Annotated in this window: 116 protein-coding genes (1 of these 116 running past the window's edge); 50 read left to right on the forward strand and 66 right to left on the reverse strand. The window is 73.1% G+C overall.

The genetic code is table 11. The annotated features are described in order from the left end of the window. The 3 genes from Val02_RS10885 to Val02_RS10895 form a co-directional block, all read right to left on the reverse strand. Window positions 1-1581 carry the 5' portion of a methyl-accepting chemotaxis protein gene (locus Val02_RS10885; RefSeq protein ID WP_203898859.1) on the reverse strand. It extends 42 nt beyond the left edge of the window, so 1581 of the gene's 1623 nt are visible here — the first part of the coding sequence; the start codon lies at window positions 1579-1581; the stop codon falls past the left edge of the window. A 67-nt stretch (window positions 1582-1648) separates the two neighbouring features. Further along, window positions 1649-2977: an ABC transporter substrate-binding protein gene (locus Val02_RS10890; RefSeq protein ID WP_239152697.1), complete on the reverse strand. Its 1329-nt coding sequence runs from the start codon at window positions 2975-2977 to the stop codon at window positions 1649-1651. Between the two features lie 165 nt (window positions 2978-3142). Beyond that, window positions 3143-3382 (reverse strand): hexameric tyrosine-coordinated heme protein, encoded by a 240-nt coding sequence (locus tag Val02_RS10895; protein ID WP_203898860.1) that lies wholly within the window; start codon window positions 3380-3382, stop codon window positions 3143-3145. 68 nt (window positions 3383-3450) lie between these two features. On the opposite strand from Val02_RS10895, the gene Val02_RS10900 reads away from it, so the two are divergent. Beyond that, on the forward strand, window positions 3451-3906 hold the full coding sequence (locus Val02_RS10900) for a MarR family winged helix-turn-helix transcriptional regulator (RefSeq protein ID WP_203898861.1): 456 nt from the start codon (window positions 3451-3453) through the stop codon (window positions 3904-3906). 39 nt (window positions 3907-3945) lie between these two features. Beyond that, complete coding sequence (locus tag Val02_RS10905; RefSeq protein ID WP_203898862.1) at window positions 3946-4404, forward strand: hypothetical protein; 459 nt, start codon at window positions 3946-3948, stop codon at window positions 4402-4404. A gap of 12 nt (window positions 4405-4416) precedes the next feature. On the opposite strand, the gene Val02_RS10910 is transcribed toward Val02_RS10905, so the two are convergent. The 3 genes from Val02_RS10910 to Val02_RS10920 all read right to left on the reverse strand — a co-directional run bounded on the left by Val02_RS10910 (window position 4417) and on the right by Val02_RS10920 (window position 7133). Then, window positions 4417-5649 (reverse strand): VOC family protein, encoded by a 1233-nt coding sequence (locus Val02_RS10910; protein ID WP_203898863.1) that lies wholly within the window; start codon window positions 5647-5649, stop codon window positions 4417-4419. A 66-nt stretch (window positions 5650-5715) separates the two neighbouring features. Beyond that, on the reverse strand, window positions 5716-6798 hold the full coding sequence (locus Val02_RS10915; protein ID WP_203898864.1) for a hypothetical protein: 1083 nt from the start codon (window positions 6796-6798) through the stop codon (window positions 5716-5718). Further along, window positions 6795-7133, reverse strand: a complete 339-nt coding sequence (locus tag Val02_RS10920) for a PadR family transcriptional regulator (RefSeq protein WP_203898865.1) — start codon at window positions 7131-7133, stop codon at window positions 6795-6797. The genes Val02_RS10915 and Val02_RS10920 overlap by 4 nt, the downstream gene beginning before the upstream one ends. 95 nt (window positions 7134-7228) lie before the next feature. Between Val02_RS10920 and Val02_RS10925 the strand changes: the two genes are divergently transcribed. Then, on the forward strand, window positions 7229-7762 hold the full coding sequence (locus tag Val02_RS10925) for a hypothetical protein (protein ID WP_203898866.1): 534 nt from the start codon (window positions 7229-7231) through the stop codon (window positions 7760-7762). A 7-nt stretch (window positions 7763-7769) separates the two neighbouring features. Here Val02_RS10925 and Val02_RS10930 read toward each other — a convergent pair whose 3' ends face one another. After that, the gene (locus Val02_RS10930; RefSeq protein ID WP_203898867.1) at window positions 7770-8399 is read right to left on the reverse strand and encodes a DUF4082 domain-containing protein; all 630 of its coding nucleotides are present in this window, start codon (window positions 8397-8399) and stop codon (window positions 7770-7772) included. Window positions 8400-8477: 78 nt separating this feature from the next. Further along, window positions 8478-8930, reverse strand: coding sequence for a hypothetical protein (locus Val02_RS10935; RefSeq protein WP_203898868.1), 453 nt, complete (start codon window positions 8928-8930; stop codon window positions 8478-8480). A gap of 217 nt (window positions 8931-9147) precedes the next feature. On the opposite strand from Val02_RS10935, the gene Val02_RS10940 reads away from it, so the two are divergent. The 3 genes from Val02_RS10940 to Val02_RS10950 all read left to right on the forward strand — a co-directional run bounded on the left by Val02_RS10940 (window position 9148) and on the right by Val02_RS10950 (window position 13620). After that, the gene (locus Val02_RS10940) at window positions 9148-10680 is read left to right on the forward strand and encodes a hypothetical protein (protein ID WP_203898869.1); all 1533 of its coding nucleotides are present in this window, start codon (window positions 9148-9150) and stop codon (window positions 10678-10680) included. Between the two features lie 10 nt (window positions 10681-10690). Continuing rightward, a complete protein-coding gene (locus tag Val02_RS10945) occupies window positions 10691-11479 on the forward strand; it encodes an MOSC domain-containing protein (RefSeq protein WP_203898870.1) in 789 nt (262 codons plus the stop codon). A gap of 62 nt (window positions 11480-11541) precedes the next feature. Then, complete coding sequence (locus tag Val02_RS10950) at window positions 11542-13620, forward strand: M14 family zinc carboxypeptidase (RefSeq protein WP_203898871.1); 2079 nt, start codon at window positions 11542-11544, stop codon at window positions 13618-13620. On the opposite strand, the gene Val02_RS10955 is transcribed toward Val02_RS10950, so the two are convergent. Then, window positions 13605-15998 (reverse strand): hypothetical protein, encoded by a 2394-nt coding sequence (locus Val02_RS10955; protein WP_203898872.1) that lies wholly within the window; start codon window positions 15996-15998, stop codon window positions 13605-13607. The two genes, Val02_RS10950 and Val02_RS10955, sit on opposite strands and share 16 nt — an antisense overlap. 94 nt (window positions 15999-16092) lie before the next feature. Between Val02_RS10955 and Val02_RS10960 the strand changes: the two genes are divergently transcribed. The 3 genes from Val02_RS10960 to Val02_RS10970 all read left to right on the forward strand — a co-directional run bounded on the left by Val02_RS10960 (window position 16093) and on the right by Val02_RS10970 (window position 18401). After that, the gene (locus Val02_RS10960; RefSeq protein ID WP_203898873.1) at window positions 16093-16596 is read left to right on the forward strand and encodes an LURP-one-related/scramblase family protein; all 504 of its coding nucleotides are present in this window, start codon (window positions 16093-16095) and stop codon (window positions 16594-16596) included. 66 nt (window positions 16597-16662) lie between these two features. Further along, entirely contained in the window at window positions 16663-17910 is a 1248-nt protein-coding gene (locus Val02_RS10965; protein WP_203898874.1) for an FAD-dependent oxidoreductase, read from the forward strand. A gap of 8 nt (window positions 17911-17918) precedes the next feature. Next, complete coding sequence (locus Val02_RS10970) at window positions 17919-18401, forward strand: MarR family winged helix-turn-helix transcriptional regulator (RefSeq protein WP_239152699.1); 483 nt, start codon at window positions 17919-17921, stop codon at window positions 18399-18401. An 18-nt stretch (window positions 18402-18419) separates the two neighbouring features. Here Val02_RS10970 and Val02_RS10975 read toward each other — a convergent pair whose 3' ends face one another. Then, a complete protein-coding gene (locus Val02_RS10975; protein ID WP_203898876.1) occupies window positions 18420-19220 on the reverse strand; it encodes a phytanoyl-CoA dioxygenase family protein in 801 nt (266 codons plus the stop codon). 125 nt (window positions 19221-19345) lie between these two features. Between Val02_RS10975 and Val02_RS10980 the strand changes: the two genes are divergently transcribed. Beyond that, the gene (locus tag Val02_RS10980) at window positions 19346-20215 is read left to right on the forward strand and encodes an AraC family transcriptional regulator (protein WP_203898877.1); all 870 of its coding nucleotides are present in this window, start codon (window positions 19346-19348) and stop codon (window positions 20213-20215) included. A gap of 18 nt (window positions 20216-20233) precedes the next feature. Here Val02_RS10980 and Val02_RS10985 read toward each other — a convergent pair whose 3' ends face one another. The 3 genes from Val02_RS10985 to Val02_RS10995 form a co-directional block, all read right to left on the reverse strand. Beyond that, complete coding sequence (locus Val02_RS10985) at window positions 20234-20779, reverse strand: hypothetical protein (RefSeq protein WP_203898878.1); 546 nt, start codon at window positions 20777-20779, stop codon at window positions 20234-20236. Beyond that, the gene (locus Val02_RS10990) at window positions 20773-21669 is read right to left on the reverse strand and encodes a hypothetical protein (RefSeq protein ID WP_203898879.1); all 897 of its coding nucleotides are present in this window, start codon (window positions 21667-21669) and stop codon (window positions 20773-20775) included. Before Val02_RS10990 ends, Val02_RS10985 begins: the two co-directional genes overlap by 7 nt. Before the next feature lie 84 nt (window positions 21670-21753). Further along, window positions 21754-23301: a tetratricopeptide repeat protein gene (locus Val02_RS10995; RefSeq protein ID WP_203898880.1), complete on the reverse strand. Its 1548-nt coding sequence runs from the start codon at window positions 23299-23301 to the stop codon at window positions 21754-21756. A 42-nt stretch (window positions 23302-23343) separates the two neighbouring features. On the opposite strand from Val02_RS10995, the gene Val02_RS11000 reads away from it, so the two are divergent. Continuing rightward, window positions 23344-23946 carry a hypothetical protein gene (locus Val02_RS11000; protein WP_203898881.1) on the forward strand — a complete coding sequence of 201 codons (603 nt, stop codon included), beginning with the start codon at window positions 23344-23346 and terminating at the stop codon, window positions 23944-23946. On the opposite strand, the gene Val02_RS11005 is transcribed toward Val02_RS11000, so the two are convergent. Continuing rightward, the gene (locus Val02_RS11005) at window positions 23921-24544 is read right to left on the reverse strand and encodes a hypothetical protein (protein WP_203898882.1); all 624 of its coding nucleotides are present in this window, start codon (window positions 24542-24544) and stop codon (window positions 23921-23923) included. The genes Val02_RS11000 and Val02_RS11005 overlap by 26 nt on opposite strands. Before the next feature lie 123 nt (window positions 24545-24667). Between Val02_RS11005 and Val02_RS11010 the strand changes: the two genes are divergently transcribed. Then, complete coding sequence (locus Val02_RS11010) at window positions 24668-25444, forward strand: SAM-dependent methyltransferase (protein ID WP_203898883.1); 777 nt, start codon at window positions 24668-24670, stop codon at window positions 25442-25444. A gap of 68 nt (window positions 25445-25512) precedes the next feature. Here Val02_RS11010 and Val02_RS11015 read toward each other — a convergent pair whose 3' ends face one another. Next, window positions 25513-25872 (reverse strand): EthD domain-containing protein, encoded by a 360-nt coding sequence (locus Val02_RS11015; protein WP_203898884.1) that lies wholly within the window; start codon window positions 25870-25872, stop codon window positions 25513-25515. 87 nt (window positions 25873-25959) lie between these two features. Here Val02_RS11015 and Val02_RS11020 point away from each other — a divergent pair, with 87 nt between their 5' ends. Then, entirely contained in the window at window positions 25960-26898 is a 939-nt protein-coding gene (locus tag Val02_RS11020) for a helix-turn-helix transcriptional regulator (protein WP_203898885.1), read from the forward strand. 4 nt (window positions 26899-26902) lie between these two features. Here Val02_RS11020 and Val02_RS11025 read toward each other — a convergent pair whose 3' ends face one another. Further along, window positions 26903-27205, reverse strand: a complete 303-nt coding sequence (locus Val02_RS11025) for a hypothetical protein (RefSeq protein ID WP_203898886.1) — start codon at window positions 27203-27205, stop codon at window positions 26903-26905. Window positions 27206-27244: 39 nt separating this feature from the next. Between Val02_RS11025 and Val02_RS11030 the strand changes: the two genes are divergently transcribed. Then, the gene (locus Val02_RS11030; RefSeq protein WP_203898887.1) at window positions 27245-27730 is read left to right on the forward strand and encodes a DinB family protein; all 486 of its coding nucleotides are present in this window, start codon (window positions 27245-27247) and stop codon (window positions 27728-27730) included. 3 nt (window positions 27731-27733) lie between these two features. Here Val02_RS11030 and Val02_RS11035 read toward each other — a convergent pair whose 3' ends face one another. Continuing rightward, window positions 27734-28375 (reverse strand): SMI1/KNR4 family protein, encoded by a 642-nt coding sequence (locus Val02_RS11035; RefSeq protein WP_203898888.1) that lies wholly within the window; start codon window positions 28373-28375, stop codon window positions 27734-27736. A 48-nt stretch (window positions 28376-28423) separates the two neighbouring features. Here Val02_RS11035 and Val02_RS11040 point away from each other — a divergent pair, with 48 nt between their 5' ends. Continuing rightward, a complete protein-coding gene (locus Val02_RS11040) occupies window positions 28424-29185 on the forward strand; it encodes an SIMPL domain-containing protein (protein ID WP_203898889.1) in 762 nt (253 codons plus the stop codon). Window positions 29186-29278: 93 nt separating this feature from the next. On the opposite strand, the gene Val02_RS11045 is transcribed toward Val02_RS11040, so the two are convergent. Continuing rightward, window positions 29279-29485 carry a hypothetical protein gene (locus tag Val02_RS11045; protein ID WP_203898890.1) on the reverse strand — a complete coding sequence of 69 codons (207 nt, stop codon included), beginning with the start codon at window positions 29483-29485 and terminating at the stop codon, window positions 29279-29281. Window positions 29486-29651: 166 nt separating this feature from the next. Here Val02_RS11045 and Val02_RS11050 point away from each other — a divergent pair, with 166 nt between their 5' ends. Then, window positions 29652-30587 (forward strand): 2OG-Fe(II) oxygenase family protein, encoded by a 936-nt coding sequence (locus tag Val02_RS11050; RefSeq protein WP_203898891.1) that lies wholly within the window; start codon window positions 29652-29654, stop codon window positions 30585-30587. A 39-nt stretch (window positions 30588-30626) separates the two neighbouring features. Further along, window positions 30627-31088: a hypothetical protein gene (locus Val02_RS11055; RefSeq protein ID WP_203898892.1), complete on the forward strand. Its 462-nt coding sequence runs from the start codon at window positions 30627-30629 to the stop codon at window positions 31086-31088. 28 nt (window positions 31089-31116) lie between these two features. On the opposite strand, the gene Val02_RS11060 is transcribed toward Val02_RS11055, so the two are convergent. Next, a complete protein-coding gene (locus Val02_RS11060) occupies window positions 31117-31578 on the reverse strand; it encodes a DUF427 domain-containing protein (protein ID WP_203898893.1) in 462 nt (153 codons plus the stop codon). Window positions 31579-31701: 123 nt separating this feature from the next. Between Val02_RS11060 and Val02_RS11065 the strand changes: the two genes are divergently transcribed. After that, on the forward strand, window positions 31702-32187 hold the full coding sequence (locus Val02_RS11065; RefSeq protein WP_203898894.1) for a hypothetical protein: 486 nt from the start codon (window positions 31702-31704) through the stop codon (window positions 32185-32187). Here Val02_RS11065 and Val02_RS11070 read toward each other — a convergent pair. Beyond that, entirely contained in the window at window positions 32184-32366 is a 183-nt protein-coding gene (locus tag Val02_RS11070; protein ID WP_203898895.1) for a helix-turn-helix domain-containing protein, read from the reverse strand. The genes Val02_RS11065 and Val02_RS11070 overlap by 4 nt on opposite strands. Before the next feature lie 54 nt (window positions 32367-32420). Here Val02_RS11070 and Val02_RS11075 point away from each other — a divergent pair, with 54 nt between their 5' ends. Beyond that, a complete protein-coding gene (locus tag Val02_RS11075; protein ID WP_203898896.1) occupies window positions 32421-33659 on the forward strand; it encodes an SEL1-like repeat protein in 1239 nt (412 codons plus the stop codon). Window positions 33660-33697: 38 nt separating this feature from the next. Here the strand turns inward: Val02_RS11075 and Val02_RS11080 are convergent, their stop codons facing one another. The 3 genes from Val02_RS11080 to Val02_RS11090 all read right to left on the reverse strand — a co-directional run bounded on the left by Val02_RS11080 (window position 33698) and on the right by Val02_RS11090 (window position 35705). Next, window positions 33698-34318 (reverse strand): DUF6928 family protein, encoded by a 621-nt coding sequence (locus Val02_RS11080; RefSeq protein WP_203898897.1) that lies wholly within the window; start codon window positions 34316-34318, stop codon window positions 33698-33700. Between the two features lie 45 nt (window positions 34319-34363). Continuing rightward, complete coding sequence (locus Val02_RS11085) at window positions 34364-35023, reverse strand: hypothetical protein (RefSeq protein WP_203898898.1); 660 nt, start codon at window positions 35021-35023, stop codon at window positions 34364-34366. Between the two features lie 67 nt (window positions 35024-35090). Next, window positions 35091-35705: an MmpS family transport accessory protein gene (locus Val02_RS11090; protein WP_203898899.1), complete on the reverse strand. Its 615-nt coding sequence runs from the start codon at window positions 35703-35705 to the stop codon at window positions 35091-35093. A 116-nt stretch (window positions 35706-35821) separates the two neighbouring features. Between Val02_RS11090 and Val02_RS11095 the strand changes: the two genes are divergently transcribed. Together Val02_RS11095 and Val02_RS11100 are read left to right on the forward strand one after the other, a co-directional pair. Then, entirely contained in the window at window positions 35822-36445 is a 624-nt protein-coding gene (locus tag Val02_RS11095; RefSeq protein ID WP_203898900.1) for an SGNH/GDSL hydrolase family protein, read from the forward strand. A gap of 22 nt (window positions 36446-36467) precedes the next feature. Continuing rightward, window positions 36468-40421: a serine protease gene (locus Val02_RS11100; RefSeq protein ID WP_203898901.1), complete on the forward strand. Its 3954-nt coding sequence runs from the start codon at window positions 36468-36470 to the stop codon at window positions 40419-40421. A gap of 80 nt (window positions 40422-40501) precedes the next feature. On the opposite strand, the gene Val02_RS11105 is transcribed toward Val02_RS11100, so the two are convergent. Next, the gene (locus tag Val02_RS11105) at window positions 40502-41143 is read right to left on the reverse strand and encodes a hypothetical protein (RefSeq protein WP_203898902.1); all 642 of its coding nucleotides are present in this window, start codon (window positions 41141-41143) and stop codon (window positions 40502-40504) included. 135 nt (window positions 41144-41278) lie between these two features. Between Val02_RS11105 and Val02_RS11110 the strand changes: the two genes are divergently transcribed. Genes Val02_RS11110 through Val02_RS11125 form a run of 4 tightly spaced genes read left to right on the forward strand, consistent with a single transcriptional unit; the run spans window position 41279 to window position 45668 of the window. Next, window positions 41279-41695, forward strand: a complete 417-nt coding sequence (locus tag Val02_RS11110) for a PRC-barrel domain-containing protein (RefSeq protein ID WP_203898903.1) — start codon at window positions 41279-41281, stop codon at window positions 41693-41695. Further along, window positions 41688-42533: a pentapeptide repeat-containing protein gene (locus Val02_RS11115; RefSeq protein ID WP_239152701.1), complete on the forward strand. Its 846-nt coding sequence runs from the start codon at window positions 41688-41690 to the stop codon at window positions 42531-42533. Before Val02_RS11110 ends, Val02_RS11115 begins: the two co-directional genes overlap by 8 nt. A 40-nt stretch (window positions 42534-42573) precedes the next feature. After that, window positions 42574-44313, forward strand: a complete 1740-nt coding sequence (locus tag Val02_RS11120; protein WP_203898904.1) for a hypothetical protein — start codon at window positions 42574-42576, stop codon at window positions 44311-44313. Continuing rightward, window positions 44310-45668, forward strand: a complete 1359-nt coding sequence (locus tag Val02_RS11125) for a tetratricopeptide repeat protein (protein WP_203898905.1) — start codon at window positions 44310-44312, stop codon at window positions 45666-45668. The genes Val02_RS11120 and Val02_RS11125 overlap by 4 nt, the downstream gene beginning before the upstream one ends. A gap of 6 nt (window positions 45669-45674) precedes the next feature. Here Val02_RS11125 and Val02_RS11130 read toward each other — a convergent pair whose 3' ends face one another. The 8 genes from Val02_RS11130 to Val02_RS11165 all read right to left on the reverse strand — a co-directional run bounded on the left by Val02_RS11130 (window position 45675) and on the right by Val02_RS11165 (window position 54726). Further along, the gene (locus Val02_RS11130; RefSeq protein WP_203898906.1) at window positions 45675-47282 is read right to left on the reverse strand and encodes a beta-N-acetylhexosaminidase; all 1608 of its coding nucleotides are present in this window, start codon (window positions 47280-47282) and stop codon (window positions 45675-45677) included. Continuing rightward, on the reverse strand, window positions 47279-48115 hold the full coding sequence (locus tag Val02_RS11135; protein ID WP_239152703.1) for a carbohydrate ABC transporter permease: 837 nt from the start codon (window positions 48113-48115) through the stop codon (window positions 47279-47281). The genes Val02_RS11130 and Val02_RS11135 overlap by 4 nt, the downstream gene beginning before the upstream one ends. After that, a complete protein-coding gene (locus Val02_RS11140; protein ID WP_239152705.1) occupies window positions 48112-49017 on the reverse strand; it encodes a carbohydrate ABC transporter permease in 906 nt (301 codons plus the stop codon). The genes Val02_RS11135 and Val02_RS11140 overlap by 4 nt, the downstream gene beginning before the upstream one ends. A gap of 3 nt (window positions 49018-49020) precedes the next feature. Next, on the reverse strand, window positions 49021-50313 hold the full coding sequence (locus Val02_RS11145) for an extracellular solute-binding protein (protein WP_239152707.1): 1293 nt from the start codon (window positions 50311-50313) through the stop codon (window positions 49021-49023). Between the two features lie 152 nt (window positions 50314-50465). Beyond that, a complete protein-coding gene (locus Val02_RS11150) occupies window positions 50466-51680 on the reverse strand; it encodes an alanine racemase (protein WP_203898908.1) in 1215 nt (404 codons plus the stop codon). Then, entirely contained in the window at window positions 51677-52054 is a 378-nt protein-coding gene (locus Val02_RS11155) for a RidA family protein (protein WP_203898909.1), read from the reverse strand. The genes Val02_RS11150 and Val02_RS11155 overlap by 4 nt, the downstream gene beginning before the upstream one ends. A 5-nt stretch (window positions 52055-52059) precedes the next feature. Next, a complete protein-coding gene (locus Val02_RS11160) occupies window positions 52060-53349 on the reverse strand; it encodes an amidohydrolase/deacetylase family metallohydrolase (protein WP_203898910.1) in 1290 nt (429 codons plus the stop codon). Between the two features lie 57 nt (window positions 53350-53406). Continuing rightward, window positions 53407-54726: a MarR family transcriptional regulator gene (locus tag Val02_RS11165; RefSeq protein ID WP_239152708.1), complete on the reverse strand. Its 1320-nt coding sequence runs from the start codon at window positions 54724-54726 to the stop codon at window positions 53407-53409. Window positions 54727-54875: 149 nt separating this feature from the next. On the opposite strand from Val02_RS11165, the gene Val02_RS11170 reads away from it, so the two are divergent. Genes Val02_RS11170 through Val02_RS11185 form a run of 4 tightly spaced genes read left to right on the forward strand, consistent with a single transcriptional unit; the run spans window position 54876 to window position 59079 of the window. Further along, window positions 54876-55604, forward strand: coding sequence for an ABC transporter ATP-binding protein (locus Val02_RS11170; RefSeq protein ID WP_203898911.1), 729 nt, complete (start codon window positions 54876-54878; stop codon window positions 55602-55604). After that, window positions 55601-57469 (forward strand): FtsX-like permease family protein, encoded by a 1869-nt coding sequence (locus Val02_RS11175; protein ID WP_203898912.1) that lies wholly within the window; start codon window positions 55601-55603, stop codon window positions 57467-57469. Before Val02_RS11170 ends, Val02_RS11175 begins: the two co-directional genes overlap by 4 nt. A 9-nt stretch (window positions 57470-57478) precedes the next feature. Further along, a complete protein-coding gene (locus Val02_RS11180) occupies window positions 57479-58456 on the forward strand; it encodes a sensor histidine kinase (protein WP_203898913.1) in 978 nt (325 codons plus the stop codon). Next, window positions 58453-59079 carry a response regulator gene (locus Val02_RS11185; RefSeq protein WP_203898914.1) on the forward strand — a complete coding sequence of 209 codons (627 nt, stop codon included), beginning with the start codon at window positions 58453-58455 and terminating at the stop codon, window positions 59077-59079. Before Val02_RS11180 ends, Val02_RS11185 begins: the two co-directional genes overlap by 4 nt. Window positions 59080-59085: 6 nt before the next feature. Here the strand turns inward: Val02_RS11185 and Val02_RS11190 are convergent, their stop codons facing one another. Next, a complete protein-coding gene (locus Val02_RS11190; protein WP_203898915.1) occupies window positions 59086-59475 on the reverse strand; it encodes a VOC family protein in 390 nt (129 codons plus the stop codon). 277 nt (window positions 59476-59752) lie between these two features. Between Val02_RS11190 and Val02_RS11195 the strand changes: the two genes are divergently transcribed. Further along, a complete protein-coding gene (locus Val02_RS11195; protein ID WP_203898916.1) occupies window positions 59753-60844 on the forward strand; it encodes a GH12 family glycosyl hydrolase domain-containing protein in 1092 nt (363 codons plus the stop codon). Window positions 60845-60950: 106 nt separating this feature from the next. Here the strand turns inward: Val02_RS11195 and Val02_RS11200 are convergent, their stop codons facing one another. The 3 genes from Val02_RS11200 to Val02_RS11210 are packed head-to-tail and all read right to left on the reverse strand — an operon-like array spanning window position 60951 to window position 62876. Further along, the gene (locus tag Val02_RS11200; RefSeq protein WP_239152710.1) at window positions 60951-61412 is read right to left on the reverse strand and encodes a GNAT family N-acetyltransferase; all 462 of its coding nucleotides are present in this window, start codon (window positions 61410-61412) and stop codon (window positions 60951-60953) included. 23 nt (window positions 61413-61435) lie between these two features. Beyond that, entirely contained in the window at window positions 61436-62359 is a 924-nt protein-coding gene (locus Val02_RS11205; RefSeq protein WP_203898917.1) for a DUF1963 domain-containing protein, read from the reverse strand. 34 nt (window positions 62360-62393) lie between these two features. Beyond that, entirely contained in the window at window positions 62394-62876 is a 483-nt protein-coding gene (locus Val02_RS11210; RefSeq protein WP_203898918.1) for an HAD domain-containing protein, read from the reverse strand. Between the two features lie 24 nt (window positions 62877-62900). Here Val02_RS11210 and Val02_RS11215 point away from each other — a divergent pair, with 24 nt between their 5' ends. Next, window positions 62901-63842 carry an acyltransferase domain-containing protein gene (locus Val02_RS11215; protein WP_203898919.1) on the forward strand — a complete coding sequence of 314 codons (942 nt, stop codon included), beginning with the start codon at window positions 62901-62903 and terminating at the stop codon, window positions 63840-63842. A 12-nt stretch (window positions 63843-63854) separates the two neighbouring features. On the opposite strand, the gene Val02_RS11220 is transcribed toward Val02_RS11215, so the two are convergent. Together Val02_RS11220 and Val02_RS11225 are read right to left on the reverse strand one after the other, a co-directional pair. Further along, entirely contained in the window at window positions 63855-64787 is a 933-nt protein-coding gene (locus Val02_RS11220) for a sugar kinase (protein ID WP_203898920.1), read from the reverse strand. Between the two features lie 78 nt (window positions 64788-64865). Next, window positions 64866-65798, reverse strand: a complete 933-nt coding sequence (locus tag Val02_RS11225) for a C-terminal binding protein (RefSeq protein ID WP_203898921.1) — start codon at window positions 65796-65798, stop codon at window positions 64866-64868. Window positions 65799-65940: 142 nt separating this feature from the next. Between Val02_RS11225 and Val02_RS11230 the strand changes: the two genes are divergently transcribed. From Val02_RS11230 to Val02_RS11250, 5 genes are all read left to right on the forward strand, one after another. Continuing rightward, window positions 65941-66729 (forward strand): copper homeostasis protein CutC, encoded by a 789-nt coding sequence (locus Val02_RS11230; protein ID WP_203898922.1) that lies wholly within the window; start codon window positions 65941-65943, stop codon window positions 66727-66729. Further along, window positions 66726-67715 carry an NAD-dependent epimerase/dehydratase family protein gene (locus Val02_RS11235; protein ID WP_203898923.1) on the forward strand — a complete coding sequence of 330 codons (990 nt, stop codon included), beginning with the start codon at window positions 66726-66728 and terminating at the stop codon, window positions 67713-67715. Before Val02_RS11230 ends, Val02_RS11235 begins: the two co-directional genes overlap by 4 nt. Before the next feature lie 69 nt (window positions 67716-67784). Next, the gene (locus Val02_RS11240) at window positions 67785-68678 is read left to right on the forward strand and encodes a MerR family transcriptional regulator (protein ID WP_203898924.1); all 894 of its coding nucleotides are present in this window, start codon (window positions 67785-67787) and stop codon (window positions 68676-68678) included. Between the two features lie 103 nt (window positions 68679-68781). Continuing rightward, a complete protein-coding gene (locus Val02_RS11245; protein WP_203898925.1) occupies window positions 68782-68964 on the forward strand; it encodes a hypothetical protein in 183 nt (60 codons plus the stop codon). Window positions 68965-69044: 80 nt separating this feature from the next. After that, window positions 69045-69380 (forward strand): hypothetical protein, encoded by a 336-nt coding sequence (locus Val02_RS11250; protein ID WP_203898926.1) that lies wholly within the window; start codon window positions 69045-69047, stop codon window positions 69378-69380. A 21-nt stretch (window positions 69381-69401) separates the two neighbouring features. On the opposite strand, the gene Val02_RS11255 is transcribed toward Val02_RS11250, so the two are convergent. Continuing rightward, complete coding sequence (locus Val02_RS11255) at window positions 69402-70502, reverse strand: glycosyltransferase (RefSeq protein WP_203898927.1); 1101 nt, start codon at window positions 70500-70502, stop codon at window positions 69402-69404. Window positions 70503-70582: 80 nt separating this feature from the next. Here Val02_RS11255 and Val02_RS11260 point away from each other — a divergent pair, with 80 nt between their 5' ends. Then, window positions 70583-71200: a TetR/AcrR family transcriptional regulator gene (locus tag Val02_RS11260; RefSeq protein ID WP_239152712.1), complete on the forward strand. Its 618-nt coding sequence runs from the start codon at window positions 70583-70585 to the stop codon at window positions 71198-71200. Here Val02_RS11260 and Val02_RS11265 read toward each other — a convergent pair whose 3' ends face one another. From Val02_RS11265 to Val02_RS11305, 9 genes are read right to left on the reverse strand one after another with little or no spacing between them, the layout of a single operon-like run. Then, on the reverse strand, window positions 71201-72829 hold the full coding sequence (locus Val02_RS11265; RefSeq protein ID WP_239152713.1) for a PucR family transcriptional regulator: 1629 nt from the start codon (window positions 72827-72829) through the stop codon (window positions 71201-71203). It abuts the gene before it with no gap. A 17-nt stretch (window positions 72830-72846) separates the two neighbouring features. Next, window positions 72847-73965 (reverse strand): o-succinylbenzoate synthase, encoded by a 1119-nt coding sequence (menC, locus tag Val02_RS11270; protein ID WP_239152715.1) that lies wholly within the window; start codon window positions 73963-73965, stop codon window positions 72847-72849. Further along, window positions 73949-74806 carry a GNAT family N-acetyltransferase gene (locus Val02_RS11275; protein WP_203898929.1) on the reverse strand — a complete coding sequence of 286 codons (858 nt, stop codon included), beginning with the start codon at window positions 74804-74806 and terminating at the stop codon, window positions 73949-73951. Before Val02_RS11275 ends, menC begins: the two co-directional genes overlap by 17 nt. After that, window positions 74803-75918, reverse strand: coding sequence for a M20 family metallopeptidase (locus tag Val02_RS11280; protein ID WP_239152717.1), 1116 nt, complete (start codon window positions 75916-75918; stop codon window positions 74803-74805). Before Val02_RS11280 ends, Val02_RS11275 begins: the two co-directional genes overlap by 4 nt. Next, window positions 75918-79217 carry a serine hydrolase gene (locus Val02_RS11285; RefSeq protein ID WP_203898930.1) on the reverse strand — a complete coding sequence of 1100 codons (3300 nt, stop codon included), beginning with the start codon at window positions 79215-79217 and terminating at the stop codon, window positions 75918-75920. The genes Val02_RS11280 and Val02_RS11285 overlap by 1 nt, the downstream gene beginning before the upstream one ends. 16 nt (window positions 79218-79233) lie before the next feature. Continuing rightward, window positions 79234-79935 carry an ABC transporter ATP-binding protein gene (locus tag Val02_RS11290; protein ID WP_203898931.1) on the reverse strand — a complete coding sequence of 234 codons (702 nt, stop codon included), beginning with the start codon at window positions 79933-79935 and terminating at the stop codon, window positions 79234-79236. Then, window positions 79932-81791 (reverse strand): dipeptide/oligopeptide/nickel ABC transporter permease/ATP-binding protein, encoded by a 1860-nt coding sequence (locus Val02_RS11295; protein WP_239152719.1) that lies wholly within the window; start codon window positions 81789-81791, stop codon window positions 79932-79934. Before Val02_RS11295 ends, Val02_RS11290 begins: the two co-directional genes overlap by 4 nt. A gap of 1 nt (window position 81792) precedes the next feature. Then, the gene (locus Val02_RS11300) at window positions 81793-82746 is read right to left on the reverse strand and encodes an ABC transporter permease (protein ID WP_203898932.1); all 954 of its coding nucleotides are present in this window, start codon (window positions 82744-82746) and stop codon (window positions 81793-81795) included. After that, entirely contained in the window at window positions 82746-84251 is a 1506-nt protein-coding gene (locus tag Val02_RS11305) for an ABC transporter substrate-binding protein (protein WP_239152721.1), read from the reverse strand. The genes Val02_RS11300 and Val02_RS11305 overlap by 1 nt, the downstream gene beginning before the upstream one ends. A 360-nt stretch (window positions 84252-84611) precedes the next feature. On the opposite strand from Val02_RS11305, the gene Val02_RS11310 reads away from it, so the two are divergent. Further along, the gene (locus Val02_RS11310; protein WP_203898934.1) at window positions 84612-85607 is read left to right on the forward strand and encodes a glycosyltransferase; all 996 of its coding nucleotides are present in this window, start codon (window positions 84612-84614) and stop codon (window positions 85605-85607) included. 93 nt (window positions 85608-85700) lie between these two features. Here Val02_RS11310 and Val02_RS11315 read toward each other — a convergent pair whose 3' ends face one another. After that, entirely contained in the window at window positions 85701-86582 is an 882-nt protein-coding gene (locus tag Val02_RS11315; RefSeq protein WP_203898935.1) for a cyclase family protein, read from the reverse strand. Window positions 86583-86703: 121 nt separating this feature from the next. Between Val02_RS11315 and Val02_RS11320 the strand changes: the two genes are divergently transcribed. Next, window positions 86704-88692 (forward strand): hypothetical protein, encoded by a 1989-nt coding sequence (locus tag Val02_RS11320; RefSeq protein ID WP_203898936.1) that lies wholly within the window; start codon window positions 86704-86706, stop codon window positions 88690-88692. Between the two features lie 28 nt (window positions 88693-88720). Here Val02_RS11320 and Val02_RS11325 read toward each other — a convergent pair whose 3' ends face one another. Both Val02_RS11325 and Val02_RS11330 read right to left on the reverse strand, forming a co-directional pair. Next, window positions 88721-89317 carry a hypothetical protein gene (locus tag Val02_RS11325; RefSeq protein WP_203898937.1) on the reverse strand — a complete coding sequence of 199 codons (597 nt, stop codon included), beginning with the start codon at window positions 89315-89317 and terminating at the stop codon, window positions 88721-88723. Between the two features lie 86 nt (window positions 89318-89403). Further along, a complete protein-coding gene (locus Val02_RS11330; protein WP_203898938.1) occupies window positions 89404-90381 on the reverse strand; it encodes a helix-turn-helix transcriptional regulator in 978 nt (325 codons plus the stop codon). 78 nt (window positions 90382-90459) lie between these two features. Between Val02_RS11330 and Val02_RS11335 the strand changes: the two genes are divergently transcribed. Together Val02_RS11335 and Val02_RS11340 are read left to right on the forward strand one after the other, a co-directional pair. Continuing rightward, entirely contained in the window at window positions 90460-90861 is a 402-nt protein-coding gene (locus Val02_RS11335; RefSeq protein ID WP_203898939.1) for a RidA family protein, read from the forward strand. Next, window positions 90858-91361 carry a DUF488 domain-containing protein gene (locus Val02_RS11340; protein WP_239152723.1) on the forward strand — a complete coding sequence of 168 codons (504 nt, stop codon included), beginning with the start codon at window positions 90858-90860 and terminating at the stop codon, window positions 91359-91361. The genes Val02_RS11335 and Val02_RS11340 overlap by 4 nt, the downstream gene beginning before the upstream one ends. Before the next feature lie 83 nt (window positions 91362-91444). Here the strand turns inward: Val02_RS11340 and Val02_RS11345 are convergent, their stop codons facing one another. From Val02_RS11345 to Val02_RS11370, 6 genes are all read right to left on the reverse strand, one after another. After that, complete coding sequence (locus tag Val02_RS11345) at window positions 91445-92116, reverse strand: DUF2238 domain-containing protein (RefSeq protein WP_203898940.1); 672 nt, start codon at window positions 92114-92116, stop codon at window positions 91445-91447. A gap of 74 nt (window positions 92117-92190) precedes the next feature. Next, window positions 92191-92790 carry a HEAT repeat domain-containing protein gene (locus Val02_RS11350; RefSeq protein ID WP_203898941.1) on the reverse strand — a complete coding sequence of 200 codons (600 nt, stop codon included), beginning with the start codon at window positions 92788-92790 and terminating at the stop codon, window positions 92191-92193. Then, a complete protein-coding gene (locus tag Val02_RS11355; protein WP_203898942.1) occupies window positions 92787-94613 on the reverse strand; it encodes a hypothetical protein in 1827 nt (608 codons plus the stop codon). Before Val02_RS11355 ends, Val02_RS11350 begins: the two co-directional genes overlap by 4 nt. Window positions 94614-94697: 84 nt before the next feature. Beyond that, complete coding sequence (locus Val02_RS11360) at window positions 94698-96224, reverse strand: flavin-containing monooxygenase (RefSeq protein WP_203898943.1); 1527 nt, start codon at window positions 96222-96224, stop codon at window positions 94698-94700. 2 nt (window positions 96225-96226) lie between these two features. Then, complete coding sequence (locus Val02_RS11365; protein ID WP_203898944.1) at window positions 96227-96691, reverse strand: cupin domain-containing protein; 465 nt, start codon at window positions 96689-96691, stop codon at window positions 96227-96229. A gap of 98 nt (window positions 96692-96789) precedes the next feature. Further along, on the reverse strand, window positions 96790-97554 hold the full coding sequence (locus tag Val02_RS11370) for an IclR family transcriptional regulator (protein ID WP_203898945.1): 765 nt from the start codon (window positions 97552-97554) through the stop codon (window positions 96790-96792). Window positions 97555-97593: 39 nt separating this feature from the next. On the opposite strand from Val02_RS11370, the gene Val02_RS11375 reads away from it, so the two are divergent. The 4 genes from Val02_RS11375 to Val02_RS11390 are packed head-to-tail and all read left to right on the forward strand — an operon-like array spanning window position 97594 to window position 100656. Continuing rightward, a complete protein-coding gene (locus tag Val02_RS11375; RefSeq protein WP_239152725.1) occupies window positions 97594-98340 on the forward strand; it encodes an SDR family oxidoreductase in 747 nt (248 codons plus the stop codon). Next, complete coding sequence (locus tag Val02_RS11380; RefSeq protein ID WP_203898947.1) at window positions 98340-98843, forward strand: cupin domain-containing protein; 504 nt, start codon at window positions 98340-98342, stop codon at window positions 98841-98843. Before Val02_RS11375 ends, Val02_RS11380 begins: the two co-directional genes overlap by 1 nt. Beyond that, window positions 98840-99730 carry an alpha/beta fold hydrolase gene (locus Val02_RS11385; protein ID WP_203898948.1) on the forward strand — a complete coding sequence of 297 codons (891 nt, stop codon included), beginning with the start codon at window positions 98840-98842 and terminating at the stop codon, window positions 99728-99730. Before Val02_RS11380 ends, Val02_RS11385 begins: the two co-directional genes overlap by 4 nt. Beyond that, window positions 99727-100656, forward strand: a complete 930-nt coding sequence (locus tag Val02_RS11390) for a DODA-type extradiol aromatic ring-opening family dioxygenase (RefSeq protein WP_203898949.1) — start codon at window positions 99727-99729, stop codon at window positions 100654-100656. The genes Val02_RS11385 and Val02_RS11390 overlap by 4 nt, the downstream gene beginning before the upstream one ends. Before the next feature lie 7 nt (window positions 100657-100663). Here Val02_RS11390 and Val02_RS11395 read toward each other — a convergent pair whose 3' ends face one another. Then, a complete protein-coding gene (locus Val02_RS11395; protein ID WP_203898950.1) occupies window positions 100664-101239 on the reverse strand; it encodes a hypothetical protein in 576 nt (191 codons plus the stop codon). Between the two features lie 126 nt (window positions 101240-101365). On the opposite strand from Val02_RS11395, the gene Val02_RS11400 reads away from it, so the two are divergent. Next, window positions 101366-101545, forward strand: a complete 180-nt coding sequence (locus Val02_RS11400) for a lasso RiPP family leader peptide-containing protein (RefSeq protein ID WP_203898951.1) — start codon at window positions 101366-101368, stop codon at window positions 101543-101545. Window positions 101546-101623: 78 nt separating this feature from the next. Here Val02_RS11400 and Val02_RS11405 read toward each other — a convergent pair whose 3' ends face one another. The 6 genes from Val02_RS11405 to Val02_RS11430 all read right to left on the reverse strand — a co-directional run bounded on the left by Val02_RS11405 (window position 101624) and on the right by Val02_RS11430 (window position 108558). Continuing rightward, entirely contained in the window at window positions 101624-103189 is a 1566-nt protein-coding gene (locus Val02_RS11405; RefSeq protein ID WP_203898952.1) for a multinuclear nonheme iron-dependent oxidase, read from the reverse strand. A 95-nt stretch (window positions 103190-103284) separates the two neighbouring features. Beyond that, window positions 103285-104874, reverse strand: a complete 1590-nt coding sequence (locus Val02_RS11410) for a pectate lyase family protein (RefSeq protein WP_203898953.1) — start codon at window positions 104872-104874, stop codon at window positions 103285-103287. Between the two features lie 130 nt (window positions 104875-105004). After that, entirely contained in the window at window positions 105005-106006 is a 1002-nt protein-coding gene (gene dmpG / locus Val02_RS11415) for a 4-hydroxy-2-oxovalerate aldolase (RefSeq protein ID WP_203898954.1), read from the reverse strand. Next, window positions 106003-106929 carry an acetaldehyde dehydrogenase (acetylating) gene (locus Val02_RS11420; protein ID WP_203898955.1) on the reverse strand — a complete coding sequence of 309 codons (927 nt, stop codon included), beginning with the start codon at window positions 106927-106929 and terminating at the stop codon, window positions 106003-106005. Before Val02_RS11420 ends, dmpG begins: the two co-directional genes overlap by 4 nt. Continuing rightward, window positions 106926-107753 carry a 2-keto-4-pentenoate hydratase gene (locus tag Val02_RS11425; RefSeq protein WP_203898956.1) on the reverse strand — a complete coding sequence of 276 codons (828 nt, stop codon included), beginning with the start codon at window positions 107751-107753 and terminating at the stop codon, window positions 106926-106928. Before Val02_RS11425 ends, Val02_RS11420 begins: the two co-directional genes overlap by 4 nt. Window positions 107754-107814: 61 nt before the next feature. After that, a complete protein-coding gene (locus tag Val02_RS11430; RefSeq protein ID WP_203898957.1) occupies window positions 107815-108558 on the reverse strand; it encodes an IclR family transcriptional regulator in 744 nt (247 codons plus the stop codon). A 96-nt stretch (window positions 108559-108654) separates the two neighbouring features. Between Val02_RS11430 and Val02_RS11435 the strand changes: the two genes are divergently transcribed. Continuing rightward, window positions 108655-109479 (forward strand): DinB family protein, encoded by an 825-nt coding sequence (locus Val02_RS11435; RefSeq protein WP_203898958.1) that lies wholly within the window; start codon window positions 108655-108657, stop codon window positions 109477-109479. Here the strand turns inward: Val02_RS11435 and Val02_RS11440 are convergent. After that, a complete protein-coding gene (locus tag Val02_RS11440; RefSeq protein ID WP_203898959.1) occupies window positions 109450-109968 on the reverse strand; it encodes a pyridoxamine 5'-phosphate oxidase family protein in 519 nt (172 codons plus the stop codon). The genes Val02_RS11435 and Val02_RS11440 overlap by 30 nt on opposite strands. Window positions 109969-110127: 159 nt before the next feature. On the opposite strand from Val02_RS11440, the gene Val02_RS11445 reads away from it, so the two are divergent. Continuing rightward, a complete protein-coding gene (locus Val02_RS11445) occupies window positions 110128-110337 on the forward strand; it encodes a sigma-70 family RNA polymerase sigma factor (protein ID WP_203898960.1) in 210 nt (69 codons plus the stop codon). Continuing rightward, entirely contained in the window at window positions 110334-110642 is a 309-nt protein-coding gene (locus Val02_RS11450; protein WP_203898961.1) for a hypothetical protein, read from the forward strand. The genes Val02_RS11445 and Val02_RS11450 overlap by 4 nt, the downstream gene beginning before the upstream one ends. Here the strand turns inward: Val02_RS11450 and Val02_RS11455 are convergent. Continuing rightward, a complete protein-coding gene (locus Val02_RS11455; protein ID WP_203898962.1) occupies window positions 110600-111142 on the reverse strand; it encodes a hypothetical protein in 543 nt (180 codons plus the stop codon). The two genes, Val02_RS11450 and Val02_RS11455, sit on opposite strands and share 43 nt — an antisense overlap. A gap of 131 nt (window positions 111143-111273) precedes the next feature. Between Val02_RS11455 and Val02_RS11460 the strand changes: the two genes are divergently transcribed. Then, on the forward strand, window positions 111274-111471 hold the full coding sequence (locus Val02_RS11460) for a hypothetical protein (RefSeq protein ID WP_203898963.1): 198 nt from the start codon (window positions 111274-111276) through the stop codon (window positions 111469-111471). Window positions 111472-111483 lie beyond the last annotated feature (12 nt).

A 111483-nucleotide genomic window follows, 5' to 3' on the forward strand; every position in this document is an offset into this window, starting at 1 on the left:
GAACCGCGCGACGACCTGCATCAGGTCGGCGGACATCCGGGCCAGGTCGTTCGCGGCGAGTTGGTTGGCCTCGGCGCCGATCATCGTCTGCTGCGCGCCGTCGGCGACGGCCGAGATGCTGGAGGCGATCTCGCCGCTGCCGTCGGAGGCGAACTCGATGCTGCGGCTCATCTCCTTGGTCGTGGCGGTCTGCTCCTCCAGGGCCACGGCGATCGTGGTCTGCGACTCGTCGATCCGGCCGATGATCTCGGTGATGGTGGCGATGGCGGCCAACGCGGCGCGGCTGTCGGTCTGAATCGTCTCGACCTGCCGGGTGATGTCCTCGGTGGCCCGGGCGGTCTCCTGGGACAGGTCCTTCACCTCGCCGGCGACGACCGCGAAGCCCCGACCGGCGTCGCCGGCGCGGGCGGCCTCGATGGTGGCGTTGAGCGCCAGCAGGTTGGTCTGCTCGGCGATCGCCGAGATGACCTTGACGATCGTGCCGATCTCGTTCGACGAGGTGTTCAGCTTGGACATGATGTCGTTGGTGGTCTGCGCCGCCGTGACCGCCTGTTCGGCCACGTCGCTGCCGTCGCGGGTGCTGCGCGCGATCTCCTGGATCGAGGAGCCCATCTCGGTGGCGCCGGCGGCCACCGTCTGCACGTTCTGCGAGACCTGGCCGGCGGCGCTGGTCACCGTCTGGGCGCGCTGGGAGACCGACGTGGCGACCGCCGCGATCTGGTCCGAGGTGCGGGTCAGCTCGTCCGCGCTGGAGGAGAGCGTGACCGCGTTGTCGGCGAGGGTGTGCATGGCCGAACGCATCTCGTCGGCGGCCCGGTTCACCGCGGCGGCCATCTTGCCGAGTTCGTCGCGGCTGCGCACGCGGGCGCGCCGGGTCAGGTCACCACCGGCGACGGCCTCCATCACCCGCTGCACCTCGCCGAGCGGCCGCACGATCGCCCGCGCGGCGGCCTGGGTCAGCACGAGCGCCAGCACCATGCCGACCAGCAGCACGGTGCCGATGGTCCAACGCGCGCGGTCGACCGTCGCCTGCGCCGCCGTCGCCATGAGGCCGGCCGCGTTGTTCTCGTACTCGGTCAGGTCGGCGGTGGCCCAGTCGACCCGGGCCAGCGACGGGGTGTAGTCGCCGGCCGCGGAGGTGTATCCGACGCTGGCCGGGTCCGCGCTCTCCAGCGTCTTGGCTGCTTCCTTGAACATCGTCCAGAAGGCGTCGAAGTTCTGGACCAGGCCCTGCCACTCGGCGTCCTCGACCTCGCGGCCGGCGTAGGTCTTGAACAGTTCGTCGGTGTTGCCGATGGCCGTGTTCAGCTTGGCGATCAGCGGCGGGCGGGACTGTTCGTCGGCGACCCGGCTCTGCATCCCGTAGAGCACCACCTCGCCGAACGCCTGACGGATGCCGGTGATCTGGCTCAGCCCGGCCACGTTGCGCTCGTTGATGGTGGTGATGGCGGTGTTCAGGTTGCCGGTCTGGGTGAAACCGGCCCCGGCCACCGCCAACGTGCTGAGCACCGTCACGCCGACCGCGATGGAGATCTTGCTGCGCACGGTCAGGTCGGCCAGCCAGTTCCGCCGTTTGCTCATAGGTGCGCATCCCCTGGGTCGTCGTGACGGTGCGTCGTTTCAAAGGTGAGATCGGAAAAGGCGGGGGTCATTTCCCGGGTTGGGCGCTGTCCACCTTCGTCGCGTCGGCGATGGCCTTCTGCCACGCCGCGTCGCTCGTCGACTTGCCGAGTTCGACGTCGCGCAGGGCGGCCTCGACCGCGTCGCGCACGGCCTGGTTCTTCGGCCCGAAGTACACCGGCTTCAGGCTTAGCGCGCCGGCACCGAAGATGGCACCGGTGGCCGCGCCGCTGAAGTACTCGTTCTTGGCGCCCGTGATCGCGGGGTCCTTCAGCGCGTTGAGGTTCGAGGGCAGCCCGCCGGTCTTCTTGAACGCCGCGATCTGGCCCTGGGCGCTGGTCAGGAACCGCACCAGTTCGGCGGCCTCCTTCGGATGCTTGGCCTGCTTCGGCACGGCCAGGAACGAACCGCCCCAGTTGCCGCCGCTGCCGGGCGCGCGGGCGATGTCCCACTGACCCGCCGCGGATTCACCGGCGTTGCCCTTGATGACGCCGGTCATCCACGACGGGCAGGCGATCGTGGCGAACTGCGCCTGCTTGAAGCCGTTGACCCAGCCCTCGGACCACGACGCCAACTTCGCCGAGAGCCTGCTGTCGATCATCGTGACCGTGAAGTCCCAGGCCGAGCGGACGGCCGGATTGCTGCTCACCACCAGCTTGTCGCTCTTGTCGTAGAACGTGTAGCCGCTGGTCTCGGCGGCGGTCTGCATCATCATGATCGTGAAGACGTTCACCGAGGAGTCGAGGAAACCGACGCCGGGGCTCGCGGCCACGAAGCGCCGGCCGGTGGCGAGGTAGCCGTTCCAGTCCGGCCACAGCGCCCCGACGGCCTCGCGATCGGTCGGCAGCCCGGCCCGGGCGAACAGGTCCTTGCGGTAGCAGATCGCCATCGAACCGACGTCGGTGCCGAGGCCGAGCAGCTGTTTGCCGTCCGCGGACAGGCCCTGCTGCCACTTCCAGTCGATGAACTCGCTCTTGGCCGCACCGAGGCCGTGGTCGAACAGGTTGTGGAACCGGTCGGCCTGCGCCTTGAACTGCACGATCGTGCCCTCTTCCAGGGCGACGACGTCACCGGCACCCGCGCCGGACTTCATCCACTGGGCCAGCCGAACGTTGTAGCCGCTCAGGCCGTCGCCCTTGCCGCGCTCCTTGATGCGGATGTTCGGGTGCGACCGCTGGTACTCCTCGTACAGTGCCTCGTAGCCGAAGCCCTGGTCCGAGAAGATGTCGACCTTCAGCGTGATGACGTCGTCGTCGGGCACCGACACGGCGGTCGTACAGCCGGTGGCGGCCAGGAGAACGAGGCTCAGGCCGGCGCACGCCGCGGCCGCACGCCGTCCGATCATGCCGAGACGCATCGTCACGCTCCTCCCGTTCGTCCCCGCCCGTCCGGGTTCCCGGCACGGCTACGGCGCGGACCCGCCGCACTTCTAACGGCACGACGACCGGGAGTTGTAGAGATCTCCGACACCATTTCCGCGCCGGAGTTCGGCCGTGCGTTTCCGGCCGATCCAGCGCGGCGGTCAGGCGGACGCCTCGGTGCGCCAGTAGCCGTTGGCCGCGGCCACGGTCTGGAAGTTGGTGGCCACGACGTGCGAGATGGAGATCAGCGCGTCGAAGTCCTCGGCGTAGGCCGGGCGCAGCCGGGCCCGGACCGCGTCGTCGGGCTGGGTCTTCTTCACCGCCACGCGGGACAGCTTGATCGCCAGGTCGAACCCCTCCTCGGCGGTGGCGGTGATCAGCGACGGCAGCCAGGTGCTCATGTCGTTCCCCTTGTGTCGAGCACGATTAAGTCGTACGCGACATTATCGCACCGGGCTATGATGCGGCAATGGAGATCGTTCGTGAGGACCGGCACGCCGCGCTCGCCGATCAACTGTGCTTCGCCCTCTACGCGGCCTCCAAGACCGTGGGCAACGCCTACCGGACCCTCCTCGAGCCGCTCGGCCTCACCTACCCGCAGTACCTCGTCATGCTGGGGGTCTGGGCCCAGGACGGCCTCACCGTCGCGGAGGTGAGCGCGGCCGTCGGCCTGGAGACCTCGACCCTCTCGCCGCTGCTCAAACGCCTGGAGCAGGCGGGATTCCTGACCCGTCGCCGGGACACCGCCGACGAACGGGTGGTCCGGCTGCACCTGACCGCCGCCGGCGCGGAACTGGAACGCAGTGTCGCCCCGGTGCGCGAACGGGTCGAGAACGCCACCGGCCTGACGGCTGCCGAGTTCGCGCAGCTGCGGGGTGCGCTGCTGCGGCTCCAGCGCACCGTCAGCGGTGCCGACCTGAGCTGACGTGGCGCGGCCGTCTTCGTGGAGAGGGAGGTTTCACCCGTGACCGAGGTGTCGTTGGGCGAGGCGGCGCGGAGCAGGTTCGAGGGTCTCGCGGCGGAACTCTCCGCCACCGGCGACGTCGCCTCCTGGGACGTGCGCGGCGACGGTGGCGGGCTGGTCCTGACGCTGCGCCGCGACGACGGCGCGACGGCCGTGGTGGAGCTGGCCGCCGACACGCGGACGTGTCTCGTCCGGCTCGCCGACACCTACGAGGACCGGGAGATCGCCGACGGGGAACCGGACAGGCTCGAGGCGCTCGAGGACAAGGTGGCGATCGCGCGGCTGTACCTGCGGCGCCGGTATCACGAGGAGGTGAGCCGGCGATGGGGACGGGTCGTGGCGCGCACCATCCACCTGGCGGGCAAGGAGGAGACGTTCTCGCTGTCGGCCTCGCCCGGGGGAGTGCCGGGGCTGGTGGGCCGGCTGCTCGGCGGCCGGACCTCGATCGTCCGGCCCTGATCGCCGAACCGGTTACGCCCGGCCGTACGAGACGAGGCCCAGCTCGTTGCCTTCCGGGTCGACGAGGGTGTGCCGCTGCGGATCGCTCCCGGCGACGACCCGTCCCCCGGCGGCCACGGCCGCGTCGACGCGCGCCCGCGCCTGGTCGTGCGGCACGCGGAGATCGATGCGGACGCGGTTGCGATGCTGCCGCCGTTCCGTGTCCGACGCCTCCATCGGCTGGAAGAACAGGACCGGATCGAGCCGACGCGGATCGAAGATGTCGGTCACGAACGCCCGCGGGTCGGGCCGGTAGCCGAGTACGGAGGCCCAGAACGCGCGCACCGCGGGCACGTCGACGGCGTCGATGCCGAACTGGACGAAACGCGGGCGGGTGGGGTCGGCGGCGAGCCCCAGGTCGCGGGCGGCGTTCTGGATCCGGCCGGCCAGCTCCCCGAACCCGTCCTCCCACCGGTCCTTTCCGCTGTCGATCGTGACGCCGTCGGGCCTGACGTCCACCGCCAACGGCAGCCCCGCGTCGTCGGCCAGGGCGGCGACAGCCGTCGCGAGTGCGGCCGCCGGCTCCGGCGCGTCGACCGGGTAGTGCGCCATCGCGGCGAAGAGCACCTGCCAGTCCGCGGTCTCCGGCCCCTTCGGCAGCCCGTCGCCGGGGACCAGGTCGACCACGTTCCCGTCGGCGTCGGCGAGCGCGACCCCGTACGCGCCGAACGGCTCCTGCCCGACCGCCGCCCGGACCGCCCGCACCGCGTCCGGCGCGCGCACCACGTCGACGTGGAACCGGTCGCGCAGCGGCCGGGGCCGGCCCGGTGCGAACGACAGCACCGGATCCCGCCGCGACGGATCGCCGAGCGCGTCGGGGCCGGCGGGCTCGTAGGCGAGCACGTTTCGCCAGAACGGCACCAGCGCCGGCCGGTCCGCGGTGTCGATCACGAGCTGGACGGTCTGCAGCACGGCCGGGTCCGCGCCGAGGCCCAGCTCCCGGGCCGCCGTCGAGATCGACCGCGCGAGCTGCACGTCGGCGCGGGTGAGGTCCCGCGTCGGGCCGATCCGCACGCGCACCCCGCCCGGTCGCAGGTCGACGTCCGGCAGCCCGGTGGCGGCCGCCAGGCCGGCGATGCGGCGGACGAGGGCGGCGCCGGCGGTCATCGACGGCGCGTCGAACCAGGCGCTCGCACCGGTGTCCAGGACGCGCCAGTCCCGGACACCGTCCGCTCGCGGGAACTCCGTCGAAGCGTCCCGATCCATCAGCGTCCCCTTTGGCATCGTCGCGGAACCCGCCTCACGATATCCGCGGGGATGAACGCTCGAGCCTCACTGCCGGATGCGGCGACGCCCCGCCCACCAGCCGGCCACCGCCAGGAGCACCGCGGCGGCGGGCGCGGCGAGGGCCGTCATCAGCAGGCCGGACGACGGCGTCGCCTCGGGGTCGAACTGGGCCACCAACTCGACCAGGGCCGGCAGCCGGGCACCGGCGATACCGAGCCCGATGCCGAGCGGGATGCGCGGATCGACGAACGCGAAGGCGATCGCCAGCAGCGGCGCGGCCTGCAGCACGACGAACGCCCGATCGGTCGCGGCGGACGCCAGGACCGTCACCCCGACGACGGCCAGGCCGAGCGCGAGGGCGCCCGCGGCGGCCCGATACCCGGTGCGCACCGCGCGGGAGGGCCGGCGGAGCAGCGCGACCAGCAGCACCAGCAACAGCGGTCCGGCCAGCAGCAGCCAGGGCCCGACGCCCATGCGCAGGCCCGCGACCCGCAGCAGAACGCTCGCGGCCGCCACCGGCGCCACGCAGAGCGCGAGCAGCCACCACGGCACCCCGTCGGGTCGCACCAGCGCCTGCCGGGCGAGCACGGCCAACGCCGCGAGCGCCGGCAGGTAGGCGGAGTTCTCCATGTCCAGCAACGCGAACGGGTCGTAGGTGAACGCGCCCAGGAAGGTGTTGACCACCAGCGCGGCCGACGCCAGGGCCAGGCCGGTCCGGAAGCGGTTCGTCGCGGTGGCGATCAGTGCGCCGGCGGCGAGGAGCAGCTGGAACAGCTCGGGGGCGAAGGCCCATTGCAGCGCGGATTCGCCCGGCGGGACCCACGAGCGGAGGAACCCGATCCGGACGGTGATCAGATGGGTCAACGACACGATCGCGGCCAGCCGGAGCGCGCCGAGCCACAGGCGTTCGGCGGTGAGCAGGTGGGTACCGGCTCTGGTGCGCAGGCCGGCCATCACCAGCCGCGCCGCCTGCCGCGGATCGGGTCGGCGTTGACCCGGGGCGGCGGCGTCGAGCAGGGTGCCGACGATCTCGTCGCCGCGTTCGTGCCGGTAGCCGGCCGGGTAGGCGCGCAGCAGCCGGCGGTAGCGCCGTTCCAACGCCCGGTCGTCCCGCTGTGTCGCGCTCATGCCGTCTCCGCTCCCGCGTCCTGTCCGAGGCCCGGAAGGGTCACCCGCTCGGTCACCACTCTCGCCGCGGCGGCCATGCGCACCGCTTCCTGCCGCAACGCCGCGCTGCCCCGCTCCGTGAGGACGTAGTAGCGCCGCGCCCGGCCGTTGACGACCTCCGCGCCGTCGGACTCGACGTGACCGTCGGCGGCGAGCCGGTCGAGCAGCGCGTACAGCGTGCCGGCGGCCAGCCGGACCTGCCCGCCGGAGAGGTCCTCCACCTGTTTGATGATCGCGTAACCGTGTCGACGGCCGTCGAGGAGCGCCGCGAGCACGAAGTAGCGAGGTCCGCCCATGTTCACGTCGAGAGGATATACGCATCTTCGATATATAGGGAAGACTCACCTGTGGTGACCGCGTCCCCGACCGCTGAACCGTAGGGTGACACCTCGTGGAACGACCCGGGCGGCACCGCCGCGACATCTCGATCACGGTCGGCGCGTCGACCGTTGCGGAACTGCTCGCGACCGTGGACGCACGCAGGGCCGGCACGCGCCGCTCCACCGGCCTGTGGGCGCGGGCGCGAAACGGCGGCCGGGTGCGGGCGCGCATCCTGCCGACCGGCCGCTATCACCTGCCGCCGCACTTCTCCGGCCGGTTCGAGGCGGGCGAACGGGGCGGCACGCTGCGCGGCACCATCCGCGAGTCCTTCTTCGAACTGCTGATCCCGCGCCTGTTCGGCATCGCCGCGCTGGCCTTGCTCCTGGGTGATCTCGCCGTCGTCCTCGGCGACCCGTTCATCGTCGTGGGATTCGCGGTGTGCACGATCGGGGCGCTGGCGACTGGGTGGTTCGCGTACGTGTTCGGGCGGGCGCGGGCGGCGCAGTTCGCCGACGGGGCCGTCGCGCTGGAGCGTGCGCTGGTCCAGCTGCTTCCGCCGCCCGCGCGCGCCACGGGTCGCCGCCGCCGCTCGTCGCGATCCTAGGCGCGGCTCAGTGCGGGTCCGGGGTGAACGCGGGCGTCACGAGGTAGTCGGCGTCCGCCCAGTTCTCCGTCGGGAACGGCGAGCCGTTCCAGAACGACGACGTGTACACGTATCGGCTGGTCCAGGCGGACAGGTGCCCCGAGGCGGTGGAACGTTCCTCGTCGAAGCCGTGCGGCACGTAGGAGTACCGGCCGCCGCGCAGCCAGAAGCCGACGACGTAGGTCCGGCCGGCCTCGACCCGGGTCGGGTTCATGCTCAGCTGGTAGAAGCACGGCGCGAAGCGTTCGATCGCCTCGGAGGCGCCGCCCGTGGCGAGCGTCGTGCCGTCGGCCGTCCACAGGCTCCCGGTCAACGGCAGCCGCGAGTTGACCTCGTCGTAGGTGAGATCCAGGCAGATGCGGATGCCGTTGACCGTGCCCGGGACCGTCGTGCGCCACTGCACCGCCAGCAGGACGTCGGCGGTGTCGGTGACCTCCTGGACGCGCCGGTCGAGATAGGGATCGCCGGCCGGATAAAGGGATTCCGGGCCGGAGCCGTGTGCGGCGCCGGGCGTCACGGGCACCAGGGCCAGCGCGACGGCGGACGCCGCGATCGTGAACGCGGCGAGCAGCCGCCGGCGACGGTGAGCCGGACCCATCGGACCCCCCATGACGTCGATCGATTGTCACTCATCGATTCCGTGCGCATCATAGGCGATCGCGGGTCCGGTGCGCGTTCAGCGGGTGACGAGCTGAGCCTCCAGCACCGTGTACTTGTCCCAGCAGTACAGGTAGGCGTTGTCGGTCGAGTACATCGACAGCTTCTGGCCGTTGTGGTCCGAGACGAGGTACTCGCCCTCCTGGTGGAACACGGTCGCGCCGGCCCACTTGTAGAAGCCGACGTACGCGTTGTTGCTGATCGACATGTACTTCGCCTCGCCCGGGATCTTGAAGTAGGTCTTCCCGTCGTAGATGTACGGCTCCAGCGGCTGCGGGGAGTCCGCGAGCACCGCCCAGTCGGAGGAGTTGCGGCCGAGCCAGCCGACCGCCAGCCCGTTGTCGGACAGCTTGATGCCGAACGCGGTGCCGCCCGCCTGCACCGACGCCTCGGCGGCGATGCGGGCGCTCGACGCGTCGAGGTCGGAAGCGGGTTCGAAGGGACCGGTGGGGCGGTTTTCCTCGGGGTACATGGCTGCCTCCTTGCGTGCGGGTGATTGGGACCGACGCTATAGCCGGCTTCACATTCCGGCGTCTGTTTGAACAAAGCGCGCTGTTCGCCCCGCCCGCGGAGGACAATCTCCCGTGCTCACCCGTCGGGTGCGGATGCCGCACGCGGTGTCCGTTCGGGCGGCGGGAGTGCCGCTACCGTTCGCGCGTCCCGCACGACGACGAAGGGCGGCCCACTGCGTGGAAGGCAGCGTCGCGCTCGCCGGGTTCGGGCGCAGGCCGGTGCTCATGCTCGTCGTGGCGGCCGTGATCCTGTCGCTCACCGTCGCCGCGTACGCCGTCCCGCCGCGGCAGTCCGAGGCGGTCCGCAGCGTCGCGGCGCACCCGTCGCCGTCGACGTCCCCGCTCGGCTGCGCCCGGCGCGAGCCGCCGCACCGGTTCGGCATCCGCGTCGACAACGAGTGCGTCGGCTACAGCGACGGCCCCGAACTCCTCTTCGGCACCGGCACCGCCCTGCCCGAGGCGCAGCGGCGGGTGTTCCGCTACAACGAGGAGGTCGAGCGGCTGCCGCTGGACAGGTATCAGCGGGTCCGCCTGATCGTGCTGACCGGCCTGAGCGGGTCGGACGACGGACACCCGGCCGAACGCGAGACGCTGGAAGGCCTCGCCGTCGCGCAGGCCGAGGCGCTGGGCGAGCGGGACCGGCCCACCCGGCCGCTCCTGCAGGTGGTGATGGCGAACGCGGGCAGCGGCGGCCGGCACGTCGACGCGCTGCTGCCGGAGCTGGCCCGCCTGGCGCAGGACGACCCGACCGTGCTCGGCGTGCTCGTGGCGATGGACAGCCGCACCGCCACCCGGCGGGCGATGCTCGCCTTGCGGGACAACGGTTTGCTGGTGCTGACCGCCGGCGCCGTCGCCGATCGGCTCCGCGACGGGATGACCCGCTACCTCCAGTTCGACCCGCCCACCCGCGAACGGGCGAAGCTGGTGCGCGCGTACGCCGGCGCGATCGGGCGCCCGCGGATCGTCACCGTGTACGAGCCGTCCCGCAGCGAGGACCTGGCCGTCGAGGAACTGCGTCGCGCGTTGGACGCGGAGTTCGAGTCGTACGCCGAGGTGCCCTGGGACGGCTCCGCCGACGTGAACGCCCTGTGCGGTGCCGGCATCGCGCTCTACGGCGGCGGAGCCACCGGGTTCGGCGGCTTCCTGCGCGCGCTGCACCGCACCTGCGGCAGGCGTTCGCCGATCCTGCTCGGCGTCGGTGACAGCGTCCGTTACCTGCTCGGGGACCCGCGCCGCACGGGACGCGTCGACGCGCCGGCGGACTACCCGTTCGTCTTCAGCGGCAACGGGATCGGGGCCGGCGCGTGCCGGCCGCGCACCGACCCGCACCGCCTGTTCCTGGCGGTGGCCGCGCGGGTGCTCGGGAAGTGCCGCGACCCGGAGGATCCGACGCCGCTGGGCATCCTGACGGTTCCGACGTACGACCTCGTGCGCGTCGTGCTGAGCGCCGCCGCCGAGCTGAACGGCGCCGCCCTGACCGCGAACGCGGTCCACGCGCGGGTGCTGGAGTCCGGGCGCCGGCGGGCGTTCGAGGGGGCCGCCGGGCCGGTCCGCTTCGGCGCCGACGGCGTGGTCACCACCGGCGGCCAGTCGTTGATGTGCGCGCGCGACGTGCGGGCGGCCTACACGCCGGGCAACGTTCCGTGGGAGGTGGCGCGGACGGGCCCGGGCGGCGTTCCGCGCGTTCGGGGCGGCCGGTGCGCCGGTTAGGGTGGGGCGCATGGGGGAGATCGTCTGGCTGTGCCGCTATCCGGTGAAGTCGCTGCGCGGCGAGGAGTTGTCGTCCGCCGTTCTGGACGGCGACGGGCTCGCCGGTGACCGGCGCCGTGCGCTAGTCGACACCGCGACGGGGCTTGTGGCGAGTGCCAAGGATCCGCGCAAATGGCGTTCCCTCATGGGAATGTCGGCGCGCTGCGAGGGCGACGGGATCGCGGTGACCATGCCCGACGGCACCGTCGTGCGCGACGGCGACCCGGACGTCGACGACCACCTCTCCCGGGCGGCCGGGCGCCCGGTCCGGTTGACCTCCGAGCGCCCCGCCGGCGCCGCCCTCGAGCGCCTCACCCCCGAGGGGGAACCGGGTGCGGGCACACTGACCCGCGGCGCCCTCCGTGCGGCCGGCAGCTTCGTCGACTTCGGCGCGGTGCACCTGGTCACCACGGCCACGCTCGACGCGCTCGGCGCGGACCGGCGGCGCTTCCGCCCCAACGTGGTGCTGCGCATGCGCGACGACACGCCCTTCGCCGAGAACGCCTGGCCCGGCCGGGTTCTCGCGACGGGGACCGCGGCGATCCGCGTGGTGGCACCGACGCCGCGATGCGCGGTGCCGACGCTGGCCCAGGGGGACGACCTGCCGGCGGACCCGCGGGTGCTGCGCGCGGCGGCCGCCGCCAACCGGATCCCGGTCTTCGACCTGGGCACGCTGACGTGTGTCGGCGCCTACGGCGCGGTGGCCCGCCCCGGCACGCTTCGGGTGGGGGACAGGGTAGTGATGCGCGACGAGGGTTGACGTTCCACTGTGGATGGACTGCGATCGACAGTGATCGACGTCGATCCGTAGGGGGGATTGTCATGACCGAGCGAGGAAGCACGGCACACCGGAAACGGTGGGCGCGGCTGGCGACGGCCGCGCTCCTCACCACCACCCTCGTCCAGACCGGGGCGGCACCGGCGCACGCGGCGCCACCGGCCGTCGCGGCGCAGGAGACCGCGCTCGTGCGGGTCCAACTGCCCGACGAGGCCATGTACGACGCGCTCGTCGCCGCCGGCGCCGACATCGCCACCCGGCCCCGCGCGGACGGCACGCGCGTGGTCGTCGACCTCGTGCTCACCGGTGCCGACCTCGCCGCCCTGACCGCCCGCGGCGCGCGGACCCTCCAGGTGATCCAGCGCGAGGGCGACGGCACCGCCCGGCACCGCGGGAGCACCCGTCGCGCCGGGGTGAACGCCGCCGACACGCTCGTCTTCCTCCAGGCGTACTGGTGGACGCAGGGCGGACGGACGTTCCTGCAGACCCAGGTCGCCACCACCGCGACCGACGACCCCGACGTGGAGATCACCGTCACCTGGCGAACGGCCGACGGGCGCACCGGCAGCTTCGACCTGTTCCGCTTCTCCGACGCCGGCGAGTACCAGTACCACTTCCAGGTGCCGCAGGCGCTGCCGGCGCAGCCCGTCGAGGTCACCGCGACGTCGAGCCTCGGCGGCACCGCCCGCCCGGCGGTGCCCGCCCGGTGGCCGAACGCGTCGCCGCCGCCCACGCCGACCGGCTACCAGAAGGACTTCGTCGACGCCTACCTGACGCCGATCGACATCCAGGCCCGGGTGCGGCGTCTCGGCCGGCAGTACCCGGATCTCGTGGACGTCATCGACCTGCCGAACAAGACCCAGGGCTACCGGCGCACCGCCGCCGCGTACCTCGGCGACCCGGCGTCGGCGGCCGTCGTCGTGGAGTCGGTCAAGTTCGGCGACCAGAACCAGAACGGCGTCCAGGCGCGCACCGTCGACCCCGGCGAGCCGAACAGCCCGCTGCGGGCGAGCCTGCGCGACCGGGTCCTGACGGTGTCGCTGGGCACCGACGCGACCGGCCGCACGGTCAGCACCACGGACCAGGTGGCCGCGCTGATCACGGCGCGCTTCCCGGACCGGTTCACGGCGTTCGTGGAGGACGGGTCGGCCGGGCTGCCGATGCCGGTGACCGGACCGGTGACGCTCTCCGACGGGCTGCGCGGGGACGTCCCGCAGCGGCCGTGGACCGTGCAGGCGCTGCGGATCGGGGCGCACCGCGACGGTTCGCGCACGGGTGTCCTCGCCTACTCGCAGGAGCACGCCCGCGAGTGGGTCACGCCGATGGTGACGCTGGAGTTCGCCGAACGCCTCCTCGCCAACGCGCGCACCGATCCCGCGACGCGCGAACTGCTCGAGGCGGTGGACGTCTTCGTCATCCCGACGGTCAACCCGGACGGGGCGAACTACTCGTTCAACGACTACAACTTCCAGCGCAAGAACATGGTGAACCACTGCGCCGGCAGCCGCCGCGACCCGCGTTACCGCAACCAGTGGGGCGTGGACGTCAACCGCAACTACGCCGTCGGTTCGCTCTTCGACGGCTATGTAGGCGCCAGCACCACCTGTACGAGCGAGGTCTACGCCGGCCCCGGCGAGCTGTCGGAGGCGGAGAGCGGCAACGTCGTCGCGCTGGCCGCCGCGCACCCGAACATCAAGTTCGCGCTGAACGTCCACAGCTACGGCGGGTACTTCATGTGGCCGCCGGGCGCGTACAAGTCGCCGGGGCGCGTCACGCTGCCGCGCCCGTCGATCGAGGAATCGGCGTACTTCCTCAACAGCGCGCGCCGGATCGTCGGCGCCATCACCTCCGAGCGCGGCACCGTCACGTGGCCGTCCCAGACGGGTCCGGTCGCGGACGTGCTGTACTCGGCCGCCGGCAACTCGGCCGACCAGCTCTACTACCAGTTCGGCATTCTCGGTTGGGACTTCGAGGTGGGCAACGACATCTGGAACCCGGCCACCGGGCAGTGGGAGGGGGTCGGGTTCCAGCCGCCGTTCGCCGAGGGGCACCAGGAGGCGATGGAGTACGCCTCCGGCCTGGTCGAGCTGGTCCGCGTGGCGAGGGACTACCGCGCGGGCTGATCCCGCACCGTCGCGGTGACCGGGCCGAGCCACCGGTCGCCCGCGTTCACGCTCAGCCGGAGCCGCTCGGCCGGCTCGGCGACGTCGTCGCGCACGGTCGGGACGGTCAGGTCGACGCTGACCGTTCCGGCCGGCACGACGAGCCGGTAACCCAGCAGGCGGGCGAGCGGGCGTTCCGGCAGGGGCGCGTTGCCGGTGCCGGCGAGCCAGCCCGGGTCGACGTCCACTGTGGACAGTTCCGGGCCGTCGTTCGTCGGCACGCCGCTGACGAACAGGTCCAGGTCGTCGTCGAGCGGTTCGGACAGCGTGATCCGCCAGCTGAGGGCCGCCCCCTCGGTCACGTCGTCGGCGACGGCGGCGATGCCGATCGCGGGCGGCGGGTCGTCGTTGCGGACGGTGACGGTCGCGCGGTAGGCGCCGATCACCGCGTCGCGGGCGGCCCACGCCTGCACCGTGTACTCCCGGTCGGGGCCGTAGCGCCGGTCGCCCGTGACGGTCAGCGGCAGTTCCAGCTCGTTCGTGCCCGGTGCGACCGGTACCAGCGCGCTGTGCTCGGGTCCGTTGCGGCCGCGCACGCTCAGCCACACCTGTCCGGTGCCGGTCCCGCTGACCGTCGCGGGCACCCGCAGCGCCCTGGTGCCGTCGTCTCCTTCGTCCACTGTGGACGATCCGAGGTCGACGCGGACTTCGTCCGTCGTGGGGGCGTCCGCCGTGCCCGGGCTCCAGCCCCACGCGTCGAGCAGCCACGCGCTTCCGCTTCCCTTCGTGGGAACGACACTGAGCACGGCCACCTCCCGTACCGTGCGCAGCGGCAGCCGCACCTCCTGCGCCCACGCGGAGTACGTGTTCGCCGTGCCGGGCAGCCCGTCCAGACGCACCTGACCGAGCACCTCGCGCCGCCCCGACGGCGCGGTGACGGCCACCTCGAGGTGCGTGCCGGTGCTGTTCGGCGGCACCACCACGCGCAGCGCCACCTCCCGCGCGCCGGCCAGCGACACCGGCCGCGCCGGGCGGAACGTCGCCGCCGCGCCGGCGTCGCCCCACCGCATCGCGGCGCCGTGGCGGCCCGGGGTGGCGCGCATGCCGAAGACCGCGTTCGCGTGCGGCGAACCCTCCGGCAGCGCGCATCCCACGGCCGGATCGGGATGGGACAGCAGGCAGACGCGCGCTCCCGTGGTCGTGACGCTCGGATCCGGTGTCACCAGCGGGACGCGGTTGCCGCCGAGGGCGTGCGCCCGCACCACGGCCCGCCCGGCGCTCGGCGCCCGTGCCCCTGATCCGTCGAGCAGCGGCAGCACGCTGTCGTCGCCGAGGCCGAACAGGCGCGCCGCGGCCGCGAGGTACGTGGCGCCGGCCGCCCGCTGTTCGGCCGCGGTGAGCCGCTCCGGCGCGGTGCCCGGTGTGCACAGCCGGTCCGGGGTGGCGCTGGTGAAGTCGTCCCACGCGGTGTTCTGCGTCAGCCCCGGCGTCCACTCGGTGTTGAACCAGTTGTGGTTCGCCCCGGCCAGGTGCACGGCGCTGTGCAGCGCGACGCCCCGGCCGACGCCCCGGGTCCCGTCGACGTACACCTGCCCTTCCAGGCGCGCGGCGTCACCGTCGCAGCCCGGCAGGAGCGACATCGACGGCACCTCCTCGACCGGGTTGTGCCCGAACGAGGTGGGCCCGATCAGCGCGATGCCCCGGATCCGCCAGCGCACCGGGAGCACCTGCGCGTCGGGTTCCGGCGAGGGGTGCAGGGTGTCCATGGCGGCCCGGCTGACCCCGTCGCCGCCGCGCGAGTGTCCGACGAGGACGACCCGGGACAGGTCGGCCGGCGGGACGGCCCGCAGCACCTGCGGCACGTCGCCCTCACCCGCGGCCCACCCGGCGAGCCGGGCGAGATGCTGGCGCACCAGCGACGAACGGGCCCGCGCGCCACCGTCGGCCGGCTCCCAGTCCTGGGCGTCGACGGCGTTCGCGGTGATCGACACCGTCAGGAACCCCTGCGCGGCGAGCAACTCCTGCACCGGCAGGAAGCCGCGGCTGCTCAGCGTCGGCCGGTACCCGTCAAGGCACGGCCAGGCGAAACTCCCGTCGGTCGGCCCGGGCCCGCGTGAGCAACTCGGGTAGTGCCCGTGCAGAAGAAGAACGACCGGCAGCGGTCCCGGCGCGTCGACCGGCGCCACGACCACCGCCCCGAAGTCCACCGGGTCGAACAGGTCCGGCACGGCCACGGGCGGCAGTTCGTAGGCGCCGGTGGTGGTCCGGTAGGGGCCGGGCCGTCCGGGGTCGTTCACCGGCGGCGGTTGCTCCCGCGCCTCGGCGGCCGAGCCACCGGGGCCGACGACGAGAAAACCGAGCAGCAGGGCGGCCGCCACGAGCGGGAACCGGATTCGCACACCTCTATGACGGGCGAACGGTCGATCTTGGTCACGCCCGGGCGAAATGCCCGTCGGCGCGCGTTCCACCCGGGGAGCCCGCAGAATGTGGCGCATGTATCTCATCCGCGAACGGATCTTCGACCTCGGCAACGACTTCGACATCACCGACGAGTCGGGCGAACGCGTCTACCACGTCGACGGCAAGGTGCTGACGTTGCGCGACCGGCTCGTCATCGAGGACACCGCCGGGCGGGAGGTGGCCGCCGTGCACCGCCAACTGGTGGCGCTGCGCCGCACGTACACCATCGAGATCGGTGGCGAGAAGGCGGCTGAGGTGCGCAAGAAGCTGTTCACGCCGTTCCGCGAGAAATTTACGATCGACGTCCCCGGCCCGGAGGATCTCGAGATGAAGGGTGACCTGCTGGATCACGAGTATTCGATCGAACGCGACGGCGTCGAGCTGGCGTCGGTGTCGAAGAAGTGGTTCCGGGTCCGGGACACCTACGCGGTCAAGATCGCCGAGGGGGTCGACCACCTGCTGATCCTCGCCTCCGTGCTGGCGCTGGATCTCGCGCAGTCGCGCGCGGAGAAGGAGCGCGCGGAACGCGGCGACTGACCGGCCCGCCGGAGCGTGGCACTTCGGCGGCCTTGCCCAAATCATCTTAGTCATTAAGATAACCGAATGGTCACAACGACCGAATTCTCGGTGGCGATCGCCGGTGCGGGACTGTCGGGCCTCTGCCTCGCCCAGTACCTGACGCGCGCCGGCATCGACGTACACGTCTACGAACGGGATCCGGGCCCCTTCGTCCGGCGCCAGGGCTACCGGATCATCCTCGACCGGTTCGGGTTGGAGGCGCTGCGCGAGAGCCTGCCCCGCCCGCTGTTCCGGCTGGTGCTGGCCACCAGCGACGAGCCCGGCGGGCACCTGCGCTTCACCGACAGCCGGCTGCGGGACGCGTTCACCATCACCTTCAAGGACGAGGCGCACGCGACCCGCCAGGTCGACCGGCTGACCCTGCGCTCGATCCTGCAGTCCGGGCTGGACGGGCGCATCCACTACGGCCACTCCGCCATCGGGGTGGAGGAAAGCGGTCGGGGACGGCTGCGGCTGCACTTCTCCGACGGCGGGGCCGCCGAGGCGTCCGTCGTGGTGGGCGCGGACGGCGTCCGTTCGGCGCTGCGCGCGCAGCTCATGCCGGACGCGGAGCCGGCCAACACCCCGATGGCGGGCGTCTACGGCCGTTCGCCCCTGCGCCGCAACGGCGAGAGCGTCATCCCGGAGCCGCTGCGCACCAGCGGGGTCCTGTCCATCGCCGACCGGCCGGGCCGCGCCTTCTTCTTCACCTCCATGCGCTTCGGCGAGAACCCGCCGGACGCGTTCGCGCGCCTGGCGCCGGGCAGCTACGCGCCCACCGGCGACGACTACGTCATGTGGGGACTGCTGCTGCGGCAGGTGGAGGTGCCCTTCAGCTTCCGCGGGGACCTGCTGGCGCTGCGCGAGTTGGCGGCCCGCAAGAGCGCGGGCTTCCACCCGCTCATCCAGCGGCTGGTCGACACGGCCGAACTGGACGCCACGGTGCTCAACCCGTTCGCCACCGGCCGGCGCCCGCGCCGCTGGGCGGTGCCCCGGGCGACGATGATGGGCGACGCCGTGCACGCCATGCCGCCGTTCGGCGCGCACGGCGGCAACACCGCGCTGCGCGACGCCGCCCTGCTCGGCAGCCGGCTGGTCGAGGCCCTGGCGAGCGGCACGCCCGTGGAGGACGCGATCACCCGCTACCAGAACGAGATGGTGCCCTACGCGTTCCGCGCCGTCGACACCGCCGCCGGCCTGATGCGCCGCCTCACCGGGAACGCGGCCGCACCGCACTGGGTGCTGACCCGCGTGCTACCTCGGTTGCACCGGGTCACCGTGCCGGAGGCATGATTGCGGGCATGTCCCACGAGCCGGCCCGAGCGTCCGCGATCGCCGACCTCATGCGGGCGGGCCGGGAGAACTCACGGCTGTCCATGGTGTTCCGGTACGCCGTCGCGGAGCGGCTCGGCCTTACCGTCAGCGACCTGGAATGCCTGGATTATCTGGCAGACGTCGGATCCGCCACCGCGGGACAGGTGGCCGAGCGGACCAGGCTCACCACCGGGGCGGTGACCAGCATGCTCCGCCGGCTCCAGCACGCCGGCTACGTGACGGCCGAACGCGACCCGGCCGACCGGCGGCGGACGATCGTCACCATGCGGCCGGAGCGGGTCGCCGAACTGGAGCGACCCTACGAGCGCTTCGCCAAAGGGGTGGGGCGGCTCATCGACGGCTACAGCGTCGAGGAGCTCAGGCTGCTGGCGCGGCACTTCGGCCACCTGCAGGCGATGTACCTCGCCGAACTGGACCGGCTGCGCGAGGGCGAGCAGCGTTCCGCCTGAGCGGTCGCCGCGCCCCGGCTACCCGGCGCCGTTGCCGTCCGGGCCGGGGGTGTCCTTGCCGAGGCCCCTGCGGATCGCGATCTCCACGGGCGAGTACGCGCCGTCGGCCCGTTCCAGTTCGTACGGCACGGCCGGCATCAGCGGCGGCTGAGCCATGAACCGCGGCCGCGTCCCGTGGTGCGGTTGCGCGGCGTGCACCAGGAACGGATGGCACAGGAAGACGTCACCCGGGGAACCGGTGGCGAGGGCGAGCGGCCGGTGTGCGGACACCGCCGCCAGTTCGGGCGCGAGGGTCAGCCCGCTCGCGCCGTCCGGCCCGTACTTCTCCAGCACGGTCGGCACGTCGAGGTGTGAGCCCACCCGGATCCGGGTCGGGGCGTCCCGCTCGCCGACCTCGCTGAACAGGAACAGCATCAGCAGCGCGCGGCCCCGGGAACGCACATCGGTGAAGTACCAGCTCTCGCCCTGCGGCAGGTAACTGCCCTCGATGTGCCAGCCCGCGTCGTCCGGCTCCTCCTCGTGCGGGAAGCGCAGCGGGAACGTGCCGAGCGAGTAGCGCGGCTCCCAGCGTCCCGCGCCGACGAGCAGGTCGTACGCGTGGTGCAGGAACGGCGAGTTGGGCGCGGCGGCGAACGGTCCCTGCGCCATGCCGGGCACCCAGTGCACCGGCTGCGTCCACGTCGCCGGGTCGTCCGGTTCGCAGCCGGTCTCCCGCCACAGCAGCCGCGCGCAGTCCGCGGCGACGCGCGGCGCGACGGCGCCGGCCAGCCGCACGAAGCCGTCGCGGAGAAAGCGGGATACCAGGGTCACGTCGTCCATGCCGCCATCGTGCGGCGGCGCGTTCCCCGATGGCCCGACACTTCCCGCCCGGCCTTTGTCGGGTCCGGCGGCGACGATTCCGGCATGATCGGACCGCACCGGGGGCGCCGTCGGGGGGAGGCTTCATGATCTCGGCACTCAACCGGCTCGTGGATCTGGTCGAGGAGAACCTGACCGGGGACTTCGACGTCAAGGGCGCGGCCCGGACGCTGGGCACGACCGAGTACCACCTCCGGCGGATGTTCTCGTCGCTGGCCGGGATGCCGCTGTCGGAGTACCTGCGCCGCCGCCGCATGACCGTCGCCGCCGCCGATGTGGTCCGCGGTGCGGAGGATCTGCTGAGCATCGCCGTCCGGTACGGATACGGCTCGACGGAGGCGTTCGGGCGGGCGTTCCGGGCGGTCCACGGCGCCGGCCCCGGAGAGGTGCGCCGCGCCGGCGGCCCTTTGCGCACCCAGCCACAGATCAGGTTCCGCCTGACCGTGGAGGGGAGCGAACGCATGAACGCCCGCATCGTCGAGCGCCCCGGCTTCCGGCTCGTGGGGCACGCCGTTCGCGTCGCGCTGGTCCACCGGGGCGTCAACCCGCACATCCGACAGCACGTCGCCGCGCTGCCGACGGAGGAGCATCCGCGTTTGAAGGCCCTCGCCGACACCGAACCGGCGGGCCTGCTCGCGGTCAGCGACGACCTCGACCCCGACCGCGCCGAGGGCAGCGAGTTGACCTACCTGCACGGGGTCGCGGTGTCCCCGGACTCGCCGCTCCCCGGCGGCCTCGACGTCATCGAGGTCCCGGCCGGCAGATGGGTGGTCATCCGGACCGCGGGCCCGCATCCGCAGAGCCTGCAGAACGCCTGGGCCGCGACCGCGACCGAGTGGTTCCCGTCGAACCCGTGGCGGCTACGGCCGGGCCCCGAGATCGTGGCGGTACTCGAGCACGCGCTCGACCTCAGCACCGCGACCTGCGAACTCTGGCTCCCCGTCGAACCGGCATGACAACCCGCTGCCGGCGGGCTAGGCGTTGCACCTGACCCGCCACTCCGGGCTCGCGTTCGGCCCGCACCGGTACGGGTTCCCCGGGTACGCCGGCGCGGGATCCCAGACCTGCTCCAGCACGTCGGGAGCGACGACAGTCAGGCGGAACCTGTTCCCCGGCTTCGGCCCGTCCGGCCCGGCGTCGAACTCGGGCACGGGTGCGCCCCGCTCGTCGGTGTACGCCACGGAGACGACCGTCCCGATCGCGTGCGTCGACGTCACCTCGAACCGGAGCCGGTCCCGCCCGGTGCACATCGGCGAGGAGGGGTCGCCCGTTCGGCACGGCCCGGCGTTCCACACGGTCTCGCCGGTCAGGTCGGCGCGGATCTCCAGGCTGGAGCCGTGCACCAGCCACGTTCCCACGTAGGGCTCGATGCGTTGGCCCGGCCGGTCCTTCCCGATCAGGTCCGGGACCAGTTGGGTGGCGACGACGATCGCCGGCCCGCCCAGGAGAACGCAGGCGAGGAGCACGGTGATCATCCACGGCTTGACGCGGATCGTCCTCGGGGCGGGTCGCGTCAGCACCGCTGGTCCCCGCCGCGCACGCAGTGCCGTTCCACGTTGGAGTCGGCCGTCACCAGGAACGGCTTGCCGCCGTTGTCGATGACCTGCGTTCCCGAGCGGCCCTCGGAGGTCCAGTCGACCTCGACGGTCCACTCGCAGAGGCACTTGCTCGTGGACGCGGCCACGATGAAGCTCTGGGCATCGCCGATGGTGGTGGTGTCCGGCGCGGTGATCGGTTCCGAGTTCTGCGGCGGCGCCACGTCGGATCCGGCCGCCACCTGCTTCAGCGTCGGCCGGGAGGCGTCGAGATCGGCCGAGCCGTACTGGTAGGTCCCGCCCCCGCCGCAGGCGTACGCGAAGCTGTTGCCCCGCATCGGTTCCTTCCGCGACACCACCCTCACCCGGATGTCGACGAGCACCACCTGCGCCGCGCTGCGGCCCTGGACGGTGAACCGGATGCCCGCGGTGGCCACCGGAACAGCTGCGTTCGCCATGGCCCACCGCTGCCAGTCCTGGTCGGTGGTCAGGTCGTCGGTCGGCTCCGCCCCACCGGGCGGCAGGATCCAACCGAGGCTGCACGGCGTCTTGACGTCGGCGACCGCCACGGTGAACGGCACCCCGCCGGCATCGGCGGCGGGATCCGTCGTGGCTTCCGCGCCGGCCGACGGCGCGGCGCTCGACTGCTGCGCCCGGGGTACGCCGGCGGGCGCCCGCGCATCGCCGCCGGTACCGCTGAGCGTCGCCGCGGTGACCAGGGTCGTGCCCGCGCCGAGCACCACGGCGACGGCGAGACCGACGAGAACCGTGCGCGCGCTGAAGGTGTGATCGCCGAACTTGAAGATGTACTGCCGGTTGTTCTCCCCGACCTGGAAATCGGCGCTGTTGTCGATGTTGTGCGTCGGCGTACGCATGCGGCCAGCGTCTCGAAAGTTCGACGTGATCAATATGGTCGATCAGGCCGAACTGTCGTGACACCCCGCCATCGGCGGTGGCCCTTATGAGGAACGCCGATGGCCGATGCGGCGCAGCAGTCGGCCCACGCCGGTGACGCCGGCGGACAGAAGGCCACCGATCCAGGCCGGCACGCCGAAGACGATGGCGATGAAGCCCGGCACCCCGATCAGGTCCGGCAGCGGCAGCGCCGCGGTCGGCAGGACCGCCGCGGCGAGGATGACCACCAGTTCCACCAGCATGCCGAGCGCCAACGGCGTCAGCAGCAACCCGAGCAGCGCGTTCGGCGGGCCGGGGCGGCGCAGCAGCCGGCGCCGGACCCACCAGCCGTAACCGACCAGCGCGGCGAGGGCGGCGCCGGCGATCGGGGCCCGGACCGGCCAGGCCTCCGGCGGATCCATGCTGATCCCCCACGGCACGAGGGAGAGCACCGCGCCCGTGCGGAACATCCGCCACGCGAACCGGCCGGCGAACGAGGCGTCACGGTGCTCCGCGAGCATGTCGGTCGGCGCCGCGACGGCATCGGCCGGGCGGGGCCCCGCCTGCGGCGGTCCGGCCACCCGACGGTCCACGAGCGCCACCGCGATCCCCATCGCGAACAGCACCAGCAGGTGCGCGACGGTCGGGATCAGCAGCCACGCCGGTGGCCTGTCCTCCGGTTCGAGCATCGATCCGCAGACGGTGAGCGCCACGGCGGACAGCGTGCACAGGGCCAGCCCGACCAGCCGCACCCTGGCCCGGACGTCGACCCGGAGCATCCGCCGGGCGTACCCGCGCAGCCCCGGCGACAGCGAACGCCACGTCCGCGCGGCCCACACGTACCAGAGCACGGGCGGCAGGAACACGGTCGCCCACATCCACGGAAAGGCCGTGAAGAGGCCGAGCGCGCCGCTGAACCAGACGGCCAGCATCGCCCACCCGCCGACGCCGAACAGCAGCCGGTCCAACTGGGTGCGGGCGTCGTGATCGGTGGGCGCCTCGGACAGCGCGGCGCCGAGGAGCCGGGCCGCCTCGGACACGCGCGCGTCGCCGATGGCGAGGCGGCCCAGCCGGGTCATCGCCTCCGTGTGCCCGGGGTCGAGGGCCAGCGTCCGCCGGTACGACGCGCGGGCCTTCCGCTTCAAGCCGATCTGGTCGAACAGCAGACCCCTGATGAAGTGCGGACCCGGATGCTGCGGCTCCAGACCGACGGCGTGCGCGGCGGCGCGCAGGGCCCGGCGCGGGTGGCCCTGGCCCAGTTCGGCCATTGCCAGCGCCGAGTGGCCGCGCCAGTTGTCGGGCTGCAGGCGCACCGCCTCCAGCGCGCTGGCCAGAGCCGCCGCCGGATCCTCCAGCGCGACGAGGGCGAACGCCAGCAGCATGTGCCCGTCCTGATGTTCGGGGTCGGCCTCGACGGCGTGGCGGGCCGCGTCGCGCATCGCGGGCAGGTTGTCCTCGCCCTGATGCGTGCGCGCCAGCAGGCACAGCGCCTCGGCGTGGTGCGGCTCCACGACCAGCAGGGCGGTGACCTCGCGGCGGGCCGCGTCGTACCGGCCGATCTCGAGCAACGCCTGCGCACGCGCCAGCTGCGCCGGGCCGGCCTCGGTGTCCATCGGCATGATCTTAGGGCGGCGGCTTTCCGATAAGGTCGGGAGATGCGCACCGGGGGGACACGTTTCCGCGATCCGGCGTCGGCCGCCTCGCTGGACGTGTTGGCGGCCGACCCGATCGACGTGGTGTGTCCGCGTTGCGGCGCCCACGCCCGCGTGGTCGGGGAGCCGGGCGACGACCGGCCGTCGACGACCCGCGCCCGGCGGATGGTGTGTCCCGCCTGCGCGCACACCGGGAGGTGGTCGACGCGGACCGGTTCGTCCTGGTGGGGCCTGCCGGTCGATCCGTTCTTCCGGCAGCCGCTGTGGCTCACCGCCGCCGTGCGTGGGCACCGGCTGTGGGCGTACAACCGCGCGCATCTGGACGTGCTGGCGGGGTTCGTGGCGGCCCGGCTGCGCGAGCGCGGGCCGTCCGCGGGCTGCTGTGAGATGACGATGATCGAGACGTTGCCGGCGTGGCTGAAGTCGGCCCGCAACCGCGCCGACGTTCTGTCGGCCGTGGAACGCCTCCGGGCCCGGCTCGACGACCCGGGCCGGGCCGCCCGCCGGCCGCGGAGCCCGGTGAGCGGGGCGGACCTGCGCCGATTCGGCGCTCACGAGCACCGATATTTTCATGGGAACGTCACGCGCCCAGGCCACGCAACCTGATCAGCACCACCGCGACGACCGCGATGACGGCCGCGGCGGCGATCCGGCGGCACCGCACCCACGTCGAGTAGGCGTTCAGCCAGGCGATCACGGCGTCGAGACCCGGCGACGGCCCGGACGGCGGCAACGGGCGCACCGCCGCGATGCGCACCGCGGCACTCGTCGCGGCCGGTGCGGGAGCCGCCGTGCGGGTCGGCGGCGCCGGGTCGATGACGAACGCCTCCGGGTACCAGCCGGCGCTCGGCCAGGTGGTGATCGTGTCGACCGGGCCGTCCGAGGGCACCGGCGTCACCTCGAACCGGATCTCGCGCGATGTCTCCGCGGGGACCTCCACGCGCCGTCGCGCGACGCGGCGGGCGAGCGCGACGCCGACGAAGCGTTCGGCCGGGTCGGCCCGGTGCGGTATCCGCCGCAGCAGCTCGAACCACTGCCACCGCAGGGCGACGTCGGTCAGCACCTCGCCGTAGACCGCGTCGGCGTCCAGCTCGTCACCGGTCAGGCGGCGGGCATCGCGTCGCAACGCCTCGAAGTGGCGTTCGACGAACCGTTTGTAGCCCGGCGCCGGCTCCAGGCTCAGCTGCGGCAGCAGACCGGCCATCCGTCCATGGTCGCCGACTCCGCCGCCGAACGCACTCCCCGTCGACCGGGTGCCGGTCGCGGCGGCCGCGCGGCATTGCCTACGATCGTTCTCTCACGGCCGCCTCATCGAAGAGGATTCCTGATGTCCGATCCCACCGTCGACGTAACCCGGCCGAGCAGTGCCCGGGTGTGGAACTACCTGCTGGGCGGCAAGGACAACTTCGCCGTCGACCGGGAACTGGGTGACGCGCTGCGCACGGCCAACCCGGGTATCGCGGCGATCGCCCTGGCACAGCGGAAGTTCCTGATCCAGGCGGTCACGCTCATCGCCGGTGAGGTGGGCATCCGGCAGTTCCTCGACATCGGCACCGGGCTCCCGACGGCCGACAACACCCACGAGGTGGCGCAGCGGGTGGCACCCGAGTCGCGGATCGTCTACGTCGACAACGATCCGCTGGTGCTGGCGCACGCCCGCGCGCTGCTGACCAGTTCCCCCGAGGGCCGGACCGCGTACGTCGACTCCGACGTGCAGGATCCCGAACGGATCCTGAGCGAGGCCGCCGCCACCCTCGACTTCAGCAGGCCGGTGGCCCTGACCATGATCGGCATCCTGGGCAACGTCGCCGACTACGTAGAGGCCCGCGCGATCGTCGGCAAGCTGCTCGCCGCCGTCCCCTCGGGCAGCTACCTGGTGGTCAGCGACGGCACGAGCACCAGCACGCAGAGCGTGGAGAGCCAGCGGGTCGCCAGCCGGAGCGGCCACCCCTACAACCTGCGCACGCCCGAGCAGATCGGCGGCTATTTCGAGGGCCTCGAACTGCTCGAGCCCGGCGTGGTGCCGATCTCGCAGTGGCGCCCGCAGCCCGGTTCGACGCCGCCGGCCCTCGACGCGTACTGCGCGGTCGGCCGCAAGCCGTAACGCGGACCCGGCGGCGGGGCTCGGGCCGGCTGAAGCGTGCCACGGACAAACCACACCGTCACAGCAGCTCAGAACAGATCTCCTGCTGGCGCATCAGTCCGATCGATCACGACGTCTTCCGTGCAGACCATCTGCTGAACCGAGGTGGGGTCGACGAAGTTCCGGTGGTCCGGGTCGACGATCTTCAGGAAATTGTCGCTGAAGAAGAGGGCTTCGAGGCCGGCCATATCGTCGAACCACGCCTCGACGATCGAGTCGAACTCCGAGCCGGGGGACTGGGCCGCCTGCACCGGATAGGACACGACGAACCGGCGGAGGTACTGCTCCGTTTCCGGGATCGACATCAGCAGCGGCCGGTGCACGATCCTCTGGTAGTCGACGAACTCGTCGTGGGTCATGTGCTTGGCACGCTTGAGCGCGAGAATCATCTTGATCATGGCTTGGGCCCTTCGCGGGAGTACGAGATGTCGCGGTCGACTCTGTCGGCCCCTTCCGCGAGTGCCCAGAGTCTCCCGATGATGGTGGCCGGACCACCAGCCTCGACTCGCCCGGTACGTGAGATCGTGATCGGCATGGCAAACGTTCGATCGCGCGAACTTGGCGCATACCTGCGCGCGCGGCGCGATCGCCTCTCGCCGGAGGACGTGGGCCTGCCCGGCGGTCGCGGCAGACGGCGGGTCAAAGGACTGCGCCGCGAGGAGGTGGCGGTTCTGGCCAACGTCGGCTGCACCTGGTACACGTGGCTGGAGCAGGGACGCGATGTCCAGCCGAGCATCGAGGTCCTCCGCGGCATCGCCGACGCCCTGCGGCTGTCGAGAGACGAGCGCCGTCATCTGCTACTGCTCGGCGGGCATCCCGGCGCCGAACAGGTACCTGCCTATGAGAGGTCCGACGGCCTGCTGCAGGGGTTGCTGGACCAACTCGCTCCGTATCCGGCGGTCGTGCTGGCACCCTGGTTCGAGCCGGTTGCCTACAACGCACCGTTCCGGTTCATGATCGACGACCTTGAGTCGATACCCGAGTCGGACCGGAACTGCGCCTACCTGAACTTCACCCACCCCGACTGGATCGCCGGGCACACCGACCATGAGCAGGAGTGCGCCACGATCGTGGCCGCACTCCGCGCAAGCCAGGGCGAGTCGGTGACCGATCCAGCCTGGAAGCCACTGCTGGCCCGCCTCCGGGCCGACTCACCGCTGTTCGCGCGTCTTTGGGGCCGGGCCGACGTGGCCACCGACTCCCAGGAACCCAAGCGCGTCCTGTCCCGGCACGTCGGCAGGCTCGCACTACGCCCGATCACCATGCTGCTCCAGGAGAATCCGCACACCCGCGTACTCGTCTACCAGCCCGACGACAACATCACCCGGGAACGCCTCGAAGAACTCGCCAGCCGGATCACCACCGGCCACATCAACGGTCCGGCAAATGCGCAACGCTTGCGGTCGGTGTCCTGAAGAATTAGGAGGCCTCCGACAGGGAGCGCCCGTCGACGGTGAACGTCGTCCGCCCGTCCCGGTCCTCCACATCGGACCTCAACCGGATCACGGCGCCGCCGTCGGCGCGCCGCTCCAGCACGTCACAGGGAAGCTCCAGCCCGACCGGCAGTGACCCGCCCGGCGTCAGCCGGCCGTCGCCGTCCAGCACGGGCACCTTGTCCACAATGGACACCACGGAGCCGTCCGACTCCGTCAGCAACACCTCGACCCACCCCGGCCACTCCTCGTCGACCCAGCGGACGGCCGCCACGCGCACCACGTACATAGGGTGATCCTCCCGCGCGGAGGCTCTAATCTGTGCGACGTGGACCGGTGTGACGAGTGCGGCTTCGACTACACCGCCGTGTCGGCGGAGGACCTGCGGGGCCGGCTGGAGGCGGCGGGTCCGCGCTTCGCCGCCGCCCTCGCCGCGGTCGTCGACCCGCGCCGCCGTCCGGCGCCGTCGGTCTGGTCGCCGTTGGAGTACACCTGCCACGTCCGCGATGTCCTGTATGTTCAGGGGGAACGGGTGGCGCTCGCGCTGCGGGTCGACAATCCTGAGTTCGTGCCGATGGGTCGGGAGGAGCGGGTCGTCGCCGACGCCTACAACGCCCAGGACCCGCAGGCCGTCCTGACGGAACTGACCGGAGCCGCACACGAGCTGGCGCGGGTCTTCGACGCCCTCGGCCCCGCGCAGTGGGAACGCACCGGGATCTATCCGTGGCCGGCCGCGCAGACGCGCACGATCCTGTGGCTCGGCAGGCACACCGTGCACGAGGTGGAGCACCACCTGATGGACGTGGCCCGCTGACGCCTATGGGCTGTCGTTCCACTCCAGTTCGCCGTCGGGGAGCACGCCGGCCCAGGCCCGGGGATCGCTGGCCGAACCGGCGGCCCGGAGCCGTTCGGCGAACTCGACCATCGCCGGCCGGCCGAACTCCAGCGCGTCGGCGATGTCGGTCAGCATGTCGGTGACACCCGTCCAGGTCGGCGGCTGCAGGAAACCCTCCTCGTGGTCCCACTCGCTGACGCAGCCGTGTGCCGGCCCCACGCGCAGATCGACGAAGTTCACCTGACCGCAGTTGTCCGTGGAGATCGGCACGAAGGTGTGCTGATAGCGCTGGCTGAACGTGCCCGCCGCGGAGTCGTCGACGTCGGCGTAGCGCGGGGTCCCCGCCGACAGCCGGACCAACCAGCGCCGTTCCGCGCGCGCTTTCGTCACCGGCAGCGGTACGTGGATCCACGGGATCAGTGCGTGCAGCACCCCCGGGGCGAACCCGTCGGTGAGCAGCCACCAGGCGCGCAGCTCGGCGGGAAGCGGTACGCCGACATCCCGTTCGAGCGCGTCGATCTCCTCGGGATCCGCCGGCCCGCGTACCTGTGCGGCGGTGCCCGGCGCGTGAACGGTGAGCCAGCCGGCGATCCGGCGCCAGGCGTTGCTCACAGCATCGGTCATATTTGCATCCTCGCCCCAGACAGCGGCAAAAGGTCTTAAATAGTAAAAGTGTTCCGTTCGCGCGCCACCACGCCCGCGCTCATCGCGCTGACAGTCCTCGCCGTGCTCTCGGCGTCGCTCCCCGGCGGTCCGGCGGCCGCCGCGGCGAATCCCCGTTCCGCCGAAAAGCCTTTGGAAAGCGTGCTGGTGACCGGCACGGGCGAGGTCTACGGCGAGCCCGACACCCTCACCGCCGACTTCGCCGTGGAGACCGGCGCGCCCACCGTCGACGAGGCCCTGAACCTGGCCAACACCGCCGCCGCCCGGATGCGCGACACGCTGCGGCGGGCCGGGCTCGCCGCCGCCGACCTCCAGACGTCGCACGTCGGCATCGGTCCCCAACGCGACGACGACGGAACCGTCACCGGCTACACCGTCAATCAGGGACTCGCCGCGACGATCCGCGACCTGCCCCGGGCCGGCTCGCTCATGTCCGAGACCATCGCGGCGGGCGGAGACGCCGCACGGCTCAACGGGGTCTCGTTCGCGATCGAGGACGACGCCGCGCTGCTCACCCGGGCGCGTCGCAACGCCTTCGCCGACGCCAGAACGAAGGCCGAGACGTACGCCCGCGAGGCGGGCAGGCCGCTCGGTCGCGTCGTCACGGTGAGCGAGGTGATCGCCGACCACATGCGAACGGGCGGGCAGGACCTCAAGGTCGGGGCCGGTGCACCGCTGCCGATCGAACCGGGTCGGCTGCGACTGGCCGTGACCGTCACCGTCGAGTGGGCCTTCCAGCCGGCGCCGGCGCGGCACACCGCCGTGCTGTAGCCGCCGTCCGGCCCGGTCCCGATCCGCGCGTTCGCGCCTCGGGGTGACGGGGGTGTGTGATGCTCGCGGGACGGCGGGCACGTCGCCGCAGTTCTATGCCGCAAACGCCGAGGTCGTCGCGATGGCCGGCGTGGTGGTAGCCGGGTACTTCGCGGGACGGCTCGTCCCCCGGAACTGGTCGACGACCTCACGCAACGCCTTGCCGCGCAACGGATCGTCGCCCGGGGCGCCACCGCCGGCGCCGTGGCCGTCACCGTGTTCGATGTCGTCCGACGCCTGCACGACGCCTTCGCCCGTCACGGCGGACCCTGCACGCCGTCCCCGCTCCCGACAACCTACTTCCTGCACCTGCCCACGAGCACGACGGCGCGTACGCCGGCTGGCGGCGGCCGGACGCGTAGGACCGGATCAGGATCGGTTCGGCCCGCCGACCTAGGTAGGCTTGCGATCCCGCACGCAGGAGGCGATGACGATGTCTCGATACCAGGTGCTCTCGGACAGTGACGTCGATCAGTTCTTGGACCAGGGCTTCGTCGCGGTGCGGGGATGCTTCTCGCGCGCGGCGGCGCGGGAGTTCACCCGACCGGTCTGGGACCGGCTGGGGTTTGTGGCCGACGACCCGTCGACCTGGGCGGAGCCGGTGGTCCACCTGGCCGGTCGGCGCAAGCTCGACGTGCGCGAGTTCGCCCCGAAGGCGTGGGGTGCGGTCTGCGACCTGGTCGGCGGCGCGGAGCGGATCAGCACCGAGAAGCCGTACGCCTGGAGCGACGGGTTCATCGTCAACCTGTGGCAGGGCGCCGACGAGCCGTGGGCGCCCGCTTCGCCGGCGTCGCCCGGTTGGCACAAGGACGGCGACTTCTTCCGGCACTATCTCGACTCGCCCGAACAGGGTCTGCTGACCCTCGTGCTCTGGTCGGACGTGCGGCACCAGGGCGGTGCGACGTTCGTCGCGGCCGACTCGGTCGGCCCGGTCGCCCGGTTCCTCGCCGCGCACCCCGAGGGGGCCTACCCCTTCCCGCAGCCGCCGGGCGTGGACGACGCACCGGTCTTCTCCTTCCCCGACCTGGCCGCCTCGTGCCGCGAGTTCGTCGAGGCCACCGGCGAGGTCGGCGACGTCTACCTGCTGCACCCGTACGTGCTGCACGCCAAGTCGCAGAACGTGCTCCGGCTGCCCCGGATCATCACGAACCCGCCGCTGACCCTGGCGGAGCCGATGCGGTTCGACCGCAGCGATCCGAACGACCACTCGCTCGTCGAACGTGCCGTGCTGCAGGCGCTCGACGTGCCGAGGTTCCCGTTCACCCCGGCCGCGGAGCGGCAGGAACTGGTGCCGCCGCGGGTGGCGATCCAGCGGGAACGGACGGCCGAGGAGGAGCGCCGGCTCGCCGGCAGGGCGCACTGAGCGCGGCTCTTGTCATACCCCTTCGTTACCGTGCCGCTCATGGCGATTCCTGACCGCGTCCCGATCGCGCACGAGCCCGGCTACCGCACCGACACCATCGGCAGCTACGACGGGGGACAGTTCTTCGGCTCGGTGACCGCGACCCTCGAGGACGGGTCGGGCAGTCGACCGGACTGGCCGCGGTACAAACGCTGGTACGCGGTCCTGCACCGCTTCGACGCGCAGGGCGTTCACACGGGATCGCGGATCTGGTTCGCCGGGACGAGCGAGGAGGAGTCGGCCTCGGTCAAGCGGGCGGAGGAGCGTCTCGGCGAATGGCTCGACGCCCTGCCCGGTCACACCTTCGGCGACATCGCCGTCAAGCTGTTCCAGGTGGAGGTCGACGGGCACCTCTTCGGACTCGTCGACCGGTCGGAGGTTTACGACGGGCAGGACCACGCCGAGTTCCTGCCCGACGATCTCGGGTTCGATCCACCGTGGGACGGGCTCTACGACACGTGAGCGTCGCCCGCCGACGGAGCCTGACCGTTCACCAGCCCGCGGTGCCGGGGCCTCCCTTGAACGGGCCGGTGATGTCGGCGGTGATCCAGCCCCCGTAGAAGTCCCCCTCCTGAGCCCGGACCCGTTCGCCGGCGACCCGGCACTCGTCGACCCGACCGGGATAGAAGGCGACCGCCCCGGCGATCTCCGCGTAGGCCGGGGCGGGGTGTTCGTAGGACCAGCCCGCCCGGTGCACGCGGGTGCCGTCCACGACGACGTCCCAGTAGCCGGCGACACCCTTGAACTCGCAGAATGAGCGGCCGGTGCCCGGTTCCAGCACGCCGTCGGCGATGTCGTCGCGGGGCACGTAGTAGACCGGTGGGTGCGAGGTCTCCAGGACCCGCCAACAGCGGTCGCTGTCAGCGATCGTCCGTCCCGCGTGCACGACCGTCACCCGGGACGCGGTGCGTTCCAACCGGGGCGGGCGCGGATAGTCCCAGACCGACTCCATCCCTCCAGGGTGCCAGCCGCCCGGGGCGGCCGGCGGCGCTGCGCGGCCGTGCGCCGGAGGTTCGACGCGCCGTTGTGACCCGACGGCGAGGCCGCTGTGTCCCGGCGCGTCCATCCTGGGGCGATGCGCAGGTTCGCCGTCGTGCTGTTGGTGCTCGCCGGGTTCGGGCTGGTCGGATGTTCGCCGCCGGCGAAGCCGATCGTCGGGCTGACGAGCGTGGCGGGGGAGCCCGTCGTGCTGCTCGTCGCCTGCGACTCGTTCTCCGTGGTGTCGGTGTACGAGCGCTCGTCGTCCGCGGCCTCGTCGGCCCCCGCGGCCAGGTGGGTGGTTTCCACGAGCGATTCGGTGGAACGTCAGTTGGTGGAGCTGCCGCTGTTCCAACCGCCGGCGGGATGGCGGGTCGACGACGCGGCACTGACCGGACTGCGGCCGGACGGGCGATACTCCGCCGGCGGGTTGAGCTTTCGCCAGGCGCTTCCCGTGGAGTTCTCGGCGGAGCAGGTGCGCGGCCTCGCGTCCGATCGGGTGCTGACCGCCAGGGATTACCGCCGCGGCCGCGTGGTGTCGCGCGCGGCCTTCGAGAAGGCCGGAAAGGCGAGCTGCGCTTAGTGCCGCCGTTCACTCCGACGGGCCCGGTCCGGGGCGACGGGTCCGGGATGGTTCTCCGGCTCGGCGCGCGAGGTGACCCCGAGCTTGCGGAAGATGTCGCGCAGGTGGGCGTCGACCGTGCGGTTGCTGATGAACAGCCGGCTCGCTACCTCCTTGGAGGTGGCCCGTGCGGCGACCATCCGTGCCACCGTTCCGTCGAACCGCGATGATGGTGATGGATCCGAGGAGGGCCGATGACGGACGAGTCGTTGCTGCGATCCGCCGCCGACAACGGTGATGTGGGCGCGATGGTCGAGCTGGGTGTGTCACTCATCGGTGATCTTGCGCTGGTCGACGAACTGGGCGCGCTGCCGCCCGTTCGGGAGCGGATCGAGGAGGGAACGCACTGGCTGCTGCGGGCCGCCGACGCCGGTCAGGCCACGGCCATGCGGCACCTGGGCCACCTGGCGGGGGCACAGCACCGACCCGACGAACAGCAGCGGTGGCTGCAGCGCGCGGCCGACAGCGGCGACCGGCCCGCGTTCGAGTACATCTGGCACGGCATGCTGCGCCGCGGGGAGCGCAGCGAGGCGGTCGCCTACTGGGAACGGATGATGCCCCGCCTGGCCGAGGCGGGCGACTCGGCGGCCGTTCGGGAGGTGGTGCGACAGTTGGCACTGAGCGGCCACCACGACGAGGCGGAGCACTGGTACGGCCGGCTCGGGTTCGCACCGACGCACGACCTCATGAAGATCGCGGACACGCTGGCCGACGACGGCCGGGTCGACGAGGCCCGGCGCTGGTTGCGCCACGCCGTCGCGACCGGCGACCTGTGGTCGATGATCTGGGCGGGTGGCTTCGAGGCGCGGCACGGCAGCCCGGCCGACGCCGAACACTGGTACCGGCGGGCCGCGGAGGCCGGCGCGTTGTTCGCTCAACTGCGACTGGCCGACCTGCTCGAACGCCGGGGTCACTTCGACGAGGCCGAGATGTGGCTGCGCCGCACCGGCGACTACGGCAGCGACGAACTGGTCGCCTTTCTCGAACGGCGCGGTCGCGGCGCGGACGCCGGGCACGAACGGCAGCGCAGGCTGGCCGAGCGGCAGCGCCAGGACAGCTGGGACCGCGGCACGGCCGTCGGCGCCGCACCCGACCTGTCCACGGTGGTGACCAGCGTCGTGATCACGGCGGCGGTGCTGCCGTTCGTGCAGGCCCTCGCCGCGAAGGCGGCCGAAAGCACCTACTCCGGAGTTCGCGCACTGCTGGCGAAGCTCGCGGCGCGGTCGGCGGGAGGCCGCCCGGCGGAAAGCGCCCTGGTCGTCGTCGAGGACCCCGCACACGACCTCAAGCTGCATCTGCGCACCGACGAGACGGACGAGGCGTTGCAGGCGCTGGTCGGGTTGGAGCCGACGATCAGGGACCTCACCGGACGCCGGCGCGTCAGGCTCTCCTGGGACCCCGCCACAAAGACGTGGCGTACGCCGCCGGGTTAGTGCTGCGGCCCGATGCCGTCGCCTCGCTCATCGCCGACTCAACGGCGTTCCCGCAGCCGGAAACCGTGCAGTTCCACCGCGAACGGGTCGACCCGCTCGTCCGGCGCGTCGTCGCCGGCCATGGCGCCTTCGGCGTAGAACCCGAAGAACTCGCCCATCGCCCGTTCGCCGAGCCGCAGCGGATGGAACGGCAACGGGTAGCCCTCGTCGCCGGCCGGGTACGCGCCGTCCCAGTATCCGGCCTCGAACGGCAGGCGTTCGCCGACGTCCTCGATGATCCCGAAGCCGGGCGCCAGGCTCAGCGAGCGCACCAGCCGCCCGGACTCCCACACCGCGAACGCCAACCCGTCGACGACGCTGTGCATCGCGAGGTGGAGCACCCGCGCTCCGGCCCCGGCCAGGAGATGCGCGGGAAGCGTCGACGGCCGGTCGACCGCGACCCGTCGATCGCACACGACGGCCAGGCCGGGCACCGCCAACGCACAGGTGGTTCCCGGCGGCGGGTAGATCGCGTCGGCCAGCTCCCACGGCTCCTCGCCGTCCGGCTCGACGTCGTGCCCGGGCCACAACCGCCGCACCAGCGCGGCCGCCGCGCCGGCATCCGTCGACGTCGTGCGCGCCAGCACCGGCACCACGGCATCGTCGGCGTGTACGAGCATCGCCGCCTTCCCGCCCACCCTCACCTCCGCGTGTCCGCCCCCAGGTTATGGCGTGTCGCGGATCCCGGTCAGCTCGGCGATCTCCTCGTCCGACGCGCGCACCCGACCCACCGCATCGCGGTCGCGGCCGGCGTCGGCGGCCACCGCAAGCGCCCGGTGCGCCAGGTCGCCGGCGGCGGGATCGCCCCGGCGGTGGGCGAGCCGGGCCGAGGCCAGCAGGAACCGGTAGGTGACGTCGCGGACGGGACGCAGCCGCTGGACGTCGGCCTCGGCCGTGCGCAGGAGCTGGGCCACCTCGTCGAGCCGCGAACGGTCACCGCCGGCCAGGACGACCTCCGCCAGGCGCAGTTCGGGCACGCCGGAGGTGCCGGAACGGCCGGTGGGGCTCGCCGCGCACAGCCGGAGGGTGTCGCGCAGTACGGTCTCCGCCTCCGCGAGCCGCCCCTGCCGGGCCAGGCCGGCACCCAGCTGCTCCGAGGCGGGCTTCGCCTCGAAATCCGTCGGGTACTCCGCCAGCACCCGGCGCAGCAGGGCCAGCCCGGCCTCCCGGGTCGCCGCGTCCCCGGCGTCGAGCAGGTGGGTGGCCTGGACGCGAAGGTACTGCGGCCGGTTCACCGGGCGGGCCCGCCGCAGTCTCGCCTCGAACCCGGCCGCCGTCCCGGGGTCCCACGACGTGTTCCGGAACCAGTCGTGGCGGCCGCTCACCGGACGCCACCGGCCCGGGCCCGCGCGTCGCGGGTCCGGGCCAGGGTGCCTGTGAACGGAGTGCGGCTCAGGTGAGCACGCAGCCGACGCGGGCCTGCGGGCCGTTCGCCGTGCTGGTCGTCTCGACGGTGTCCATCCGCTTGATCGTGCAGCTGACCGAGCCGTCCTCGGTGCTCAGCCGGCGCGCCATGACCTGCATGAGGACGCCCTCGCGCGGGAACTGGATGCGCCACGGCAGGACGACGTCCGCCTCTTCCTTCACCTGCGACTCGGGGTCGGTGTACTGGATCTTCGCCCGGCCGTCGCCCTCGACCTCGTAGACGATGACGGCCTCACCCGACGGCACCGAACTGGGTGCGGCGCTCGGCGTCAGGGTGGGCAGCGGGAAGGTCGGCAGGTCGGTCGGGACCGGCCACTCCCAGTCGGTCGGCGACGCGGTGGGGCTGGCCGAGGCGGCCGAACGGGACGCCGAGGCCGACGCGGAGCGGGAGGCGGATGCCGACGCCGAGGCCGACGCGGATTCCGAGGCGGAGGCCGACACGTCGTCGCTCGGCAGCGCCCTCGGGGCGGTCGCGGCGTCGGCCGGCACCCGGGCGGTCGCGGCCGCGGCAGCGGTGATGACCAGTGCGGCGGCGGTCGCCGCGACGGCGGGCAGGATGATGCGGCGGTACGTGCGGTTCATGAAGGATGTCCTTTACGAGAAGTTCTGGACCGCACCCATGGTCACCCGAACGGTTGTCGCGTGTCGGCACTTTCGGCTGATTGGTTCGACCGTCCGGCGGACAGATAGGTTGAGCCGTGATCTTCGACAGCGGCCAGCACGTCCTGTTCATCGGCGACAGCATCACCGACTGCGGGCGCCGCGACGCCGCCGCGCCCTACGGGGACGGCTACATGAGCCTGGTGCGGGCGTTCGTGACGGCGGGACGGCCGGATCTGCACCTGACGTGGACCAACCGGGGCATCGGCGGCGACACGGTGCGGCACCTGGCCGAGCGCTGGGAACGCGACGTCGTGGAGCTGCGCCCCGACTGGCTCTCCGTCAAGATCGGCATCAACGACGTGTGGCGCACCTTCGCCGGTCTGCCCGACGAGGCCGTTCCGATCGACGAGTACGAACGCACCCTGCGGCAGTTGCTGCGGCGGGCCGTGGACGCCACGGGATGCCGGCTCATCCTCGCCGACCCCTACGTCATCGAGGCCGACCGCGAGGAGCCGCAGCGCGCCGAGACCGCCCGGTACGCGGCCGTCGTGGCCGGCCTCGCCGAGGAGTTCGGCGCGCGGCACGTGCGCACGCAGGAGGCGTTCGACCGCGTGCTCGAACACTCGACGGGCAGCGACTGGGCGGACGACCGGATCCACCCCAACCTGCCGGGACACGCGGTCATCGCCAGGGCCTTCCTCGCGGTCATCGGAGACTGACGCCGCGTCGATAGCATGAGCCGTGGGTATCTCGCCGGGCTCGGCCGTGGAGTACGCACAGATGTGCGCGGTCCAGGTCTGGTCCGGCTCGGCGTTCCTCGGCAGCGGCTTCTTCGTCGCCCCGCAGACGGTGGCGACCTGCGCCCACGTCGTGCTCGGGCGCGGCGAGGTCCTGATCCGGTGGGTCGGCCACGAGTCGCTCGGGACCGTTCTGGTGCGCGCGCCGGCCGTCGAGACGAAGAGCGCCTTCCACTCGTTTCCCGACGTGGCCTTCATCCGGGTCACCGCCGCGTTCGACCACCCGTTCCCGTACTTCGACGACGTGCGACCGGCGGCGGGAGCCGTGCTGCAGGCGTTCGGGTTCAGCATGTACACGCCCGACGCCGGCGTGGCCGGCGACTCCACCGTGCTGACGGTGATCGGTGAGGCCTCCCGCTACCTCAAGGTGACCCCGGGGAACATCGCCCCGGGGCTCAGCGGCGCCCCGGTCGTCGACCTCGACACCGGCCATGTGCGGGGCATGGTCAAGGCCGGCAGCACCCGGGACGTGGAGGGGGCGTTCGTGGTGCCCGGAACCGCCCTGCAGGAGGTGTGGCGGACGAACCGGGCCGTCATCGACCGGGGACCGCGCACCGGGCCGAAGCTCACCCGGCCCGAGCCCGGCCACCCGTTGCACACGCTCCTGCGGGCGCAGCGGGCCGTGGCCCGGCGGTTCCCGTACCGGATCGCGCCGCTGACCGGCCGGCCGACGCCGGACCTCACGACCGTCTACGTCGAACAGCGCGCCCAGGGACAGCGGCCGGCACCGGAGGCGTCCGGGCCCGGGCTGCTGGTGCCGGAGGTGGCGCCGCTGATCACGCCGCACGAGATGGTGCGCAAGCACCGCAACGCCTTGATGGTCGGACCACCCGGCGGCGGCAAGTCGACGCTGCTGCTGCAGCTGGCCCACGAGTGCGCCGCCTGGTGGCTGGCCGCCGACGGGAGCACCGGCGACGAACCCGACCTCGGCCCCGTCGTCGCCGTTCGCGCGGCCGCCGTCGACCTGCTCACCCGGCGCGGTTGGGTGGAGGCGATGGCCTCGGCGGTCAACCGCGAACTGGCCGGGTTCCTCGAGCAGGAGGTGGCCCCGGCGATGTTCCGGGCGCCGCCGACGGAAGGCGCGCAGTGGCTCGTCATGGTCGACGGGCTCGACGAGGTGCTCGACGCGCACGAGCGGCGGCGGCTGTTGGACGTTCTCGCCGCGCGGGTGGCCGAGTACGGGACGACCGTGCGCTTCCTGGTGACGAGCCGGCGGCTGGCGGTGGCGGAGTTCGACCGGCTGCGCGCCAGCCTCGCCGAGCACGGGCAGGACGCCGACCGGCTGGGGGAGTACGTCCTGCACCCGTTCGACGAGGCGGCCGTGGCGCGCTTCGCGGAGAACTGGTTCCGCCCGCCGGGCATGCCGGCGTCGCGGACACCGCCGCAGGAGTTCCTCGCCGGGGTGGCCGCGAGCGGGATCGGGCCGCTGGTGCGGGTGCCGTTGCTGGCCACCATCGCGGCCGTCGTCTTCGAGGAACGCCCGCGCGACCGGCTGCCGATCGACCGCACCGGGCTGTACGAGGAGTTCGTGCGGGTGTCGCTGACCGGCCGGCGACCGGGCGGGCGCAGCCGGCGGGACCTCGTGGCCAGCTTCGCCGAACTGGTGGACGCGCCCATCGGCGCCACCGATCGGCTGCTCGACCAGCGCGACGCCGCCCTGGCCGGGGCCGCCCTGCGCGCCCTGAAAGGCGACCGGCGGCCGCTGACCGAACTGGCCCTCGAGTGGCTGCGCGAACACCTCCCCGACCTCGCCGTGCGCGAGGAGCACGTGCGCGAACTGCTGCTGAGCACCGGCCTCGTCGTGGACGCCGGCGGGCACAGCCTCGCGTTCACCCACCAGAGCATCGCGGAGTACCTGGCGGCGCGCGGGGCCGCGACGACGTTCGACCGCAACGGCTGGACCGACCGGGTGCGCGAGAACGGCGCGGACAGCTACTCGCTCTTCGTCCTCGGTCGTTGGGCCCGGAGCGGGAACGACCCGGTGCCGGTGGTCCGGGACCTGCTGCGCGGCCGGCCGCGCACGGCGGTCGACGGCCTGGCGGCGGTGATCGAGGACGGCGGCGCGCTCGTCGGTCCGCACGCCGACGCGGTCCTGGCGGCGGTGATCGACGGCGTCCCGCAGCTGCGCGGCATCGCCGACGGCACCCTCGACGTGCTCAACCACCTGCTGCGCGCCACGGCCCTGCGCGCGAGCGACCCGACGGCGCTGCGCCGGCTCGCCGGCGACCGGCGGGTGGCGGTGATGATCCGCGCGGAAACGGCCCGCGTGCTGGTGACGCACGGCGACGCCGAGGCGGTCCGCGCGGGCCTCGCGGCGCTGATCGGCATGGCCTACGAGGAACCCTGCGGCAACGACGACCGGCTCTGGGCGCAGCGCACCCTCGCCGACGTCGGCGGCGACCGGGAACGCCCGCACGCCGTGCAGCGCCTCGCCCAGGCGGTGGAGACCGTCGCCGACGAGGCGGTGCGCAACCGCGCGCTGATCCTGCTGGCCGGCCTCGGCGAACTGCCGGCCGCCATCACCGCCGTCGTCCGCCGCGCCGCCGACGCCCACCGCCCGCTCCCCGAACGCATCCGCGCCCTCGACGTCCTCTTCGTCGTCCTGGAGGCGGCCGGCGTCGACGAGTACGACTGGCGGGCCGCCGGCCGGCACGCCGAGGGGCTGCGCTTCGCCAGCGGCAGCTGGACCGCCCGCCGGTCGGACTCCGAGACGGCGGCGATCCTGGGCGAGAGCCACCACGGCTACGTCGACCTGCTCGGCCGCGCGCTGGTGGTCGCCGCCCGCGCCGACCCCGACGGCACCGGCGAACTGGTCGACGCGGTGATGCGCGACCGGACGTTCACCTGGCCGCAGCGCGTGCGGATGGCGCGCCACCTGCGGCCCACCCGCCCGGACCTGATGCGCCGGGCGATGGACGTGCTCGCCGAGGACCGCGCGGAGTCCGCCGCCAACCGGGTGCTGTCGATCTACCTGTTCCGCCGGATGGACGAACTGGTCGGCTCCGACGAACAGCTGCGCCGCTGGGCCCTGGACCCGGAGGCGAACCTCGCGTTGCGGAGCGAGGCGATCAACGTGCTCGCGGCGCGGATCGGGGCCGCGACCGCGCGGAACCGGCTGTTCCTCGAGGAGTTCCTCGCGGACCCCGGGCACCCGCGGGTGTTGCGGCGGCAGGTGGCCGTGCTGCTCGGGCGGTACTTCGACGGATGGGAACGGGCGCGCGTGGAGGTGCGGCGGATGCGGCGGGAGGCCGGGTCGTCGCCGGCCGACCTGCTCGGCGGGCCGGCGCTGTGGGCGGCCCGCACCGGCGACGCCTGGCAGGAGCGGATCGGGCGGCTGGTCGAGCGCCTGCTCGGGCGCGAGTTGTTCTGGCGGGTGCGGCTCGAGCGCAGGAAGGACCGGCGCTGGGCGAGGGCGCGGGTATGGCTCGCGCGAAAGAGACTCGCGCGGATACGACAGGAGGGCTCACAGCCACGGGTCGGCGAGGAGCGTGTCGATGAAGTGCAGCCAGGCCGCCAGCGGGCTGCGGCACCCGTCCCCGCCGCCCCGGTCGCAGTACCCGACGTTCCACCACCAGATCAGCCCGACCGCGACGAGCCGCGACACGATCGCGGGCGGCTCCCGCCGGTGCCCGGGCCGGTTGACGGTCCACCGGATCCCGCGCTGCACCCGCAGCGTCCCGCCGGCGGCGAGGTCCCCGGCGGCGTAGGCGAACGCGGGCGGGACGCGACCGAAGAGCCGGAAGACGCCCGCGACGACGACGTCGAGCGTCAGCACGCACAGGCCGACCAGCCCGGCCAGGCCGACGGCGGCGGGGACGACGACGAGCCGGCCGAGGTAGAAGACGGTGGCCAGTCCCCGGCGCGCGACGACGAAGGTCACGAGCACCAGGATCGGTAGCGCCACGATCGGGCCGAGGTGCGGCGCGATCGACGACAGCCCGTCCTGCAGCTCCCGCAGAAGCCGGTCCACCTGCTCCATCAGCCGCGCGGGAGGAGTTCGCCGATGCGTGCCACGAGGCGGTCCAGCCGGCGCACCGCCTCGGCCAGCACCGCGTCCCGTTCCTCCGCCGGGACGCCGTCCGGGTGCTCCAGGACGCTGCGCACGGCCCGCACCAGGTCGCTGTCGTGCCGCCAGCGGGTGGCCGCGTCGTCGTCGGCGTCCAGGAGCAGGTCGACGATCTCCCGCACGCTGAGGTCCGTGCCCTCGTCCGGGCGCCGTGGGCGCACCGCCACGTCGGAAACCTCGACCTCGATCCCCTTCACCAGGATCTTCCGGGGGAACATCCGAAGGGTGGCCGTGTCCCAGCCGAGCGCACCGTCGTGCCCGGATTCGCGGGCGACCCGGTGCGCCTCCTCGCGCAGCCGTTCCAGGACGGTGCCCGGCGAGTCGGTGATCCGGTTGGCCACCACGTCCACCGGCGACCCGACCGACCAGGTGCCGTGCACGACGACGGTGCACGGGCCACCCGGTTCGGCGGCGCCCAACGACCATCGGCAGTGCAGCGGATGGCTGGTGATGTCGACCTCGTAGGCGACGCGTGGGCCGCGCCACCAGAGTTCGCCGCTGGTGTAGCCGCCCGCGGGGTGCAACAGCCGACCCCGACGGCTACGAAAGACCATCGTCGTCCCCGGAACGGGCGACCGGCGGGGCCGGAGCGGGTAGCGACGAAGCTCCTCGACGTAAAGAATCGGATTCGTGACCGTCACGCACACCTCGCCACTGCGAATGGAACCGGTTCTACCAGATGCGCCGCGATGGGGATAGGTGAACGTCAGCCGCACGAGTTGATCGGCGCACCCGTTCGGTCGGGCGACGGTGTGCCGCTCGGAGAGATCGCCGCGGTGCACACCACCGCCGACGGGACGGTCGCCGTGATCGAGCTGGACGTCGACGGCATCCTGCGGGTCCTGCCGCTGTCCGGCCTGTCCGACGGGGCGGTGCCGTATCCGGCGGGGCTCGTTCGCCGTGGCCCGTCGGTCGGTCCCGATCAGCGGCTGTCGGTCGGCGAGGTGGCGGCCGTCTTCGCGTTCTACGGGGTGGGCCAGGTCGATCTGTCGTCGGCGCCGCTCACCACGCGGGTCGTCGGCTTCGGCGACGTGAGTTCGACCGATCCGCGGCTGCGCCCGTTGCCGCCGATCGTCGTCACGAAACCCCGGCTGCACGGTGACTGATCCCGCGGCCGCCCCGGTCGACCCGATCGAGCGCGCCAACGAACGCCTCCGCGAGGCCGCCAAGTGGTTCGTCGGCAGCGCCGCGGCCGTCGGGGCGGCGCTCGTGGCCGGCAGCCAGTTCACCACGATCGGGCGGCTGCCGCTGGACTGGCCCACGGATGTGGCGCACGCGCGGCTGTGGATCGCGATCGCCGGCGCGGCGGTGGCGCTCACCGCGATCGTGTCGGCGATGTGGGTGGCGGTGCGGATCCTCGTTCCCGTGAATGTGCTGTTGGCGGATCTGAAGGACGAGTGGGACGACCCGCGCGCGCCGGCGGCCCGCTTCTTCCGGCGGCATCCGAAGTATCTGCAGGGCTTCGCGGACCCGGCCGAGCTGGAGGCCGAACGCGACCGCCTGATCGGGGCGCTCGGGACGGCCGCCGACCGCGACGCCGTGCTGGCCGACATCGCCAACCTGGACCTGCGCGTCGACGCCGTCGAGCAGATGGCCACGCACGAGACCCTCAAGGCGCGGTTCGCCCGCGGTATCCGGCAGCTCGCCGCCGCCGCGGCCGTGACGGCGGTCTGCGTCGTCGGCTTCACCTGGGCCGCCAACCCGCCGGCCGCCGCGCCGGCCGCGGACCTGCGCGGGGCGCGGCTGTCCGGGGCGGTGCTGCGCGACGCGGACCTGCGCAACGCCCGCCTGGACAACGCCGATCTCAGCGGCGCGGACCTGACCGGAGCGGACCTGACCGGTGCGTCCATCGCGGGGGTGCGCTGGGCGGGGGCCACCTGTCCGGACGGGGTGTCCGCCGACGCCGCCGGCGGCACGTGCGCGGGACACCGCCGCCCGGGATGACGGGTTGATCGGTGTCTCTACGATGCCGCGAGTGCTACCGATGCCTTTTGCGACAAGCGATCCGCACCATCTCATGTGGCACCCGGGGGAGGACCGGCTGTGGCTGTTCGACCCCCGGTTCCAGATCTGGGCGATCGGACGCGACGGCGCCGGTGAACGCCTCTTCGCCCGCGCCGACCTCGACATCCCGGCCGGCTACGGCGATCTCTACCTGAACGCGAGCGGCCTCTACTTCGACACCGCCCGCCGGCAACCGGTGTGGCTGCTCGCCACGTACTCGCACACCCCGCCCGGTTCGGGCCTGGCGCTGGGCGCCTTCGACGGCAAGGCGTTCACGTTGTTGCCGCAGGAGAACGGCATCCGCACCGCCCGCGGCGACGCGTTCGTGTACGACGAGCGGCGCGGCGTGCTGGTGCACTTCGCCGGCACCACCGACAGGTCGGCCGAACTGTCCCGGGAGCGCCTCGATCGCGGCGGCCTCACCGTGCGGGAACTGGCGACCGACGGCGTGTGGCGCGACGCCGGCACCCCGCTGCCCGAGGCCACCGGATGGGACATCGCCGCCGGGTGGGACGCACGCCTCGGGCAGGCCGTGTTCGTCGACGAGACCGGCACCTACGGCTGGGACGGCGCGAACTGGCACCCGTACGGCCGGCCGCCGCTGACGTTGTGGCGGCCGGCGTACACCGCACAGGCCCCGCGGGACGGCGCGCTCCTGCTGGTGCAGCAGCAGGGCGGCTCCTGGCAGCCGACCGTGCAGTGCTTCACGCTCGGCGACGACGGCTGGCGGGAGCACGACGGCGCCGGTGTCATGGCGTTCGGCGGCCTCGCCCGCGACCCCGAACGGCGCGAGACGTGGGTGTACGGGCCCTGGTTCGGCACCGGGCGGGCGCAGCACACGCTCGGCCGCTTCGACGGCACGCGCATTGTCGCGGCCGGGCCGCCGGTGACGAAGCCGCACGCCGGCAGCACCTGCGGGCCGGTGCGTTTCTTCAGCCGTTCGCACTTCCTGCGGGCGCTGGTCGAGAAGCAGCCGCCGGCGCTGTTCGCGGTCGACGGCGACGCGCTGGTACCGGCGACGCCGGTCCCGCCGGGCATCGCCCACCTGAGCGACGCCACCGGCCAGTACACGCTCACCGGCGACGGGCGGATGATCCGGGACGGCACGTTCCCGTTCGCGCCGGCGCCCGCGTTCCCCCGGCGAAAGAACACCAACCTCGGCAGCGACGGCGCCGGGCGGATGCTGCTCTTCGGCGGCATCGCCGACGGCGGCGGCCGGGCGACGCGACTCACCGACACGTGGCTCTTCGACGCCACCACCTTCGCCGGCAGCTGGACCGCGCCGGACCCGGCCGGCAGCCCACCGGCGCTGGCCGACGCCGCGATCGTGCACGACCCGACCCGGAACGTCTGGGTGGTGACCCCGGCCGGCGAACGGGCACCGACGCGCACGAGCGAGTTCGACGGCGCCCGCTGGCGGGCCCACGCGTCGCGCTTCGGCGACGGCGGGCCCGTCGACGCGGCGTCGCCGGTGGCGCTGCTGGCCTTCGACGCGCCGAGCGGGCAGGTGTTCTGCGTGCGGGGCGGCGCCGTGTTCGCGTACCGGGGCAAGGGGGAGTGGCGGCACGCGGCCACGCCGCCGGTGCCCGCGGGGACGACCGCGTTCGCGTGGGATCCCGAGCGGCGCGAACTCCTCGCCGCCCGCCCCGGCGCGGCGACCCGCATCCCGCTCGACGACCACCTCGACGCCGCTCTGGTGAAGGGAACGAAGTCCGCATGAGCCTGCTGGAACTGTTCGACCGGCCCGACGTCACCACCGACGACCTGATGCGCGCGGCCGAACGGATCACCGACGCGGCCGGCCCCGAGCATCGCGCGACGCCGTACATCACCACCCTCACGCGGACCGTGGCGATGCTGCGCGACCTCGACGGGCCGGCTGCCTACCGGCACGACGCGCTGAACGCCGCCCGCGAGATCCACGCCGCGATCGGCGACGACCAGCCGTTCGGGGCGCTGGCGTACACGCTCGGCGCGCTCCTGCACCGCATGGTCGGGCCGGAGGACTACGGCTACGCCGGCTGGCCGGAACGCGAGGAGTACCGGCCGAGGCCGGTCGCCGGGACCGTCTCGCACTGGCAGAAGTCGATGCGGAACTGGCCGACCCCCGTCACCGATCTCGACGTGTTCAGCGTGGCGAGCGGCCTGGCCGACCGTGCCCACGCCGCCGCGCTCGCCGGCCGGGCCGACGAGGCACGCATCCTCCTGTCCGGCCTGGTCGACCTGCACCGCCTCGGCCCCGAAATGCCCGCGACGCGGATTCCGCTGCTGTTCGCGCTGCTGACCCTCGCTCTGCATCCGCTCGCGGACGCCGACCGGGCAGCGGCCGCCCGCGCCGAGGCGAACGCGCTCGCCGACCGGTACGTCGGGGGCCTGCCCGAGGAGAACCCGATGGGCGCGACGCTGCGCACCTACGTGGAACTCGTGCTGGCACTGCGCGAGCTGCGCCTGGTGGCGCAGGAGCAGTGGATCGCGACGCTCGCGGCGGTGCAGTGCCTGTACGGCCGCCTCGCCCAGCAGACCCAGGTGCCACGATCGACGCTGACCTACTCGCTCGCCGAACTCGTGCCAGCCGTGTCGAAAGCCGGCGTGTCGGTGGATCCGCGGCGGAGCATGCTCCTGTTCGACGAGCATCTGACCATGGAGAGCAACCACGGCGGACCAGAGGCATCGGTGCCCCGGCACCTCGCCGAACGGCTCGAGCGGGCGGCCGACGACCTGGCGGAGAGGTTCGGCCTGCCGGAGTTGGGGCTGCGCGCGATGGGTGCCGCCGTCGACCTTCTGCGGTGGCAGGCCGGGACGACCGACTGGGACCGGTGCACCGAGGACGACATCAGCGAGCTCTTCGCCACCTTCAACACCGACAACGACCGGGAGGAACTGGCCCGGCTGCTCAACAACTACGCGTACGCGCTCGGCGTGGCCGGGCGGTGGGCGGAGGCGCTGCCGGTCATCGAGGAGGCCCTCGACGTCCGGCCGACCGACCTGTACCGGCTCACCCTCGCCGAGACGTACGAGGGCCTCGGCCGCGACGACGAGGCCGCGGAGATCCGCGCGGAGGTGGGGGAGGACTGACGCCGCTCAGGTGTACCGCGTCATCGCGGCGATCTCCGCCTCGCGCGTCGCACGGCTCTTGGGAAAACCGGGGGCGTCGGGTCGGGTCTGCCAGGGCAGCGGACCGCCGTCGGGGCGGTACTCCACGCCGAGCGCGTCGAGCCGGGTGAGGTGCGCCGCGAGCCGGTGCCGGAAGTCGGGGTCGCGATCCGTCGCCCAGACCCGTTCGGCGAACGCACACAGCCGGGGGAACGCCGCGTAGTCGACCGCGCGGGTGGACGGCAGGTGCTCGGTCCAGATGTTGCACTGCGCGCCGAGCACCCGGGCCCGTTCCTGCGCGGTCAGCCCGGCCGGCATCGGCTCGAACGCGTAGACGTCGTCCACGCCGAGCACGGTCCCGACGGGCACGGGCTCGTCGGGCCGGTCGGACTGCCGGTAGTCCAGGTAGGTCCACATGTCGGGGCAGAGCACGACGTCATGGCCGGCGCGGGCGGCGGTGACCGCGCCGGTGGTGCCGCGCCAGGACGCCACGGTCGCGCCCGCCGCGAGGCCGCCCTCGAGGATGTCGTCCCAGCCGTAGGGCCGCCGGCCGCGCGCGATCAGATACTCGGTGAACTGCCGGACGAACCAGCTCTGCAGCTCGTCCTCGTCGCGCAGCCCGAGCGCGCGCATGCGTTCCTGCGCGGCCGGGCTGGCCCGCCACTCGTCCTTCGGGCACTCGTCGCCGCCGATGCCGATGTACTCGCCGGGGAACAGGTCGAGCACCTCGTCGAAGACGTCGCGGTAGAAGGCGATCGTCGCGTCGGCCACGTTGAGGACCCGGCGGGAGATGCCCCAGCGGGTGGAGACCTCGACGGGTTCGGTGGTGTTGCCCAGTTCCGGGTACGCGGCGATCGCCGCCTGCGAGTGACCCGGGATGTCGATCTCGGGAACGACGGTGACGAAGCGCTCGGCCGCGTACGCGACGATCTCGCGGATGTCGTCCCGCGTGTAGTAGCCGCCGTGCGGCCGGCCGTCGAAGCGTTCGTGGCGCGCCGTGCCCAGCATCGACTCCCGCCGCCAGGCCCCGACCCGGGTCAGCTCGGGACGGCGCCGGACCTCCAGCCGCCAGCCCTGGTCGTCGGTCAGGTGCAGGTGCAGGACGTTCAGCTTGTGCACGGCGAGCAGGTCGACGAGGCGCAACACGTCGGCCTTGGGCATGAAGTGCCGGGCGACGTCGAGCATCGCACCGCGCCAGCCGAAGCGCGGCGCGTCGGACACCTCGACGCACGGCGCGAGCCATGCCGTTCCCGCGACGAACGCCCGCCGGTAGACCTGCGGCGGGAGGAGCTGCCGCAGGGTCTGCGCCCCGTGGAACACGCCGGCCGGGCCGCCGCCGGTGATGCGCACCCGGTCCGGCCGCACCAGCAGGCGGTAGCCCTCGGTGGGCAGGTCGTCGGCGAGTTCGAGGGCGACGGTGTCCGGGCCCGGTGGGCCGGCGGCGAGCGGCAGGCCGGTCGGGGGCGACAGTGCGCCGCGCAACCAGCGGGCGACGCCGCCGAGGGCCGGTGGCGCGGCGACGGCCGTCGCGTCGCCGAAGCGGAACGTGCCGGCACCGGCCACGAACGTCGCGGGCCGGGGGAGGAGCGTGCTCAATCCTTCACCGCCCCGCCGAGGCCGGACACCAGCCGGCGCTGTACGAACACGAAGAACACCAGCACGGGGAACGTCATCAGCGTCGAGGCCGCCATGATGCCGCCCCAGTCGTTCTCGTCCGGCTTGAAGAAGACCAGCAGCGCCGCCGGCAGGGTCTGGTTCTGCGTGGCGCTGATGATGAACGTCTTGGCGAAGATGAAGTCGTTCCACGCGGTGATGAACGAGAACACGCTGGTCGCGGCAAGCCCCGGCGCGACCAGCGGGAACAGGATGCGCCACAGGACGGTGCCGCGACTCGCCCCGTCGATGAGCGCGGCCTCCTCCAACTCGTCGGGCACGGCGGCGACGAAGCCGCGCAGCATCCAGATCGCGAACGGCAGGCTGAACGCCAGCTGCACCAGCACCAGCGACACGAGCGTGTTGAGCCCGACGCCCGGCACCACCCGGCCGAGGTCACGCATCTCGAAGAAGAGCGGGATGGTGAGCGCCTCCACCGGCACCATCTGGGCGATCAGGAACAGCACCAGAATGGTGGTGCGGAACCGGAACCGGAACTTCGTCAGCGCCACCGCGGCGAGGAACGCGATCAGCGCCGACAGCGCCACCACGCACAGCGCCACGACGGCACTGTTGAGGAAGTACCGGCCGAACCCGCTGACGCCGAGCGCGTGGCGGAAGTGTTCGAGCGTCGGGTGCCAGGTCCACGGGCGTGGCCGGGACGACTCGATCTCGCCGGTCGGCTTGAGCGCCGAGAGGACCATCCAGTAGATGGGGAAGACCGTCACCAGCGCGGCCAGCGCCGCGGCGGTGTTCGGCAGCCAGCGGCGGGTCACAACGCCTCCCCGGTGCGGCGCAACGCGCGCAGGTAGAACAGCGTCACCACCACGAGGATCGCGGTCGTGACGACACCGATCGCGGAGCCCAGCCCGTACTGCGAGGAGGCGAACGCCTTCTGGTACGCGTACACGTTGAGCACCATGTTCTGCCCGGCGATGCCGCCACCGCCGGTCATCACGTACACCTGCGTGAACACCTTGAAGTCCCAGATGATCGACTGGATCACCACGATGGCGAGGATCGGGCGCAGGATCGGCACGATGACCCGCCGCCACGCCACCCAGGGGCCCGCGCCGTCGAGTTCCGCGGCCTCGAGCACGGGCTTGGGCACGGCCTGGATCCCGGCGTACAGCGTCACCATGACGAACGGGAACGAGTGCCAGACGACGACGGCACCGATCAGCAGGAACGCCACGTCCCGGTCGTAGAGCCAGTTGTAGCCGGACAGCCCGAGCACCTCGTTGACGAGGCCGAGGTTCGTGTCGAACAGGAACATCCAGACCACCGAACCGGTCATCGCGGGTGCGGCCCAGGCGGCGAGCGCGGCGAAGGAGAGCAGCAGCCGCGGAACGCGGTCGACCCGGGTCAGCAGCACAGCGAGGGCCGCCCCGACGGCGAGCGTCGCGACGACACACGCCGCCGCGAAACCGACCGTCTGGGCGAGCACCGTCCAGAACTCGCCGTCGGTGAGCAGCGTCGTGTAGTTGCCGGCGCCCAGGAACCGCGCGGGCACCCCGCCGCTCACCTGCGGCTGGCCGAACTCCAATGTGGACAGCAGGCCCAGCTGGTACAGGGGGTAGGCGAACAGCGGCACGAGCACCGCGAGCGTGGGCAGCAGGAGCCACAGCGGCATCAGCCGGCCGTGGCCGTTCCTGCCGCCCCGCACCGTGGAGGCCACCGGCTACTTGCCCGCGAACGCGTTGTTCATCAGCGTGTTGGCCTCTTCGGTCGCCTGGTCGACGGTGGCCTTGCCGGTGATGATCTTCTGCAGCATGTTGATCACGATCTTCTGCGAGTCGATCGTGGTCCACGCCGGATCGGCCGGCACGAAACGGGTTCCGGCGGCGATGGTGTCCATGAACGGCTTGAGGAACGGGTCCTTCGCGACGACCTCGGCGCGCGCGGACGTCATCGTCGGCAGGTTGCCGAGCGCGTCGTAGAGCTTCAGCTGGTACTTCTTGCTGGCCAGCAGTTGCGCGAACTGCACGGCGAGGGTGCGGTGCTTGGTGGCCTTCATGACGCCGAGGTTGTTGCCGCCGGCGAACGCGGGTGCGATGGTGCCCGGCTTGGCGCCCGGCAGCGGCACGACGGCGTACTTGCCCTTGACCGGGCCGGCGTCGATCGCGCTGCGGTTGAAGTTGCCGATGATGCCCATGCCCGCGGTGCCCGCCGCGAAGGTGGAGACGGTCTTGCCGCCGGTCAGGTCGACGCACTGCTGGGCCGGGCAGATCTCGGGCGCGAAGAGGTCGGTGTACGCCTTGACGCCGGCCTTCGAGGCGGCCGTGTTGACGGTCGCCGTGTACGTCGCGCCCGACCGCGTGGCGAGATCGCCGCCGGCGTCCCAGACGAACGGCAGCGCCCCGAAGACGTACTGCCCGCCGACGGTGATGCCGACCAGCTCCGGCTGCGCCGCCCGGATCCGCTTGGCGGCCTCGACCAGCTCGGCGTACGAGGTCGGGGCGGCGAGCCCCAGCGAGGAGAACAGGTCGGTGCGGTAGTACAGCGCCCGCACGCCGACCCACCAGGGAAGCCCGTACGCCTTGTCGCCGACGGTGACCGTCTTCATCATGTCGGCCGGCACGTCGCCCTTCTCCGACCAGCCGTCGATGTCCTTCGTGATGTCGGCCATCCCGCCCGCGGCGACGTAGCCGGCCAGGTCGGTGCTGCCGAACTCGGTGACGTCCGGTGCGCTCGCCGGGTCGTTGAAGGCGCCCTTGAACTTCGCGGCGCGGGCCGCGGCGTCGGTGGCCAGGTAGCTGACGTCGACCGAGACGTCCTTGTGCGCGGCCCGGAACTCGGCGACGGCCTCGTTGACGAGCGCCTCCTTCGGTGCCCGGCCGGCCTCGTCGAAGAGCCACACCCGCAGGGTGCCGGTCTTCGCGTCGCCGGTGTCGGCGGGCTGAGCCGTCGACGGCGCGCACGCCGCCAGCGCGAGCGTGGCGACGACGAGGCCGCCGAGCCTGCGGATGATCACTGGGACACCTCTCTCACGTCCGGGGGTCGCGCGGCTCGCGCACGTCATGGATTAGCGAACCAGGTTCGAAAATGGTTCGTAGTTCGAGTCGCTTCATCCTGCGCGCAGCGCCGCCGACGGTCAAGAGCCCACCGGCGCCCCTCGATGCATCGCTAGAAATACGTTTCGATGAGATCGCTCACCGTGTCGTCGTCCTCCACGACCGGGACGGTGCGCCACCGGTCGAAGGCGGTGCACGGGTGCGAGACACCGAAGCCGAGCAGGTCGCCCGGGCGCAGCGGGGTGCCCGCGGTCAGACCCAGGTACGCGTGGTGGTCGTTCAGGCGCAGCACCTCGATGCCGTGCGCCGGTGCGGGCGTCCCGTCGGCCCGGCGCACCCGTCGGGCCACCGGCAGGCCCTCGTCGTGCGGCACGTCGCGCTTGCCCATGCCCACGATCGCCAGGCCGTCCTGCGGCACCGAGACGACCTGCGCCCAGACCTCCAGCGCGGCCTCCAGCGAGCCCTCCCCGGGAACGCGCCGGAACGGGTTCCAGCCGCGGTAGATGCCGTCGTCGTGGGAGACGTACGCGCCGCTGCGCAGCACCGTGCGCAGCGTGCGGCCGGGCAGCCAGGCGCCGCCGAGGTGGGCGGGCACCAGGTCGAGGTACCGGCTGCCGCCGGCCGTCACGATCACCTCCGCGCCGAGCAGGCCCGCGGCGGCCAGTTCGAGGGTCGCCGCGCGCAGCTCGGTGAGGTACGCGGCCGCATCCTCCACTGTGGACAGTCCGCCCTCGTACCCGGCCACCCCGGCGAGTTCCACCCCGGGCGCCGCGGCGGCGGCGCGCGCCACGGCGGCGAGTTCGGCGACCGTGCGGCAGCCGGTGCGGCCGCCGGCGTGGCCGAGTTCGACCAGGACGCGCAGCGGCCGGGTGCCGCCGCGGGCCGCCGCCGAAGCCGCCGCGACGCCCTCGGCGGAGTCGACGTAGCAGAGGAACTCGAAGCCGCGCCCGACCTCCTCGGCGAACCAGCGCAGCGGGCCCGCGTCGAGGAGTTCGTTGGCGAGCAGCACGCGCGGCACACCGAGCCGGCGCATCGCGAGCGCCTGGTTGGCGGTGGCCGCGCTGATCGCCCAGGCGCCGGCGCGCAGCTGCGCGGTGAACAGCGAGGGCGCCATGGTGGTCTTCCCGTGCGGCGCGAACGCCAGCCCGTGCCGGGCGCAGTACGCGGCGAGGGTCCCGATGTTGTGCGCGATCGCGGTGCGCCGGGCCACCATGACCGGCCAGGTGAAGGCGCCGCCGAAGAGGCTGTGCCGGGCCGCCGCGAACTGCTCCGCCGACTGCGCCGCACCGGGCAGCCACAGCCCCTTCGTGCGCCAGTCGACGTTCACGGCAGGGCGAGCACCGCGTCGATCTCGATGTCGAACCCGTCCAGTGCGACCGGGATCGTCGTGCGGGCCGGCAGGTTCTCCGTGCCGAAGTACTCGACGTAGATCTCGTTCAGCTCGGGGAAGTGCGCGAAGTCGCGCAGGTACACCCCGACCCGCACCGCCCGGGACAGGTCGGTGCCGGCGGCCTCGGCGACCCGCGCGAGGTTGGTGAGGGCGGCCCGGGCCTGCTCGCCGAAGCTGCCCTTCACCCACGTGCCGTCGGGCAGCACGGGGCACGCGCCGGCCAGGAACACCAGGCCCCCGGCGACGACCGCCTGCGAGTAGGGCCCACCGGGAGGCGCGGCCTGATCCGTGGAGATCACCTTCTTGGTCATGTCGTTCAACCACCTTTCGAGGGGTCGGTACCGCTGATGCGGGGGAACTGCTCCGCCAGCCCGTCGGCGCCCACCAGCGGCGCCGTGAACAGGTCGCGCAGCCGCGCGGTGCGCCGCCGGAGCGCGGCACGCTGGGCGTCGGTGACCGGCACCCAGGGGCGCGGCTCCGCCGGGATCGCCGGCGGGAGCGGCCGGCCGGCGACGTACGTCGCCTCGTTGACGAACCGCCGCCGGGCCGTGCGCCGCTGCCGGTGCGAGTCGACCACCTCGAACTCGCCCTCCTCGACCGCGAACACGGCGATGTCGGCGCGGGCGCCCACGGCCAGGGTGCCGGCCCCGGAGGGCAGGTCGAGAACGCGGGCCGGGCGCGCGGTCGCGGCGGCGACGACCTCGTGCAGCGGCAGGCCCACCGCGAGGAGTTTGGTCATCGTGGTCGGCAGGTCGAACACCGGCCCGTACAGGCAGCGCGCGTGCAGGTCCGACGAGACGGTGTGGGGGACCAGCCCGGACGCCAGCTGCGCCTCCAGGACGTCGAAGGCGAACCCGCCCGCGCCGTGCCCGAGGTCGAAGATCACGCCCGCCTCGTACGCCGCGCGCAGCGCCGGGTCGACGCCGTTCTTGCCGGCGACGCCCTCGGCGATGCCGCTGGCGCAGTGCGTCAGGATGTCGCCGGGCCGCATCAGCGGCAGCAGTTCGCCGACGGTGGGCGGCGCCGCGCCGATGTGCACCATCACCGGCACCCCGCACGCCGCCGCCACCTCCACGGCGCGGCGCAGCGGCTCCAGCCCGTGCTCGCCGACCGTGTGGTGGTCCATCCGGACCTTCACGCCGACGACGAGATCGCGGTTGGCCGCCACCGCCGAGATCGCCAGGTCGACGTCGCAGTTGCGCAGGTCGCGGCTCTCGCCGGTGGAGCCGGTGAGCCCGATGGCGGAGATGTTGAGCAGCGCGGGTACCCGGACCCGGAAGCCCGCGGCGGCTGCCCGCAGCGCGTCGATCGTGTACGCGCCGGCGGAACCGGCGTCGACCCACGTGGTGACGCCGGTGTACCAGGCGATCGGGTCCGGGGCGACGCCCCAGTACGTGGCGCCGGGATGCACGTGCGTGTGCAGGTCGATCAGGCCGGGCAGCACCAGCCGGCCGCTGACGTCCACGACCTCCCGCGCCCCGGCGCCCGCCAGTCCGGCTCCGACGGCCGCCACCCGGCCGCCGCGCACGGCCACGTCGGCCCGGCCGGCCCGGCCGCTGCCGGGGTCGATGACCTCGCCGCCGGTGAGCAGCAGATCGTAGGACATGTTCCTCCCGTTGTCGTCCGCACGCGCCCTGCCACGCGTGCGCCACGCGTCGCCGTGTCACCCGTCGGCGGTCTCCGCGCTCTGGATCGCGTCGCCGATGGCGAGCCGGTAGAGCCGGGTGGGCCTGCCCTTGCGGTGCACCTGCGCGCTGCCCTCGGCGCGGACCAGACCCGACTCGCTCAGCTTGCGGATGAGCCGCCGTCCGCTGGGCTCGGTGATGCCCAGCGACCGGGCCAGGTCGCTCGGCGAGATCGGCCGGCCCTTGAGCCCGTTCTCCAGGGCGGCGAGCCGGGACAGCGTCGCCGGGCTGAGCCCCGCACCGCGCGACAGGTCCTCCAGGCTCACGCCGTGCTCGCGGTAGGTGAACGTCAGGGGCGAACCGCCCGGGCCCATCGGTCCGATGATCACACCGCTGTCGTCGATGAGATACGCGCTGGGTCGGTCCTCGTGCTCGGCCCGTGCGGCGGCCCGCTCGGCGAGCTGGACCGAGGTGCGCGCCGAACCGCCGACGCCGAAGCCGGCCGCGACCCGGATGCCGAGCGTCTCGTGCGCCTGCGCCAGCGCCGGCAGCGACACCCAGTTGCGGGTCAGGTCCTCGAAGAGCGCCTGGTGCGCGAAGACCACCACGCCGCGCCGGTCCCGGTTCTCGATCCAGGCGTCGGCGAACTCCGGGGTGTTGAGCAGCAGGTTCATCAGGCCGACCCGGGAGCGCTCGACGTCGTGCGACAGGTCGCGGTCCACCACCAGGAAGACCCCGGCGGCGAAGCGCAGCGCGGTGGCCCGCTTCGACTGGATGCGCAGCGCGAGTTCGTGCAGCTGCGCCCGGATGGTGGCCGGCCCCGGCAGGCCGCTGATCACCGGCACCGCGCCGGAGAGCCGGGTGGCGACCGCGGTACGCAGGCTGATGACGTAGCTGCCGCCCGTTCGATCGAGGAACTCGCGGTGGAACCCGACGATCTCCTCGACGGTCTGCGCCGGGTCGTACGGCAGGCAGGCCACGGCGCCCGCCTCGAAGTCGAGCGCCCGGACGACCTCGTCGACCGTCTCCTGGTCGAAGGTGTCGATGCTGACCGGCGTCGGCGACCAGCCACGGGCCAGCGCGCCGCAGAACGCCAGCGCCAGATCCATCCCGGCGGACCGGATCACCGTCACCGACAGGTCGGCGGGCAGGACGTCGTGGCACTTCGCGTAGGGCACCGGCCCCAGCATCAGGCCGTCGAGGTGGCCGCGGGCCAGCAGTTCCTCGACGCCGGGGCGCACCTCGCTCTCCTGCTCGTAGGTGACCCAGGCGATGCTCACGCCGGCCAGCGTGCGCGCGGCGTCCGCGAAGACGGCGCGGTGGCTCGCGTGCAGCACGAGCCCGATCACGATCGCCATGGCACCTCTTTGCGAACCAGGTTCTTAAGTAGTTCGTTGTTGGCGCATCGTATGGCGCCCCGCGACGGGCACGCAACCGCAGCCGCTACGGGATTGTCGCGGGGCTCCTACGGATGTGCCGCGCCGGCCGTCCCGCCGACCATCGACGCATGAGCGAACCTGTGGCCGCCGTGCGCGCGGTCGGCGTCAGCAAGCGGTACCCGACGGTGACCGCCCTCGACGACGTGTCGGTGGAGATCGACACCGGCCGGATGACGGCGGTGCTGGGCCCCTCGGGCTCCGGCAAGTCGACCCTGCTGCACTGCCTCGCCGGCCTCGACACCGTCGACAGCGGCGCCGTGTACATCGGGGACGTGAACCTCTGCGGACTCGACGAGCGGCGGCTGACCCGGCTGCGGCGCGACCGGATCGGGTTCGTGTTCCAGTCGTTCAATCTGGTGCCGACGCTGACGGCGGCCGAGAACGTGGTGCTGCCGTTGCGGCTGGCCGGCCGTTCGCCGGAGCGGGCGTGGGTGGCGCGGGTGATCGACGCGGTGGGGCTCGCCGACCGGTTGGGCCACCGGCCGGCGGAGCTGTCCGGCGGGCAGCAGCAGCGCGTGGCGGTGGCGCGGGCGCTGGTGGCGCGGCCGGCGGTGGTGTTCGCCGACGAGCCGACCGGCAACCTCGACTCGCTGGCCGGGGCGGGCGTGCTCGCGCTGCTGCGCCGCTGCGTCGACGAGTTCGGGCAGACCGTGGTGATGGTGACGCACGATCCGATCGCCGCCGGACACGCCGACCGGGCGCTGTTCCTGCGCGACGGGCGGGTGGTGGACGACCTGCCGTCGCCGGGCGTCGAGCAGGTGCTCGAGCGGCTGCGCGCCCCGCGGGCCGCGGCATGATCCGGGTGACGCTGCGCGGGCTGCGGGCCCGTGGGTGGCGGGCCCTCCTGACCGGACTCACCGCCGCGGTCGGGGTCGCGATCGTCGTGGGAACGCTCATGGTCGGCGACACCGCGGACCGCTCCGGCGGGTCGGAGGGCGTCGATCTCGTGCGCACGATCATGCTGCTCGCCGGCGGGGTGGCGGTGCTCGTCGGCGGGTTCATCGTCAATCTCACGATGTCGGTCACCGTCGCCCAGCGCACCCGCGAACTGGGCCTGCTGCGCTGCATCGGCGCGGACCGGCGGCAGGTGCGGCGTTCGGTGCTGCTGGAGGCGCTCGCCGTCGGTGTGCTCGCGGCGGCGGCCGGCCTGGCGGCGGGGCACGGCGTGGCGGTGGTGCTGCGCGCGGCGGTCGACGCCGGCCCGTTCCAGGGGGATCTGCCGGCGGGCGGGTCGGTCCTGTCGGGGCGCACGGTGGTCGCGGCGTTCGCCGTCGGCTGCCTGCCGATGCTCCTGTCGGCCCTCGCACCGGCACGCCGCGCCGGGCGGGTCGCACCGGTCGCCGCGCTGCGCGAGGTGGCGCCGTCGGCGGGCCGCATGCGCCCCCGCCGGATCGGGGCCGGCGCGCTGGCCCTCGCCGTCGGGCTCGCCGCCCTGCCGCTGGCCGTCGCGACCCGACAGGGCCTGCTGCTCCTGCCCGGCGCGGCGTCGACGCTGCTGGCCGTGCGGCTGCTCGGCCCGCTCTTCGCCGGACGGCTGGCCGACGTGCTCGGCGCGCCGCTGCGGGGCGTCGTCGGCGGGCTTGGCCGGCGCAACGCGGCGCGCAGTCCCGATCGCACCGCGGCCACCGCGACGGCGCTGATGATCGGGCTGGCCCTGTTGACGCTGGTGAGCATCGTCTTCAGTTCGATCGAAAAAGCCGTGCTGAACGACGTCCACCGGGACCACGTCGATTTTCAGGTCTGGGCGGGCGGGCCCGACCCGACCGTCCGGCGGGCCGCCCCGATGGACCCTGAGGCCGTGCGGCGGCTGCGCGCGCTGCCGGAACTGTCCGCGGTGGTGACCGTCGACTGCGTCGCCACCGGCGGCGCGACGTTCTGCGCGGCCGACCCGGCCCAGCTCGCCCGGGTCGTGGACCTGGAGTTCAGCGCGGGCAGCCTGGCGGCCGTGACGTCCGGCGGCGTCGCGGTGAGCGACCGCGACGGCCGCGCGCCCGGTGCCACCCTGCGGGTCGGCGACGCGGATCTCACCGTCACGGCGGTGTACCGCGCCACCGACAACTTCAACGCCGCGCTGATCCCGTCCGCCGAACTCGCCCGGATCGGCGGCGCCCCGTACCCGATGACGGCGCTGACCCGCGTGGCGCCGGGCGTGGACCGGGGCGCCGCCCGCTCGGCGGTCGCCCGCGCGACGGCCGGTTTCCCGGGACTCGACGTCCACGACCGGGCCGCGTTCCACGCGCACGACCTGGCGCAGTTCCGCAACGCCGGCCGGGTCTACCGCGCGCTCACCGCGCTCGCGGCGGTGCTGGGGCTGTTCGGGGTCGCGACCACGCTCGCGCTGTCGATCGTCGAGCGGCGGCGGGAGTTCGGGCTGTTGCGGGCGGTCGGTATGGGGCGCCGGCAGTTGCGCGCGATGGTCCGCGTCGAGGGTGTGCTCATCGCGCTCGTGGGGGCGGCGCTCGGGCTCACCGTCGGCGTGCTGTTCGGGTGGGCCGCCGCGGCCGTGCTCGCGCACTCCTCCCAGCCGACGCGGTTCACGCTGCCGGTCGGTGCGCTGGCCGCGATCGTGGTGCTGGTGACGGCGGCCGGGCTGCTGGCCGCCGCGGTGCCGGCGCGGCTGGCGGCACGCGTCGACGTTCTGCGCGCCGTGGCCGCGGAATAGGATTTTCGCGTGCGACTCGGGACCGGCTGGCTGCTCGCCCTGGCCGCGGTGGGCCTGGTGCTGGTCGGCTGGCTGGTGTGGGCGTTCGACAACACCGAACCGCCGCCGTGGCCGGTACTGCTCGCCGATCTCATCGCGGTCGTCGGGCTCGCCGTCGGGCCGTGGCTGGTGCTCGTCGGGCGGCAGCTGCTGCGGGTGCGCGAGGGCGAACGACTGATCTCCCGGCTCGTCGTCACGGTGGCGATCTTCGGCCTGGGCGGCCCGCTCATCGCCACGATCGGGCTGCTGCTCGTCGACACCGAATCGCCGGAGATCTTCGCCGCTCCGGGCGTGGTGTCGATCGTGATGGCCGGTCTGATCGCGCTCGTCGGCGGCGTGTTCCTGCCGTGGATGTTCCTGCTCACCAGGACCGTGGCGCGGGAACGCTCGGCCCGGGTCCGCGCCGAGGAACGCGCCCAGGTCGCCGCGCACCTGCACGACTCCGTGCTGCAGGTGCTGACGCTGATCCAGAAACGGGCCGCCGACTCGGGTTCGGTGCGCCGGCTGGCCCGGGGCGGCGAACGGGAGCTGCGCGCCTGGCTCTACGGTTCGGCCACCACGTCCCAGGACGACCTGGTGGCCGCGATCCGCGCGATCGCCGAGGAGACCGAGGACCGCTTCGACGTGACCGTGGAACTGGTGGCCGTCGGCACGTGTCCGCTGGACGAACCGGCACAGGCGGTCGCCGGCGCCGTTCGCGAGGCGCTGACCAACGCCGGCAAGCACGCGAACGTGCGGCAGGTGTCGGTGTTCGTCGAGGCCGGCGACGACGAGGTGCTGGTGCTCGTGCGCGACCGCGGGCGCGGGTTCGACGCCCGGCGGGTGCCGTCCGACCGGCGGGGCATCGCCGACTCGATCGAGGCCCGGATCCGCCAGCACGGCGGCGTGGTGCACGTGCGTTCGGCCCCCGGCACCGGCACCGAGGTCGAACTGCGGGTGGCCCGATGAGGGTCTTCATCGTCGACGACCACGCGGTGGTGCGCTCCGGCGTGCGGGCCGAACTCGACGGCACCGCCGAGATCGTCGGCGAGGCGGCCGACGTCGCCGGTGCCGTGGACGGGATCCGGGCGCTACGGCCCGACGTCGTGCTCCTCGACGTGCACCTGCCGGGCGGCGGCGGGCGGGCCGTCCTCGACGCCGTCGCCGCCGAACTGCCGCGGACGAGGTTCCTGGCGCTGTCGGTGTCGGACGCCGCCGAGGACGTCATCGGGGTGATCCGCGCCGGTGCCCGGGGCTACGTCACCAAGGCCGTCTCCGGCCCGGAACTGTGCGAGGCCGTGCGGCGGGTGCACTCCGGCGACGCCTGCTTCTCGCCCCGGCTGGCCGGCTTCGTGCTGGACGCGTTCCGCGGCGACGGCCCGGGCGGGCTCAACCCGGAACTGGACCGCCTCACCCGGCGCGAACGCGACGTCCTGCGCCTGGTCGCCGCCGGATACACCTACAAGGAGATCGGCGTGCGCCTGTCGATCTCGGCGCGCACCGTCGAGACGCACGCGGCGTCGGTGCTGCGGAAGCTGCAGCTCTCCAGTCGGCAGGAGCTGACCCGCTGGGCGCGGCAGCACTGGCTCTAGACGTCCTCAGCCGGTGAGCACCTGGTGCACGCAGAGGATGTTGCCGTCGGGGTCCTCGAACCAGGCCGCCTTCTCGTCGCCGAGCACGGCGACGTGGTGCTCCGTCTTGAGTCCCGGCAGGTCGTAGTCGGCGAAGACCGCACCGCGACTCTTCAGGTCCGCGATCGACGCGTCGATGTCGGCGACCTCGAAGCTGATCGCGGTGTGCTCGGCCTGGGCGCCGGCCGGCTTCTCGATCAGGGCCAGCGTCGCACCGGAGCCGATGTCGAACAGGATCTTGCCGTCCGGCGCCGTGCCGCGGTACGGCAGCCCGAGGACGTCGCGGTAGAACTCCCGGGCGGCGTCGGGCCGGGCGACGGGCAGGATCACGGTGACGGCGACGGCGGCAAGAGTCATGGCGGCGTGCTTTCTGGATCAGACGGCGGCGGACGGCCGCCGTGCTTGCCGCCATCGTGCCGCAGAAGCCCGGCGGCCGGCGGCGAATCCCCGCCGAATCGCGGAATCGTGAGCGCGCGAGCGGCCCGGTCGGGGCGTCTGAACATTTCACCCGTTCCGGCCGGGAAGCAGCGGGTATCGGGCCAATTCGCCCGCGACAGCACCGGTACCAGGGAGTTTCTCTAACCTGATGGGAGCGCTCCCGCCCGAGCGCCACACCCCCGAGGTTGGAGAACGGATGAGAAAGACGCTCTGGTCCGTGGCCGTGGTGGGCCTGATCGCCGCCGGTGCAGCGGCCGCGATCGCGAACGCCCCCGCGGCCCACGCCGACACCGTGATCTGCGACAAGTACGGGAGCACCACGGTCGGCGGCCGCTACGTCGTGATGAACAACAACTGGGGGAACGACGCCCAGCAGTGCATCAACGCGACCGCCAACGGCTTCGAGATCACGCAGATCAACGCGAACAAGCCGACGAACGGCGCACCCGCGTCCTACCCGGCCATCTACGTCGGCTGCCACTACACGAACTGCTCCCCGGGCACGAACCTGCCCCGCCAGATCAGCGCGATCGGCAGCATCCCGACCAGCATCACCTACCGGTACGTCAGCGGCGCCACCTACAACGCGTCGTTCGACATCTGGATGGATCCGCAGCCGAAGACCGACGGCGTGAACCGCACCGAGATCATGATCTGGTTCAACCGGCAGGGCTCGATCCAGCCGATCGGCTCGGCCACCTCCACGGCCACCATCGGCGGCCGTAGCTGGCAGGTGTGGACCGGCAACAACGGCGGCAACGACGTCGTCTCGTACGTGGCGCCGAGCGCGATCGGCAGCTGGTCCTTCGACGTGCTGCCGTTCGTCAACGACACGATCGCGCGCGGGTACGCCCAGCGCAGCTGGTACCTGACCAGCCTGCAGGCCGGCTTCGAGCCGTGGATCGGCGGGCAGGGGCTGGCCGTGACGTCGTTCTCGACGCAGGTGAACACCGGCACGAACAGCCCGACCCCGGGCACCTCGTCGCCCCCGCCGGGCGGCACCGGCGGCTGCGCCGCGTCCTACCGTTCCATCAGCACCTGGAACGGCGGCTACCAGGGCGAGGTGACGGTCCGGAACTCGGGCACGGCGAACATCTCCGGCTGGAACACGGTCTGGACCGGCGGCGGCACGGTCAACAACCTGTGGAACGGCCGCCAGACCGCCACCTCACCGGTCACGGTGCGCAACGAGTCCTACAACGGCGCGCTGGCGCCGGGCGCGACCACCTCGTACGGCTTCGTCGCCAACGGGACGCCGCCGAGCGCGGTCTCCTGCACGGTCGCGTGAACTCCGCCGGTGGGGCGGTCCGGAGGGGGACCGCCCCACCGCGCGGGCGCCGCGAAACATTCGCTCCCGCGCGCAGCCGCAGGTCACCGCCCGCCCGACGGCGCGCTCAGAGCGGCAGCCGGGTGATGACCTCGCCGTCCTCGTCGACCTCGCCGGTGGGGACGAATCCGAGCTTCGCGTAGAAGCCCGCCGGCCCGTCCTCGGCCGGCACGTAGCTGGTGAGCAGTTCGGTGGCGCCCTCGGCCCGGATCAGGGCGGTGACGATCCGGATGATCTCCCGACCGTAGCCGCGCCCCTGGAACCGGCCGTCGACGAACAGCTTCCACAGGAACCACGGGCCGACGATGTCCGGCGGGTCGGGCACCACGTCCCAGGAGAGCATCACGAACCCGACCGGCGTGTCGCCGTCGTACACGGCCCGGTACCAGGGCTTCGCCTCCGGATATCGCGCCGCCTGTGCCAACGACTCGGGCACTTCGCTGACGAAGCGCTTCTGCGACGGGGCGACCTCGAGCGCCAGCACCGCGTCGCGGTTGTCGTCGGTGATCTCCCTCAACTGCACGGCCACGACAGAGAGCTTAGAAGGCCGGGCTACTCGGTGAACATGGCGAAGGAGAGCGCCCGATCGAAGCGGCGGGCGACCAGATCCTCGATCCGGATCATGAACCGGCCGAAGTAGACGTCGTCGTACGTGTGGAACTGGGCGAGCGGCACCCATTCGCGCATCACCCGCAGCGTCTCCTCTTCCTCCAGGGCGTTGATCTCCGCCGGGGAGAGTTCCAGCTCCTCGGCCTCGCGACGGGCCCGCACCGAGGCGGCCGCGATGAACGACTCGGGGGTCTCGCCCATGCCCAGTTCCATGGACCCGCCGCCGAGCCAGAGTTCGCTGCCCCGGGTGTCCTCCGGCCACAGCTCCTCGACGAGGGCGCGCAGTTCCTCGACGTGCGTGAGCGCGGCGACCAGTTCCCGCGCCGGCTTCGACACGAACTCGAAGTCCTCGTCGTCGTACTCCAGCCAGCTCGCCAGTTCGGGATGGACCGAGCCGTAGAGCGTGCGTTCGGGGCGCACGAACGGCCCGGCGAGGCTGAGCGACCACTCGTCGTGGCCGACCGGCGGCTTCTCGACCGCCACGGTGCCGGTGCCGGCGGGCACGTACATCACCCGGGCGTACCTCTGCTCGGCCTGGACGTCGTAGCAGTCCCACGCATGCTCATGTTCCAGGAAGAACAGCAGTGAACCGTCCGGGGGCAGCGGGAGCGAGTCCACCCTCGGCAGCGCCGCGCAGTTGAGCGAGGCGACGAACGGCAGCGGCAACGCCCGGCCGTCCTCCTCGACCGTGGGCCATTCCGTCTCGACCGGCAGGCGGGGCAGGCCGCCGCTGCGCCCGACGGCAACGCCCTCCGGGCGCGCACTCGTGCGGATCTCGAACCGGAGCAGCTCGGCGAACCGGCGCACCGCATCATCCGGAATGCCCCGCTCGAGCGCGGCACGGCGGAATTGTCCGTGATAGTCCATGGCCGAGCATGCTCGCAGACCGACGCAAGAATCCTCACGCACGGCGGCTGTAGGCCTCGATGCGGTCGACGTCGCGTCGGCGCAGCCCCCGGCGCGGGTGCGGCCGGATCAGCAGCGCACCGGCCGCGGTCAGCTCCTCGCGCAGCGGCCCGGCGACCGGCACGGCCGTGTCGTCCGTCCACACGAGACGGCGCCCCTCGGCCAGCACGCCCCGCGCGGCGGCGGCCTTCAGCGCATCCGTCCCCTCGACGCCCGCGAGCGCCCCGGCCCCGAACGCCCGCCCCAGCGCCGGCAGGTCGAACAGCCGCTCCAGCGCGTCCGCGTCGGCGCACCACGTCGAACACCAGCGCACCTCGACCACGCCGGTCGCGCACATCCGGCGGATCCGGTCGACGAGTGCGGGCGCCCACCGGATCGGCCAGTCGACGCCCTCGGAACGGGCGGTGCCGCGCCGGAGCTCGGCGGTCCACTGTGGACGCCGGGTGTTGATGACACCGTCCACGTCCAACAGCCACACCGGTGGCCGGATAGGGTTTGCGGCGTGGATATGGACGATGTCGCCACCCGGCTCGGGGTGCCTCTCGCGGAGGTCGAACGGGTGCACCGGCTCGCCGGTGACCGGCCGTCGGCGCCGCTGCCGCAGCGGGTCGACGCGCCCGCGCTCCTGGAGCGGCTGGCGGTGCCGCCGCAGGACGCCGCCGAGATCCTGGCCGGCTGGCCGGCGCCGGACTCTCCACTGTGGACGGCCGAGCTGCGTTGGCTGCTCGATCGCGTCATCGCCCTGCTCCGCGCCGATCTCGGCGGCCACGGCTGGCTGCCGCCGGGTCCGGAGCTGCCGCGCGAACGCGGTCCGGCCTGGCGGCACCTGTACGTGTACGCCTATCTCGCCATGGTCGACGTCGTCCGGGGATACCACCGGCAACACGGTATCGCCGACGCCGTCACCTGGACGACCCTGGCAGACCTGGGCCGCAACCTCGCCGTCGACCGGCGGATGGGCGGCGAGGGCTGGCCGGTCATGCAGAGCTGGCTGACGCTGCACGTCCGTGGCGCCGTCTACGAACTGGGCCGGCTGCAGTTCCACCGCGGCGCAACCCTCGACCTGCACATCCCCGAGGCGGGGCCGCTGAGCCCGGCGGTCATCGACGCGTCGCTCGACCAGGCGCGTGCCTTCTTCCCGCGCCACTTTCCGGACGAGAAGTACGCGGAGTTCGGCTGCGGCTCGTGGCTGCTCGACCCGCAGCTGCGCGAGTACCTGCCCGAGGAGTCGAACATCGTGCGCTTCCAGCGGAGGTTCGCGCTGGAGCCGTACGTGCAGCCGGAGGGGATCGACGCCGACGTCGAGGTGTTGCGGTTCGTGTTCCGCACGTTGAGCACGCCGCTGGAGCGGCTGCCGCGCCGCACCGCGCTGCAGCGCGCGGTCGTCGAGCACCTGAGCGCCGGGCGGCACTGGCGCTGGTGCCGGGGGACGTTCCCGGTCTAGGGGCGGGCCCCGTCAGCGCAGCACCTCACCGTCGGCCTCGTCCAGCAGGCCTACCTCGTGCGCCAGCGGCAGCCCCTCCCAGTCGCCCGGCACCGACACGGCGAACGCCCCGAGGCGGCACCCCGCTCTAAGGCGTTCCCCCGGATCCTGCCCTTGCAGGAGGGCGGCCAGATACCCGGCGACGAACGCGTCCCCGGCACCGACCGGATCGGCGACCGGCACCGGCACCGCCGCCGCGCGGTACGCGGCGCCGTCGACCAGCGCGACCGCGCCGGCGGCGCCCAGCTTGACGACCGCCTGCGCGGGCCCGTACGCCGCGAGATCCCGGGGCGTCGCCCCGCCGGTCACCAGCCGCGCCTCGTCCTCGCCGGCGAAGACGATGTCGGCGTCGGCGGTCAGTTCGCGCAGGACGTCGCGGGCCCGTTCGGGGGTCCACAGCGCGGCCCGGTAGTTGTAGTCGAGCGACACCGTCACCCCGGCGTCCTTCGCGGTGCGCACGGCGTGCCTCGTGGCGGCCAGCGCGGATTCGCTCAACGCCGGGGTCACGCCGCTGACGTGCAGCACCTTCGCGGCGGCCAGCGACGCGGGAACGTCCTCGACGGACAGCCGGGAGCCCGCGCTGCCGCTGCGGTAGTAGACGACGCGGCTGACCCGCGTGGTGCGCCGCTCCTTCACCATGAGCCCGGTCGGCGCGTCCGGGTCGACGCGGACGGCCGACACGTCCAGCCCTTCGCCGCGCAGCCGCGCCAGCACCGCGCGGCCCAGTTCGTCGGCGCCGACGCGGCCGATGTACGCGGCGGACAGGCCCAGTCGGGAGACCCCGATCGCCACCGTCGACTCGGCGCCGGCCGCCCCGAGGCGCAGGTGCGTGGCGTGCCGCAGCGGCCCGACGTCGGCGTTCGAGAACACGGCCATCGTCTCGCCCATCGTCACCACGTCGGTCATGGCTGCGGCGGTGCCTTCGTCACGGTGCGATCCTGCACGTCGTCGGACGCCGCGCGCCAGTCGGGTGGGCGGGGCGCGTCACGCGGGGACGCGGTTCACGGCGTTGCGGGGCGCCTCGCCGCGCAGCACGCGCAGCACTTCCAGCGCCACGGAGTCCTTCAGCGTGTGCAGCGCCTCCTCGGAGTACCAGGCGCTGTGCGGGGTGACGACGACGCGTTCGTGCGTGACGAGGGTGCGGTCGGAAGGCGGTTCGTCGTGCAGCACGTCGAGGGCGGCGCCGCGCACGACACCCCGGTCGAGCGCGCCGAGCAGGGCACGTTCGTCCACAAGGGACCCTCGGGAGACGTTGACCAGGCAGGATCCGGGCCGCATGAGCCCGAACTCGCGTTCCCCCAGGATCACGCCGCCGCCCGGGACGTGCAGCGAGACGAGGTCGCAGAGGGAGAGAAGTTCGTCCAGCGGCACCTGCGGCACGTCGTCCGGCAGCGGGCGCGGGTCGGCGGCGAGCACGGTCGCGCCCAACGCCCGCACCCGGCCCGCGAACGCCGCCCCGATCCGCCCGTACCCGACCACGCCCACGGTCAGCGTGCCGGTGCGACGCAGCGGCCCGGCCGCCCGGTAGTCCCACTCCCCGGCGCGGACCGACCGCGCGAGCGGTCCGATCCCGCGCAGCAGCAGGAGGGCCAGCGCGAGCGCGTGGTCGGCGACCTCCGCCACGCAGTAGTCCGGAACGTTGCACACCGGTATGCCGTATGCGGTGGCCGCGGTGGCGTCGATGGTGTCGTAGCCGATGCCGTAGCGCACCACGACCCGGCACCGGCGCAGCCCGGCGAGGACGCGCGCGCTGATCGGCGCGTACTGGCAGATGATCGCGTCCGCGTCGGCCGCGACGGCCAGGACCTCCTCCTCGGTGCGGCAGTCCGCCACGGTGACCCGGGCGTGCGGGGCCAGCAGCGCCAGTTCGCGGTCGACGTCTCCGTGGTCGCAGTCGGTGATGACCACATGCTTCATGGCGACACTCCCGGTGGGTCGTCGCGCCCTTCGATGCCGGACGCACCGTCGCGTATACCCGCGGTTCGGGTGATCACCTCTCGGGCGGTGGGCCAGGGTCTGGCCCCTCCCGGCGCCGGGAGCCGCCGCTACGCTGCACGCCATGCTGATCGAACGCGGCGCACCCCGAGGCGGGTCGCCGTCGCGCACGGGTGAGCCGGTCAAGGTCGAGATCTGTGTCGACCGCGTCGACAGCGCGCTCGTCGCCGAGGCGGCCGGGGCGGACCGGGTCGAGCTGTGCGCCGACCTCTCCGTCGGCGGCATCACACCCAGCATCGGCATGGTGGCCACGGTGTTGCGCGCGGTGCGGCGGGTCGGCGTGCACGTGCTGATCCGGCCGCGCGGCGGCGACTTCCGCTACAGCGCGCTCGAGCGCGACGTGATGGCCGCCGACATCGACGCCGTGTGCGCGCTCGCCGAGAAGGCCGCGGTGCCGGTGGGGTTCGTGCTGGGGGCGCTCACCGACGCCGACGAGATCGACGTGGCCGTCACGCGGGACCTCGTCCGGCGGTGCGCGGGGCGGCCGGTGACGTTCCACAAGGCGTTCGACCGGATCGGGGATCTGGAGCGGGGGCTCGACGCGCTCCTCGACCTCGGCGTGGACCGGGTCCTGACCTCCGGCGGACGGCCGAGCGCCGTCGAGGGGACGCCGGCCCTCGCGTCGCTGGTGGCGCGGGCGGGGCGACGGATCGTGGTGCTCGCCGGGGGAGGGGTGCGGCCCGGCAACGCGCGTACGGTCGTCGCCCGGACCGGGGTCCCGGAGGTGCACCTGCGGGCGCACGAGGCGGCCGTCGTCGCCGCGGTGCGTGCGGAGGTCGACGGCACGGTATTCCCTAGCGATCGGGTCGGTGTCGAACGTTCCGGCGGTGAGGATCCGTCCTACCGGACATGACTGAACGCGTTCTGGTGACCGGCGGATCCGGTTTTCTGGCGGGCTGGTGCGTCTCCGCGCTCCTCGATCGGGGATACGAGGTGCGCACGACGGTTCGTGACCCGGGGCGCGCACCCGCCGGCACCGAAGCCGTCGTGGCGGACCTGATGCGGGACGACGGCTGGGCGGCGGCCGCCGAGGGCTGCGACTACGTGCTGCACGTCGCGTCGCCGGTCCTCACCGGGGACACCGACCCCACCGACCCGCACGCGCTGGTGGGTCCCGCCCGGGAGGGCACCCTGCGGGTCCTGCGGGCCGCCGTCGCCGCGAAGGTGCGCCGGGTCGTGGTCACCTCGTCGGCGGCGGCCGCCAGCGCGCACTCGAGCACCCCCGACGCGGTCACCGACGAGACCCTCTGGACCGACCCGGACGATCCGGTGCTCACGCCCTACCGGCGTGCCAAGCCGATCGCCGAGCGGGCGGCCTGGGACTTCATCGCCGAGCACGGCGGAGCGACCGAGCTCAGCACCGTCCTGCCCGGTTGGGTGCTCGGCCCCGTGCAGGGCCCGCTGGCCAACCTCGGCTCGTTGCGCCTGGTCGACGACCTGCTGGCCGGCCGGATGCCGGGGCTGCCGCGGGTCGGCGTCGAGGTGGTCGACGTGCGCGACATCGCCGACCTGCACGTGCGGGCGATGACCGACCCGGCGGCCGCCGGCGAACGGTTCCTCGGCACCGGACCGTTCCTCTGGATGGCCGAGATCGCCGAGATCCTGCGGGAACGGCTGGGCGAGGACGCGGCCCGCGTTCCGACGCAGCCGCTGCCGGACGAGGTGATCCGCCATGCCGCCACCACCGACCCCGACCTCGGCACGCTCATCGCCACCCTGGGACACAAGCGGATCCGCTCCTCGGCGAAGGCGCACCGGCTGCTCGGCTGGACGACGCGGCCCGCGCCGGACGCGGTGGAGGCGAGCGCGCGCACCCTCCTGCAATCGGTCCACCGGTAGCGGAGCGCGTGGACCCTCCGGTCCCGCCGCGCTTGACCTTCCAGCGGCTGCGGGGTCGAGGATCGTTCCATGGAGGAAAGCCCCGACCTGCTCACCATCGGACAGCTGGCGCGGCGCACCGGCCTGCCGGCGCGGACCCTGCGCTTCTGGTCGGACGAGGGCGCGGTGCCGCCGGTGTCCCGTTCGGCGGGCGGCTACCGGATGTACGACGCGACGTCCGTCGCCCGGGTCGAACTCGTGCGCACCCTGCGCGAACTCGGCCTCGGCCTGGACGCCGTGTGCCGGGTGCTCGACGGGCGGGCCAGCGTCGCCGATGTGGCCGACGCGCACGTGGCCGCGCTGGACGCCCGGATCCGTTCGCTGAAGGTGAGCCGGGCCGTGCTGTCCACCGTGGCGAAACGCGGATCGAGCGCTGCGGAGACGGCACTGATGAACAGACTGGCGCGGCTGTCGGCCGCCGAACGCGCGCAGATCGTCGAGGAGTTCAAACGGGACGTCTTCGGCGGCCTCGACGTCGGGCCCGACGTGCGGGAACGCCTCCGGGACCTGCGCATCGACCTGCCCGACGACCCGACGCCCGAGCAGGTGGACGCCTGGATCGAGCTGGCCGAACTGGTCCACGACCCGGACTTCCGGGCCCGGATGCGCACGTTCCTGGAGCTGTCCACCCGGGCCCCCGGACAGGCCACCCCGCCCGGGGCACGCGTGTGGTGGGCCCGGCAGGTGGTGAACGCCGTCGCGCGGGCCCGGCGGCGCGGCGTCGGCCCCGACACGCCCGAGGCCGCCGAACTGGTCGCCGAGCTGCTGCGCGGCGACGACCTGCGGGCCGCGCGGCGGTGTGTCGAGGCCGGCCTCGCGGCGCAGGCGGAGCGCTACCGCGGGCTCGTCTCCCGGGTGCGCGGGCAGCACGCCGCCCCGGACGCCACGGCGGAGCTCGAGTGGCTGGTCGCCGCGCTGCGCTGAGCGCCGGCGGACGGCCCGTTCGTGCCGACCTCACGCCCATGCAACCCGAGGGTGGACCCGCCCGGAACGACCGCGGCCTCGGCGTGCTCCTACGTCGCGGGCGTTGCCGCACGCGGCGAGCCTGCGCCAGGCGGTGCGCGGCGCGCGGGCCCGGCCGATCGTGCCCGGCTACGGGGCGGTCTCCGACGTCATCGTCCGCCACCTCAAGCCGGCGATCCGTCGACCCGACCCGGCGCCGATCGACGACCGTTTCGCCGCCGCCCCGCAGGCCGCGCTGGTCTGGTAGACCCGCTGCGCGAAGGGCGTCACCTCGACGGCGGGCGTGTCGTAACGTCAGGGAACGGACGCGAACCGTAGGAGGATGCGGTGGCGGAGTTGGAGCACCCCGGCTGGTGCGACCGGGCACACTGCACCGCCACCCGGCCGAGGCCGGAGTACCGCGCGGGCGAGACGGGCCACCACCGGTCCGCACCGGTGCAGGTCGACGGCGTTCCCTGCCTGGGCGACGTGGTCTTCGACCCGGACCTCAACCCGCTCGTCGCGCACCTGTCGCAGCCGGCGCCGCCGTGGGACCCGGTGACGTTCCTCAACGTCGGGACGACGGCGGAGCCGGACCTGCTGTCGTTGCCGGCGGCCGGGGCCCGGGAGGCCCTGCGCCGGCTCGGTGCGCTCGTCGAGGTGGCCGCGGCGGACGGCACCTGACCGCCGCGGCGGGCCCCCGGCTCAGGTGACGCGGGCGCGCAGCGCCGACCACGCGGCCTCCGGGGAGGGCCGGGCGGCGAGCCGGTCCCGGGCGTCCTCGGCGCGGACACGCAGGCTCGGCTCGTCGATCAACGAACGCACGGACCCGGCGAGCGGTTCGGGCGTGATGCCGGCGCCGAACGCCGTGACCGCCGCGGCGATCTGCGGCTGGTTCGCGATCCGCGGCACGAACAGCATCGGCAGCCCGCGCGAGAGCGTCGCGAGGGTGGTGCCGGAGCCGCCGGCCGCCACCACCGCCCGCACCCGGTCGAGCAGCCGGCCGATCGGGGCGAACGACACCGCGCGGACCCGCTCCGGGTCGGCCTTCAGATCCTCGGGGGTCGTGGTGAAGCCGGTCGTGACCAGCGCGTTCGCGCCCGCCGCCAGCACCGCGTCGACGGCGGAACGCAGCAGCTCCAGGTCGTCCACCACGGTGCCGAGCGTGACGAGCACGACCGGCCGGCCGTCGCCGAACGCGGGCAGCCGGACCGGCTCGGCGGTGTCGTACGCGCTGCTGCTGATCGCGATCCGGGAGTCGTCCGGCTCGACCGGCTGCGTCTCGAGCCACTCCGGCCACAGCTGAACGTTCGCCAGCGGTGCCGGCACGGTCAGGTCGCGCTGCGCGCCGGCCTCCTCGGCGCCGGCCGCGAGCGCCGGGTCGACGGCGGTCGCCGGGCTGTGCGTGAACCTCACGTGCGGGATGCCGAGCTTCGCGGCGACCAGCGGCGTCACGAAGTCCCACATCTCGGCGACGAGCACGTCCGGCCGTTCGCGGGCGACGAGTGCGCTCATCTCGTCGAACGTCAGGTCGGCGGCGGTCGTCGTGAACAGCGCGACCGTGGCGGCGAGCAGGTCGGCGTCGTCCCCGCGATCGCTGCGCCACTCCATCGCTTCCGCGTTCGTCGCGATGAGGGTGGACAGGGCCGGGCCGACCGGGCGCGTCGGCAGGCCGGTCGCGGCGGCGTGCAGGTCGCCGTGCGCGGCGATCACCGCCTCGTCGCCGTGTGCCGCGACAGCGCGGGCCAGCGGCAGCATCGGCAGCAGGTGGCCGTACGCCGGGAACGTGGTGAACAGGGCCTTCATGAGGGGAACGCCGCCTTCGCAGAGTGGGCTATTTTGATCAGAGTCGACTCTGGCGAACTGTAGCAAGTACGATCTTCGGCGTGCGCAAGCCCGTTCCGAGAGGTCGACGAGCCGAATACGCCCAGCACACCAGGCAGGCGATCGTGGAGGCCGCCCGCGCGCTGTTCATCGAGAAGGGCTACTTCGGCACGAAAGTCGAGGAGATCGCCCAGTCCGCGCGGGTCGCGCCGGCCACCGTGTACGCGGTCGGCGGCGGCAAGAACGGCCTGCTGCGCACGCTCATCGAGTCCGGCACCGGTGCCGAGGAGGTGCCGGTCATCCTCGCCCGCATCGAGGAGTCCACCGACCCGGCGGACCTGATCCGCTTCATCGTGCGCGCCACCCGCGAGATGTTCGAGAAGTGGGCGGACCTCATGCGCCAGGTCGCCGCGGCCGCGCCGCAGGAGCCGACGGTCCGCGAGACCCAGCGGATCGCCCACGCCAGCATGCGCCACGGGCTGGCCCTGACCGCCCGGCGGCTGGCGACGCTCGACGCCCTGCGCGACGACGTCGACGTCGAGGCCGCCACCGACCTGCTCTGGCTGCACCTGTGCAACGCGGCGTACTTCATCCGGACCGACGACCTCGGGTGGTCGCTCGACCGCTCCGAGGCGTGGCTCAACGAGGCGCTTCCCCCGGCGCTGCTGCGCCGGCCGTAGTCAGTCCCGCGGCGGGGGAACGATCCGCAGCTGGAGCATCGCCGCGAACCGGGCCTCCGGATCGGTCAGGTCGATCCCGCCCACCTCGGCGAGGCGGCGCAGCCGGTACCGGAACGTGTTCGGGTGCACGTACAGGGCGGCCGAGGCCGCGATCACGTCCCCGAACGCGTCGAGCCACGCCCGCAGCGTGTCGACCAGGCAGGCGTGGTGCTTCGCGTCGTACGCGTACAGCTTCGCGACCGCACCGGTGGGGCCGTCGCCCCGGGTGGCCACGATGTCGCGCAGTTCCAGCAGCAGGCTCTCCACGTGGACGTCGGAGAGGCGGGCGACCCGCACCGCCGAGCCGGCCCGCAGCACCCGCAGCGCCCGGTCGGCCGCCGCCCGGGAGGCCGCCAGCCCGGCGATGTCCCGCGCCACGGGTCCGATGCCGACGACCCCGCGCACCCGGTCGCCGACCCGGTCGAGGAACTCCGTCGCGATGCGCAGGCCGCGTTCCTCCCCGTCGGCGTCGCGCATCACCGGCACCAGCCCGTAGGTGACGTCGCCGAGCAGCGCGGTGGCGCACCGGGGGTGGATCGCGCTCAGGTGCAACGCCAGCCCGTCGCTGAGCCGCTGCCGTTCGGTCGTCACGGACGCGTCGGCGTCGACCGCGAGCGCGCCGCGGGTGCCGAGGGCGAGCACCACCACCGGCTGGTCGGCGAGGCCGAGGCGGTTCAGCGCCTCCCGCGCGCCGGCGCCGCCCTCGAGCGCGGTGGAGAGCAGGTCGGTGCGCAGGCGGCGTTCCACGTCGGCGCCGGCCCGGATCCGCAGCATGTGCAACGCCACCAGCCGGGCCGCGTCGCGCAGCGCCTCGGTGCGGTCGGCGCTCAGCGGTTCCCGCACGGCGGCCCAGATCGAGCCCAGCACCTCGTCGCCGGAGCGCACCGCCATCGCCACGCGTGGCACGTTGAAGTCGTCGAACTTCTCCGGTGCGGGCGGCACGAACACCGGCTCCTCGCTGCGGTACAGGTCGCGGAAGACGCCGCGCTCGGCGAGCAGGCGCGCGAACCGTTCGGGTACCTGCCGCCCGAGGATCGTCTCCACGCGGGACGGGTCGGCCTCGTCCTGCCGGCCGGAGAACGCCAGCACCCGCGAGCTTCGGTCCTCGATGGTGACCGGCGCGTCCAGTAATGCCGCGACGGCGTTGGCCAGCGCGAACAGGTCACCCGAGGGCATCCCGGCGATCGTCTCGGAGTCCGCCTCGCCGACGTCCCCCTCGCCGAGCAGCGCGCGCAGCATCGCGGCGAGCTGGGTCCAGGTGGCGCCCCGGGTCAGCCCGAGCAGCGCCACGCCGGTCTCGTCGACGGCCGTGGTGACCGCGCCGGTCAGCTTCACCGGCGCCCGCAGGATCAGCGCCGCAGCCTGATGCTCGGCCACCAGCCGCAGCAGCGCCGCCGTGTCGTCGGGGTCGCGCACACCCACGCCCAGGACGATCGCCCGCTGCGGATAGGCCGGCTCCTCCAGCGGGTCGTGGATGACGACGCCGCCGATCTCACCCGCCTTGTCGGCGTCGCCGCGCAGCAGTTCCAGCAGCGTGGCGCCGAGATCGTCGAGCACGCGGCCGAGACTTGCCTGGGGTCGCTGGTTCACCGGTGCCAGCATATGGCTCACCCCACGGGCGTCGCGGCGATCCACTCCGTGGCCACGGTGACCTCGGCGAGGCGGTCCGGCAGCGGGGCCACCCCGAGCCCCGGCCCGCTCGGCACGGCGAGATGCCCGTCGACGAGCACGAACGGCTCCGTGATGTCCTCCCGGTAGTAGCGGCCCGACGCGGAGGTGTCCCCGGGCAGCGTGAACCCGGGAAGCGCGGCCAGGGCGACGTTCGCGGCGCGGCCGAGCCCGGTCTCCAACATGCCGCCGGCCCACACCGGAACGCCGTGCGCGGCGCACACGTCGTGCACCCGGCGCGCCTCCAGGTAGCCGCCGACCCGGCCCGGCTTGATGTTCACGATGGCGCAGGCGCCAAACGCGATCGCGTCGGCCGCCGCGCGCGCGGAGACGATGGACTCGTCCAGGCACACCGGCGTGCGCAGCTGCCTCGCCAGCGCCGCGTGCCCGCGCACGTCCTCCTCGTCCAGCGGCTGTTCGATCAGCAGCAGGTCGAACGGGTCGAGCTTCGCCAGGTGCCGCGCGTCGCCGACGGTGTAGGCGGTGTTCGCGTCGACCTGCAGGAGAACCGCGTCCCCGAAGCGCTCCCGCACGGCGCGCACCGGCTCGACGTCCCACCCGGGCTCGATCTTCAGCTTGATCCGCAGGTACCCCTCGGCGAGATACCCGGCCACGGCGTCGAGGAGCGCGTCGATCGAGGACATGATGCCGACGGAGACGCCGCTCGGCACCCGTTCCCGCACGGCGCCGAGTTCGCGGCCGAACGAGCGTCCCTCGGCCCGCAGTTCGGCGTCGAGAACGGCGGTCTCCAGCGCGGCCTTCGCCATCCGGTGCCCCTTGAACCGCGCCAGCGCCGGCGCGACGCCGGTGGCCGGCACACCGGTGCGCAGCGCCGGCACGAGGAAGCGCCGCAACACGTCGGCGGCCCCGTCGACGTACTCCGACGAGTACAGCGGGTCGTTCATCGCCACGCACTCGCCCCAGCCCTCGGCGCCGTTCGTGACGGCCCGCAGCAGCAGGATCTCGCGCGTCGTCTCCGTCCCGAACGACGTGCGGAACGGCGCCACCAGCGGCATCCGGATCCGGATCAGCTCGACGCCCTCAAGCTTCAGTGTCACGACTCGCCCTCTCTTCATCGCGGCCCGTGCCGTGCGGATCCTCGCCACCCGTGCCGGGCGACCCGGAAACCACGTACCAGCCGTTGCGGTCGAATCCGGTGACCCGCGCGCCACCGCCGAGCAGCGGGCCGAGCACGTCACGCACGGCCAGCCGCCACGCCTTCGCGGCGTCCGGATCCGTGCCCCGCAACGATTCCACGTCCGGCGGCACCGCGACGAGCACCGTTTCCGCGCTGTACTTCGTCGCCATCGGCAGCCCGTCCTCGGAACGGTCGAGTGCGATCACCGCCCCCGGGATCGCGAGCGCGTCGACGATGCGCGGCGTGCCGGCGGCGGCCGCCTCGACGTGCGGCGCGCGCAGGTCCCAGCGGATGAGCAGCCGGTCGGAGTCGTCGCTGCCGTTGATGGCGTCGTTCATCGAACCGTAGAAGTTGGGCAGGTACTCGACCGGCTCGGCGCCCAGCTTCGCCACGTTGAAGTAGGCGTTGCGGCTGATCAGCGGATCGTAGGTCCACGCGATGCTGCGCACCCCGCGGGCCAGGGCCCACGAGCGCTGGTGCAGCTTCAGGGCGTGCCCGACGCCGCGGTGATCCGGTGCCACGCCGGCGATGTAGCTGTACAGCTCCGCCTCGGCGGGCGGGCCGAAGAAGCCGACGCAGGCGCCGATCAGCCGTTCGCCGTCGAACGCCCCGGCGGCGTAGCCGCCCGCCTTCATCAGCGCCTGCAGGATCTCGGCGGTGATCGGCGGGTTGGCGGGATCGAACTGCCAGATGGAGTCGAACAGGCCGATGGCGCCGTCGATCTCGGCACGGCCGTGCAGCTCCCGGATGTGTGTGGTCATCGGCGGCTCTCGGTGAGGTCGAGGGCGAGGGCGGTGACGAGCGCCGCCCGGCCCGGCAGTTCGGCGACGAGTACGTGCTCGTGGTCGGCGTGCGCGCCGCCGCCGACCGCGCCGAGCCCGTCCAGGGTGGGCACGCCGACGCCGGCGGTCAGGTTGCCGTCCGAGCCCCCGCCGACGGCGGCGCGGGTCAGCGGCGGCAGGCCCAGTTCGGCGGCGAGCGCCACGGCCCGCGCGTACAGGGCCTGCGACGCGGCGGACTCCAGCGGCGGACGGCTCGGGCCGGCGACGACGGTCAGCGTGGCGCCGTCCAGCGCCGGCCGCAGCGCGTGCAGCGCCGCGTCGATCCGGTTCTGTTCGGCGACCGTGCGGGCCCGCACGTCGATCGCGAAGTCGCCGTGGGCCGGCACGGTGTTCGTCGACGTGCCCGAGGTCAGCAGCGTCGGCGTGACCGTGGTGCCGGCCGCCGGGTCGGCGAGGCCGCTCACCGCGAGGATCTGGTGCGCCAGTTCGACCGTGGCGTTGACGCCCTTCTCCGGTTCGAGGCCGGCGTGTGCGGCGCGGCCGTGCGCGTGCACCTCGAAGCGGGCGATGCCCTTGCGTTCCGTCTTCAGCGCGCCGCCGTCGGCCGACGCCTCGAGGACGAGCGCGGCCACGCACCGCTTGGCCTCTTCCTCGACCAGTTCCCGGGAGCTCGGCGAGCCGAGTTCCTCGTCGCCGGTGACGAGCAGGGTCACGTCGTCGAGTTCGGTCGCCGCGTACATGGCCATGACCAGGCCGGCCTTCATGTCGAAGCAGCCGGGTCCGCGCAGGATCCCGTTCTCCACGTGGAACGGTCTGGACTCCAGCGATCCGACCGGCCAGACCGTGTCGTGGTGCCCGAGCAGCAGCACCCCGTCGCCGGTTCCCTTGCGCCAGCGCAGGTGCGTGACGCCGTCGAGGACGATCCGCTCCGGTTCGCCGCCGAGCAGCGGCGTGCCGAGCGCGGTGACGACGTCGGCGCTGCGGGCCACGGCGTCGTGGTCGGCCGACGGGGACTCGCAGCGCACCAGCGTCCCGATGCCGGCCAGCATCTCGGGAAGCCGTTCCACCATGCGGTGCAGGAGCGGGTGCATCAAGCGACCTTGGGGGTCGCGCGGACACCGAGGTGCATGTACCGCTCGCCGGTGGCGAGGGTGTAGAAGGTGACCGGGATCCAGGTCCGCATGGTGGGCAGCCGCACCACGTACATGTCCTCGTGGACGGCGACCATCGGCAGCTCCCGGGTCGGCTCCGGTTGCAGCGCGGCCAGTTCGCCGGTGACGGTGATCCGCAGGAGCGGGCCGTCGGCGTTGTCGAGCACCTCGAGGCGCTGGCTCGCCCGCTCGTAGGTGCCGGCCCGCTCGCCGAGCGACACCTCGACGGGAACCTCCGGCGGTTCGATCGGTTTCGGCTTCGCCACGCCCGCCAGCTCCGCGAAGATCTCGGTGTACAGGTCCTCGTACAGGTCGTGCGAGTTGTCGCCGTTGGTCAGCAGGCACACCGCGAAGCCCTGCCCCGGGATCATCTCGAAGTACGCCGACTGGCCGATGGTGTTGCCGCCGTGGCCGACGAGCCGGGTGCCGTCCCACTCGGAGCGGGCCCAGCCGATTCCCCACGAGTCGCCGAGCGTGTACCGCTCCGGCAGGTCCACCTGGTGGGAGAGCATCGCGGCCACGCTCTCCGCGCTCAGGACGCGGGTGCCGTCCGCCGCCAGGCCGCCCGTCAGATGCATCCGGGCGAACGCCAACACGTCGCTCACCGTCGAGGTGATGAGCCCGGCCGGTCCCGCCGAACGCGGGATGCCCCAGACCGGCGCGCGCACCGGTTCGTCGGCGCCGGGCGGCGACACGTGCCCGCAGGCGGCCAGGTGCAGCAGCGCCTCCTCGGGCAGCGTGACCGTCTTGGCGAGGCCGAGCGGCTCGAAGATGCGCGTGCGCAGCGCCTCGTCGTAGGTGCCGCCGGTCAGCACCTCGACGATCCGCCCGGCAAGGGTGAACCCGGAGTTGCAGTAGGACCAGGTGGCGCCGAGCGGGTGGTTCTGCGCGACGTTCACCAGCGCCGCCACGTACTTCTCGACGGCGTCGTCGCCCCGGCCGGTGTCGGTGAACACGTCGCCGTCGATGCCGCTGGTGTGGGTGAGCAGGTGTCGCACGGTGACCTGCTTGGTCAGGTCCGGGTCGGACAGGCGCAGGTCCGGCAGGTAGTCGGAGACCGGCGCGTCGAGGTCCAGTTTGCCTTGGTCGACCAGTTGCATGATGAGCGTCGCGGTCCAGACCTTCGTGTTCGAACCGATCTGGAACAGCGAGTCGGGTGTCGCCGCGACGCCGGTGTCCTTGTTCAGGACGCCGTAGGCGACGGCGATCTGCTCGTCCGGCTCGCCGACCCGCAGGATGCCGAGCGCCGCGCCGGGAACCTTGTACCGCGCGGCGAGCGTGTCCAGCCGGCGCTGCCAGTGCCCGGCGTCGATCGCCGGGCGGCCGGAGCCGGTGTGCTGGGTGACCCACTCGACGGTGCGGCGGTTCCAGTCGCGCCGGTGCGACGGCCGGCCGTCCAGGATGAACGCGTGCGGCGCGTCCGGGTACAGCACCAGACGGGTCGGCACGCCGCGGGCCCGCAGCGCGGTGTGCCACTGCTGGGCCTGTCCGACCGGACACGTGGCGTCGTCGGTGCCGTGCAGGATGAGCGTCGGCGTGCGCACACTGTCCACATGGGACAGTGGTGCCATGGCCGCGTAGCGCTCGGGGTCCTCGGCCCGGGCCGCGCCGAACACCAGCGACGAGAAGAGGTGCCCGTCCTCGGCCGTTCCGGCGAAGCTCTCCAGGTCCACCAGCACGCCACCGGCGACGGCCGCGGCGAACCGGTCGTCGACGCCGGTGAGGTAGCAGGTCATGTAGCCGCCGTAGCTGTAGCCCGTGACGGCCAGCCGCTCCGGGTCGGCGAGCCCCTCGGCGACCAGTGCGTCGACGGGTTCCAGGAGGTCCTTCGCGTCGACGAGTCCCCACCCGCCCACGGTGGCCGTGAAGAACTCCTCGCCGTAGCCGTCGCTGGCGCGCGGGTTCAGCAGCAGCACCGTCCAGCCGCGCGAGACCAGTTCGTCGTGGTAGCGGTGGATCTCGTCGGCGGCGCCGTTCCAGGCGTTGTGCGGGCCGCCGTGGATGTCCAGCAGCAGCGGTCCGGCCCCTTCGCGCGCCGGGTCGCGCACGACCCAGCCGTGCACCGTGGTGCCGTCGGAGACCGTGAACTCCCGTTCGACCCGCCGGAACGGTTGTGCCGCACCGGTTCCGTACGAGGTGCGCGCGCGCTCGGCGCCGGTTTCCAGGTCCAGCACCACGATGTCGCCGAACGACTCCGGCGTGCTCAGCACGACCGCGATCCGTTCGCCCGCCGCCGACAGTCCGCTGACCACCCGGCCGGCGCCGGTGAGCACCGGGCGGATCTCCCCGCCGTCGGCCGGCACCGCGAACACGTGCGTGCAGCCGCGGTCGCGGGCGCAGAAGACGAGTGTGCCGCCGTCGCCCGCGAGCTGCGGCAGCCCGCCGGGATAGCCCGGCCCGCCCGGCATCACGTTGCGGTCGAACGTCTCGGTGAGTTCGCGCGTGCTTCCACCGTTCACCCGGGAAGTGAAGATCCTGGAGTGACCGATCGCGGCGGCGAGCGTGCCGACGGAGAGGACGGAATCCCCGTCGGACGACCAGAGCGCCGGTCCGGCGAACCCGTCCTGCGGACCGACCGGGCGCGGGACGGCGAACGGATCGGTGACGTCGACGACCTGGGTGCCGCCGCGCAGCGTCAGGTCGGCGTCGGCGCCGATGCTGGCCGGGAACGCGAGCCGGGTCCCGTCCGGCGACCAGGTGGGGGCGCCGGCGTGCCAGTCGCCGGCGGTCACCTGGCGGCACTCGCCGGTCGCGAGGTCCAGCACGTGCAGGTGGGTGCGCAGGTCGCCGAAGAAGCCGGTGCCGTCCGCGTGGTACGCGAGCCGGTCGGTGACGATCGGCGCGGTGCCGGTGCCGCCGGCCGTGCGCACCGGCGCGGCGAACGCCAGCTTCGTGCCGTCGGGGCTCCACACCGGTGCGCCGGCGCCGAGCGGCAGGGTGGTGACCGCGGCCGCCTCGCCGGGCAGCGGCAGGATCCAGACCTGCGCCGGCCCGTCCTGGGCGCGCAGGAACGCGATCCGCGTGCCGTCCGGGGACCAGGCCGGTGCGGTGTCGGCCCGTCCGTGCGTGAGCCGCGCCGGTTCGCCCTCCTCGGCGCCGACCGTCCACAGTGCACGGACGTCGGTGTCGGCGGCGGCGTCGGTGGTGCGCAGGACATAGACGACGCGGGTGCCGTCGGGAGAGAGTGCGGGCTGCTCCGGTACGGAGAACGTGTCCTCGATGCGCACGTGTCGGCTCACGGGGCTACTCCTTGCTTCACGGGGTGACGGCTTCGAGGAGCTCCCGGGTGTACGGGTGCTCGGGTGCGGAGAGGACGTCGTCTGCGGGACCGTGCTCGACGATCCGGCCTTCCTGCATGACGGCGATGGTGTCGCTGACATAGCGCACGACCGCGAGATTGTGGGAGATGAACAGGACGGTGAGCCGCATCCGCCGGTGCAGTTCGCGGATCAGGTTGAGCACGGTGCCCTGGATGGAGACGTCGAGCGCGGAGGTGATCTCGTCGGCGATGATGACGTCCGGGTCGCCGGCGAGCGCACGGGCGATCGCGACCCGCTGGCGCTGCCCGCCGGAGAGCTGGTGCGGATACATCCGCGCGCGGTCGGGCGCCAGGTCGACGAGATCCAGCAGCCGCGCCACCTCGCTCTTGCGGTCCGGGGTGCGGCGGGGGAGGGCCTCGGCGAGCGTGGCGCCGATGCGCATGCGCGGATCGAGGGACGAGTACGGGTCCTGGAACACCATCGAGATGCGCCCGCGGGGCGACCCGCCGTCGACGGTGATGCGGCCGCCGGCGAGCGGGACCAGGCCGGCGGCGGCGCGGGCCAGGGTCGACTTGCCGCAGCCGGAGCCGCCGACGAGCCCGACGACGGCGCCCTCCGGGACGGCCAGGGAGACGTCCCGCACCACGGTGTGCCTGCCGAACGTCACGGTGACCCGATCGAAGTCCAAGACGCTCATGACGCTGCCTCGCTCCGCTTCTGCAGGTCGGGCGCTATCACGGCGCCCGCCTTCCAGCACGCCACGCCGGCGACCATCGGCGGGTCCTCGCGCGCGCAGCGCTCGTCGGCGAGCGGGCAGCGCGGCGCGAACGCGCACCCCTCCGGCAGCGCGGCCGGATCGGCGGGACGGCCCGCGATCGTGGCGAGCGGCCGGTCCCGCGGCGTGTCCATGTCCGGCACGGCGGCCACGAGCGCGCGGGTGTACGGGTGCCGCGCGGCCGTCGTCAGCGACGCGGCGGGCAGTTCCTCGACGATGCGGCCGGCGTACATGACGAGCACCCGGTCGCAGACCTGCCGCACCACGGTCACGTCGTGACTGATCAGCAGCAGCGCGACGGCCTCCCGTTCGCGTAGCTCCCGGAGCAGTTCCAGGACGCTCTTCTGGGTCGTCACGTCGAGCGCGGTCGTCGGTTCGTCGGCGATGACGAGCGCCGGCGTGCCCATCAGTCCCATGCCGATCATCGCCCGCTGCCGCATGCCGCCGGAGAACTCGTGCGGCAGCTGCTTGGCGCGCCGCGCCGGATCGGGCACCCGGACCGCCCGCAGCCGGTCGACGGCCCGCGCCCAGGCGCTCCTGCGGTTCAGGCCCTGGTGCTGCTCGGCCACCTCGGCGAGCTGCCGCCCGATCCGCTGGGTCGGGTTCAGCGACGTCATCGGGTCCTGGAACACCATCGCCAGCGAGGTGCCCAGCAGTTTGCGGTGCGCGCGCTTGGGCTGCCGCAGGTCCTCGCCCTGGAACTCCAGCCGGTCGGCCGAGACGTGACCGGGTTCCTCGATGAGCCGCGCCACGGCGAGCGCGGTGAGGCTCTTGCCCGAACCCGACTCGCCGACCACGCCCACCGACTCGCCCCGCCCGACGGCGAAACTGATCCCGCGCACCGGTGTCACGGCGCCGTAGGAGACCCGCAGCCCCTCGACGGCGAGCACGGCCGCACCGTCCGATGTGGACACCGCGGGCGCCACCGGCGTGCGGTGCGGGCGCGCCGACGGGTTGCGCAGGCCGACGGCGCGGGCGAGCGCCTCGCCGAACAGGTTGAACGCCAGGCCGGCGACGATGACCGCGATGCCCGGCGCGAGCGCGGCCGACGGGTGCACGTAGATGCCGCCCAGCCCCTCGCCGAGCATGCGACCCCAGTCGTAGCTGGGGATCTGCACACCCAACCCGAGGAACGACAGCCCGGCGAACGACAGCAGCGCCCCACCGGCGGCCATGGTGGCGTTGACGACCAGCGGCTCGGCGATGTTCGGCAGCACGTGCCGCACGAGCAGGCGGACGCGGCCCACGCCGGCGATGCGCGCGGCGGCGATGTAGTCCCGTTCGGCGATCCCGGCCACGAGGGTGTGCACCAGCCGCGCGAACGACGGCGCCGACGCGAACCCGATCGCGAGCAGCGCCCCGGTGGCCCCCACGCCGAAGACCACGGCGAAGAAGAGCGCCAGCAGCAGTCCGGGGAACGCCACCAGGATGTTGACGAACGCCGTCACCAGCCGCCCGGCGCGGACCCCCGCGGGACTCGTGCCGAACAGCATCGGGGCGGTGCCGAGCACGATGCCCACGCTGATGCCGATGGCCGTCGCGGCGAGCGCGAGCGAGACGGACAGCCCCGTGGCGACGAGAACGCGCGCGAAGATGTCGCGGCCGAGGCTGTCGGTGCCGGCCCAGTGTTCCGCCGAGGAGCCCTGCAGGATCTGATCCGTGTCGACGGCGTCGGCCTTCTCGGACCAGACGATCGGTGCCACGACCGCCATCACGAGCACCGCGAGCAGCAGCACGCCGGCGGCGATCGCGGTCGGGTTGAGCCATCTGCGCGGCACGTCAGCTCTCCCGGATCGTCGAACGCGGGTCGAGCAGCGCGAGCGCCACGTCGACCACGAGGTTGATCAGCAGGACGCCGATCCCGTACACGAGCACGATGCCCTGCACGACCGGGTAGTCCTTGGACAGGATCGACTGCACGATGGCGTACCCGAGGCCGGGCCAGGCGAAGACGTTCTCGACGAGGACCGTGCCGGCGACCAGCGCGCCGAGCATGAGGCCGGCGACGGTGATGGTGGCGGTGAGGGCGTTCGGCAGCGCGTGGCGCAGGTAGATCGTGCGCGCCTTGAGCCGTTTGGCCCGCGCCGTGCGGATGTAGTCGGCGTCGAGCACCGACACCATCTCCACCCGCACGATGCGCCCCAGAACGGCGGCCAGCCCGAGCGCGAGCGACAGGACCGGCAGCACGTAGGTGGCCGTGCCGCCGCGCCCGGCCACCGGCGCCCACGCCAGCTGCACGCCGAACACCGCCACGAGCCCGACGCCGAGCAGGAAGTCCGGCACCGTGGCGAGCACGACGCTGCCGGAGACGTACGTGGTCTCCGCCCAGCGCCGCCGCCCGCCGCGGGTGAGGATCGCCATCCCCACCCCGGTCGGCACCGCGAGCGCGACAGCGGCCAGGAACGCCAGCCCGGCGAGGGAGGCGGTGGCGGGCAGCCGGTCGCCGATCACGTCCGCGACCGGCAGCCCGCTCACCATCGAGTCCCCCAGGTTGCCGGTGAACAGGTCGCGCAGGTAGTGCCAGTACTGCAACCACAACGGGTCGTTCAGGCCCAGCGACTGGCGTCGGGCCGCCACCAGGTCGGCGGAGGCGGTCATGCCGAGCGCGGCACGCACCGGGTCCCCGGGCACCAGGTGGATCATCAGGAAGCTCGCGGTCACGAGCACCCAGAGGGAGACGAGCAGGCGGCCGGTCCGCCGGAGAGCGAACCGCCGCCACGCGCCGTCAGCCATCAGCCGACCATCCGGATCGAGCTGGGCCAGATGTTGCCACCGCTGAGTTCGAACGTCGCGCCCTTGCCGAAGGCCGGCGCCACCGAGTTGGCGAACGGGACCACGTCGACCCGCTGGAACAGCGCCTTCTCGGCCTCCGCCCACTTCGCGCAGCCGTCGGTGCCGTTCATCGCGGCGGCCTCCTTCACCAGAGCGTCGTACTGCGGGTTCTGGATGCTGGAGAAGTTCGTGCCGTCCGGCGCCGAGGGACCCGACAGGAACGGGACGATCTCGCTCGGCAGGCTCGCGTTGAGCGGGATGAGCGCCGCCGTCCAGGAACCCTGCCCGCCGACCACGACGGTGCCGATCTCGGTCTCGCTGACGCCCTTCACGGTGACGTCGACGCCGATGCCGCTCCACACCTTCTGCATCAGCTCGGCCGCCGCCTGCATGCCCGGCCCGGCGCTGGAGGTGTACAGCAGCGTCACGGCGATCTTCTGTCCGCCGAGCGCGGTCTTGGCCGCCGCCTCGTCGTGCGCCGGCAGGTTGCCGGTGAGCGTGTCGCCCTTGCAGGCCCCCATGCCGTCCGGGATCAGCCCGTTGGCGGGCTTGCCGGTGTTGCCGGTGACGACCAGGGAGAGCTGCTTGAGATCCAGCGCCTGGGTGAGCGCCTTGCGGATCTCGAGGTTCGCGGTCGGGTTCCCGGCCTTCTGGTTGAACCAGAGTTCGCCGAGCATCGCGGTCGCGTCGCGCTGGAAGAGCTTCTGCCCCTGCAGCCGCTGCTTGTCGGGGCCCACGAGCTGGACCGCGTTCGCCCCGCCGGACATGACGAGGTTGGCGGCCGTGGTCTCGTTGGTGACGATCTTGATGACCACCTTGTCGGGCAGCCCGCGCTGGTCGGTCTTCCACTCGCCCGGGCCCCACGCGTAGTCCTTGCGGCGGGTCAGGGTGTAGTGGTCGTTCGGGACGGCCTCGGTCATCGTGAACATGCCCGTGCCGACCGCGCCCTGCTTGAGCTGGTCGCGGCTCTGCATGCCCTTCGGGCACACGATCTGGAGCCCGGCGACCTGCCGGATGAGGAACGCGCTCGGCTGCGCCGCCGTGACGGTGACCGTTCCGGCCGCGTCGTCGCCGGTCGCGGTGGTCCCGGGCGGAACGAACACCCCGATCCGGCTGGACTCGTTCTTCGGATCGCCGACGAAACTGATGTTGGCCGCGACGTCGCTCGCCTTGAGAGCGGTGCCGTCGGAGCAGGTGATGTCCTTGCGCAGGGTGAAGGTCGCCTTGCCGGTGTCGCCCTCCCACTTCTGCGCGAGGTTGGGGACGAGGTCGCCCTTCTCGTTGACGGCGAGGAGGGAGTCATAGAGGAACCGGTCCACCTCGAACGCCGGGGAGAGCGAGGTGAAGTGCGGATCCAGCGTGCCCGGGTCGGCGCCCAGCACCATCGTGAAGGTCTTTCCGTCGACGAGCCCTTGCCCGCCATCCGAGCCGCCGTCGCCGCACCCGGCGAGGAGGAGGCCCGTCACGACTACGGCTATCGCCGCACCGCTTCTCATGCGACTGAACCCTGCCGCTGAGCGCGCGCGGTGTCTTTGTCCGTGCGCACCACTCGGGACGCCTGTGTTCGTACCGCACACCAGATCATGACGCTGAGAAGGCACGACGTCGACGATAAGTGATGGGGTCGTCAACGGCAGCCCGGTCGGGCCGTAACCGATGGCCATCCGGCCATGTCGATCAACAGCGGGGCGAATCGGAAACCGCACGACCGTTCCGACCAACCCTGACCGGATCGGCGAAAGCCGCCGAAAGCGCTCCCACGGCGGTGCCGCATCCGCCACTGTCGTTCCAGATCCCGGCCCTACGACACCGCAACGGAGTCTGCAGTGCCCACCAGCACCCGCGAATGGACCGCCCCGATCGCCCGCGCGGTCGTCGACCCCGACCGCACCCGTCCCGTCGGCAAGCTGCCGCCGCAGCGCACCGCGGGCCGCGAGCACGACCGGCGCCGCATCGTCGCGCTCGTCCCCGCCCGCGACGAGGCCGCCGGCATCGCCGCCACCATCGCCGCGCTGCAGCGGCAGTGGTCGCCGCCGATCGACCGGATCGTCGTGGTGCCCAACAACTGCACCGACGACACCGCGCGACGGGCCCGGGCGGCCGGCGCGGAGGTGCACGAATACCCCGGCCGCAACCCGCACCGGAAGGCCGGCGCGCTCAACTGGGCCCTCGCCCGGATGCTGCCGCACCTGCGCGACAACGACCTGGTGCTGGTCACCGACGCCGACTCGGTCCCGCATCCGGACTTCACCCAGCACGCCGTGCGGGCCGTCACGCGACCCCGCCGCGGGCACCGGTGGCGCCGGCCGGTCGGTGCGGCATGCGCCTGCGGTCACCCGGCCCGCGCCGGCCGGATCCTGCCGGAGCGGTGGTGGCGCGACGGGTACCCGCGCCCGCGCCGGGCCCCGGTGCTGTCCGGTGCGGCGACCGTGTTCACGGTGCGGCTGCTGCGGGAGATCCTCGACGCCCGCGGCGACGGCCGGCTCCCCGGCTACTCGGGCGAGATCTACCACCGCGACACGGCCGCCACCGACATCGAACTCACGTTCGCGGTGCAGGCGCTCGGCTACCGCCCGGTCGCACCCGCGAAGGCGGTCGCCACCTCGGACTCGACGCCGTCCCGGCGGGCGCCGCGCGAGCGTCGGCTGCGCCGGCAGCGGGGAGTGCTCGACGCCCTGCGCCTCTACGGCGCGCCGCGGGGCGCCGCACGGAACCGGCTGCGGCGGGCGGCCGTCCGGGTGGGCTCGCTGCTGGCACCGACCTACCTGGTCTTCCTGGCGGCGTTCGTGGCCGCCGGATCGGTGCGGCGCCGCCGCCGGTGACCGGGGTGGCGATCCCGCGGCCGGGGCACCGCCGCGCCCGACGCCACCCGGAGCGCGGCGCCCGTCCGACGAACGGGCGGGCGCCGCTTCGGTTCAGAACACCGCGATCGGGTTCACCGGCAGCCCGGTCGTCCCGGCGATCCGCGGCACCGCGACGACGAGCTGGAACGTCCACCGCCCCAGCCGCGCGCACGTCGCCGCCAACGCCCCCGGATCGGCGCCGTCGATGAGCGGGATCGCCAGCCGCCCCAGGGCGAGGAAGTGCAGCGCGCCCGGAACGTCACCGGGCAGCGGCGGGCGCGCGTCGCCGATGTCGCCCGCGTAGACGGAGATCCCGTGCTCGTGCATCCAGCGCACGGCGTCGGACGTCATGCCCGGCAGCGGCTGGTCGCCGTCCACGACCCGGTCCCAGCCGCCGCGAACGATCAGCGCGTCGCCCGGCAACACCTCGACGCCCGCCCGTTCGGCCGCCGCGTCGAGGTCCGCACCGGTCACCGGGTGTCCCGGGGCCAGCCGCCCGTCGGGAGCCAGGTCGAGCAGCACGCCCCGGGTCAGGATCCCGTCGGCGTAGACGTCCGCCGCGCCGTGCCGCACACCCGTCGGACCCGAACTGTCGGCCGCGTCGACGCCCGGGTACACCTTGCCGCCGGCCACCCAGTGGCCCATCGCGTCCAGGTGGGTGACCTCGGGGTGATGCGTGGTCACGACCATCACCTCGGCCATGGCCGGTGCGCCGACCCCGGTGAACAGCATGGCGGTCTGCACCGCCGTCGTGGCCGCCGTGGTGGGCGCCATCGGCCCGCCGGTCAGCGGGAAGGGCGTGGTCAACCGGGCGATCGACACCGTCAGGCCGGTCCGGGCCTCGGCGGCGCCGCGGGCGCGCGCCTCGTCGGTGATGAGGTTGACGGCGCCCCGCTCGTCGGTGTCCCCCCACCGTCCCCAGTTGCTGGGGAATTCGTGCGCTGTCGCGGTCATGGTTCTCCTTCGAAATAGACGCGAACCCCATGGTCGGCGCGGTGGCCGCCGGTTTCCCGCCCGTTCGGTGCCCACGCGGTGCCCGATCTTTCATCGGCGGCGGTCGGTTAGGGTCTGGCGCATGGCACTGCTCGGCGAGGCGTTGGAGGAGTTGCGGCGACAGTCGTTCACCGGCCGCGACGCGGAGGTCGCGCAGTTCCGGGAGGCCGTGCGCGGGCCGGGCGTGACCTTCGTGCACGGCCCCGGCGGGGTGGGCAAGACCATGCTGCTCGACGTCTTCGCGCGGGTCGCGGTCGAGGCGGGCCGCCGTCCGGTCCGGGTCGACGCCCGCCACCTGACGCTGGGCGCCGACGCGCTGCCCACACCGGTCGACGCCGACCGCCCCGCGCTGTTCATCGATACGTATGAGTTGTTGGAACCGGTGGACGACTGGGTGCGCGACACCTACCTGCCGTCGCTTCCCGGTGACTGTCCGGTGGTGATCGCCGGCCGGCAGCCGCCCCGTCCCCGGTGGCGCGCCGACCCGGCGTGGCGCGTGCTGACCCGTGTCATCGCCCTGGGCAACCTGCCGGCCGACGACGCGCGGGCCTACCTGAGCGCTCAGGACGTTCCCGTCGCGATGCACGAACGGCTCCTCGCCATCAGCGGTGGGCATCCCCTCACGCTGTCGATGCTCAGCGACGCGGTACGCCGGGGCGTCACCCCGCGCACCCTGGCCGACCTGCCCGACGTGGTGGGCGCGTTGATCGCGAACCTGGTCGACGAGGCGCCGAGCCCCCGGCACCGGGCGGCGCTGGAGGTCTGCGCGCACGTGCCGGCCACCACGGAGGACCTGCTGCGCGACATGATCGGCGGCGACGTCGGTGAGGTGTTCGCCTGGCTGCGCGGCCGGCCGTTCGTCGACGAGTGCCCGTACGGGCTGTATCCGCACGACGTCGTCCGGGCCGCCCTCGACGCCGACCTGCGCTGGCGGGACCCCGCGCGCTACTCCGACATGCTGCGCCGCAAGCTCACCGTGTTCCTCGACCGGGTGCTCGCGACACCGCACGAGCAGACCCGGCTTGACCTGCTCGCACACACGGTCGTCCTGAACGCCTCCCGCTCGCACATCGCCGCGTTGAGCGAACTGCCCCCGTCGTTGCGCGCGTACGCCGACGGGCTGCGCGAGGGCGACCGCGCGTCGATCCTCGAGATGACGGCGGCGTGGCAGGGCGCGGCGCAGGCCGACCTGGTGGCGCACTGGCTGGACCGGCGCCCCGAGGCGTTCCGGGCGTTCCGCGGCGCGACCGGCGACCTGTGCGGCTATACGGCCTGCCTCCAGGTGACCGAGGCCGATCTGGGCGCCGATCCCGGCGTCGACGCGATGTGGCAGTACGTGTCGAAGCACGGTGCGCCGCGACCCGGGGAAGCAGTGCGGATCTGGCGCTTCTTCCTCGACCGCGAACACGGCCAGCGCCCGTCACCGTCGCTGACCCTCTTCGTCGCCTGCCAGATGCTGGACATCATCCAGCTGGGCGGCGACAGGGGGTGGAGCCTGGTGTCCGCGTTCGAGGACCCCGAACGGTGGACGCCCGCCATGGAGTTCCTCGACTTCTGGCCGGCGACCGCCGCGGACTTCACCGTCGGCGGGTCGCGTTACCCGGTGTTCGCGCACGACTGGCGCCGGGCCGGGATCACCGAGTGGGCAACAGCCATGCACGCCCGCCAGCTCGGCGCGCCGGCGCGGCCCCCGGGGGACGGCATCGAGGCGCCGGTGCTGTCGGAGTGCGAGTTCGGCGACGCGGTGCGCGCGGCCCTGCGCCAGCTGCACGCGCCGGACCTGCTGCGGCAGAGCCCGCTGCTGGACTCCCGCATGATCCGCCGGAACACCCGTCCGGGCACCCCGGCCGTGCGGACGCTGCGGGAGCTGGTCGAGGCCGGCGTCGCGGCGCTGGAGCCGGCCGACCGGGAACTGCTGACCCGGACGTTCCTGCGACCCGACACCACCCAGGAACGGGTGGCGGCCGCGCTGCACCTGTCGTTCAACACCTATCGGCGGCACCGCGACAGGGCGGTGACCCGCCTCGCCGCATGGCTGTGGGCGCACGAGATCGGCGACCCCGGGTGCTGACCGTCGGGGTGGATCGCGCTGCCCACTTTCAGGGTCGACCCGCCGGATCGAGGCGGCCTCGGCTCCACGACCGGATCAGGGCGGCCAGGTCGGTGCCGGCCGGTGGCTGGAAGAGGCTGATGTTGAGGGCCAACGGGGTGCCGAAGCGCTCGGCCGTCTCCCGCATGTCCCGCCGCTCGTCCTCGTCGAGTCCCGCGAGCACCGCTTCGGGGTCGCGCGGCCGAAAGAGCAGGAACGTGGAACCGGCCGGCGAGCGCGTCGTGTCGACCGCGGTCAGGTCGTCCCACGCGAGGCGCAGCGCGAAGCCCGCTCGACCGTCGGGGCCCAGCTCCAGCCCGTCACCCGTCATCCGGGCGGCAGGCGCCGCCGCCACGACCGCGGCCGGACCGGACGACTGCATGATCCAACTGACGATGGCCCACAGCGCCGCGAGCCCGAGGATCGGAACAATGACGAAAAGGGGTAGAAGTACGGCCGTCGGCACGTCGAGGTCGGCCACCTGCACACCGGCGAGGGCGAGCAGCGACAGAGCCCACCCCGGGTAGACCCAGCGACGCCAGGCACGGCGCCGCACAGCGAAGACGACGGATTCCGGCACGCAGGTCAGGTTACCGTCCCGGCGCATGTCGCCAGGGTCCGGCTGAAACTCGCCGCCGCGCACCCGTCGGCGCGGAGCGCCCCTGGCGTGCGCCGAGCTCAAGATCTGATTTCTCACCCGGTGCCGTCCCGGTAGCGGGCGGCGATCGCGGCGGCCCGCTCGTGCAGGGCGCTCCGCAGCCACTGCGGCTCCAGGGCCTCGGCGTCGGTGCCGAGCTGCCACAGCGCCCACTCGGCGTGCCGCCGGTCCTGGAACGTCACCGCCATCCGCAGCCGGCCGTCGCCGTCGGGCTCCGCGGAGCGCACGGTGAGCGCGGTGTCGACCAGTTCCTCGCGGCGGGCCTCGGTCACCCGCACCAGCACGCCGACCGGGTCGCCGCCGGTGCGGAAGCGGGTGCTGCGCTGCTGCCAGGTCCGGTCGAGGTCGACGCGCTCGGGTCGCCGCGCCGGTTCGGCGAGCTGGTGCGCGGCCAGGATCCGGGACAGCCGGTAGGTGCGGTCCGCGCCGTCCCGCGTGGCCAGCAGGTAGCCCTGCTCGCGAACGGTGACCAGCCCGATCGGGTCCACCGTTCGCCAGCGCGGGGTGGCGCCCACGGCCGCGTAGCGGATGCGCAGCCGGTGTCCGGCGAAGACCGCGCGCCGGATCTCGGCCATCGTGCCGTCCGGAACCTCCTCGGCGATCAGCCGGCGGGACAGCAGGTCGATCGCCGGGTCGATGAGCAGCCGTTCGGCCGCGGCGGCAGCGGTGTCCCGCTGGCTCTCGGGCAGGGCGTCGACGACCTTGCGCAGCGCTGAGGCGAGCGACGGCCCCAGCCCGAACGCCCGCGCGCCACGCCGCGACCCGGCGACGAGCAGCGCGAGCACCTCGTCGTGGTTCAGCCCGGTCAGTTCGGTCTGGAAGCCGGGCAGCAGCGCGAATCCGCCGTGCCGGCCGCGTTCGGCGTAGACCGGAACGCCGGCCGCGGAGAGCGCCTCGATGTCGCGCAGCACGGTGCGGGTGGAGACCTCCAGCTCCCGCGCCAGCGCCGGCGCGGTCAGCCGGCCGCGCCGGCGCAGCAGCAGCACCAGCGACACCAACCGGTCGGCGCGCACCCGCAGATCATGCCAGCAATACCTGACACAGGATGTCGTGATTCGCTGCGAGGCTCGTCCGCGACGAAGGGAGCCGCGATGGCATTGGAACGTACGGTGGTCGACCCGTGGGCGTGGTCGGCGCAGTGGGGCTACCACCAGGGCGAGGTGGTCGCCGGGCAGACCCGGACGCTGTTCTGCGCCGGACAGGCCGCGATGGGCGGCGACGGAAAGCCGCGGCACGCGGGCGACATGGCGGCGCAGGTGGCGTCGAGCCTCGACAATCTGGCCGCCGTGCTCGACGGGGCCGGCATGTCGCTGGCGAACCTCGTCCGGCTCACCGTCTACACCACCGACGTGGACCTGCTCCTCGCGCACTACGGGGTGCTGGCGGCGCGATTGGGGGCCGCCGGCGCGGCGCCGCCCACTACGCTGCTCGGCGTGACGAGGCTGGCGATCCCCGACCTGATGGTCGAGCTGGAAGGGACCGCGGTCGCGTGACGCCGTCCCGGCGCGCGCCCGCGGTGGCCACCATCGGCGTCTACGGCTTCGACGAGGAGTCGTTCCTGCGGGCGCTCGAGCGGGCGGAGGTCCGTCTGTTGCTCGACGTCCGTCAGCGCCGCAATGTCCGTGGTCCCGAGTATTCCTGGGCGAACGCCGTGCGCCTGCAACGCGCGCTCACCGATTCCGGCGTCGCCTACCGCCACGTCAAGGAACTGGCACCGACGACCGCATTGCGTCAGGTGCAGTACGCGGAGGACGACCGCCGGGGCGTCGGCAAGCGGGATCGCGACGTGCTGGCGGCCGGCTACGCCGACGGCTACACGCGCGAGATCCTCGACCCGTTCGACCTCGACGGGTTGGTGGCCGGCCTGCCGCGGGACGCCACGAGCGCGCTGTTCTGCGTCGAACGCGACCCGGAGGCGTGCCACCGTTCGCTGGTGGCGCGGCGCCTGCGCGACGGGTTCGGCCTGGCCGTCACGGACCTGCGCCCGGGCTGAACGACGCGTGGCGGCGGACCGACGATGCCGGTCCGCCGCCGCGTTCGACCGCGTGATCCGCCTCGGCGCCCCGTCACGGACGGTCAGCCGGGCTGGGTGACCGCCGGGGCACGTTCCGCCGGTCGGGCCCGCCGGCGCCGCGCCGGCGCCACCGCCGACACGGTGACGATCGCGCACCCGACCGCGAGCGCGATGTCGCGGTGCGGGTCCCAGACGTCGCCCTGCTGCCCCACGTACGACTCCGTCGCGTCGGGGGCGAGCGTCAGCGCCACCCCGAACTCGAACAGCTCGTAGAACGCGCTCGTCGACAGCACGATCTCGACGGCGCGCAGCGCGGCCCACCGGTCGCGCCCCGGCCGCCGCTCGACCAGCAGGCCGAACGCGATCGGGCCGACGCACGCGCCGTAGCAGGCGTGCACCAGCCGGTCGAAGTGGTTGCGTTCCCAGCCGAACGTCTCCGACAGCGACACCCCGGACAGCACCCGGCTCCAGTCGTCGTACGGCACGAACGAGTAGATCCAGCGCGCCGCCACCACGTGCACGGTGAGGAACCCGAGCCCGAGCAGCAGCGACGACGTCGGCAGCACCCGCCGCGCGTAGCCGACGACCAGCCCGGCCAGTGCCAGCACCGTCAGCGAGTTGTGCAGCGCCTGCTCGACCGGCCAGCGCGGATCCCACCAGGTCGCCGCCCAGCCGACGCAGAACAGCCCGATCGCCCACCACCCGGCGCGCCGGGTCCCCGTGTCGTGGCGCATGTCGATGAGACTGCCGGCGCGGGGTCGCCGCTCCGACGCGGGAACGTCACATCCGCGCGACGATCCGCTCGCCGTCAGTGGTGCCGCGCGGCGAGTTCCCGGACGCCCTCGTCGGGATCGTCGAGGAGCCGCCCGGCGACGGCCCGGACCCGCGCGGCCGGTACGCCGGCGATGCCGTCCGCCGCGAGCGCGTGGAACGCGTACCAGCGCGTGTCGGCGTCGCTGTCGGCGCAGAGGCGTTCCAGGGTGTCGAGCGCGTCGTCGGTGATGCCGTCGTCGTCGACGAGCCCGGGGACGGCCGCCGCCACCCCGAAGCGCACGCCGTCGTCCGGGTGCGCCGCGAATGCCAGCACCTCGTCGAGCGCCGCACCCGCGCACTGGTAGCCGAGCGCGGAGATGATCCAGCGCAGCACCGCGGCGTCGGACTCGACGGCCAGCCGGGCCCGCAGCGCGGGGATCACCTCGTCGCGGAACGGCCGCAGCCCGGTGCCCGGCGCCGGCGGACCCAACTCGCGCAGCACCCGCGCACCCAGCCGGCGGTGGGCCGGGTCGGCGTCGCCGAGCAGGGCGATCGCCGTGTCGAGCACCTCACGGGTCGGCTGTTCGTGCAGCGCCACGAGGGCGGACAGGCCGGCGTCGTCGTCGGCGAGCGCGGCCGCGAAGAGCGGGTTCACAGCGGCCGGTAGGCGCACCGCGCCCCGGTGTCGACCGTCGTGGACAGGTGCTCGCCGATCACCGCGTCCGCCTCGGCCACCCGTCCGATCGCCCGCCGGATCGCCCGGCCGACCGCGAGGCGGGCCCGTTCGGCGTTGTCGGTGAACTCGCGCGTGCGCCCGCGCAGCCCGGTGGCGGCGCCCAGTTCGGCCAGGATCCAGTCGCGCTCGGCGCGCAGCGCCCCGGCCCGGCCGTCGCCGTCGGGCAGGTCGGCGAGGCGCGCGTCGAGGCGGGCGAGCCGCTGCCGGTACTGCTGCACGGCCGCGCGGTCGAGCACCTGCTGCGCCGCCTGCCGGGGAGCCGCGGGCGGCGCCGCGCCGCGTCCGGTGAACGCCTCGGCGCCGGCCGCCAGTTCGGACGCGGGGATCTCGGAGCCGGGGTTGGCGAGCAGGACGGCCAGGTGCAGCATGCCCACGCTGTGCGCCACGACCGCCTCGCGGCTGCCGAGCGTGACCCGCCAGCGGCGGCCCTCCCGCACCAGCACCGGCCGGGCGCCGGGCACCTTGTCGAGCGTGGTCAGGCGTTCGCGGGACAGGCGTGCGGCCGGCCCGTGGCCGAGGGCGAGGTTGCGTTCGACCGACTCGCGCAGGTGCGTGACGGCGCGGTCGCGGTCCCCGGTCGTCAACGCGGCGGTGCCCAGCATGTGGTGCACCGAACCGAAGCAGGCGATGGCGAGGCTGGCCATGGCCGGCAGTTCCGCGTAGGGGAGCAGGAGCGCGTAGGCCTGCGCCGCGGTGTCCACGTCGCCGAGCAGGTACGCCGCCTCGGTCACCCCGCACATGGTCAGCAGCCACGTGCTCGAACGCGGCAGTTCGGCCCAGTCCCGCCCGCGCAGCCGGTACAGGGCCGACTCGGCGGTCTCGCGGTCGCCGGCGTACGCGGCGGAGACGGCCAGCGCCGCGAAGAACGAGTTGTCGACCGCGCTCAGCGTCGGCGAGTGGACCAGCCCGTTGAGCATCGGCAGCAGTTCGCCCAGCCGCCCCTCGAACCAGTGCACCGCCACCATCTGCGCCCCGAACCAGCCGGTGGCGTCGATGTCGCCGGCCTCCGCCCCGAGGGCGGCGCTGCGCTGCGCCAGAGCGCCGGCCTCCTCGAAGCGGCCGGCCCGCACCGCGAGCATCACCTCGACGGCCGACACGACGAACCCCACGGCGAGATGGTCCCGGGTGGCCAGTTGGGCGCGCAGCTCGACCAGGCGGCGTTCGGCGTGCGGGTCGCCGGCGAGGAACAGGTCGACGGTGCGCCACAGCAACCCCATCAGCAGGTCGCCGCGGCGCCCGGTGCGCACGCTCGTCGCCACCAGCTCGTCGGCGAGCGAGGCCCGCAACGCGCCGTGGTCCGGCCCGAGCACGCAGTGGTGCGCGAGACTGAGCGCCTCCGCCCGCGCCACCGGATCCCCGCTGTGCCGCGCCTCGTCGAGGGCGGCCAGCGCCGCGGTGTGCGTTCCCCCGTGGTAGTCCTGCTCTCCGGCGAGGCGGACCCGCAGCCGCAACGCGAGCGTGGACGCGGGATCGAGGCGCGCCACCGCGTCGCGCAGCCGGGTCAGGTGCACGGTCGAGGCGACGGTGTCGCGGTGCTCGTGCACCCAGAGGCCGCCCATGCCGAGCGCCGCCCGCGCCATGGTGTCGACGTCGCCGTCGCGCTCGGCCGCGTCGTACGCGTGCGCGAAGAGGCGGCGACTGACCGTCAGGTTTCCCTCGGCGACCTGGCTGTGCACGGCGGCCGCGAGTGCCGCGCGGGCATCGGCCGGCGTGGCGTGGTCGCGATCGAGCAACCCGGTCACTGGAGATCCCCACGAATCACCGGCGCAGGGTATGCCAACAAGGGAAGCCGGGACCACATCCTTTACCGTCGATCGGGATGGCGACTATTGGGTAGTCCTTTCGGCGCGGCTGTGCCGCGGGTTCGACCGCTTCGCGTTCAGCCGCGCGACGAGGGCCGGGGTGACGCCCTTGTACGCGGTCGGGTCCACCGGGTTGAGCCAGTGCGACGCCCGGACCCGCTTGCTGATGTTCAGGTCGAGGTCGTCGAGCACCTCGTCGATGTTCTTCAGGGAGAACGGAATGATCTTCGTGCCGCGGCAGTGGTGCCGATCGGTCGCCACGTCCATGAACGCCAGCTGCGCGGCCACCTGACGGCGCAGCACGTCCGGTTCGGGAACGGGCACCGCGCCGGCCAGGTGCGCCGCGATCCACACGGCGGCCATCTCGGCGTTGAGCGGGCTGAAGAACGAGGAGTTGTATCCGTTGAAGTACAACCCGTCCACGCCGATCGGGAGGATCTGGCGGTACAGCAGGAAGTTCCCGCGCTCGTCGAAGATCTGCGACCGGGAGTGGGAATCGAGGAACGGCACCCCCTGCGTGAACCCGGTCGCGCACACCACGAGGTCGGCGGGAAGCGTCGTCCCGTCGGAGAGGTCGGCGTGCGGCCGGCCGTCGATCACGCGCAGCCGCGCGACGGTGGTGTCGCGGTGCACGACGATGGCACCGCTCTCGACGCCTTCGAAGAAGCCCTCGGTGGCCAGGCCGATGGCGCCCTTGACGATGTCCTCCATGGTCCCGCGCGGCACCAGTCCCAGCTTCGCCAGCTTGAACTGCCGCTTCGACACGCTGCCGACGGAGTTCAACATGTTGCGGCGCACCGGATTGCCGACCCCGTGCAGGAACTTCTCGAACCCGCGCAGCCGGTGATACTTGAACAGCGCCTCGCCCATGCGGGTCAGCAGCAGCATCTTGAAGTTGAGCACGCCGGCGATCTTCCGGGGCACCTTCCACAGCAGCTGCCGCGCGATGACGTGCGTGCCGGCGGCGACCTCGCTCACCGGCACGGTCACGTCGCACGCGGACTTGCCGTAGCCGACGACGAGCACGTGCTTGCCGCGGGCCACCTCGGCGTCGTGCAGCTGGGTGCCGGCCATGACCCGACCGCCCGCGGCGGTGTATTCGTCGATGCCCTCGAACGCGGGCATGTTCGGTTCGCAGAAGACCCCGTTGGCCACGACGAGCCGGTCCACGGTTTCCCCACCGAGAGTGCCGTCGTCGGCGTCTTTCAGGGAGAGCGACCAGCGTCCGTCGCCGGTCGGGGTCGCGGCGGTCACCAGCGTGTGCAGCCGCAGATGTGGTTCTATCTTGAACTCCGTGGCGTACGCCTCCAGCCACGACTGCACCTGTGCGCCGGTGGGCCACTCGGGAAACTCCCGCGGCAGCGGGAAGTCCGACAGCCCGTAGGTCGACCTGGCCGACTGTGTCGTGAGGCCCGGGTACCGCCGGGTCCGGCTCCAGACGCCCCCCACGTCCGGCGCCGAGTCGAAGACCACGACCTCGTGCCCCGCCTGGAGCAGCGTCTTCGCGGTGGCCAGCCCGGCGACGCCGGCCCCGATGATGCCGACGCGCATGGCTACGCGCCTGCCGGCGGCAGCTGGAGCTCGATGCCGAACTCCTCCATGATCGGCTTCAGCGTCGCCATGTCCTTCGGGCCGGGCGGCAGCTCACCGAGGGCCTGGTAGTACGCCTCGAGCCCGGCGGGGGAGACGACGGAGATGACCCGTGCCTCGTCCCGGTACGGGTTGCGGAACGTGTGCACGACGTTGCGCGGCAGGTAAAGATAGTCGCCGAACTCGAGCGTGAACTCGTCGCCGCCGAGCGTCACGTCGAGGCGCCCGGCGAGGCAGATGAACGACTCGTCCTCGCGGGTGTGCAGGTGTGCGGGCGGGCCGTTGGTCTCCGGCGGGATCGCGTACTCGAACAGCGAGTATGCGTCGCGGGTCGCCTGACCGTTCGCCTTCATCGTGATGTTCAGGCCGATCGCGGGGATCTGGGTCCCTTTGCGCGAGGCGAGCATGTAACCACCGCCAAGGCTCACGGGGTCCTCCTGTCGTCCGGGGGGTGTGCGCTGGCTCACAGACTGCGGCTTCGTGGACCCCGACCCTAGCGGCCGTCCCGCTCAGCGGGACTCGAATGTTACCGGCTTGTGTACGCGCGGGACGCGGCCGCGGCGGCCAGCCGCACCGCCGGACCCGCCCGGTCGGCGCGCACCAGGGCGGTCGGCCCGGTCACCGAGACGGCGGCCACCACCCCGCCGAGCGGTCCGAAGATCGGCGCGGCGACGCAGGAGATCCCGATGTTGCCCTCTTCGCGCTCGACGGCCAACCCCCGGTCCGGGATGGCGGCCAGCTCGCGGCGCAGCGCGGTGGCGGTGGTGAGCGTGCGCGGCGTGCGCTTCTCCAGGCCGGCGTCGATCACCTGCTGCACCGTGGCGTCGTCGCTGTAGGCCAGGATGGCCCGCCCGAGGGCCGAACAGTGCGCCGGCAGGAGCGCTCCCACCTGGGACAGCATCGGCATCGGCCGGTGTCCGGTGATCTTGTCGACGAGCAGCACCTGGGTGCCGCTGAGCACGCCGAGCTGCACCGTCGTGCGGGTGGCGTTGTAGAGGTCCTGCAGGAACGGCAGCGCCGCCTCGCGCAGTTCGTGGCGGACCGGCACCAGGCCGGAGATCTCGAAGAGCCGGTTGCCGATCCGGTAGCGGTCGGCCGGCTTGTCCAGCCAGCCCAGCTCGATCATCTTGGTGGCGGTGCGGTGCGTGGTCGAACGCGGCAGCCCGCAGCGCGTCACGAGCGCCGCGAGCGTCAACTCGCGATGGTGCTCGTCGAACGCCCCGAGGATCGCCGCGGCGCGGTCCAGTCCGCCCAGCCCCGCCGAACCGGTGTCCCGCTCACCGGGACTCACGGTATGGCCCGTCGTGTCATGGCAGTCAGGCTAACCGCCATGACAACCGCTCTGGTCGGTGGCGGCGCGACCGGCATCGGCTTCGCGACCGCGGAGTGCCTCGCCCACGCCGGCCATCGCGTGGTGCTGTTCGGCCGCCGCGAAGAGGCCCTCGCGAAGGCCGCCGCGCTGCTGCCCGGCGACGTGCACACGGTCGTCGGCGACGTCTCCGACCTGGATTCCACCCCACGCATCCTCCACGAGGCCGGTCCGGTCGACGTCCTCGTGCTCAACGCCGGCGGCCCGCCGCCGGGGCGCATCCTCGACGTCGACGACGATCGCTGGCAGGCGGCGTTCGACCTGCTGCTGCGCGGGCCGCTGAAGCTCGCGCGGCTGGCGCTGCCGCCGATGGCCGAGAACGGCTTCGGCCGGGTCGTCTTCGTCACCTCCACGGCGGTCCGCCAGCCGCAGCCGGACCTGGCCGCCTCCGTGGTGCTGCGGGCGGCCGTGACGAGCGCGGCGAAGCTGCTCTCCCGGGAGTTCGCCGGGCTGGGCGTGACGGTCAACTGCGTGGCGCCCGGCCCCACGGCCACCGACCGCCGGCGCGACATTCTCGCCGCGCGGGCCCGCCGCAGCGGTGCGTCGTTCGACGACGTGGACGCCGCCGACGTGGCCGTGGTGCCGGCCGGGCGGGCCGGTCGCCCGGAGGAGATCGGCGCGGCCGTCGCCTTTCTCGCCTCGCCTGCCGCAAGCTACGTCAACGGGACCGTGCTCACGGTCGACGGCGGAAGAACGGAGACCCCGTAATGGCGCAGGCCGGGCCTGACTTCAGCATGGCCGAGTTCCTCGGCGCGATCTCCGCGGTGGTGCGGCCGAGTGCCGCCCGCCCGATCGTGGTGCACGACCATGAGTTGGAACGCCTTCCGGCCGCGCAGGTGCACAACCCCACCGAGCTGCGCATCGCCGGCAAGCTGCCCACCAGCACGTTCGAGATCTTCCGGCAGACCATCCCGCCGGGGCTCAGCTCGGACATGCAGCGGCACTACCACGAGACCGTGCACTACGTCATCTCCGGCCGGGGGCACACCGAGGTCGAGGACGACGTCGAGGAGTGGGCCACGGGGGCGTTCGTCTACACGCCGCCGTGGACCTGGCACCGGCACTACAACGACAGCGCGGACGAGCCGGTCGAGTTCCTCACCATCGAGAACTCCCGCCTGCTGAGCCTCTTCGGCGTCGCCCGCCGCCAGAGTGCCGGGCTGTCCACAGTGGAGGAAGCGCGGAACCGCTTCAAGGAGGAGCACTCATGACGGGGATCCCCGAGCACATCAGCATCTGGGCCGAACTGTCCACAGTGGACCACGAACTGCGCCACGTGGACGTGCCGCTGGGCGGTGCCGTCGTGCGCACCCGGGTCCTGCGGGCCGGGGCGGGGCCCGACCTGGTCCTGCTGCACGGCACCGGCGGTCACCTGGAGGCGTACGCGCGGGACATCGCCGGCCTGGCGCGGGACTTCCGCGTGACGGCCTACGACATGGTCGGCCACGGCTGGTCGGACACGCCGGACCGGCCGTACACCATCGACGTTCTCGCGGATCATCTGATCGGTCTGCTGGACGCGCTCGGCATCGAGCGGGCGCACCTGTCGGGGGAGTCCCTGGGGGGTTGGGTCGTCGCCTGGACGGCCGCCCACCACCCCGCGCGGGTCGACCGCCTGGTCCTCAACACCCCCGGGAACATCGCGAACAAGCCCGAGGTGATGGCCCGGATGCGCGACAGCACCATGGCCGCCGTCACCGACCCCAGCGACGCGACGGTCCGGCGGCGGGTGGAGTTTCTCTTCCACCACAAGGAAATGGTCACCGACGAACTGGTGAACCTGCGCCGCGCCGTCTACAGCCGACCCGGCTTCGTGCGCGCCATCACCAACACGCTCGTGCTCCAGGACCCGGTGGTGCGCAAGGACTTCGCCTGGCGCCGCGAGTGGGTGTCCACAGTGGCGGCGCCGACGCTGCTGCTGTGGACCGAACACGACCCGACCGGCGGGCTGGACGAGGCGGCGCTGCTGCTGGAGTGGCTGCCCGACGCGCGCCTGCACGTGATCGCCGACGCCGGCCACTGGCCGCAGTGGGAGAAGGTCGACGAGTACCTGAACGCCCACCGCGACTGGCTCCTGCTGGGGAAGGATCCCTCGTGACGGAGATTCTCGGTTTCGTGGGGATGTCGCACTCGCCGTTCGCGACGCTGCTGCCGCCGGCGGCGGTCGGCGAGCCGGGCGGCGCGTTCCTGGCCGACGCGGCGCGCGTGGCGAACGCCGTGCGCGCCCTCGCCCCCGACGCGCTGGTCGTCATCGGCCCCGACCACTTCCACGCGAACTTCTACGACCAGATGCCGCCGTTCGTCCTGGGGGTGGAGGAGGCGACCGGCTTCGGCGACTTCGGCAGCACGGCGGGGCCGTTGCCGGTCGCCTCGGGACTGGCGTGGGCGGTGCGCGACGGATTGACCGACGCGGGGTTCGACGTGTCGCTGTCGTACTCGCTGACCGTGGACCACGGCGTGGTGCAGTCCTACGAGATGGCCGGCGGGGCGGGGATCCCGGTGGTGCCCTTCGTGCTGAACACCGCCGCCCCGCCGCTGCCCTCCCTGGCCCGCTGCGTGGCGCTGGGGCAGGCGCTCGGCGCCGCGATCCGCCGCGCACCCGGCGCGGGCCGCGTGCTCGTGGTGGCCAGCGGCGGCCTGTCCCACTGGCTCCCCTCGAACGACCCCCGCGACCCGTCGGTCGTGGGCGAACGCCGCGACTCGCTGATCCACGGGCGCAAGGACGCGCGGGCGTTCGCGGCGGTGCGGGAGCCCCGGGTGCGCGCGATGGCCGGCAATCCGGACGCCCGGGTCAACGCCGACTGGGACCGGTGGTTCCTGCGGCAGCTGCGCACCCTCGACCTCGAACCGATCGTCGCGCTGGGCCACGAGAAGCTGGAACACGAGGCCGGCAGCGGCGGGCACGAGGTGCGGGCGTGGCTCGTGGGGCACGCGGCCGTCGGCCTGCCCCTGGTGTGGGACAGCTACGAGCCGGTCCCGGAGTGGATCACCGGCATGGGCATCGGCACCACGTTCCCGGTGTAGGGCGGGTTCACAGCTTGCCCGTCGTGCGGCGCACGCGGTGTCCCAGGTGCGCGCCGACGTCCGCGACGAACGACGGGGCGAGCGGCGGCCAGTTCCAGAACTCCAGCGCCAGGTTGCCGAAGGCCCACGGCAGGTCGTCCCACGCCCAGTCGTTCATCGCGACGAACGCTCCACAGTGGACACACGCGAACCCGTCCGACGCGCCGCGGTGCCACTCGTCCACGGCGTCCCAGAAGCGGCTCCACTGCGCCGATGGGCCGTCGTCGTCGCTCCGGTCGGCGACGTGGCAGTGCGGGCAGGCGACGCGGTAGACGTCGGGGCCGGCGAAGAAGACGGTGCGACCGGTGACGACGCGCAGGCCGTTCGTGCGCAGGCGGGTGAAGAGGCGGTCGTCGGGCTCGGTGACGACGGTGCGCCAGCGGGCACCGGGGGCGTGGCCGAAGGGCTCGCCGAGCACGCAGTCCGACGGCGTCGCGACGACGATCTGCGCCGCGACGAGCCGGGCGAGGAGCGTGTGCCCGAGTTCCGCCGCCTCCGCGGCCGTGGCGTCGAGGTCGACGATCTTCTGGAACGACTCACCCACGGCCGGAGCGTATCGAGGTGTGCGTCCCGCCGCCGGCCGGCGCATTGCTCGCATTTCGGCGAAAACAGGTTCGCGTCCCGGTAGCTTCGGTAGTAGTCAGCGGTCGGTCAGACGAAAGGACGACACGTGGCAGTCACCATCGACACCGTCACCATCGACGCCAAACCGCCCCGCACCGTCCGGCAGCCGGAGGAGTACCGGCCGCCCATGATCGAGGCGCTCGGCTCCCTGCGCAAGCTCACCAAGGGCGCCGGGCCCGGTGGCATGCCGATCGTGATGCAGACGGGCGGAATCCCCGGCATGTGACCGTCGCCGGCCGCGGGTCACCATCCCCGCGGCCGAGCGATCCGGCCGGCCCTCGCCCGCGAACGGGGGCCGGCCGCCTCAGTCTCCGGTGCAGCAGCGCGCCGAACCGCACTCCACGGGACCGGTCTCGTCCGCCTGCACCGCCACGACGCCGCCGCTGCGGCCGAAGCGCCCGTCGCCCAGGTAGGCCAGCGTCACCTTCGCGCGGAACCCCTCCGGTGAACCGTCCACTTCGGACAGACCCTCGATCGCGGCGTCGATGTCGACGCCCCAGTGGCGTTCCGGCGCGACCGGCTCGTCGGCGACGCAGGCGTTCATCCACGACTCGCAGTCGAGCAACTCCTGCAGCAGTGGCGTGTCCGGCAGCAGCGAACGCATCGCGCGGGCCGCCGTCGCCGCGCTCAGCGGGGCCGTCCCGTCCAGGGTGGCGATGAGGCGGTCGTGGAGGCGTTCGACGCTCCAGCCGCGCAGCCGCTGGATCCAGCCGGCCGTGGCAGGGTAGTACGCCGCGATGCCGGTGCCGAGCGCGAGCAGTCTCGAGCGGCGGTCGTAGTCCCAGCGGCGGCGCTCGTTCACCGCGAACACGTCGGCGAGGTCGGGGCCGGCGTGCACAAGGCGTTCCCCCGACAGTGGCCGATCGGAGTGCAGAACGTCGAACAGGCCCACGGACAGCGACCGGACGCGGGCCCGGCTGCTCGTCAGGTCCGGCAACGGCGGCCGCGCGGGAACCACACCGGCCAGCCACGACGCGACCGACGGGCGGGAGCGTACGGCGGCGAGCCGCTGCAGCGCGCGCTCGGGACGGCGGGCGCCGAACAGCTCCAGCGCGATCGCCCGCAGGTGCGGCGCCGTTTCGACGACCTCGTCGATGAGGTCGAGACAGACCGACACGACGTCGTGATCGCCGTGGTCGTCGTGATACACGAAACCCTCGCGCACCAGGTCGATCCGGCCGCCCGCGAAGTGGATCTCGGTAACGCTGTCCCAGGGGAGGCGGTGCAGGTCCGCGGTCGGCGAGGCGCCGCGCGCCACCTGGTAGCTGAGCACGTGGCCGACGTCGACGCACATGCCGCAGCCGGTCGCCTCGCAGAGCCGCGCGAAGAAGTCGAACGCGTGCATGTCCCCGGCCACGTACGTCATCGGCGGGAACTCCGCGTTGAACGGCCGGCCGAGCACCTCCTGCACGAAGCGGATGTTCGCCGTCGCGACGACCAGCGTCTCGGCGGTCAGCGGCAGCGGCATGAAGTGCGGGTAGACGTGCCGTTCGCTCATCAGCCACACGCCGAGGTCCTCGGTGACCCACGGCGCGTCGGCGATCGTGAGCAGCTCGCGCAGTTCCGTCAGATCGTCTTCGGTAGGCGGTTGTGCGTATACCGGATTCACATTGGTGCTGTGCACCAGGACGGTCGCCGCGCCGGCCAGCTCCCGCACGCCGCGCCGCCGGAAGCCGGCCGCCTCCCGCTCCGCGCGTTCGTGCGCGCGCAGGTACGGTGCCGGACCGCGGTGGCGGGAACTCGGCGCGGTGATCTCGAAGAAGTCGACAGCCCCGTCGGCCAGGTACGCGGGGTGGAAATCCGCCGGGTTGACGCCGACGCCGAGGCCCTTCAGGGGAACGTCGCGGAAGTAGTCCGGTCCGAAGTCCATCAAAACACTCTAAACTGGACATGCCTGTCCGGCTCCGGAAATGCCCGGTGCCGGGAGCGCCCTCGCGGCAGCTCCCGGCACCGGCGGTCCCCGCGTCAGGCGTACGTCTCGAACTCCGCCACCTTCGGCGTGCCGGTCGCGCTCGTGATCTCGAACGTGACCTTCTTCAGCGACGTGCGCGGGATCGTGACGGCGGCACCCGCGCCGCTGCCGGAGGCGAGCACCGCGCCGGTGTCCCCGTTGAGGACCCGCCACGCGCCGATGGTGCCGGCCGAGCCGGACGCCTCACGGATGGCGATGGAGCCCACCGTCGTCGCCGAGCCCCACTTGATCGAGATCGAACCGGTGCTGCCGCTCGGCGACCAGATCGTGCCGAGGCTGCCGTCCTTGACGTTGCCGTAGCTGGTGCCGCTCGCCTTGCTCGAACCGTCCGCGCCCGCGCCGGAGGCGAGGCTTAGGTTGCTGCCGGAGGGCTGGCTCGGGCCGGCCGAGGGCGGCGGGCTGCTCGGCGCCGGACTGCTCGGCCGCGGGCTCGACGGGCCGGCGGTGGGACCGGTCGTGGGGCCCTGGGTCACCGCGCAGGTGCCGGTCGACGTCTTCAGGCCGGTCCTGTCGCCGGCCGTCTGGCGCACGATGTTCGGCACGCAGGAGGCGCTGTCGAGCGTGAACGCATACGGAATACTGACGGTCGTGTTCGACGTCGGATTCGGTCCGGCCGGGTTGTTCTCGCTGCCGGGCGCGGACCAGGTGACGTTGTCGAAGACGTTCCCGCCGACCTGCCAGTAGCCGGCCGCGTCGGTGTAGAAGGTGCCGAGGACGTCCTTGGAGTCCTCGAAGTAGTTGTTGTCCACCTTGGCCTTCGCGCCGGCGCGGGAGTTGATCCCGGACTCGTTCAGGTTCAGGTAGTGGTTGTTGTACATGTGCGCCACGCCGCCGCGCAACAGGGGCGTCCGCGAGTCGATGTTCTCGTACAGGTTGTGGTGGAACGTCACGAAGCCGTTGGACGTGTCACTCTCGCTGGAGCCGATCAGCCCGCCGCGCCCGGAGTTGCGCAGCGTGCTGTAGGAGAGCGTGACGTACTGCGTGTCGTCCTTCATGTCGAACAGCCCGTCGTAGCCCGCGTCCTCGCCGCCGGAGGCCAGCAGCGTGGCGTGGTCGACCCAGACGTTGCGCACCGTGCTCTCCATGCCGATGGCGTCGCCGCCGTTGGAGGTGGGGGAGCCGGACTTCTTGACGTTCTGCACGGTGACGTTCTGGACGATGATGTTGCTGGAATCGCGGATGTGGATGCCCAGTTGGTCGAAGACCGCACCGTTGCCCACGCCGACGATGGTGACGTTGCTGATCTCCTTGAGTTCGATCCGGTCGGCGGCGGTGTTGCAGCCGGCGCCGGAGACCTTCGTCGTGTTGCCGTGGTTGATGGTGCCCTCGACCTGGATGATGATCGGCGTGCTGCTGCTGGCCCGGTTGCACAGGGCGGTGTGGATCGCCGTGCCGGTGGTGGCGCGCACGGTCGCACCGCCGGCCCCGCCGGTGGTGCCGCCGTTCACGGACGCGAAGCCGGTGGCTCCGGCCGCCGCCGCGGACGCCTCCGGAATCGACAGCGCGACGCCGACGGTGGCCGCGACGGCCGTCCCGGCGACCGCGACCGCGATCTGGAGCCGTCGTGCGACTGGTTTCCTCATCTCGCCTACCTTTGCCTGGGGTCCGGAAAGCATGGAGGGGGAAAGCGCTTTCCTTGCCCGGCAGGCTAGGCGGATCTCGACCGGTGCGGCAAGATCGCGCCCGTTTCGAGGTGGTATGCCGTGAAATCTTTCAGGAAGTTTTGAGATCCAGGGCGATGTCCACGAGCAGGTCCTCCTGACCGCCCACCAGCCGCCGCCGTCCCGCTTCGGCGAGGATCGATCGCACGTCCACCCCGTACCGCCGCGCGGCGACCTCCGCGTGCCGCAGGAACGACGAGTACACCCCGAAGTACCCCAGCGTCAGCGTCTCCCGGTCCACCCGCACCGGCCGGTCCTGCAACGGCCGCACCAGATCGTCGGCGGCGTCCTGCAGGGCGAACAGGTCGCAGCCGTGCTCCCACCCGGACAGGTTCGCCACGGCCACGAACGCCTCGATCGGCGTGTTGCCCGCACCGGCCCCGTGCCCGGCGAGCGAGGCGTCGACCCGCGTCACGCCCTCCTCGACGGCCACGACGGAGTTCGCCACGGACAGCGACAGGTTCTCGTGCGCGTGGATGCCGACCTCGGTCGCCGGGTCGAGCGCGTCGCGGTAGGCGCGCACGCGGTCGCGGACGCCGTTCATGGTGAGCCGCCCGCCGGAGTCCGTCACGTACACGCAGTGCGCCCCGAACGACTCCATCAGCTTCGCCTGGGCGGCCAGTTCCTTCGCCTCGGCGAGGTGCGACATCATCAGGAAGCCGGCCACGTCCATGCCGAGCCCGCGCGCCGTCGCGATGTGCTGCGCGGCGACGTCCGCCTCGGTGCAGTGCGTGGCGACCCGCACCGAACGCACCCCGAGCGCGTGCGCCGCCCGCAGGTCCCGCACGGTGCCGATCCCGGGCAGCAGCAACGTGGTCAGCCGCGCGCGGGTGCACGCGGCCGCGGCGGCCTCGATCCAGGCGGCGTCGGCGTGACTGCCCGGCCCGTAGGTGAGCGAACCCCCGGCGAGCCCGTCGCCGTGCGCCACCTCGATGCCGTCCACGCCGGCGGCGTCGAGCGCGGCGACGATGCGCGTGACGTCGGCCGGTGCGATGCGGTGCGAAACGGCGTGCATCCCGTCCCGCAGCGTCACGTCCTGGACGAAGAGTTTCATGCGTCGGCCATCCGTTCCGCCACCCGCAGGGCGGCCGCCGTCATGATGTCGAGGTTGCCGGCGTACGCGGGCAGGTAGTGCGCGGCACCCTCGACCTCCAGGAACACCGTCACCTGATGGGTGGGCGCCGTGCGGTTGCCGGGATGCAGCAGGGTGTCGACCGGCGCCTCGATCGGCGTGATCTGGACCTCCTGCTTGAGCCGGTAGCCCGGCACGTAGGAGGCGACGGTGTCGACCATCGCGTGCACCGACTTGCGGATCGCGGCGTGCACCACCGGGGACGGGTCGTCGATGAGGGCGAACACCGTGTCGCGCATGACGAGCGGCGGTTCGGCCGGGTTGAGCACGATGACGGCCTTGCCGCGACGGGCGCCCCCGACCGACTCCACCGCCCGCGCGGTCGTCTCGGTGAACTCGTCGATGTTGGCCCGCGTTCCCGGACCGGCCGAACGGGACGCGATCGACGCGACGATCTCCGCGTACACCACGGGCGTGATCCGCGAGACGGCAGCCACGATCGGCACGGTCGCCTGTCCGCCGCAGGTCACCATGTTGAGGTTGCGCGCGTCCAGGTGCGCGTCCAGGTTGACGGCGGGCACCACGAACGGCCCGATCGCCGCCGGCGTCAGGTCGACCAGCCGCACGTGGGTGTCCGCGAGCGCGGCGGCGTTCTCCTTGTGCGCGGCCGCCGACGTCGCGTCGAGCACGATGCGGATGTCGTCGAAGTGCGACATGGCGACGAGCCCGCCGATGCCCTCGGCCGTGGTCGGAACGCCGAGCCGGCCGGCCCGCGCGAGCCCGTCCGAGGCGGGGTCGATGCCGACCATCGCACCCATCTCCAGGACGTCGGAGCGGCGCAGCACCTTGAACATGAGGTCGGTGCCGATGTTGCCCGACCCGATGACCGCGACCTTCGTCCTCATCGGACACCCCGCGCGCCGTCGTCCGCCGCCGGCGCGAAGGCCGTGGCGACCTCGCCGATGCCGGAAAGCGTGGCAGTGACCCGCATTCCGGGCCGGACCGGCACCATGGGCCCGAGCGCGCCGGAGAGCACCACCTGTCCGGCGCGCAGCGGGTCGCCCAGGTCCCGCGCCGCCCGGGCCAGCCACGCCAGGGCGGCGAGCGGATCCCCGAGGCACGCCTTCCCCGAACCCTTCGAGACGACCTCCCCGTCGACCACCATCTCCATGACGGTGTCCACGGGCTCCACAGTGGACAGTGTGACCGAGGTGGTGCCGAGCACGAACAGCCCGCTGGAGGCGTTGTCCGCGATGGTGTCCGCGATGCGGATGTCCCACCCGGCGATCCGGCTGTCCACGATCTCCAGCGCCGGCACCAGGTACTCCACCGCGTCGCGCACCTGGGCCGGGCCGAGGTCGCCGTCGTGCAGGTCCGCCCCGAGCACGAACGCCACCTCCGCCTCGATGCGCGGCTGGAGCAGGCGTCCGGTCGGGACGAGGGCGAGCGCGCTGACGTCCATGTCGTCGAAGAGCACGCCGAAGTCGGGGCGGTCGACACCCAGCTGCGCCTGTACGGCCGGCGCGGTCAGCCCGATCTTGTGCCCGACGACGCGGGCGCCGCCGCGCAGCCGTTCCTCGGTCAGGTGGCGCTGTACCGCGTAGGCGACGTCGATGTCGTCGGCGCCGATGAGGTCGCGCACCGGGGGACAGGCGGTCACGTCGCGGGCGGCGTCGCGCAGGCGCCGCGCCGCGTGGACGACCGGCCCGTGCTCGGAGGTGGAAGTCATGGCGCCCACCCTGCCGTCCGGCCGGTCCGGTGCTCCAGCGCGAAGTTCCGCGGAACGGAACTCACTCCAGGAGCCCTTGCCGGCGCGCGAGCGTGGCGGCGATCCCGGCCGCGGCGGCCTTCACCGCGGTCGCGTGCTTCTGCGGCTGGAACCGCGTCACCGGCCCCGCCACGCTGACCGCCGCGACGGCGAGATCCCGTCGGTCGAGCACCGGTGCGCCCACGCACACGATCCCGACGGCGGACTCCTCGAACTCGAACGTGACGCCCTTCTCCACCGCCTCGTCGAGCTGTCCCCGCAGGATGCGCGGCGCGGTGATGGTCCGCGGCGCCAGCCGGGCCAGCGGCCCCTTCAGGAACGACGTGCGCACCGCCGCCGGCGCGAAAGCCAGCAGCGCCTTGCCGATCGCCGTCGCGTGCAACGGCATCCGCCCGCCGAGCCGGGACGGCGCCTTCGCCTGCCGGTGCCCGCCCATCTTCGCCACGTACACCACCTCGGCGCCCTCGCGCAGTCCCAAGTGGACGGTCTCGTGGGTGCGCTCGTACAGGTCCTCCAGGAACGGCGTCGCCACCTCGATGAGCCCGCGTTCGACCGAGGCCCGCATCCCCAACTGGAACAGGTGCCCGCTCAGGTGGAACTTCCCGTCGACCCGGTCGAGCAGCCGCGCGGCGACCAGCTCGGCGGTGAGCCGGTGCAGCGTCGCCTTCGCGAGCCCGGTGCGCCGCTGCAGTTCGGCGAAGCCCACGCCGCGGTCGTCGGCCGTGAACGCGTCCAGGATCGCCGACACCTTCGCGATGACGCTCACCCGCGCACCATACGCGGCACGGATCGCGCACTAGTGGTCGTCCGGGTAACTCGGGCGTTCCGCGGCTGATGCAGGATCTCGCCCTAGGCTGAACGGATGAGTGCACCTCTGCCCGTTTCCCTCTCGGAGCGGGCCGGCCTCGTGGGCGGCGCCGGAGCGGTCCGCGCGGCGTTCGTCGGCCGGCGCGGCCGGCTGCTCGACCTCCTGGACGCGCTGCCGGCGGCCGACTGGGCGCAGCCGTCGCGCTGCGCCGGATGGACGGTGCACGACGTGGTGCGCCACCTGGTCGACGTGGCGCGCCTGCACGTCGACCAGCTCGGCACCGGCGGCACCGCGTTCGACGCCGAGGCGTTCCACCCGGCGCGCAGCCCCGCGCAGTGGATGGTCGCCTCCGAGCGGGCCACCCCGGCGCAGACCCTCGACGACCTGCGTGAGCTCACCGAGGTCGAGGCGAAGCTCCTCGCCGAGCGAGCCGACGAGTCGCGGGCCGGGCTCTGGCGCGGGCCGTCGCGACGTCCGCTGCACCCCACGACCTTCTCGCTCCACCTGCACTGGGACGCCTGGTTGCACGAGCGCGACATCACCGTTCCGCTGGGAGTGCGGCTCCCGCCGGACCACCTCGGCACCCACCTGGCCGTCCTGTACGGGCTGCTGCTGGCCGCGACGCCGGCGCGAATGGCCGGAGTTCGGCTGGAGACCTCCGTGCTGCTCGACGGCGGCCCGGCGGAGTGCTACGCCATCTCCCACGGCGCCTCCGGCATCGTGGTCTCCGCCGACACGGCGCCGGAAGCGCCGCTGCGATCCCGGGCCGATGCGCTGCTGGACGCCCTGATGGGGCGCGGGCCGGCGTTGCACACCGTTCTCGAGGGGCCGGCCGAGCTCGTCGCGACGCTAGACCTGCTCCGGAAGTTCGCCACCTGACGTGCGTGCGGCGCGGCGGCGGGCCAGCTCCTCGATCGCGCTCGGCAGGGTGGTCTCGAAGTCGATGAGCTTCGCCCAGGTCGGCGTGACGACGATGCGGACCATCCCGTCGTAGAGCGAACGCACCTCGGCCTCCCACACGACCCGCTGTTCCGGCGTCATCGCGTAGGTGCCGTTCATCCGCAGGTACTCCTCCGGAATACCGTCGACCACATCCAGCTCGACCCGGCCGCGGATGAGCAGGATCTTCGGCGGGTGGACCTCGGTGTCGATCGTCAGCGCCACCGTCGGGTTCGCGCGCAGGGCCGGCAGCTTCGGGGCGTTCTTCGTGGTGCACAGCACGATGTGGGTGCCGTTCCAGGTGAAGGCGATCGGGATGCTGCGCGGCGTGCCGTCCTTGGCGAGATAGGCCAGGCGGGTCAGGTCCCGGGCCAGTAGTTCCCGGCTGAGCGGCCGGTTCAGGACCTCGGTGATCTCGTTCGGCTGCATGGTGGACGCTCCTTCGTCGGTCCGGCTCGTGCCACTGGGACGGAGCCGGCCGGCCGTTCTCGACAACCGCGCCGGCTTGCGTCTCGCGGCGACCGTCGACAAGTCGCGAGCAAGCCGGGTGCGGCACCGTCGTGCGGGTCCGGCCACCAGAGGGGAACCATGAGCGCCGTCGTCCGCATGCGGCGGGTCCACGCGGCGCACGGCGGACCGCTGCGCCGCTACCTGCTGCGGTTGACGACGGGCGACCCGTACGTGGCGGACAACCTGGTGCAGGAGACGATGCTGCGCACCTGGACGACCTGCCGGCCGAACCCGCGAAGGTGCGGCCGTGGCTGTTCGTCCTGGCCAGACGGGCGTTCGTCGACGTGACCCGCAGGCGCCTGGTGCGGGACGCCCGGGCGGCGGTGTCCGACACCCGCACCGTGCGTACCGCGCTGGCCGCCCTCAGTGACGAGCACCGGAGGGTTCTCGTCGAACTCTTCTACCACGACGTCGCGCCCCGCGAACTCGCCGTCCAGCGGGACATGCGGCAGCTGGCCCCGGGCGCGGACGTCGTGGTGGGAACGCGGCTGGTGGAGGAGGAGGTGTCGTCCCTGGCCGAGTGGTGCCGGGTGCCGTTCGTGGCGATGCACTACGCGCCGCTGCGCACCAACGACGCCTTCGCCTGCTGGTGACCCGCCGCCGGCTGCCCGCACGGCTGAACCGGCTGACCCACGCGCTGTTCGAACGCCAGGCGTGGCAACACAACGCGCTCGACCTGCGCGCCTTGCGGGCGGAACTCGGCCTGCCGCCCGCGCTCGCACCGGCGGCGGCCCGGCTCGACCGGGCCGGCATGCCGGAACTCCAGGCGTACAGCCCGCTCCTCGTGCCCGAACTGGCGCAGTGGAACCCGCGCCGGCCCCTGGTCGGCAACGTGCTGCTGTCGGCGAAGCAGCGCGCGGGGATCGGCGAGGGCGTGCCGGACCCGGAACTGCTGGCCCGGCTCGACGCCGGCGAGGCGCCCGTCTATTTCGGCTTCGGCAGCATGCCGGTGCTCGACGGCGCGCGGATCCTGCGGACGGTACGCGACGTGGCCCGGCAACTGGGGGTGCGCGCCTTGGTCGCTGCCGGCTGGAGCGACCTTCCGGCCGACGCCTCCGGCGACGACCTGCGGGTGGTCGGCGAGATCGACCACGACGCGGTGCTGTCGAGGTGCCGCCTCGCGGTGCATCACGGCGGCGCCGGGTCGACGGCCGCGTCGCTGCACGCGGGCTGCCGACCCTTGTGTGCGCAGTCTTCTCCGATCAACCCTTCCGGGGAACGGTGGTGCGCCGGCACGGCGTCGGCGACACCTTCCGGTTCACCGAACTGTCGACGCGTCGCCTGGTGCGCACGATCGGCCCGCTGCTCGGGGCGGGTCCGGCCCGCCGCGCCGCGCTCCTGGCACAGCGGCTGCTCGAGGAGAACGGCGCCAGCGCGGCCGCGACCGTCGTCGAACGCACCGCCGCGGGCCCCGGGGTGTGAGTCCCGAGGCCC

Source organism: Virgisporangium aliadipatigenens (assembly GCF_016863615.1).
GTDB lineage: Bacteria > Actinomycetota > Actinomycetes > Mycobacteriales > Micromonosporaceae > Virgisporangium > Virgisporangium aliadipatigenens.

Bases quoted from the DNA above. Each gene is read 5' to 3' on its own strand.
- Val02_RS10890 (WP_239152697.1), bottom strand. From the start codon at position 2,977: ATGCGTCTCGGCATGATCGGACGGCGTGCGGCCGCGGCGTGCGCCGGC.
- Val02_RS10895 (WP_203898860.1), bottom strand. From the start codon at position 3,382: ATGAGCACCTGGCTGCCGTCGCTGATCACCGCCACCGCCGAGGAGGGG.
- Val02_RS10900 (WP_203898861.1), top strand. From the start codon at position 3,451: ATGGAGATCGTTCGTGAGGACCGGCACGCCGCGCTCGCCGATCAACTG.
- Val02_RS10910 (WP_203898863.1), bottom strand. From the start codon at position 5,649: ATGGATCGGGACGCTTCGACGGAGTTCCCGCGAGCGGACGGTGTCCGG.
- Val02_RS10915 (WP_203898864.1), bottom strand. From the start codon at position 6,798: ATGAGCGCGACACAGCGGGACGACCGGGCGTTGGAACGGCGCTACCGC.
- Val02_RS10920 (WP_203898865.1), bottom strand. From the start codon at position 7,133: ATGGGCGGACCTCGCTACTTCGTGCTCGCGGCGCTCCTCGACGGCCGT.
- Val02_RS10930 (WP_203898867.1), bottom strand. From the start codon at position 8,399: ATGGGTCCGGCTCACCGTCGCCGGCGGCTGCTCGCCGCGTTCACGATC.
- Val02_RS10935 (WP_203898868.1), bottom strand. From the start codon at position 8,930: ATGTACCCCGAGGAAAACCGCCCCACCGGTCCCTTCGAACCCGCTTCC.
- Val02_RS10945 (WP_203898870.1), top strand. From the start codon at position 10,691: ATGGGGGAGATCGTCTGGCTGTGCCGCTATCCGGTGAAGTCGCTGCGC.
- Val02_RS10950 (WP_203898871.1), top strand. From the start codon at position 11,542: ATGACCGAGCGAGGAAGCACGGCACACCGGAAACGGTGGGCGCGGCTG.
- Val02_RS10960 (WP_203898873.1), top strand. From the start codon at position 16,093: ATGTATCTCATCCGCGAACGGATCTTCGACCTCGGCAACGACTTCGAC.
- Val02_RS10965 (WP_203898874.1), top strand. From the start codon at position 16,663: ATGGTCACAACGACCGAATTCTCGGTGGCGATCGCCGGTGCGGGACTG.
- Val02_RS10970 (WP_239152699.1), top strand. From the start codon at position 17,919: ATGTCCCACGAGCCGGCCCGAGCGTCCGCGATCGCCGACCTCATGCGG.
- Val02_RS10975 (WP_203898876.1), bottom strand. From the start codon at position 19,220: ATGGACGACGTGACCCTGGTATCCCGCTTTCTCCGCGACGGCTTCGTG.
- Val02_RS10980 (WP_203898877.1), top strand. From the start codon at position 19,346: ATGATCTCGGCACTCAACCGGCTCGTGGATCTGGTCGAGGAGAACCTG.
- Val02_RS10990 (WP_203898879.1), bottom strand. From the start codon at position 21,669: ATGCGTACGCCGACGCACAACATCGACAACAGCGCCGATTTCCAGGTC.
- Val02_RS10995 (WP_203898880.1), bottom strand. From the start codon at position 23,301: ATGGACACCGAGGCCGGCCCGGCGCAGCTGGCGCGTGCGCAGGCGTTG.
- Val02_RS11000 (WP_203898881.1), top strand. From the start codon at position 23,344: ATGCGCACCGGGGGGACACGTTTCCGCGATCCGGCGTCGGCCGCCTCG.
- Val02_RS11005 (WP_203898882.1), bottom strand. From the start codon at position 24,544: ATGGCCGGTCTGCTGCCGCAGCTGAGCCTGGAGCCGGCGCCGGGCTAC.
- Val02_RS11010 (WP_203898883.1), top strand. From the start codon at position 24,668: ATGTCCGATCCCACCGTCGACGTAACCCGGCCGAGCAGTGCCCGGGTG.
- Val02_RS11015 (WP_203898884.1), bottom strand. From the start codon at position 25,872: ATGATTCTCGCGCTCAAGCGTGCCAAGCACATGACCCACGACGAGTTC.
- Val02_RS11020 (WP_203898885.1), top strand. From the start codon at position 25,960: ATGATGGTGGCCGGACCACCAGCCTCGACTCGCCCGGTACGTGAGATC.
- Val02_RS11025 (WP_203898886.1), bottom strand. From the start codon at position 27,205: ATGTACGTGGTGCGCGTGGCGGCCGTCCGCTGGGTCGACGAGGAGTGG.
- Val02_RS11035 (WP_203898888.1), bottom strand. From the start codon at position 28,375: ATGACCGATGCTGTGAGCAACGCCTGGCGCCGGATCGCCGGCTGGCTC.
- Val02_RS11050 (WP_203898891.1), top strand. From the start codon at position 29,652: ATGACGATGTCTCGATACCAGGTGCTCTCGGACAGTGACGTCGATCAG.
- Val02_RS11055 (WP_203898892.1), top strand. From the start codon at position 30,627: ATGGCGATTCCTGACCGCGTCCCGATCGCGCACGAGCCCGGCTACCGC.
- Val02_RS11060 (WP_203898893.1), bottom strand. From the start codon at position 31,578: ATGGAGTCGGTCTGGGACTATCCGCGCCCGCCCCGGTTGGAACGCACC.
- Val02_RS11065 (WP_203898894.1), top strand. From the start codon at position 31,702: ATGCGCAGGTTCGCCGTCGTGCTGTTGGTGCTCGCCGGGTTCGGGCTG.
- Val02_RS11070 (WP_203898895.1), bottom strand. From the start codon at position 32,366: ATGGTCGCCGCACGGGCCACCTCCAAGGAGGTAGCGAGCCGGCTGTTC.
- Val02_RS11075 (WP_203898896.1), top strand. From the start codon at position 32,421: ATGACGGACGAGTCGTTGCTGCGATCCGCCGCCGACAACGGTGATGTG.
- Val02_RS11080 (WP_203898897.1), bottom strand. From the start codon at position 34,318: ATGCTCGTACACGCCGACGATGCCGTGGTGCCGGTGCTGGCGCGCACG.
- Val02_RS11090 (WP_203898899.1), bottom strand. From the start codon at position 35,705: ATGAACCGCACGTACCGCCGCATCATCCTGCCCGCCGTCGCGGCGACC.
- Val02_RS11105 (WP_203898902.1), bottom strand. From the start codon at position 41,143: ATGGTCTTTCGTAGCCGTCGGGGTCGGCTGTTGCACCCCGCGGGCGGC.
- Val02_RS11110 (WP_203898903.1), top strand. From the start codon at position 41,279: ATGGGGATAGGTGAACGTCAGCCGCACGAGTTGATCGGCGCACCCGTT.
- Val02_RS11120 (WP_203898904.1), top strand. From the start codon at position 42,574: ATGCCTTTTGCGACAAGCGATCCGCACCATCTCATGTGGCACCCGGGG.
- Val02_RS11125 (WP_203898905.1), top strand. From the start codon at position 44,310: ATGAGCCTGCTGGAACTGTTCGACCGGCCCGACGTCACCACCGACGAC.
- Val02_RS11155 (WP_203898909.1), bottom strand. From the start codon at position 52,054: ATGACCAAGAAGGTGATCTCCACGGATCAGGCCGCGCCTCCCGGTGGG.
- Val02_RS11160 (WP_203898910.1), bottom strand. From the start codon at position 53,349: ATGTCCTACGATCTGCTGCTCACCGGCGGCGAGGTCATCGACCCCGGC.
- Val02_RS11165 (WP_239152708.1), bottom strand. From the start codon at position 54,726: ATGGCGATCGTGATCGGGCTCGTGCTGCACGCGAGCCACCGCGCCGTC.
- Val02_RS11170 (WP_203898911.1), top strand. From the start codon at position 54,876: ATGAGCGAACCTGTGGCCGCCGTGCGCGCGGTCGGCGTCAGCAAGCGG.
- Val02_RS11175 (WP_203898912.1), top strand. From the start codon at position 55,601: ATGATCCGGGTGACGCTGCGCGGGCTGCGGGCCCGTGGGTGGCGGGCC.
- Val02_RS11185 (WP_203898914.1), top strand. From the start codon at position 58,453: ATGAGGGTCTTCATCGTCGACGACCACGCGGTGGTGCGCTCCGGCGTG.
- Val02_RS11190 (WP_203898915.1), bottom strand. From the start codon at position 59,475: ATGACTCTTGCCGCCGTCGCCGTCACCGTGATCCTGCCCGTCGCCCGG.
- Val02_RS11195 (WP_203898916.1), top strand. From the start codon at position 59,753: ATGAGAAAGACGCTCTGGTCCGTGGCCGTGGTGGGCCTGATCGCCGCC.
- Val02_RS11205 (WP_203898917.1), bottom strand. From the start codon at position 62,359: ATGGACTATCACGGACAATTCCGCCGTGCCGCGCTCGAGCGGGGCATT.
- Val02_RS11220 (WP_203898920.1), bottom strand. From the start codon at position 64,787: ATGACCGACGTGGTGACGATGGGCGAGACGATGGCCGTGTTCTCGAAC.
- Val02_RS11225 (WP_203898921.1), bottom strand. From the start codon at position 65,798: ATGAAGCATGTGGTCATCACCGACTGCGACCACGGAGACGTCGACCGC.
- Val02_RS11230 (WP_203898922.1), top strand. From the start codon at position 65,941: ATGCTGATCGAACGCGGCGCACCCCGAGGCGGGTCGCCGTCGCGCACG.
- Val02_RS11235 (WP_203898923.1), top strand. From the start codon at position 66,726: ATGACTGAACGCGTTCTGGTGACCGGCGGATCCGGTTTTCTGGCGGGC.
- Val02_RS11240 (WP_203898924.1), top strand. From the start codon at position 67,785: ATGGAGGAAAGCCCCGACCTGCTCACCATCGGACAGCTGGCGCGGCGC.
- Val02_RS11255 (WP_203898927.1), bottom strand. From the start codon at position 70,502: ATGAAGGCCCTGTTCACCACGTTCCCGGCGTACGGCCACCTGCTGCCG.
- Val02_RS11275 (WP_203898929.1), bottom strand. From the start codon at position 74,806: ATGACCACACACATCCGGGAGCTGCACGGCCGTGCCGAGATCGACGGC.
- Val02_RS11280 (WP_239152717.1), bottom strand. From the start codon at position 75,918: ATGCACCCGCTCCTGCACCGCATGGTGGAACGGCTTCCCGAGATGCTG.
- Val02_RS11290 (WP_203898931.1), bottom strand. From the start codon at position 79,935: ATGAGCGTCTTGGACTTCGATCGGGTCACCGTGACGTTCGGCAGGCAC.
- Val02_RS11300 (WP_203898932.1), bottom strand. From the start codon at position 82,746: ATGGCTGACGGCGCGTGGCGGCGGTTCGCTCTCCGGCGGACCGGCCGC.
- Val02_RS11315 (WP_203898935.1), bottom strand. From the start codon at position 86,582: ATGACCGCGACAGCGCACGAATTCCCCAGCAACTGGGGACGGTGGGGG.
- Val02_RS11320 (WP_203898936.1), top strand. From the start codon at position 86,704: ATGGCACTGCTCGGCGAGGCGTTGGAGGAGTTGCGGCGACAGTCGTTC.
- Val02_RS11325 (WP_203898937.1), bottom strand. From the start codon at position 89,317: ATGCGCCGGGACGGTAACCTGACCTGCGTGCCGGAATCCGTCGTCTTC.
- Val02_RS11335 (WP_203898939.1), top strand. From the start codon at position 90,460: ATGGCATTGGAACGTACGGTGGTCGACCCGTGGGCGTGGTCGGCGCAG.
- Val02_RS11345 (WP_203898940.1), bottom strand. From the start codon at position 92,116: ATGCGCCACGACACGGGGACCCGGCGCGCCGGGTGGTGGGCGATCGGG.
- Val02_RS11360 (WP_203898943.1), bottom strand. From the start codon at position 96,224: ATGCGCGTCGGCATCATCGGGGCCGGCGTCGCCGGGCTGGCCACCGCG.
- Val02_RS11375 (WP_239152725.1), top strand. From the start codon at position 97,594: ATGACAACCGCTCTGGTCGGTGGCGGCGCGACCGGCATCGGCTTCGCG.
- Val02_RS11380 (WP_203898947.1), top strand. From the start codon at position 98,340: ATGGCGCAGGCCGGGCCTGACTTCAGCATGGCCGAGTTCCTCGGCGCG.
- Val02_RS11385 (WP_203898948.1), top strand. From the start codon at position 98,840: ATGACGGGGATCCCCGAGCACATCAGCATCTGGGCCGAACTGTCCACA.
- Val02_RS11405 (WP_203898952.1), bottom strand. From the start codon at position 103,189: ATGGACTTCGGACCGGACTACTTCCGCGACGTTCCCCTGAAGGGCCTC.
- Val02_RS11410 (WP_203898953.1), bottom strand. From the start codon at position 104,874: ATGAGGAAACCAGTCGCACGACGGCTCCAGATCGCGGTCGCGGTCGCC.
- dmpG (WP_203898954.1), bottom strand. From the start codon at position 106,006: ATGAAACTCTTCGTCCAGGACGTGACGCTGCGGGACGGGATGCACGCC.
- Val02_RS11420 (WP_203898955.1), bottom strand. From the start codon at position 106,929: ATGAGGACGAAGGTCGCGGTCATCGGGTCGGGCAACATCGGCACCGAC.
- Val02_RS11425 (WP_203898956.1), bottom strand. From the start codon at position 107,753: ATGACTTCCACCTCCGAGCACGGGCCGGTCGTCCACGCGGCGCGGCGC.
- Val02_RS11435 (WP_203898958.1), top strand. From the start codon at position 108,655: ATGAGTGCACCTCTGCCCGTTTCCCTCTCGGAGCGGGCCGGCCTCGTG.
- Val02_RS11440 (WP_203898959.1), bottom strand. From the start codon at position 109,968: ATGCAGCCGAACGAGATCACCGAGGTCCTGAACCGGCCGCTCAGCCGG.
- Val02_RS11445 (WP_203898960.1), top strand. From the start codon at position 110,128: ATGAGCGCCGTCGTCCGCATGCGGCGGGTCCACGCGGCGCACGGCGGA.